Raw genomic sequence first — 114,328 nt, forward strand, 5'->3', positions numbered from 1 at the left:
CTCGTGGTTCGCCCACGATTCTGGCCTTCCTGAACTCATCGAATCCTCCGACAAAGACTGGATCGGCCCGCTCCGGAGCAACCGACAGGTGACCTACGGCGGCGAAGAGATCCGCGTCGATGCGCTTACAGAGCGCATCGACACGGTTGAACGCGACGTCGAAGACGAGACCTACCACATCTGGACAAAGAAGCTTCCCGTCTCCCAACTGGGAGACGTGAAGCTGGTGCTCGCTGAGAAAGAAACTGACGAAGAAGACGAAGAGAACCCGGTCAAGTACCTCGTCACGAACAAGATCGACGCACCGACCGAGCACATTATTCGCTCCTACGGGATGCGGTGGCGCATCGAAACGTTCTTCGAGGACTCGAAGCAGGATCTCGGCTTGGGAGACTGCGAGATGCAGACCGACGAAGGTGCCAGTCGGCACTGGCACCTTCTGATGGCTGCCTACAGTCTCGTCCGTCTTGATCCCGAATCGAGCGCCTTGGGGACGGTTCGCTCGAAAGCGTCATCGCTTCGAGCGAACCTCGAACACTCGCTGAAAGAAGCCGTTTACAACCTTCTCTCGTGGGTTCGAGACAACGATGATCGTAGCGTCGACGACCTGATGGAAGAGATTGATCACCTCTTCGTTCACTCAACAGCCGACGCTAACGTTCAAAGCTGAGTACAAACAAATTTCATATCGGTTAATTATCATGTGATCGCTGTATAAATAGTACGCTGTCAGATGCTAACTAAGACGACCAGATCGATCGCCGTGACAATCGATCAGATTCTTGTCCTCTCTAGCACCCACATATTCATCCTACTACTATCCCCTCGATACAGCCATCCGTTGTAGTTTAACACCTCACGCCAGCGCCGTCTCCTGATCTGAATACCGTTGGGACTACCTGTCAGAGAAACCCGGTGGCTGCTGTGAGCTACAAACCACCGGATTCGGTAATTGTCGACCGGATCAAAAGAGCATTTCCCACTGATGAGTTGCGCGAGCGCGCTCGCGCAACGAATCTCGTCCAACGAGAGCGCAAGTTCGACACTGTCGCGCTGTTCTACACCCTCTCACTGGGTTTCGCCGCTGGATCAGATCGCTCTATTCAGGCATTTCTCGAACGGTTCGTCGAAATGGCTGACTGTGACGAACTCGCTTATCCAACCTTCCACGGCTGGTTTTCACCCGCGTTCGTTACACTCCTGCGAGAGATTCTCGATGACGCCATCGAGAATCTCGAACCGGGACAAACCGACCTCAGCGGACGTCTCGAACGCTTTCGAGACGTCCTCATTGTTGACGCCTCTATCGTCTCACTCTACCAAGACGCTACAGACGTCTACGCAGCGACTGGCGAAGATCAAGCTGGCGTGAAACTCCACCTCACAGAATCACTCTCAACCGGACTTCCTACGCGTTTTCAAACGACTGACGCCAAAACGCAGGAACGGAGCCAGCTACCCACCGGCGAGTGGGTAGCTGGCGCACTCATCTTGCTCGATCTCGGCTTCTACGACTTCTGGTTGTTCGACCGTATCGATCAAAACGACGGCTGGTTCGTCTCACGGATCAAAGATGACGCGAACTTCGAGATCGTCGAGGAGCTTCGCACATGGCGGGGAAACAGTATTCCACTCGAAGGCGAGTCGCTACAGGACGTCCTCGACGACCTGCAGCGACAGGAGATCGACGCTCGGATCACCCTCTCATTCGACCGCAAGCGAGGGTCGGGCGTCAGCACGACCCGAACGTTCCGACTCGTCGGTGTGCTCAACGAGGACAGCGGTGAGTACCATCTCTACCTAACGAATCTTGCCAGAGACAACTACCACGCGCCCGATATCGCACAGCTCTATCGGGCGCGCTGGGAGATTGAGCTGCTGTTCAAGGAACTCAAATCGCGCTTCGGTCTTGATGAGATCAATACGACAGATCCCTACATCATCGAAGCGCTGATCATCGTAGCGGCGCTCTCGCTGCTGATGAGCCGCGTTATTGTGGATGAACTCCGCAGATTAGACGCAAAGCGGCAGGGGAGCGACGACGACGCGGCCGCGTCGTCGACGCGTCTCCCACGTCGTCGGTGTTCTCACGCGCTCGAACGTCACGCACACTTGGTCCAACTGTACCTGATGGTAGATCTGGGGTATGAAATGCCAGATCTCGACGAATTGCTGTTGTGGTCGTCACGGGATCCAAATCCACATCGAGCAAGATTACGTGAGCAGGTTGAGTCAGGCGAGTTCTGGTAGAAACTCGCCTGACAAGCCGGTCAGCTCAGAGGTAGGTAGTAGCGACAGCTCTGGATCGGCGACGCACTCACCGGAGTGAGTGCGCCGCCTTCAGAGAGTGACAGAGATCTCATCATCTGAGACAGAAGAACATCCGTTCAGTTCTCCGATCACGCTTCATCAGCGATTCGACTCAACACCGTCTTGCCCAACTGTCCGCACAAACACCGCCTCAACGCGCCGCTAAACTACAACGGATGTCGATACAGCAGATCAACTGGTAGGTGCGCTACACGCCAGACCCGCCAATCACAGAACGACTGTCACACGTCTTCACACGGGTCTTGATAGCGTTTAGCATGAATGTGGGTACACACAAAGTATTTATAATAACCGGTGTTTGTTCAAAATGCCCCTACCTCCGAACACGGCAGGCGCAAGTAATCCAACACACGGTAACCGTCTCACAACGAGATCGAAGTTAAGACGGTGTGTCGCGGACAAAACGACTGGCGTACTCGGATGCTGACAAAAAACAAACAATGACAAACGACAATACACGCTCGAAGGCCAACGCGGTCTTCTTCAGTGCCATCATGGTAATCTCTATGGTGGCTGTTGGCTTCGCTGCGGCACCGGCCGCTGCGGCAGTCAACGGTGGGTCGGTCACGTTTGATGACCAGACCCTAAATGACGATGGTACAGTAGAGGTTGACTACAGCAGCTTTAGCAGTGACAGCGGTGGCAGTGCCGTTATTGCTGTCACGTATGAAAACAGTGATGGAGACGCGGTTCTCGCCGGTGTTTCCGACACTGGATCCACTACAAGCAGTGGTACCGCTACCGTCGAAATTGAAGACACCGATGGATTCCCGGGTGTACACACCGCGCACCTGTTCGATTCCGATGATGCACCGGGTGCTGACATTGGGGATACAGTAAGCTCTGGCTTTGACACCTCCGACGCGTACGTGACGGGTGAGCGCGTCCCCACCAATAACCGCGCAGGCGACGGTAGCATTGTCTTCCAAGGTGAGGACGATGTCGTCTTCGTCGGTAACGCTTCCCAGGGTACGATTTCTCACAGCCAACTCTCCGGCACGTCCGGCAACCGTGAGGGTACGCCGCTTCAGGACCCGATTCGTGAAGACGAGGAAACGGGTACTTACGACTTCAACGGTCCCGACGATGGTGACGGTGGCTTCAGCACCACGGTCATCTCGCCCGACATCACGACCGCAGAGGTTCAACTGACTGAGAACGGTAACGACGTTTCGCAGGTCGGGCCTGACTCTGCGAGCCGGCTCAAGGTCTTCGCTGAGTGGAACTTCGGTAACGCTGAAGGCCTCGCTATTACCGTCGAGGACCCGAGTGGCGCCGACATTACCAACGAGGTCCTCATTGACAACAGTGATACCTCCGGCGCAACCGATGTTCTCCAGTACGGCGAAAATGAGACCAATGCCGAAGACGCTAGTGTCGGTCTTGACCTTTCGGGCGAAGATGCTGGTGAGTACACCGTCATCTTCGAAGGCAACGACGAGATCGACCAGGGTAGCGTGACCCAGGAGTACACGATCGAGCTCACCACCGAGGACGAGCTCTCGATCGATGTCGCAGAAGACTCTGTTACGCAGGGTTCCAACGTTGACTACACGGTAAGCGGTGGGACTGACGGCCAGTTCCGGCTCGTCGCTATTGAGGGAGGCGACTTCGCGGATGGTGTCAGTGACAACCAGTCTGCTGACATCTTCCGGAACGTTGACGACGTCAGCGATACTGGCTACAACTCGAGTGATGATTACGCGTGGGCTCTCGTCGAGATCGACGGCACGACAGCTGTCGGGTCGATAGAAACCCAGTACCTCGATACTGCTGATGTTACTGTCGAGGTCTACTCCTACGAAAATGAAGTGTCGTCGCTAGACAGCGACGATCTCGAAGACGATGTCGACCTCGAAGTCACCGAGGGTGAACTCACACTTGACAGTCCGACGGATGAGTACACCATCGGTTCGGAAGTTGACGTGAACGGCTCCGCTGAGGCTGCTGACGAGGTGCGTCTCTACGCGCTTAACAACGACAACTGGGAAATTATCACGGTCAACGGTCAAGACAACATTGACGTTGACTCTGACGACACCTTCGAAGTCGAGGATGTCACTCTCTCGAACGGTGACGGTGGCGGTAATGACATCCTGGCGTTCGAGGGTCAGTACCAGATTGGCGTAATCGACGCGGACGACGCACGCAACATCGAACTGGACTCCGGTGACGACAGCGAAATTAACACCTCATCGTGGACCAGCAACGATGGTACCCGTGCCACGATCCGCTCTGAGTCGGGCGGTCTTACGGCTCAGTTCGGGACCATCGACGGCCAGTTCGCCACTGAAGACAGCACGATGACTGTCAACGGGACTGCAGAGGGGCAGTCGAATGTTGTTGTTGCCTTCGTTGGCGAGCGTGGCGAGGTTGATGTCACGGAAGTGTCCGTTGACAACGACGGTACGTTCGACGAAGAAGACGTCAGCGTCGACCTTTCACAGGGTGCTGCGTCCGGGCACGTCATCTCGCTTGGTCGCGACGGCACCGTCGGTGACGGCGATCTTCCGAACACCAATTCGAGTGATACGGTCGGTATCGATGAGCTATCGAGCTTCATCACTAATCTTGAGGATCAGTCGCTTACCGGCAATCAGGTCCGTGACCGGATTGTCTCTCAGACCACTGAGGCAGACGCTACGGACGACCTGATGATTTCGACGACCTTCCGTGTCACCGAGGCTTCGGTCTCGCTTGACTCGGTTTACCCGGAAGGCGCTCAGGCAGACGGAATCAACCCCGTCGCCGCTGGTGAGACGATGGTCGTGGAGGGTACGACGAACCTCCAGCCTGACGATAACTCCATCGTGCTCAACGTGCTCAACCAGAACGATAACTCGATTGAGTCTGCGTCTGTCGAAGAATGGAGCAATGACGGCCAGTTCACCCTGACCGTCGATACCTCCGACCTCGAGACGGGGACGTACACGCTCGAGGCCGACAGTGGTGATACCACTGACTCCACCGACGTTGAAATCGTCGAAGAGCGGCAGACTGACGACACCGGCGACGACACTGGTGACGACACCGGCGACGACACTGGTGACGACACCGGCGACGACACTGGTGACGACACCGGCGACGACACTGGTGACGACACCGGCGACGACACTGGTGACGACACCGGCGACGACACTGGTGACGACACCGGCGACGACACTGCCGACAACGGCAGCTCCGATGGTGGCAGCACTGACGGCAGCACGCCCGGCTTCGGCGCGCTTGTCGCCCTTGTTGCGCTCATCGCGGCTGCGCTGCTCGCGACCCGTCGCAACAACTAACGCCAGCTAATAACCGAACGGATCACTCCGTTCGGTCCTCGCGGTGCGTATTTTCATTTTTTGCGACTGCCTAAGGCTCGTCAGTTGCTAGCGTAGCGGATATTTCACAGACAACTGACGCGACTACTACAAAACCTGATGGCCAGAAGAATCCGACACCTAAGCGTCTCTCCTCGTTGATATACGCTAGTGTGAACTACCTCATCCTACCGATCGCCTTTCGGTTCGCGCTTGAGGATAGGGCCTCTTGTTTCTACGTGTTCATGGTTTTCGCGAGGCAGACACATTGGGACTGACAGAAAGTATTTACAACCGAGAACGGTAGGAGGAGTTGATCATGAATACACGTGTCTCGCTTGGCGTAGTGATCCTCTTTCTTGGGGTTATTTGCCTTGCTATGCCGCTCAGCATCTCAACTGCGGCACAATCACAGTCATCCCCTGCAGTTGGGTTTGATACTGCAAAGACAACGGTGACGCAGGGCGATGTGGCTACGCTTGGGATCCAGATGCGTGACACTGATGAGGTGACGCTCACCATCCAGGCACCGAATCAACAGTACCAGACAACACTCCGTGCGTACGATAACAATGGAGATGGTTCGGTCACTGTCCGGGCTAATACATTCTATCCAACTGATGTGGACAAAAGCAACCGCTTCACAGCTACTGGCGGTGACTCAGTCCGACTCATTTCTGAATCTGGACTTTCTGAAGGGGCCGTACTCGATACTGGCCGATATAATCTAATTGTCTCAACTGATGAGACAAGCGTTGCGGCAGTGCTTATGATTACTGAACCATCCCAACCGAATGGAACGAATGTGATTGTTCCCCCTGATACATCGTACAAAAATATTGAAACGGGATTAAAAAAGGAGTCGGAGTTGTCGGAGGTAGGTGCTACGGACACCACGGATGTGGATTCACCTAATGTTGCCCGTGGTGATGAGTTTTGGACACGGCTTCCAATTACCGGGATTGGTGGTCTCCTTACCTCACCAGCTCCAGCGTCAAACCTTGTGTTCCCTGTTAATAGCACCCCTGGTGCTGAAACTACCCACATAGCCGATATAAGTAGTAACGAGACAGTCTCTTTCACATCAGTCTCGATCAACTATCAGAGCAATCACGCCAGATCTCACGCAGCTACTCAACAGGTTACTCAGTCCGATATCGAGGTACTTGGGATTGATACAAACAAGAACGGATATATCGATCGCTCACTAAAAGGATCGATACAGAGCATCCAGACGGGTACAGACGGACGCTTAGCAATCTCACTCGACCGTCCAGTTGAGATTTCTACCCACAGTACACTTCGTGTCGCGTACGACATTGAGAATCCCGAAGTAACAGGCTCACAAGACGTCTCCATTACTCTTCAAAACGGTGATATATCTCATCGGCACGCTGGTATCGTCACATACGGGCTTGCGGGTCAAGGTACTCTCGGTCATGGAATTAATCTCCAGTTAACCTCGGAAGAGAGTGAGTCACCTACTGATCCACTTGCGGGCGTCCACACAGTGTACAATGACAGCGTACCTGGACTTGCCGTGGGGGTTGACACAACCACATTGGAACCGGGTGAGTACACGGTTACCCTTGAAGTTGATGAGTCAGCGCCGAACTCTGTACCGAGGGCCTCCCTTCGGCAGTCATTCACCGTGTCTGAGCCCACTGCTGAACTAACAAATCACACCATCAGCAACTCTACTCGGCTATCTGTGACAGCTAGCACCAACCTTGCGCCGAACAGTTCCGCGATTATTCGTATCACTGCGGATGAGAAGGATGGCGGAATCAGTCAAGTTCTTAATTGTGTGGCCACGGTCGATAGCGACAGTAGAATTGGTTGTGACTTTGATCTCTCTCATCCCGCTGATGAGTTCAATATTGATGTCGCTATTAAACGAGATGGTGTCGTGATCGCTGGACCAACCAAGATTAACTGAACCAAATTCACTTGACACAGACGGAAATCGCAAGACGGCAAACCACCGACAATGTTCTACACAAGTAAGTCGGCTTGACTGGATATGATCCTCACTGCCTCATACCCAGTGTCCAAGTATGTATGCTCCCCCCACGACAACGATTCCACCAAAGGCATCGCGTGTCCGAACAGGAAGTAACGTCGGCGAGTTTGGTGTCGTGTCTGGTTGGCTTTCATTTCCACTAGACGAATTAGTTTCAACAGACGTTTGATTATCTGGCTTAGTTTCGGTTGTGTTTTGGACTGTTCTATTTGTTGTCTCGGATTGTACTGAAGTCGTATTATCAGTCGTCTCTGTGCCGTTGTTTGTGTTTGTTTCTTTTTGTGAATCTGGAATCTCTGGTGTAATGCTTGTTGAGTACTGTCCCGACCGATAACTCACCAGTATGGTCACTATTGTACCCTTGGCAGACGCTCTAAACTCTTTATCAAAGCTAACAGCATTCGTGAATGTTTCTGTATCATATACTCGATCAAGATCAAGTCGCTCTCCAGTTGATGTATCGAATGTCTCGATCGTGACTCGACTAATCTCTGCCTGTGAGACTGTGCCAGCAAGGTGGACTGTTTTTCCCTCTAGATTGATCGTCGCGTTTGTAATGTTCACCTCAGGTTCTGGTTCATACTTGATTACAAACGTTTGATTGCGTATGTTTCCTGCCGCATCTTCTGCTGTTATTTTGAATTCATTGTCGTCGTTGTCGTCATATAATTCAACCGTCGTATCGAAACTGTATTTGAGTTTGTCTGGATTCGGTTTTGCGTTTGCGCTTAACATCAGAACCTGTGAGCCATTGTTCGATGTCCGATTTATTTCGACACGCTTGAGTTTCGTTTCATCCTGAACCGTACCGCCGATGCTCGCCGTGTCCGTGTAACTTTCATCCGCGACGGTGATATTGATGGTAGGATCCGACTCATCATCAACGTCAATTACAAACCGGTCAGTGTTTGTGCGGCCGAGCGTATCCCTGTACTCTGCGGTGAGATTGTTTGTTCCGTCGACAAGCAGTAACTCTTGAGAAAAAGACTCTCCGGGGTTCGAAATTCGATGAATCTTCCGGTCTACATCTGAGCTACTCTCATCAGGCCCGTAGTTGCTCGTTCGCTCAATTCGGATGCTTTTAACATCTACTACCGTGTGAAGATTGCCAGCCAGAGTGACTTGCCCACTAGTAACATTTACTGTATTGTTTGGCCCACCTTTGACCGTCGTTGAAAATGGCGAGGTGTATTCTACCCTTGGTGCGGCTGTATGCTTCGTTATCGACGACTTGAATGTTGTTACTGTATCAGACTTTGTAATCACTTCTACCGTATTTTCATTTGGGTCGAGATCAAGTGTAACTGATCGGTCAAATGTCGTCGAGTTAGGTCGATATGAACGGTATACGTCCCCATTGACTCGCAGTTCGATCAACTCAATCGGCGCATCTGCTGTGACAGTGATGTTTGCGTTTGGGTCGTTTAATACGACAACATTGTCTTCAGACTTGAGCTGCTCCCCATCAATGGTTATATTGGTTGTTGCCTCTTGTGCAGCTACAGCCCCAACCCCGGTATACATGAGCAGGCCCAAAATACACATCCCGCACAGAACACTCGCCCAGCGCCTGTAAGTTGGACCTTTTACCGGCTTCATAGAACTTGCTATCATGTTGTTTCGGTGAACACCGCTTGTATACCATCATCCTCCCAGCAATTCATATGACTGTGCTGGCCTAAATATCATCCGCGATACTCATCAACTTCCCTAACTCAGCTTTGAACGTTGTCGTGTTGACACTATTGGACCCGAAATCGGGGGAAAAGACGTTCTACGAGAAGTTTACGGTATCGGCCGAACTGGAGAGTGATTCACAGAGGATAATGAAGGCAGCGTTCAGGGCGTTTGAACCTCTAGTGGAAAGTGGAGCGTCTGCGGCTGAACCCCCTTTTCCGTGTTCACACCGTCTCAGCCGCCATTTTCGGTCGATTAAGTGTTGGATACTCAACGTTCAAAGCTGAGTTCCCTAAGATCAAGTTCGGTCGACACCGCCACTTCAGTCGGGTTCCGCTAGGCCGCATTTCACATCAGTGGCCGGACAGTTTAGTAGAAATCTGGGACGCAGCGTGTCTGAGAGCCAGTTGGTGACGTGGGCTGTACGTCCGACTGGCTCTCATCAGGGACTTGTGGTCCCATTTATATTGGTGTGAACAGACAAATAAATATCCACTGGTTCACTCACGTTAGCGGTGTTTCACATAAGTGATCTTGTTGGATGTGTTTAGGTTGGAATCGGTCGCAGCGAGCCTGTTGTAACAGATTTGCTTCAATCGTGGATCGACTTTTCTCTCGGCCGTGTTGAATCGCTGTAAGGCGTTGGAATTCACTGTTTGACGAAGCGTTTGATGTTATAGACGACACATATCAGCGCGATTTCGCGGAACTCACGGAATCATGACCGCGCTCGCACGGGGAAGCCGAGCGAGCGTTTCACAGCCGAATTCAGGGGTTCGGCCATAGAGCGTTGATTGTAGCGAGTATCGTCGATTCTAGCGTTGTGCGCCTGGTCGTCCGGGGCGAAGATGCGATGCTCAGTCGATCACATCGACAGTCGCGTGATCTTGCCTAATGGCGGTGAACCAGATTGGACTGATCGTGGAGTGTCTTCGAAGTGCCGGTGAGCTTAGCCTTCGGGGTGAACCGTCGCTGTCGGCGGCAGACTGCCGCCGACGCGACAGCGTCCCCATTCACAACTGCTGTCCGGACCGGTGGACAGCTACCGGAAGAACCGGTCGTCGAGTGGTTGGTTCGCTGGAACAGTCCTACGCACACCAAGCGCTGTCCAAGCTGCGCGAAGCGTCATTTCGCAAAACTCCGTGAACGACCACTGCCAGAGGCGGCGCCCCGCCGCGGGGGGCGCCGCCACGTACCGCCAGTGTAGATACCGCCAGCTATTCTGGAGCAGTAGGCTCACCACAAACATCACCAGCCGTAGCCCAGCGTCCTGAGAACTGGTGAATGCGAGACTCTGCTTGGCTAATCGGTAGTTCGACTCGATGCCGAAGCGCTCGCTGTAGTGCTCCCGGGCATCCCGTGACGTGTCGATAAACGGCGCGTCAGCGGCGTAGCCATGACGCGCCACCCCGTGTTCATCGTATCGTCCCTGTTGGTAGACGCAGTCGATGAACACAGGGAACGTTACCTTGCCGGCGAGTTCGTGTTCGATCTCGCGGCTCCAGCCTCTGCTGAGTTCGTCTTGGATCGTTTCACTCCACTTGACGATCGGCATCATGTAGGCGTAGTTGTGCGTGGACAACAGCCCAAGACAGGTGCCGTTGTAGAATCCGCGATCGAGATAGACGGCCTTGACGCCGAGGTCAAGGCCGTCAAGGAGCTCGAGAAACTCACCAAGGACGTCGCTGGTGGTGTCGCCAGCGACAAGCTGGCGCACCGCCAGCGTGTACCGTTTGTTGCGTACCCGCGCGTACAGCGTCGCGTACGCGTGAAACGTCGTCGTTCCCCGTTTCGCTTGTGAGGAGTACAGCGCTTCTGTTTCGTCTTCATCGCCGTAGTAGGGGTCGAGGTGGAGGTCTGCACAGGCCTCCACCGGTCGATCTGGAAGCGTCTCAAGCGCATCTCGTTGAAGTAGCGTGTCGCCAACCGCCTCAACGGAGTCAAGTTCAAACTGCTCGGTGAGATGTCCTCGGACGGTGTTGGCGTGTGGCGAGCCTTCGGTCGTTTCGCAGACGTGATTGATCGAGGCCCCGCCGGCGCTGGCGCCGGCGAGGACCTCGTACAACGTCTCTGTCGTGACCTTGACGTTCTCGTCGATGTCTATCTCAAGCTCTTCATCGAGGCTGTTGACGACAAAATTAAGAAGATGCTCTTCCTCTATCTCGTTGTCTGCTTCGGTAGGTTCCACACTCTTCCCAAGCAGACACTTTCACTCAAACCCGATGTGATCGACTGAGCCTTGAATCTTCCATAACTTGCTTGAACATTATCAAGGAGCGAACGGCGTCAGCCGTGAGCGAGTAGGGTGGGGTAGTTCACCCGCTGTGATCGTCACAAGAAGTCATCGATTCATCTGCGAACAATCCCGTGATAACCGTGTCGATCAGTGCCTCCTCAACCTCATCATAGGTCTCGTTCAGGACGATGGGTGTGTTCTGTGCTTGCGTGACGAACAGCAGCGACCGTAGGAGTCCTCGTACGATATCCGGATCGTCTATCCGGACATCATCGCGCGCAACCCACGCTTCCGGCTGCGGTAACACGCGGAAATCTGCTTCGGCACCTGTGTCGGGTTTGTTGTCGCCATCGCCTTTACTAATCGTGCCCGTGTTATTGTTGTCCCCTGTACTGGTACCATCATCATAGTTTGTTCCATTCAACTGCTCATCGATCCGCCGTATCTCACCCTCCACAAACAGCCTCCGAATAAGAGGGTTCGATCGGACTTGTTTAAGTGTCGTTCGCAGGATCATTTCAGCTTCCGCCTGTGGTGTCTCCACCTCACCGATGACTGCTTCGAGTTGTTCAAATAACTGATCGCGCTCAGAGACCAGCACAACAAGATACAGTTGCTCTTTCGAGTCAAAAAACTGGTAGAACGTACTAGTACCGATTCCCACCTCTTCGGTAATATCATTCACACGCGTTCGATCGAAACCGAACTGCGCGAAAAGTTTGTGACCCGCCTCAATCAACTCTTCGCGGATACGCTCGCGATCTTCATCGGTAAAGCGCGCCATTATTGCTTCTTCGCGTCAGCTGCGATGGCTTCGTTTTTTCGCTCCATACCGAGATACGAGAGTCCACGAACAAAATGTTTATTGGTTCTCGGGTGAAGTAGTGAGTGTGCAACGAGCTCGCCACTTCTCGCCGAATAGTCCCGCAACGGAATTCCCCCGATCCCGGAGTACAAACACCACGACTATCGAGGTGCGGTAGCGCATGCGGACTCGCCCCCTATCCGTTGTGCTTGTGAGTGTGCTTCTCCTCACTAGTGGTCTCGGCATCGGTGCTGTCGGCGCCGAGCTAACCGGCTCCGACGCCGCACCTAGCATCGGCGTTAGCGCGCCCGCACAGGCCTCGAACATCGGTGGGTCTCCTGATCTTGACGTGTTCGCGCCGAACCCGAACCTCGTCCCCGGCCGGACCAACCAGATCTCCCTCCAGATCGCCAACGACGGAGACCTCCGGTTCGGGAACGCTGCGAACAGCGATCTTGTCACTACGGCGCGCAACGTCCGCGCCGAGGTTGAGGCGAGTGGTCCACTATCTGTCGAGTCGGGCGAGACATCGATCGGCAGCGTGACGACAAGCGCCCCCGGTGAACTACCGGTGAGTCTGAACGTGCCGCAGGGCGTCGAGCCCGGAACATACTCGCTAGATCTAGATCTCACCTACGGCTACATATCCTCCGGCGAGAGCCGAACCGTAACGATCTCCCGCGACGTCGAAGTCCGCGTGCGCGACGACGCCCGGTTCCAAGTCGTTGACATCGACAGCGACGCGCAGATCGGTGACAGCGGCACCGTTGAGGCGACGATCGAGAATGTCGGCGCGGAGACGGCGCATAATGCTGACGTGACTTTTGGGACGCAAAGTAATAGTGTCACAGTGAGTGACGGTCAGTCCAACACTGTTCGGATCGAGGAGATCGAACCCGGCGAGACGACATCTGTCGCATACGATGTGGGCGTCGCGTCCGATCTACCAGTCCAGCAGTACACGCTCTCCGGTTCCGTACAATTCGAAGACCCAGACGGGATCACCCGCACCGATGATGGGCTCTCACTCGGGATCCTCCCGCTTGCCGAACAGGAGTTCGCATTCACTAACGTGGAGTCACAGCTTCGCGTCGCCGAGGACGGCGAACTGGTCGGCACCGTTCGCAACGACGGCCCTGTTCCGGCCCGTAGCGTTGTTGTTCAGTACGCCGGCAATTCCCAGAGCGTGATCCCGGCAGAGCGGTCGACCGCTGTAGGGACGCTTGATTCCGGTGAATCCGCGAACTTCACACTGCCAATCTCGATTAGTGGCGAGGCCGAGTCCGGCCTGCGCTCGCTCGATATGGCAGTCCAGTACCGAAACGGTGAAGATGAGTTGCGGGCCTTCGAAGACCTCGTCGTCGACGCTGAGGTTGCCCCTGAGCGCGACCGTTTCGACGTTGCGGTCGAGAACCGCACTATCCAGTCAGACGGGACTCGTACCGTCGATGTCACCGTAACGAATAATCTCAACGAGACTGCCAGCGACGTCGAGGCACGGTTGTTCGCCGACGATCCGCTCGATACAGGTGATACCGACACGGGATACGTCCAATCACTCGACTCCGGGGAAACCACCACGATGACTTTCGAGTTGACTACTACAGGCTCTGCAACGCCGGGTAGCACGTACCCAATCTCGCTTGACTTCCGGTACGATGACGCGGACGGAGACAGCCAACTGACAGACACCTACCGTGTCCCGATAGACGTGATCGAGAGTGAGGGCGGCGGACTGCCGCTGCCAGTTATCATTGTCGCGCTGCTTGTCGTTGGGACGGGGGCGCTTGTCGTCTACCGGAGGCGGCAGTAACCGATGTCTCTCGGCGAGCGGATCGAGGCGTGGACACGGCGACTTAACGACGCCATCGTCGACAGCCCGCGCCGAGTCATCATCATATTCCTTGTTCTCACGCTGGTGTTTACCGGCGGGATAGGCCTTGTCAGCACGGACACTGAGGCCACCGATTCGTTCACCGATGGTCTCGAGGAACAGCAGGCACTTGACGCGGTTAACGAAGAATTCGAAGATCCATTCGAATCCGATGATGAGTCCACACAACTCATCCACTCGGGAAGTAACGTTTTGACAAAAGAGGCGTTACTCAGAGACCTCCGGGTCTTAGAGGAGGTTGAGTCACGAGACGACCTCCGGGTAGCCTCGGCCAACGGCCCGGCCACAGTCGTCGCACAGACAATCGACCCGTCGGCGACCACGGCAGCCGAACAGCGGCGCGTCCTGGAGTCGACGAGTGCGACCCGAGTCAGACAGGTCGTTCGCAGCCTCTCAGAAAATCCGCGGTTTACGGGGACGCTCGCGACAGATTTCAATCCGGCGAGCGTGAGCGCAAGCGCGTCGATTACGGTCATCTCACACGACGTGCCGGGAGGGTTCTCGGATGGGGACCTCCAAGAGGTTCAAACGACGATCCGATCGATTGCGGCTGATCAGCCAGGGGATCTCACGGCGTTCGGCAGCGGCGTGACGAACGCCGAGACGGCCAACGTCATCGGTGATTCGCTCACCATCGTAATGCCTGTCGTTGTGCTGTTGCTGCTTTTATTCCTGGTCGTCGCCTACCGTGACCCGATCGACCTCGGGCTCGGGCTGCTGTCGCTTCTGATGACCATCATCTGGACGTTTGGGTTCCTCGGATTCTCTGGAATCCCATTTAACCAACAGATGATTACCGTTCCTGTGCTGTTGCTTGCGGTCGGGGTCGACTTCGGAATCCACATTATCAACCGCTATCGCGAGGAGACCGTCAAGGGGTACGAGGCGACAGAGGCGATGCGTGAGGCGAATAACCAACTGATGATCGCGTTCATAATTGTCACTGTGACCACTGTGTTCGGATTTGGGGCAAACGTAATCTCTGACCTCACGCCGATCCGAAACTTGGGAATCGCCTCGGCGGTCGGGATTACCTTCACTTTCCTGATCTTCGGGTTGTTTCTGCCGGCAGCAAAACTGGTCGTCGACAGACTGCGAGAGCAGTACGGAGTCCCAGAATTCAACTCGGCTCCGATCTCTTCGGAGGACTCAACACTTGGAAAATTCTTGACGTTCCCGGCACAGGTCAGTCGGTACGCGCCAATCGCGTTCGTGGTCGTGCTGCTCGTGACGGGGGGGATGGCCGCAGCGTACGGCAGCGGCGTCGACACCTCTTTCGAGACTGAGGACTTCCTTCCCCCGGAGGAGCAACCGGACTATGTGACCGGCCTCCCTGAGCCGTTCGCACCGAGTGAGTACACCGTCACTGAGACGTTGAACCTGCTTGAAGATCGGTTCTCGACCAATCAGGACCAAACAGTGAAGTTGTACGTCGAAGGGAACTTCGAAGAGGGCCATGCGCTTGAGGCTCTCGCGGACCCAAACGACGATGCATCAGGCTCACTCGCAGTCGGTGACGGCGGGAGCGCCCAGCCAACAAGTATTGTGACTGTGATTCAATCGCATGCCGAACAGAATCCGGAGTTTGCCAAACTGGTTGCCCGCAACGATATCGACGGAAACGGAATTCCCGACCAGAATCTCGACCGCATCTACGACGTGCTGTTCGCCTCGTCGTCCGGCGATCGGGCTGAGCAGTACCTCACGCCGGATCGACGGAGTGCGCAGGTCGACTATGCGATCGACTCCGGGGCTTCACAGGCTGAGGCCGCGGCCGACACTCGGGAGTTCGCTGAAGAGTTCCGGTACAAGACGACCGCCACCGGTCAGATCGTCGTATTTGATGCCGTGACTGATATCATCTTCAATTCTTCGATTCAGGGACTAATCATCGCAATTGGGTTAACAGGATTGTTCCTCGTTATTGCCTACGCCGTATTGGAGAGCAAGCCGCTCCTCGGAATAGCGAATCTCTTCCCGATCTTAATCGCAATCGCATTCTTACTTGGGACAATGCGATATCTCGGGATATCACTGAACGCGCTGACCGGCACAATTCTATCGATTTCCATTGGGCTCGGAATTGCGTACTCAGTACACGCCACTCATCGGTTCATCGATGAGTACAACGCCGGCGCCGACGCTTACGAGTCGATGATTATCACGCTCTCGGGGACAGGTGGTGCCCTGCTCGGAAGCATGCTCACCACTTCGCTCGGGACGGGCGCGCTCGCGCTCGCCATCACACCCGTGCTTGGGGACTTCGGCCTTTTGATGGCGCTGAGCGTGGTATACTCTTTCGTATTCACAGTGATCGCGCTTCCTCCAGCAGTGTTGTTGTGGGAGCACTATCACGGGATATGGGAAGGGATCAACCTGTCTGTCTCTGGGTGAGATTCAATATTTGCCAGTATTATAATTTTACAAAGTAAGCTACAGAAACAAATCCTTCACCCTCAAGAGGAGAACCGTGTCAGCGGTGATTGAGTAGGGTTGAGAAGAAGTCAGTATATTTTCGACATGTAATTCTAGTCGAATTGTTGCTTGGACAGGTAGCTATCTATCCAGCAAGAGTCACCGGTTGTTGTCGGCGATGCTACTCTAGGATCTGTACTAGTGTGTACGGTTACCTGACTTGGCATCGGTCCGGGTGCGTCGTCGACACCTTTCGTTTTGATCGAGTAGTGAAATAATGCGGTGAAGAATATCGGGCTGAAGTACCTCTGCGACCAGCAAAAGTCTAGGCATAGAGGCGCATCCGTAGGCGTGTGATTGGACAGCGAGGCGTTGAATGTGAATGGCGGATCCTCGCCTACTACCTTGAGCAATTAAAACGGCAGTCCACGCTGAATGCCACGCTCTTGCGTCTCGTCCGCATACAAGAGCTCTGCTCTTGTGAACACTGTATCCCCTCTCTACTCACTCGCTTCGCTCGTTCGTTGAGGAAGGGGCCTCAGCGCCTCAATTCAGGTAAACTACAATATCCCAACCCAGTGGTGCGGTGCCGTGGGAATCTTTGCGCTTCAGCGCGGGGAGGGTGTCAAACAGCCTGACTTATTCGCTTCCCATGAGACGGCAGAAAAACCAGTTTGGATTATATACAAAGCTAATCGGAAAAATCCCTACGCCTCGTCGCGCTCGACAACGACCCTCCGTCCGGTCAGTTCTTGGGGCGCAAAGCGGTAGAGTTCGATGTCGAGGTCCGGTTTGTTGTCGGCCCAGATCTCGAAGACGGGACGCTGCGTCTCGCCGTACTGGGCGATAGTTTCGGGGGTGAGCTCGTCGAGGTCGACGCGTTCGAGGGTGCCGATGCCGACGACGCTGGCATATTCGTCGTCTTCGTCCTCGTAGACGACCACGCGGGCCCGCGGCGTCGACGCGAGGAACTCGCGCTTCTCGCTGTCGGGCGTCGACACCAGCCGGAGGTACAACGCGCGCTCGTCCGCGTCGTACCCGTAGGAGATCGGGATCGCGTACGGCGCGTCGTCGCGCGCGAGCGCGAGAACGCCCGTCTCGTGGCGAGACAGGTGTGCGTCCACCTCGGTCGACGACATCTCGACCTCGCTGTTCGTCGGCATATCGAATCTTCTTCCCACGAGTTGATAAAGGGAACGAGACGGCGCGCAGCGCGGGGACAGCGGGGAGGCGTCTCTGCGGTGCGGACGGCGGCGGAGGCTCTGCGGCGGTCGCCGGCCGACTCCGTTCAGCTGATCGTCGGCGCCTCGCCGATGTCCTCCTCGGTGACCGGCGCCCCGCAGACGACACAGCCCGTCTCGAGCAGCGTCGCCCGCATCGCGTCGTCCACCTCGATCGAGCGCCGACACTCCGGGCAGACGAAGGTGTGGGTGGATCGCCCCGTCATACCCGTGCGTACGCTCCCCATGCCCATCAAACGGACCTCGGATTCTCGCGGCGTCGGAATGTGATAATCGATCCTTAGTCAAGCAGCGACCGGAACAGCTTCCGCTGGGCGGCGGCGACGTGCTCGGTGAACGTCGACCGACCGATGCCCAGCGACGCCGCGACCTCGCCGGCGTTGGCGCCCTTCGGGTGGTCGAAGTACCCCGCCTCGTAGGCGACTTCGAGCACCTCGCGCTGGCGCTCCGTCAGTTCGCTCCGGTCGACGGTCACCAAGTCCGACTCCGTCGGCGTCGTCGACGACTGGAGCAGGCGCTTCACCTCCATCTCCGGACACTCCTCGCGGAACGCCTCCAACACCGACCGCAGTGTCGGCAAGTCGCTCGCGTGGAAGGTGACGCGCAGCCGCCCGTCGCGGACCACCGCCTCCGAGACGGGCGTCTCGTGGCGGTCGAGGACGGCGAACGGCGAGTCCGGGTCGACCGCCGCCTCGAACCGGTAGGCCGCTCGGCCGCCGTAGTCGAAGACCACTTCGACTCCCTCGGCGACCGAGAGGTCCGCGTCCGCGATGAACTCCACGACCACTCGCTCGCGGTCGTCGGCGGGCGTACACCGCGTGACGCCCGTGACGGGCGTCGTTCCGTCGACGACGCCGTCGAACGGCGAGGCCGCCGCGGTCGGCAGCGAGACCTCCGCCCGGATTCCCGATCCCATCTCGTTCGTCCGTGCCCGCGCCGGGCAAAAACGTTGGCGGGCGCGCGGTCGGGTATAAAACTCCCCGCATATGAGGGGCCACAGTTCGGGAGGCTGTAGCCGTAACGTACAGGTATGAAACGCCCCCCGCGCACGACCGACGCCACGACGACGACCGAGGGAGACGCGGCGCTCGACGCGACGTTCGAGGCGCTCGCCGACGCCGACTGTCGGGCGATCCTCGCCGCCGCGGCGACGCCGAAGACGACGAGCGAACTCGCCGACGACTGCGACATCGCGCTCTCGACCGCCTACCGGAAGGTCGAGCTGCTGAGCGAGACGCCGCTGCTCGCCGAGGGGGTCCGGTTCGACCCGGACGGCGACCACGCCGCCGAGTACGTCCGCGACGCCGCCGAGGCCGCGATCGAGTTCGGCGACGACGGCGTCTCGCTCGCGGTCGACGACGAGGGGGCCGACCCGCTGGCCGCCGCGCTCAACGCCCCCGGCGTCTCGGCCGACTGATCTGCCGCGGCGCGACGGACCGGTCTCCGGGAGGTACGATCAGGGCGCGCTCGCCCGCCGGTTCGTCGACGATTGTTTTCGAACCTGATAATCACACGGCCACGCTTATACGCCAGTTCTCGAAGGTGTTCCGTATGTCTCGCTCACCGGAACCCGAAACCCTCGTCGACCTTGCGCAGGACAAGGTCGCGGTGATCGACGAGAAGGGCCGGTTCCGGTACCTCAACGCGGCCACCCGCGAGCTGCTCGGGTTCGACCCCGACGCGCTCGTCGGGACCGACGCCTTCGACCTGATTCACCCCGACGACGCCGACCGCGTTCGAACGGCGTTCGAGGCCCTCGTCGCCGACGGAACCGCTCCGGAATCGCCGCTGGAGTACCGCTACGCGACCGCCGACGGCGACTGGGTGTGGTTTCGCACCCGCGTGTTCCCGCCGTCGGAGACCGGCCTCGACGGCTACGCGCTGAGTTCGCGCGACGTCACCCTCGAGGTCGAGTCGCGCCGGCGCTTGGAGACGATCGCGTCGACGTCGCCGGACGTGCTCTGGATGTTCAGCGCCGACTGGGAGGACCTGTTGTTCGTCAACGGCGCGCTCGAATCCGTGTTCGGGATCGAGCCGGACGCGCTCGAACGGCGCCCGCAGATGTTCCTCGCCGCGGTTCACCCCGACGACCGTCCGGCCGTCGAGGACGCGATGGAGCGGCTCTCCGACGGCGAGCCGACGAACCTCGACTACCGGATCGGGCCGGCCGACGGGCGGACCACCTGGGTCAGGGTGCCCTCGCGCCCCGTGTGGGAGGACGGCGAGGTCGTCGCCGTCACCGGTTTTGCCCGCGATGTCACGGACGAGTACCGCCGCGAGCGTCAGCTCACGGTGATGGACAACCTCCTCCGACACACGATCCGCAACGACATGAACATCGTCGACGGCACCGCGGAGCGCATCGCCGACCGCGTCGAAGACGCCGTCAGCGCGACGGCGACCGAGGAACGTGGTATCGTTCCCGATGAGCTCGACCTGGCCGAACTCGCCGCCGACCTGATCGACCACGCGGAGACGGTTCGCCGGGTCGCCGACGACCTGTTGACGACCGCCGAGAAACAGCGCGGCGTGATCGACCTCCTCCGCCACCACGAACACCCGCAACCCCTCCGGGTCGCGCCGCTCGTCGAGAGCGCGGTGGCGGACGCCGTCGACGACCGGTCGAGTCCGACCGCGGAGATATCGGTCTCCTGCCCCGGCGACGTGCGGGCGTTCACGCACCCCGAGCTCGACTACGCGATCGCCGAACTGATCGAGAACGCGATCGAACACGCCGAGGCGGCGCCGAGCGTCGAGATCGAGGTCACCGCGCCCGCCGACCGGGTCAAGATCGCGGTCCGCGACAACGCGCCGCCGATCCCCCCGGCCGAGCGGGACCCGATCACCGACCGGTGGAAGATGGACGACCTCAGACACACCGGCGGGATGGGGCTGTGGCTCGTCTACTGGATCGCCGATCGGTCCGGCGGCGACTTGGCGTTCGACGCCGGCGCCGACGGCAACGAGGTGACGATCTGCGTCCCCGACGCCGACTGTGACCCCGGCGACTCGACGGTGGATCGGACCCATCCGGTCGCGCCGGACGCCCGCCCGACGCCAGCCGGACCGGACGCGGGGGAGATGACGCCGGTCGTCAGTTCGCCACCGTCCGATGTCGAGGTCGCCGAGTCGACCTCGGCTGACGCCGAGACCGCCAAGTCGCCCCCCTCAGACGCCGGGACCACCCAGCCCGAATCCGAAGCCGGCGGCGCGGAGTCGGCCGATCCGGAGCCCACCGGCTCGGAGCCGATCGACTCCGGCCTCTCCGCGTCCGAGACTCCCGCGGATCCCGACGGTCCCCCTGACTCACCGCCGGGATCGACGAACGGTTGACCGAAACCCGATCGATCGTTCACCGTTGACTCCGATTCCGAAGAACGTCCCACCGATCTTAAGCCGTCGCTTCGCGTACTCTCGGGTTGATGGGTACGCTCAACGAGCTGTTCGACCCGGACCGGGTCGCCGTCGTCGGCGCGACCGCCCGCGAAGGGGCCGTCGGCCGCGCCGTCACGTCGAATCTCCTCGACGACTTCGACGGCGACACGGTCCCCGTCAACCCGAACTACGACGCGGTGCTCGACACGCCCTGTGTCGACGACGTCGCCGACGCTGACGCCGATGTCGCGGTCGTCGTCGTCCCCCCCTCGATCGTGTTGGACGCCATCGAGGCGTGCGGGGAGGCGGGGGTCCGCAACGTCGTCGTGATCACCGCCGGGTTCGGGGAGACCGGAGAGGACGGAGCGGCGAGGGAGCGCCGCCTCGCGGAGCTAGCCGACGAGTACGACCTCAACCTCGTCGGCCCAAACAGCCTGGGGATCATGTCGACGCCCTCGGGCATGAACGCCACGTTCGGCCCGGAGAACGCGCTCCCCGGCGGGCTCTCCTTCATGAGCCAGTCCGGCGCGTTCGTCACCGCGGTCCTCGACTGGGCCAACGACAACGGGATCGGATTCAAGGATGTCGTCTCGCTCGGTAACAAGGCCGTCTTAGACGAGACGGACTTCGTCGACCACTGGGGTGACGACGAGGAGACCGACGTGATCATCGGCTACCTCGAGGGGATCGAGGACGGCCGCGAGTTCATCGAGACCGCCCGCGAGACCTCGCAGGACACCCCGATCGTCGCGGTGAAGTCGGGGCGCACGAGCGCCGGCGCGCAGGCCGCCTCCTCGCACACCGGCACGCTCGCCGGCTCCGACAAGGCGTACGAGGCGGGGCTCGATCAGGCGGGCGTGATCCGCGCGGAGTCGGTCGACGAGCTGTTCGACGCCGCGGGGATCTTGGGCAGTCAGCCCCTCCCCGACACCGACAGCGTCGCCATCGTCACGAACGCCGGCGGCCCCGGCGTGATGGCGACCGACGCGGTCGGCGACGCCGACCTCGACATGGCGTCGTTCACGAGCGAGACGAGCGACGCGCTCGCCGAGTCGATGCCCGACGAGGCGAACATCCACAACCCGGTCGACGTGATCGGCGACGCCGACGTCGACCGGTTCCGAGAGGCGTTGGAGATCACGGTCACCGACGACAACGTCGGCGCCGCCCTCGTGTTGGCCGCGCCGACCGCGACGATCGACTTCGACGAGCTCGCGGACGCGATCACCGACGTGAGCGACGAGATGGACGCGCCCGTCGCCGCCTGCCTGATGGGCGGTGACCGCACCCGCGAGCCGAAACAGCAGCTTCAGGCGCGGGGGATCCCCTGCTACTTCGATCCCGCGCGCGCTATCGACAGTCTCGCGACGCTCGCCACCTACCGCGACATCAAGGCGCGCGAGTACGCCGACCCGATGTCGTTCGACGTCGACCGCGAGCGCGCCCGCGAGATCCTCGGAGCGGTGCGCGACCGCGATGACAACCGCTTGGGCGTCGAGGCGATGGAGCTGCTCGACGCGTACGGCATCCCCACGCCCGACGGCGCCATCGTCGACTCGCCCGAGCGCGCCCGCGAGGTCGCTGAGGGCGTCGACGGCGACGTGGTGATGAAGATCGTTTCGCCGGACATCCTCCACAAGTCCGACATCGGCGGCGTCGCCGTCGGCGTCGCGGACGACGACGTGGCCGACACCTACGAGGACCTGATCACCCGCGCCCGCAACTACCAGCCGGACGCGACCGTCCTCGGCGTCCAGGTTCAGGAGATGGTCGACCTCGACGACGGCGTCGAGACCATCGTCGGGATGAACCGCGACCCGCAGTTCGGCCCGCTGCTGATGTTCGGGCTGGGCGGCATCTTCGTGGAGGTGATGGAGGACACCACCTTCCGCGTCGCGCCCGTCTCCGAGCCCGAAGCGCGGGAGATGACCGAGGAGATCCAGTCGGCGCCCCTGCTCCGGGGCGCCCGCGGCCGCGACCCGGTCGATGTCGACGCCGTGATCGAGACGATCGGCCGGCTCTCGCAGCTAGTCACTGACTTCCCGGCCATCCTCGAACTCGACATCAACCCCCTCGTCGCACTGCCCGACGGCGACGGCGGCACGAACGCCGCCGCCGTCGACGTGAGACTCACCGTCGACCCGCAGGAGCTCGATCCGGCGGAGACCGAACAACAGCCGCTCGACGCGGAGGAACCCACCAATGACTGACACACCTACCACACTCGTCACCGCGACCGGAGACAGCGCCGGAAAGACAGCGATCACCGTCGCCTTAGCGCGGCTCGCCGCCGACCAGGACAGCAGCGTCGGCTACATGAAACCGAAGGGAACCCGGCTCCAGTCGAACGTCGGGAAGACGCTCGATCAAGACCCGATGCTCGCCCGCGAGGTGCTCGGCTTGGACGCCGAGATGCACCAGATGGAGCCCGTCGTCTACTCGCCGACGTTCGTCGAGGGCGCCATCCGCGGCACCGAGGACTCCGAGGCCCTGCGCGACCGCATTCGCGAGGAGTACGACGACATCGCGGCCGACCACGACCAGGTGTTCGTCGAGGGCGGCGGCAGCTGGACCACCGGCGGCGTCGTGGATCTCACCGACGTCGACGTGGCGGAGCTGCTCGACGCGAACGTCGTCCTCGTCGCCGAGTACGGCTCGCCGAACGACTTAGACGACGTGCTGGCGGCCGCCGACGCGTTCGGCGACCGCCTCGCCGGCGTCGTGTTCAACAAGGTGTCCGACGACGCCTTCGAGTCGCTCGATCAGGACGGCATCCCGTTCCTCGAATCGAAGGGGGTCACCGTGTTCGGCGCGCTCCCGTACGAGAAGGAGCTCGCGGGCGTCACGGTCGGTGAGCTCGCGGACGAGCTCGGCGCCGAGCTCCTCACCGACGCGTCGACCGACGCCTTCGTCGAGCGCTTCCTCGTCGGCGCGATGGGCGGCGACGAGGCGCTCCGCTACTTCCGGCGCGCCCGCGACGCCGCCGTCATCACCGGCGGCGACCGCGCGGACGTCCAGACCGCGGCGCTCGACGCCTCCGGCGTGGCCTGCCTCGTCCTCACCGGCGGGCACCGCCCCTCCGGCGCGGTGCTGGGCAAGGCCGCCGACGCCGGCACGCCCGTCCTCGCCGTGAACACGGACACGGTCACCGCCATCGACCGCGCCGAGGAGGTCGTCCGCGGCGGCCGCACCCGCGACGTTCGCACGGTCGACCGGATGGCCGAACTGCTCGCCGACAACGTCGACGTCGACGCGCTCGTCTGAGCGGCGCGCGACGGGGCCGGTCGGGCTAGGTCAGCCGTCGACGCACGCTCCGCGCTACGACGCGTCTCCGGCTCTCGGACGCCCGCCCGGGCGCCCGCGACGCCGGGTCTACGTGTCGAACTGGACCCCGGTGATCTCGAACCGCGCGCCGCCGGACGCGCTTTCGGTGACGGTCACGTCCCACCCGTGCGCGTCCGCGATTTCGTCGACGATCGCCAGCCCGAACCCGGTGTTGTCCGGCACCGTCGAATACCCCGACTCGAACACTGTTTCCTGGTCGTTTGCGACGATTCCGGGACCGTCGTCCGCGACGTAGAACCCGTCCGCGAGGCGCCCGACCTCGACCGTCACCTCCGGACCGACGTGGTCGACCGCGTTCCGGATCAGGTTCTCGAGGAGCTGCTTCAGCCGGCTCCGGTCGGCCATCACCGCTTGGTCAGCGTCGACGTTCAGCGTCGCGTCGGCGGTTTCGACGCTCGCCCAGCACTGCTCGACTATCGGCTTCAGGAGAACGGGCTCGGCCTCGGTGACGACCTTTCCCTCGCGCGCCAACGACAACAGGTCGTCGACGAGCGCCTGACCGCGTTCGAGCGCACTCTCGGCCTCGACGAGCTGGTCGCTGTCGCACTCGGCTCGGGCCAGTTCGAGCCGCCCTTCGACCACGTTCAGCGGGTTCCGGAGGTCGTGGCTGACGACCTTCGCAAACTTCTCTAAGCGCTCGTTCTGTCGCTGTAGCTCTTCCTCGCGTTCCCGCCGCTCGGTGATGTCCCGCGCGATGTGTAACCCGGCGACGACGTCGCCGTCCTCGCGCACCGGCGCCGTGCGTATCTCGAAGACCCGATCCTCGTACGGCACCTCGACGCGCTCGGACCGTCCGGCCAGCGTCGCCTCGTGGATCGCCTCGATCGTCTCAACGAGCTCCTTGGAGAACCGTTCGACCTCGGAGACGCTGTGACCCACGATGTCGTCGGGGGCGGTGTCGAGCGGGTCGAAGCCACCTCCGGAGACGATCTCATACCGAAACTCGCCGTCGACGTAGAAGACGGCGCCGTTCGGAAAGTTCTCCGCGAGCGTTCGGTACCGAGACTCGCTCTTCGCGAGTTCCTGTTCACGCTGTTTCCGCTCGGTGATGTCGGTGATGAACCCCTCCAAGGCGTCCAGTTCGCCGTCGTCCGCGTACACGCCCCGTCCGCGCTCCCACATCCACTTCGTCTCGCCGCCCTCGGTGATGATACGGTAGGTGACCTCGAAGGTGTCGCCCGCGGAGAGTTCCGCTTGGACGGTTGCCCACATCTCCTCTCTGTCGTCCGGGTGAAGGATGTCGTCGCCCCAGACGACCCCGCCGTCGCCTTCGATCGCGCCGGCGCTGTACCCGGTGAGGGCCTCGACTTCGCCCCTGACGGTCTCCATCGGCCACTCCGGTTCGTTCCGACATCGGTAGACCATCCCCGGAAGGTTGCCGATGAGCGTCTCTAACCGCCGCGTTCGCTCTGCCGCGATACGCCGCGATCGATGCGCCTCGACGGCGTTCAGGATCCGGTTGGCGAGGAGCGCGTACTGATCGGCGTTCCCCTTCTTCTGAATGTAATCGGTGACGCCGGCCGAGATCGCGTCGCTGGCGACCTCCTCGCTTCCCTTGCCGGTGTGGAGAATGAACGGGAGGTCGGGGTGATCGTCGCGGACGGCCTGGAGGAACTCGATCCCGTTCCGACCCGGCATCTCGTAATCGGATATCACACAGTCGAACGCCTCGTCGGCGAGCCTCGCTAATCCCTCGGTCCCGCTCGGTACGATCTCGACGTCGAACCGGTCGTCTTCGCGTTCGAGAAAGGTCGCAGCCATCTCTGCGAACTCCGGCTCGTCGTCGACGTACAGGACGCGGATCGGTTCGGTTATCGGCTCCATCTGTGCTACCAATTGACGAATGATCGCGTCTGGAGGTGATAAATCCGGTGGCAACACTCGCATTTCACACGTTCAGTCGCCGATACCCCGCCTATCCGGCGGTCGCGTATCGATCCACGCTCGACGCCCGACCGCGCGCTCTACACGGGGGCCGGATCCGCGAGCGGTCGCCGCCGTCGGTCGCCCGCATGTGCGCCCCGCGCCCTCGCCCGCTTCCGCGGGTGATCGTCTGACGTACTGTTTTCAGGGTGGACGACGTACCCCGCCCATGACCAGTCTCTCGGAGGCGTACGGCGGACGGGGGCGCTCCGGGGTCGACCCGCGACGGCTGTACCTCGGCGTGGGGGCGTTCGCCGCGGGCGCGCTGCTCGTCGTCGCGGGCATCCTCGTGGCGGCGGAGGTGGCGGTGCCGGCGGGCTACAGCTCCGGCGCGGCCCGGCAGCTCGGCGGAATCCTCGGCGGCGTCGGCGTTCCCCTCGTGTTGCTCGGCGTGATGGCGGTCCTCCCGGCCGACCGCAACACCTACGCCGCGGCCGTCGTCGGCGCGGCCGTCATGTGCCTCGGCGTGGCGCTGTTCGCGCACGCGTACCCCCAGCAGTGGGTTGGCGGCCCGCGCCCAGAGCTGACCGACCTCACCCTCCCCACCGCCGGCGTCTACTTCCTCGGCGCCGCGACGACGCTGTGGAGCGTTTTCGTCGGCGTCGCCAACTTCAAGACCCGCAACGACCCCGGCGGCACCGTCACGATGGAGGTGACCCACAAGGGCGAGACGAAGGTCGTCGAGGTCTCCCGCGACCAGCTCGGGAGCCGCGGCGGCGTCGGCCTCCTCGGCGGGACCCCCGACGGCGAGATCGAGACGCAGACGAACCGCCCCGACGACGCCGAGAGTGACTCCCCGGGCGCCGCGCCGTCGCGTTCGAGCCCGCCTTCTGGAGGGAACTCGTCCGGAACGCCGCGCGGCACCGACCGGTCGGGCGGAGCGGGAACGCCGAACAGCGACGGAGCGGGAGCGCCGAGCGGCGCCGAGCGGTCGGACCGTCCGGGACGAACGAGTAGCGGGGGGCGCTCCGGGGCGAGCGGTCGCTCCATCCCCGGGTCGCCGGGCGTGAGCGACGGCGGCAGCGCCGACAGCGACATCACCTCGCCGCTGGACGACGCGGGGCCGACGGACGGGCCGGAGTCCCCGACCACGCCGGAGTCCGCGCCCGCGCCCGGCTCTCCCGCGGCGCGTGACGGGCCCGGAGACGCCTACTGCGGCAACTGCGCGGAGTTCGACTACGTCCGGACCGACGACGGGATGCGCCCCTACTGCGGCCACTACGACGAGCTGATGGACGACATGGAAGCCTGCGACGATTGGACGCCGCGATAGTCTGCCACGTCGTCGCGAGCGCGCTGGCGACACCGAGAGACGGTCGGGTCGGGGCGGTTTCCCGACAGAAGAGCTAACTTGCGGAGCGTCGAGCGGACCCCATGGACGACCGCCGTACCCTCCTCGTCGCCGGATTCGTCGGAGCGTCGCTCTCGTATGTCTTCAACGTCCTCGCGTTTACCGGCGCGTTCGACGTGTTTCGCTGGGTCGTGTTCGCCGCGCTGTCCCTCGGGTTCACGTACGGATTCGACCGATTCATCGGCTGGCAGACCGCCCCGGCCTGACCTGTCCGACGGCGGGCGCCGCGGCTCGCCCTCGGCGCCGCCGTGGCGGCATCACACCGGTTCGGCCGACGGGAGTTGTGACTCGGCGACCGCGAACGCGAGCGTGCTCAACACGCCGATGAGCGTCCCCGCCGCGAGCGCCATCGCCAACTCCGAGAGCCCGAGCGCCGTCACGCCCGGCGCGTCCGGGAGGAAGAACCCCGACACCGCGAACAGCACGACGGCGATGGAGACCACGTAGAAGGGGGCGTTGAGGTAGCGCCACCGGAACCGGCCGGCGAGGTACTCGTCGGTGATCTGCCCGAGGCTGGAGGTGACGCCCGCGACGCCGAGCCACTGGACGAAGCCGTGGACGAACGCGGCGAGGGTGGTGCCGGCGGCGAGCGAGCTCCCCTGAACCCCGCCGACGGCGTCGACGGTCTCGACTCCCTGTACGCCGCCGACGACGACCAGCGCGAGCGCGACGACGTAGGTGACGAGGGTCACGCGGCCGGTGTAGAGGACGTTCCGGACGCTCTCCGCGGCGCCGTCAACGCTGTCTTCGAGCCCCAGCCCGCGGAACAGCGAGTAGAGCCCCACCGCGCCGGAGAGGATCCCCAGCACGGCCGCCCCCGCCACGTCGAAGAGGTTCGCGACCACGACGAGCGGGTAGATCAACAGCAGGACGCCGAGTGGAATGAGGATCGTGCCGCGGGTCTCCGGGTCGGCGAGGACCTGCTTGATCGTGTAGTACAGCGACTCGAGGTCCTGCGCCTGTCTGACGACAACGCGCCGCATCCCGTCGATCGGCATCCGCGACCGGATCACGGGGAGGACCGACTCGTCTTGTGCGCCGTCGGTGATCACGACCGCGGAGACCTCCTCGCTGGTCGACAGCTCGGCGAGCACGCGGTCGACCTCCTGGCCGACCGCGCGGTTCGCCTTCACGTCGGGACCGTCGACGCCGGTGACGGCGGCGACCTCGACGGCCTCGCCGTCGGCGGCCAGCTCATCGTGGACGTTGACGCCTTGGAAGAGGACGTTGACGTCGGAGTCCTCGGGGTCGGCGGTCGCGAGCGCGACCGCGGCCTCGGTGACGTCCTCGTCGCCGATGACGGGCGTGGGGGTCCCCGTCTTGCGGCCGAGGTCGTCGTCGAGGTCGACGCAGAGGACGAGCAGCATCGAACGGGGCTACGCGAGGGGACGACATATGTTTTCGGCTCGCGTCGCCCCTCCGCGTCGTACGCGATCCGCCGACTGCGTCGCCTCGCCGTCAGCTCTCGTCGGTCGGCTCGTGTTCGACCCCGTTCATCATCCGGCGGACGTTCTCGCCGTCGCTGAACGCGGCCGGGTACGCCGCCAGCGGGAGGACGAAGTCGTCCTCGACGCCGACCGGTTCGCCGATGTGGAGCTCCAGCTCGGTGGTCACGCCCGTCCCCTCGATCTCCGCGTCGACCGTGTACACGACGACCGCCGTGTCGGTGTCGAGGACGCTCGTCGAGTACTCCGAGCCGCGCTCCAAGTCGCCGACGTTCTCGAAGCGGCTCAAGATGAGCTCGGCGCGCTCGCGGGTTCCCATCTCCGCGATCGGGTTGAGCGCCCGGCCGAGGACCTCTATCTGCGGCGTCGTCACCGCGGCGAACACGGCGGCCTGGTAGCGCTCGCCGAGCAGTTCGACCGCCTTGTCCTACTCCGCGACGGTGTTCGTCACCCGGACCTCTCGGGTCTGTCCGGCCGCCTCGACCTCTCGGGAGATCGTCTCGTCGGACACCTCGTTGAGCTCGTACCCGCTCTCCGAGAGCGTCGCGTCGGCCACCGTCGCGGTGACGGCGGCGAACTCCGCGGGCCCGTCGCCGGTCGCGACGTCGAGCGCGGTACAGCCGGCGAGGCTTGCGAGGCCGACCGCACCGCCGGCCGCGAGCGCCCGGCAACGGGTGACCGCGTCGCTCGCGTTACTGTTCTCCGCGGCGTTCTCGGCGTTCGGGTTCCGGTTCATGGCCGCTACTGACACCATGCGGGGGTACATACTTTGTGTTCGGTGCCGCTCCGCCGTGCCAACGGCTCTCTCGGGAGCGCGCGGTTCGGACGCTTTTTGAGGCCGCGGCCGGTAAGATAGGGTAGATGATCTCCAAGGGCTGCGAACAGTGCGCCAAGGGCGGGAAGATGGTGCTTTTCGTCTACGGCTACTGCGACCAGCGGGACTGCTTCTACTGCCCCCTCGGAGAGAACCGGAAGAACGTCACCGACGTGTACGCCAACGAGCGTAAGGTCGAGTCCGACTCCGACGTGATCGAGGAGGCCAAGCGTATGAGCGCGCTCGGCACCTCGATCACCGGCGGCGAACCGCAGGAGGCGATGGCGAAGACGACCCGGTACCTCGAACTGCTGAAAGACGAGTTCGGTGAGGACCACCACACCCACCTCTACACGGGCATCACGGGCGGCCGCGAGAACATGCGCCGCCTCTCGGAGGCCGGCCTCGACGAGATCCGCTTCCACCCGCCGCTGGAGATGTGGGGCGACATGCACGGCACCGAGTGGGAGGAGATCCTCCACATCGCCCGCGAGGAGGGGCTCACCCCCGCCTTCGAGATCCCCGGCATCCGCGCGGAGCCGGAGTTCTTGGAGTTCTTAGACGAGGGCGCCGCCGAGTTCTGTAACATCAACGAGTTCGAGATGTCCGACGGGAACTACCGCCGGATGCAAGAGGAGGGCTTCGAACTACAGGAGGGCCACATGTCCGCCGTCGAGGGGTCGAAGGACGACGCCATCCTCGAAGAGATGGCGAGCCACGAGAAGGTGTACTTCTGTACGTCGGTGTTCAAAGACGCCGCCCAACACCGCAACCGCCTCAAGCGGATGGCGAAGAACATCCGCCGCGAGTTCGACGAGGTGACCGACGACGGGACGCTCGTCTACGGGAAGGCGTTCGCCGACCCCGAGCGGTTCGAGGCGCTCGGCGTGCCCGAGGAGTTCTACACCGTCAAGTCGAACCACGTCGAGGTCGCGTGGTGGCTCCTCGAGGAGATGATCGAGGACGGCGACCTCGACGAAGGCGAGATCGTCGAACAGTACCCGACCGTCGACGGGACCGTCGTCGAGCGCACGCCGGTCGCCTGACCGGTTCCGCCGACTCCCCACCCCCGCCGCACCTCCTGTTCCGGTTGAATCGCTTGTCCCGCCGGTCCCGACTCCGAGGCCGCGCTCCGGCCCCCTCGCCGCCACTCTCCTCGCTACGCTTCGTGACATTTGGTACCACACTTATGTACTACCGGCACTTATTGCCGCGTATGGCCTCGGACGAACCCGTATTCGCCGACGTGAGCATCGGACAGGCGGTGTACAACGAGGACGGCGAGCGGCTCGGGTCGATCCGCGGCGTCGACGACGACGGCTTCTACGTCGCGTCGCCGTCGAGCACCGACACGCTGGCGCTCACCGACGCCAGGGACGTGTTCGGCACCGCGTACGTGATGTGGCGCTGTTGGGAGTGCGGCGAGATGGGCGAGATCGGCGACCAGCTCCCGGCGAACTGCCCGAACTGCGACGCGCCGCGCGAGCAACTGTACTACTGGGCAGAGGACTGATCGACGGGCCGCGAGTGCGTCGACGCGGCGGCGCCGCTCAGGCCCGCTCGCCCTCCTCCTCGTGCGCCCCGTCATCCACCTTCTCTCGGAGCCGCTCGACCTCCGCTTCCAGCTCCGCGATCCGCTCGGCGTCGGGCCCTCCCGCTCCGGACGCACCGTCCTCGGACCCGTCGTCAGACCGAGTCGTGAGGTAGAGCACCGCTCCCCCGACGAGAACGAGGGGGACCCCGAACAGGAGGACGGCGATTATCAGGACGATCACCAGCTCCGGACCGCCGGGGACGCCGCCGAACGCGAGGGCGAGAGGGACCATACGCCGCCCACTCGGGCCCGCGACTAAAACGGATCGGCGGCGAGGGCCCTTCGCCCGCCGGTTCACTCCGCGTCGACGAAGTCCGCGAGGTTCGCCTGTAGCCCCGCCGCCAGCGTCGACTTCCGGCGGAGCCGGCCGAGCGAGACGGGCAGGTGGTCGGCGACGCCGCGGACCGCCTCGCCGAACGTCTCCGCTGTCCCCCGCTCCCCCTCGAAGGCGTCGCGGACGGCCTCGCGCACCTGCCACACGCCGACCGGACCCCAGTAGTCGTCGGAGACGTGGCGCACGACGAGCGCCTTCGCCTGCCGGCCGCGGTCGTCGAGGTGTTCCAAGACGCCCAGCCGTGCCGCGTAGTATGCGCCCGCCGTCTCCTCGACGTAGCCGGTCCGTCCCTCGCGGCCCTCGCTCGCGGCCGCGAGGTACACCCCCGCTTCGGGGTCCGGGTTCCAGATCGACCCGGGCGACTTCATCTCGACGAGCTCGTACTCCCACCGCCCCGGCACCAAGATCACCCAGAAGGCGTTGCCGAGGTACTCGTTGCGGTGGACCTCGATCCGGTCGACCGTCGGGTTGTCGCGGATCGACCCGCGGAGGAACTGGCCGACCGTGTCGTCGACGGCCGTGATCGACCAGCGCGTCGGCACGAGCCGACGGTTCTCGCCGCGCCCGAGCGCCCCCGCCGAGAGGATCGTGTTGATCTCGTACACGTCGAACCCGCGGCGGTAGAGGTACGTCATCGCCCCCTCCGCGCGCCAGTCGTCGTCTTCGAGCGTCTTCTTCACCGGCCGCGGGACGTGCGGGTTCTCGCCGAGGTCGGCCGTGCGCGCCGCCGCGCGCGGCCCGGTCGGCGTCTTGATGTCTTCCGTGCCGACCTCGAAGTCGAGGTCCGGCCGGCCGTCGAGCCCGATTTCCACGTCGACCGGCCGGTCCGCGATGGCGATCTCGCGCTGGACGCCCAGCCAACCGTCCCACGCGTCGTGAACGCTCTCGGCCGGTCCGCCCTCGCCGACCGACTTCACCCCGCCGCTCGCCCCCGCGTCCGCCACGTCGACCCCCCGCGTCGAGTTGAGCAGGCTCGTCCGACGGTCGAACACGTCAGAGATGGAGACGCCCTCCTCGTACCACGCGGCGGAGGTCTCGAACGCCTCGGCCCGCTCCTCGCGGCCGACCGGCGAGAGCAGGCCGGTCGAGACGTTCGGGTAGTCGGCGCGGCCGACGAAGATCGACGGCGAGACGCTCCCGACGACGGCGTCGTCGGAGACGTGCTCGTCGAAGCGCCGCTCGAAGGAGTCGAGGTGATCGAGGATGCCGTAGTCCTTCTCGCTCGCGAGGCGCCGCCGCTCGGCCCGCTCGTTCGCCTCGTACTCGATGAACTCGTCGAGCCGCATTCGCCGACCGTAGGGGCGAGTCGGACTTGACGGTGTCGCCGCCGCGGCCCCGCGGCGCGGGACGGTCAGGTCGAAAGCGACGTGACGCCGGCCGGGAGTTCGGCCCCGAGGGTCCACTCGTCGCCCTCGCGGCGGATCAGCGGGGCCGACGCCTCGGGCGCGAACCCGTCCTCGTCGACCCGCATCGTCCCGCCGACGAGCGCCCCGTCGACGACCGCCCAGGAGATCGCGAACGCCGGATCGGCGGCGGGCAACGGATCGGCGACGGCGTCGAACGCGGGGTCGCCCGCGGCCGCCGAGAGGGTCACGCCCGCGGGCGCCTCCGGTCCCCAGCGGTTCGCACTGGCGTAGAGGCGGCCGTCGTGGACGACCGACTCCCGGAAGTAGTTCGCCCAGAAGTCGCGGAAGTCGGTATCGAGCCGGTACCACCGGTCGCCGCCGTCCGTCCGATAGAGCCCGTTCCCGGTGGCGGCGACCACGCTCCCGTCACCGAGCACGCGCAGGTCGTGGACGTCGTCGTGGACGCCCTCCCCGTACCGCCGCCAGAAGTCGCCGCCGAACGCGTAGACGCCGCCGGGCTCTAACCCCGCGAGGACGCCGTCGTCCGGGTGGACGGCCAGCGTCCTGACGCTCGGCGCCCCGCTCGGCGCGCGGTCCCGCCAGCGGTCGCCGTGCGGGTGCGCGCCGAGGTCGCCGACCGGGTCGAAGCGCCACCCGTCGGTCGCCGGTCGCGCGCGCAGCACGTCGGCGTCGCCGGTCCCGACCAACACGGTCTCGGGGCCGGCGAGCACGGAGACGGGGTCGTCCGGGCCGTCGAGCGGTCGCCAGTCTTCGCCGTCCGGCGACCGGAACAGCCCGTCGGCGGTCGCGGCGAGCCGCGCGTCGCCGCTCGGTGCGACCTCGTGGACGCGGCCGCACTCGGCCGTCCGCGTCGGGTCGTCGTGCGGTCCGTCGAGCCGATACAGTCCGCGGTGGGTTCCGCAGACCAGCATGTCTCGCGATTGAACGTCGAGGAGAAAAACCGTGCCGCTTCCGCGAGGCCGTTAGCTGTGGATCCCCATCGCCTCGATCTGCTCTTGGTACCGATTCCGGATGGTGACCTCGGTGACCTGCGCCACGTCGGCGACCTCGCGCTGGGTCTTCTTCTCGTTACAGAGCAGCGACGCGGCGTAGATGGCGGCGGCGGCGTAGCCGGTGGGGGACTTTCCGGAGAGCAGCCCCTGCTCGGCGGTCGTCTCGATGATCTCGTTCGCCTTCGACTGGACCTCCTCGCTCAGCTCCAGCTCCGAGGAGAACCGCGGGACGTACTTCTTCGGGTCGACCGGCCGCATCTCCAGCCCGAGCTCCTGGGAGATGTAGCGGTACGTCCGGCCGATCTCCTTTCGGTCGACACGAGACACCTCAGAAATCTCCTCCAAGCTCCGGGGGATGCCCTCCTTGCGGCAGGCGGCGTAGAGGGCGGCGGTGGAGACGCCCTCGATGGAGCGGCCGCGGATGAGGTCCTCGTTGAGCGCGCGTCGATAGATGACCGAGGCGACCTCCCGCACCGAGCGCGGGACGCCGAGCGCGCTCGCCATGCGGTCGATCTCCGAGAGCGCGAACTGGAGGTTGCGCTCGCCCGCGTCCTTGGTTCGAATTCGCTCCTGCCACTTTCGCAGTCGGTGCATCTGCGAGCGCTTCTTCGACGAGATAGAGCGCCCGTACGCGTCCTTGTCCTTCCAGTCGATCGTCGTCGTCAGCCCCTTGTCGTGCATCGTCTTCGTCGTCGGGGCGCCGACGCGCGACTTCTCCTGCCGCTCCGAGTGGTTGAACGCGCGCCACTCCGGGCCGGGATCGATCTGCTCGTCTTCGATGATCATCCCCGTCTCCTCGTGTATCAGCTCCCCGTCGGCCGTCCGAGTGAGATCCTCCGGATCGAAGTCCTCGGGGTCCAGTTCGTCGACGTCTTCGATCGCCTCGACGTCGATCTCGTCTTCCTCGGCGTCCTCGTCCCCCACGCGCTGCCGGTCGTGATCCCGTTGCCGGGTGGGCCGTGTCATCGCATTTATATGCTATCCAATCCGTTTAACTTAAAAGTTCGTTACTGTGCGGGTCGTTACCACACCTTCGTGCGACGTCCAGTCGGACGCGGATTCGTCGGAACACCCCTCGGACGCCGCGGGTTCGCCCCCCGGCCCGTCCAGTCGGTCAAGCGACTCCGGCGGATCGACCGCGTCGACCGCCTCGCGGACCGCGGCGAACGCGTCGACGAGTCGCTCGATCAGCGACGTCTTCCCCGACCCGCGCGGGCCCGCGACGCCGACGACGGTCGGGAGGGGGCGGTCGGTTCCCCGCGCGTCGTTGGCCGCCCGCGACTCTCCGGCCGCGGACCCGTCCGTCGCGCCAGCGTCTCGCGTCGCGGGACTCATGCGTCGGTACCCGGTCTATGCCCTCGCGTTTCACTCGCCGCCCGGCTCCGACCCGTCTCCGCCCACGGTCCCCGGCACGGGGTCGGCGTCGGGCGGGAGCGCGACCGGCGCGAGCGCCGCGAGGTCCCTGACGGCCTGCGAACTGTCGAATCCCGGGCCGACGAGCCGCGGGAGGCCGTCCGCCGGGCCGTCGAGGCGCTCCGTCGCGACGACGGCGTCGAGCGCCTCTCGCACCGCGACGTGCGCGCGGTACCCGTCCGCGGACTCGACGCGGAGGTGGGTCGTGTCCGGCGGCGCCCCGTCGAGGAGCGGCCCGACCGGCACGCCGCGCCACTCGCCGCCGAACTCGGACCCGGTCGCGCACCGGTAGCAACAGGTGACGACGACGGTGCCGCACCGCTCTCGAACGGCGTCGAGCGACGCCAGCAGGTTCGACTCGACGTTCGACGCGGTCATCGCGTCGTGATCGAGGGACGCACCGCCCGTGTCGGCTGCGCCTCATCCGTTCGGGCTTTTTTCCCGGCGGCGGACGGACAGCCCTTTGTCCGGCGAGCGCGGAGTCCGGCCGAATGCCGACGATCGACTGCGACCCGGCCGCCGCGCGCGAGCGCCTCGCCGACGCGGGCGTTCGGATCGACGAGGGCAACACGCCACACGAGCGGTGGCGCGCCGACCGCGACGGGGCCGTCGCGGTCGCGTACGACGACAAGGTCGTCGTCCAGGGGAGCGACCCCACCCGCCTGACCGCCCTGCTGCGCGACGGCGGCGGGCGCGCGCACGTCTACTTCGACGGCGCCTCCCGCGGCAACCCCGGTCCGGCCGCGGTCGGCTGGTGTCTGGTCACGTCCGACGGGGTCGTCGCCGAGGGCGGCGAGCCGATCGGCCGCGCGACGAACAACCAGGCCGAGTACGCCGCGCTGGTCCGTGCGCTGGAGGCGGCCGACGAGTACGGCTTCGACGCGATCGACGTCCGCGGCGACTCGGAGCTGATCGTCAGGCAGGTCCGCGGCGAGTGGAACACCAACGACCCGGAACTCCGCGAGCGTCGCGTCCGGGCCCGGGAGCTGCTGGAGCGGTTCGACCGGTGGTCGATCGCGCACGTACCGCGGGAGATAAACGAACGCGCCGACGATCTGGCGAACGAGGCACTCGATGACGCGAACTGACGACGAACCGCCGGAGTGGGCGAAGGAGCGCGCGCGGGAGATGATGGACGCGGCGGCGGGCGAGGGGGCGGACGACTCCGCGACCGCGGAAACGCCCGAACCCGACGACGAGCGCGTCCCGGACGTCCCGGTCGAGGCGGTCGACGAGGCGGAGCGGCTCACGCGGCTCGCCCGCGAGGCCGAGTCCGCGGAGCCGACGCCGGAGATCGAGCAGGCGGCCGACCAGTACCGGGAGCGGCGCGACGCCCTCGCTGCCGAGTACGGCTACACCGCGCGCGTCCGCGACGAGGACGACGCGCTCGTGTTGTACCCCGACGAGTGGATGGACGACGGGACCGTCCAGCTCGACCGCGTCGAGGACACCGAGCGCGCCGTCGAAGTGTCGCTGTCCGGCCCCGGCGACGCCGACCGCTACCGCGAGGTGGCCGCGTACAACGAGGCGGTCGCCGAGGCCGTCGCCGAGCGGGAGGCGGACGTCCACGCCCGGACCGCCGAGACGTTCGCGGCGTTCATGAGCAACCACTACGTCCGCCCCGTCGACGACGCCACGCCGGCGATGCGTACCGAGTTCCGAGAGGAGTATCTGGTCCGCAACGGCTGGCCGACCGACGAGCAGCTCGCCGCGGTCGACGAGTCGCTGTCGGTGATCGAGTCGGTCGCGGCCGGGGTCGACGGTCCCGCCGCGGACGCGGGCGCCGCCGATCCCGACGGCGCTGACGGCGGCGACGAGGCCGGCGGTCGCGGAGACGACCATTCGACGTAGCGGCGACTCAGCGGAAAGAGAACGCGGCTTTCGCCGCGCCGTGTGCCAAAATGTTCGTTCGGTGTTCGGTGCCGCTCGTCGCGCTGGCGTCGCGTCCGGATCTCGTTACTCGAGCAGCGCCCGGACCTCGTCTGCGCGTTCCTCGTCGGTGACGAACCGGTCGAGGACCCACTCGATCTGGTCGAGGACGACGTCGTGGCCCGCGTCGGTGAGCTCGTATTGGTTCGTCCGCTTGTCGAGTTCGCTCTTCTCGACGAGCCCGTGGTCGACGAGGTCGTCGAGGTTGGGGTACAGGCGACCGTGGTTCACTTCGGAGCCGTAGTACGCCTCGAGCTCCCGCTTGATGGCGAGACCGTACATGGGCTCCTCGGCCAGGATACTGAGGATGTTCTGCTGGAACGCGGTGAGATCGCTCGCGGCTGTCGACTCATCAGGGACTGATTGTGCCTCTGACATGGTAGTAGGGAGGGCGCTCGAACTTATAATCCTTCTCAACAGTCACTATCATTGCGATGCGTCACTTCCCGGATTTGTCCGAGTGCGTCGGTAGGCGCGCTCTCTCGGCGGATGCGCGTTCGATCCGGCGGCTCGGGGCGTTCGACCGATCGATTCCGCGTCCGCTGGTACGCCGACGATCCGTCAGCCAGAATTGGTGTTCGGCGTCCGATCGAAACCCCAAAATCCGGCGCTCGGCCCGCTCCGGGCCGGTGATGCCCGATCCGCCGATGACGACTCCGGACGGCTTCGGACGGCGTGCGCCCGTGCGATCCCGAAAGGACTTTGCCCGACATCCACCCATCATCGGGCACATGGCCAACCTCTGGGAAGATCTCGAGACGGGACCGAACGCGCCGGACGAGATCTACGCCGTCGTCGAGTGCCTCAAAGGCGAGCGGAACAAGTACGAGTACGACAAGGACATTCCCGGCGTCGTCTTAGACCGGGTGCTCCACTCGAACGTCCACTACCCGTACGACTACGGCTTCATCCCGCAGTCGTACTACGACGACGAGGACCCCTTCGACGTGATGGTGCTCGTCGAGGACCAGACGTTCCCCGGCTGCGTCGTTGAGGCCCGCCCCGTCGCGCTGATGAAGATGGACGACGACGGCGAGCAGGACGACAAGGTGATCGCGGTGCCGACCGAGGACCCCCGATTCGACCACATCGAGGACCTCGACGACATCCCCCAGCAGACCCTCGACGAGATAGACGAGTTCTTCGCGACCTACAAGAACCTCGAGGCCGGCAAGGAGGTCGAAACGCTCGGCTGGGAGGACAAACAGGCCGCGAAGGACGCCATCGAACACGCGCAGGACCTGTACGACGAACAGATCGCGTAACGCTGTATAACCGTAGCGCATCCGACGTCCGCATACGGATGCGTTATGCCTATGGGTAATCTTTAGGGTGTCGTCCGCCTAGCATCTGATAGAGTCATGAGCGCCACCACGCCCTCCGTCGGCATCGACCACCCGACGGTCGTTCCCGCGAACTTCGACCCGGACGACGACGCCGACGACGCGGCCGAGGACGGCGACGACGCGTAGCGACCTCCGCGTCTCTTCTCAGGCGCGCTCGACGACCGTCGAGAGCCGCGTCGCGTCGGCTCGCAGCGACGCGAACGCGTCGTCGACCCAGTCCACGACTGCGTCGTCGGTCGACTCGATGACGTATCGCGGGTTGTTCTGCTCGTCGTACGCGGCCACGCAGGCCACGTCACCGCAGCGGAAGAGCCCGTACTCGATCGGCTCGGCGCTGACGTACACCTCCGCGGCGTCGTCGTCCAGCGCGCGGTCGGTCGCGGGTTCGAACTCCGCGACCGACGTGTCGGCCGCGTCGCGGTCGATGATCAGCTCCACGTTCGCGCCGTCGTCGAGCGCCGCGGCCGCCGCGTCGTTGAACTGCCGGATGACGACCGGGGAGACGGCCCGGATCTCGCCGCCGTGGTTCTCGTGGAGGAGCTCCGTCAGCCGGTCGACGACCGCGAGGGGGTTCTTCTCGGACGCGACGGTGATGTCGCTGTCGGGAATCCCTTCCGGCGGGAAGTCGACGCCGGCCCGTTCGAGGGTCTCGGCGAACCCGCCGTACCGCTCGCCGCGTTCGACCTCCGTCAGGAGCGTCTCGTAGGCGTCGTGGACGCGCTCGCCGGTCGGCGTCACCCGGTAGGCGGCGTCGCGTTTCACCACCCAGTCCCGCTCGCGGAACCCGCCGAGGATCCGTTGGACCGTCGTTCGGGTCGCGTCGACCGCGTCGGTCAACTCCGCCGGGCGCCGCGGGTCGTCGCGCAGCGCCCGGAGTATTGCGACCCGAACGGGCGAGCCGGCGAGGTACTGTGCGCCGTCGTGTCCGTCCTCGGCCCTCATCGTGTGATCCGTGTGTACGGGTACCGCCCTGTTAACCGTACCGCGTCGCGGTCGGAAGTGTCCGAGCCGAATCCCCCGTTTGGCCCTTGAATCGCCCCTCAGTCGGCTCAGTCCCGATGGCGGAACGAGACGACGGTGCCGACGGTGTCCTCGCCGGCGATACGTTCCGTCGTGACGGTCACGGTCGCGAGCGCGTCCGCCCCGAGCGCCTCCTCGATCACCGCCCGGAGCGCGTCGGGATCGGCGCCCTCCTGAATCACCGGTACGCGGACCTGTCGGCGGTTGACCGCGACGTTTCCGAGGTTGTACTCCGTGTGCTCGAACGCCTCCCGGATCGCCGCTTCGATGTCGGTCATGGCACCGTCCCTTCCGCGCTGCGCGGTGAAAAAACGCGGTCCTCGGTGGATCCCGCGACCGCGCCGGTTCTCAGCCGCTGTCGATCGGAGCAGAACGACCGATTTCTCGGCGTTCAGCGGTCATGCCAATTTAATACAAATCATTAATACTTCAAATATCTCTATAATACAACCGCAGAACAATCTTAATATTTATTTATCCTGATACTTTTCGAATATGTACGAAAGTGTGGCGGAATACGTGGCAGAGCACCCGAAAATGGCCGGCGTCCTGTTCACCGCGCTGCTGCTGCTGACGCAGGCGGCGCCCGCTGCGGCGAATATGGCAAAAGTTACTCCTGGACCCTAAAGTCCCGAAATTCGTCGCTCCAAGTTAGTTCGTCGCTTAAAAACATCGGTACTGTCTCAAGCTGTAAGAAGTCCCGTAGCTGTTGGTCCGGAACAGATTTGGAAGTTACCTTTGCTGGGATGTAATGATCTTGGCCCATCTCTTTGAGGTTCAACGAACCCATTGACCCAGCTCCGTACGGCCCGTTCGGAAACATCTCCGTTTCAACGATCCAGCGTTCTGTTTCCTCAGACAGGTCTAACACAATCGCTACACCGCTCCGGCTCTGACAAATTGTCGTTCCCCCGTCGCCCACCACGATGTACTGGTGACCCGTGATTAGTTCACGTTTCGCCACGTGGAGCGCGGTCCGGAGATTGAACCCGCCGTTCATCAGGCGGGCGATGATCCGGCCGAGCTTCGTCGCGGGCGAGTTCGCAACGTCCGAGAGCGTGACGATCCCCCCGCGAGAGCCCCGATGTACGAGAGCCTCGCCCTGCTCGTAGGACTGGCAGGCGTTGAGTAGGAAGGCGCTCACGCCGATTTCGAGCTCTTCGTCCGTCAGATCGAGGTACCCCTCGGCGCACTGCATCCCGCGGTCGTCGACGTGGCCGATGTAATGGAGGAAGTCGACGTCGGACGCGAGCGCGTCGCGCATCTCCTCGCGCGTGAGGTCGTGGCGCACCGCGATGTCGAACTGGACCATGTCGCGCAGCCCGTACAGGTCGGCGACGTTCCCCTCCTCGCGCATCTGCTCGTCGTTACAGACGACGAGCACGGAGATCCGCGACTGTTCGACTTGGCCCGCTTCGAGGCGCCGGTAGTACGCGTCGAGCGTCGCCTTGTTCGCGCCGAGCGGGACCCCTTCCCCGATCCACGCGTGTTCGACGGTGTCAACCGGCTCCGGCCGGACGAACTCGGTCCGGGCCGAGACGGTCCCCCGCTCCGCCGACGCGTCCGCGCCGCGGGTGGCGGCCGGGCTCGCGCCGCCGCGCACGAACTCGCCGCCGTCGAGGTCGACGCCGTCCGTCGCGGCCGCCTTCGCCGACGGCGAACTCCGTCCCTCTCCTCGGAAGAACCCCCCGCCGACGCCCTCGTCGTCGTCCACACGCGTGACCGTCTCCGGCGAGCGAACGACCGACAGCTCCCCCGCGACGAACGGGAGCATCTCCACGTTCTCCGGGTCGGGGCGGATGTCCGTCGTCAGCGTCCACTGCGGCAGCTCCGGTTCGACCGCCTCGAAGGGTACGTCGAGGTACTCGCCGAGCCGCGCTGCGAGCGGGAGGTCGTACAGCCGCCCCCAGTCGAGGTCGAGGCTCGTCGCCTCGCGCTCGTGGAGGTCGACCGGGTAGAACCCCTCCGTGCGGGCGAGACAGTCCATGTGGAACGACTGTCGGAGCACCCGCGCGGTCCGTTCCTCGAACCCCGGTTCGAGCGGGTAGGTCCAGCCGTCGCCCTCGATCCGCGGGGCGTCGCCGGGGACGACCTCGGCCGCGAAGTAGTACGCCAGCGAGACGACAGGATAGAGGTAGCGGTACTCCGGGGGAACGACGATCCGGACGCCGCTGTCGACCGGTTCGACCCGCTTGGGGACGCGGAGTTCCTCGCCGGGTTCGATGAGCGGCGGGTGTCCGCGCAGCGTCGGGAACGACCGCTCCGGGCTCGTGGTCTGGAGCGAAGAACCGAGGAGCGAGACGGCGTCCACCAGCGACTCCGGATCGGTCGGCGTGGTGATTGTTCCCGCCGGCGTCTGGTGGAGCGACCGGAACCCGAGGGCGACGGTGCCCGGCGTATCGAGGTCGATTCGGGTGGTCCGGTCGGTCGTGGAGACGGAGAACCCGGCGTCGAAGGCGAGGTACAGCTTCGTCGGCGCGGGGTCGATCCCGACGTGATACGTTCCGTCGGGCATCTGATAGCCGTCTCCGCGCGACAGCAGCGACCCCGCTCTGTCACGCGTTTCGACGACCGCGACCCGCGGGATCTCGATCGCCCCGGTCTCGACTGCGACGCTGGCGTCGACCGGGAAGTAGTGGTCCGACTCCGGACGCCGGCGCGGGTCGACCGGCCGGTCGGTGTACACTTCGAACTGGGTGTTCTCGATGTGGTCGGTGACGGTTATCCCGTCGGCCTCGCGCAGCGGGTCGATGTCGATACTCATTAGCGGGCTCACCGCGGCCGTCGGTCGGGGAGACGGCGACCGACGCCGCGGGGGTGGTACCAGTCCGTTGAGCGAAAGCGGCGATAAAGGTTGTGTCGGTCGGATCGCCGCGGACCGAACGGATAAAGTCCCGGCCGCCCCACCTTCGCGTAATGATAACGCTGGGAACGGCCCGCGCCTCTCCGGGCGAGACGGACACGGGCCGTCTCGAGGTGGGGGAGATGCGAGACGGGAGCCCCGTCCGGCTGCCGGTCGCCGCGATCAACGGCGCGGCCGACGGGCCGACGCTGTACGTCCAGGCGGTGAGCGACGGCGACGAGCTGAACGGGTTGGGCGTCGTCAACCGCGTCGTTCCGCGGCTCGACCCGGCGGAGCTGTCCGGCTCGGTCCTCGTCGTCGGCATCGTGAACCACTTCGCGTTCCAGGCCGCCGAACACCGGAACCCGGTCGACGACCGCAAGATGAACCGCGGGTACCCGGGCGACGCCGACGGGACGACGAGCGAGCGGATCGCCCACGAGACGTTCCAGATCGCCAAGCGCGCGGACTACATCCTCGACCTCCACCAGGGGTCGACGAGCCGGATGATAAACGAGACGCGCGTGCGCTGCGGCGTCCGCCACCGGCTCCACGGCGACTGCCTGGAGCTCGCGAAGGCGTTCGGCTGCGGGCACGTCCTCGACATCAAGGGCCCGGACGGCCAGCTCGCGCGGGCCGGCCCGGAGCACGGCATCCCGACCGTCGACCCGGAGCTCGGCGGCTGCGTCGGCTGGGACGAGGAGTCGATCCGATACGGCGTCGAGGGCGTGTTCAACGTGCTCCGCCACTACGGCTTCCTCGACGGCGACGCCGCGCTCGAATTGCAGACTCGGGCGCGCGGCTTCGATCAGTACGGCTCGCCCGCCGGCGGCCTGGTCCGTTTCGAGTGCGAGCTCGGCGAGCGCGTCTCCGCGGGCGACGTCCTCTTCGAGGTGACCGACACCTTCGGCGCGCTGGAGGGGCGCGTGACGGCCGACACCGACGGGATCTTCTGGCGGACGCGCCGGCTCCCGCAGGTGGCCGCGGGGGAGTACGTCTGCTCGATCGGGACGAACGTCGACACGTACTGATGGGCGCTCCCGACGCTCCGTCGCCGAGGGGGCGAGACCCACGGCGACTCCGCTGTTCCGCGTGCGGCGAGACGTACCGCGACCGCTGGCGCTGTCGGTGCGGCGAACCCCTCGATTTCGCCGATCCCCCGGTTCCGGACGGTCCCGCGCCCGACCCCCAATCGTTCGACGCGCGCGACGGCCTGTGGGCGTTCGACGACCTGCTCGCCGCCGGGGACGACCCCCGCGACCGGGTGACGCTCGGCGAGGGGATGACCCCGCTCGTCGACGCGGACGCGGGCCGCGAGCTCTCGGGAGACGCGGGGAGCGAAGCCGCACCGTGGAACGCGTCGTTCAAGCTGGAGTACGTCTTCCCGACCGGCTCGTTCAAGGACCGCGGCGCGACCGCGACGCTGACGCGGGCTCGCGAGCTGGGCGTCGAGCGCGTCGTCGAGGACTCCTCCGGCAACGCGGGCGCCGCGATCGCGACATACGCCGCCCGGGCCGGAATGGCGGCCGAGATCTACGTCCCGGCCGACGCCAAGGAGTCGAAGCTCCGCGCGATCCGCCGCGCCGGCGCCGAGCCGGTCCGGGTCGAGGGGAGCCGAGGCGACGTGACGGACGCGTGCGTCGCGACGCTCGACGACCGCGAACGCGCCTGGTACGCCAGCCACGCCTGGAACCCGGCGTTCTTCGAGGGCACCGCCACGGTCGCGTACGAGATCGCGCTCCGTCGCGACTGGAACGCCCCGGACGCCGTCGTGACGCCGCTCGGCCACGGGACGCTCTTCCTCGGCGCCTATCGCGGATTCCGTCGGCTCGAACGGGCCGGCTGGATCGACGAGGTCCCCCGCCTCTACGGCGCGCAGGCGGCCGGCGTCGCGCCGATCGTCAGAGCGCTCCGCGGCCCCGACGCCGCCGACCCGGACGGGACGGTCAACGCCGCGGCCGACGGGATCCAGATCGCCGAGCCGGTCCGCGACCGCCAGATCCGGGCGGCGATCGACGCCACCGGCGGCGACGCGCTCGCGGTCACCGAGGCAGCCGCGACGCGCGAACTCGACCGCCTCCACGCCGCCGGCTTCTACACGGAGCCGACCTGTGCCGTCGCGCCCGCGGCGCTGCGGGCCCTCCGCGAGCGCGGCGAGATCCGCCCGGACGAGGACGTGGTCGTCCCGCTGACCGGGAGCGGGTTGAAGGGCTGAGGCGAGCGGGGTCGGCGGCTCTCGGGCGAGGCGGACCGACCTCACCGTTACCACTATTCTACCGGCGCCCCTCCCTTTGCGCATGGAGGTGCTCGTCTACGGCGCCGGCGCGCTCGGAAGCCTCGTGGGCGGGCTGCTGGCGCGTACACACGACGTGACGCTCGTCGGGCGCGACCCGCACATGCGGGAGATTCGGGAGGACGGGCTCCGGATCGACGGCGAGGTCGACGCCCGGGTCGCGCCGCGCGCGCTCACTGACGCGACGCACCGGCGGGCCGACCTCGCCTTGGTCACGACGAAGGCGTACGACACCGACGCGGCCGCTCGCGCGCTCGCGACCGGCGAGTACGACGCCGTCTGCTCGCTCCAGAACGGCCTCACCGAGGAGCGCCTGGTCGCCGCGCTCGACGCGACGGTCCTCGCGGGCACCGCGAGCTACGGTGCCCGGTTCGCCGAGCCGGGCCGCGTCACCTGTACCGGCGTCGGCGAGGTCGTCGTCGGGGCGCTCTCCGGCGGCGCGAGCCCCGAGGCCGCGCGGGTCGGCGCCGCCTTCGACGCGGCGGGCGTCGAGGCGGTCGTGGCCGAGGACATGCCGGCCCGGCGCTTCGAGAAGCTCGCCGTCAACGCCGGGATCAACGGACCGTCGGCGCTCGCGCGGACGGCGAACGGCCCAACGCTCGACGGCCCCGCCGGCGAGGTCGCCCGCGAGGCCGCCCGCGAGACGGCCCGCGTCGCCCGTGCGGTCGGGGTGGACCTGTCCGACGAACGGGCGGCCGACGCCGTCGAGCGCGTCGCCACCGACACCGCGGCGAACCGGTCGTCCATGTACGAGGACGTGGCGAACGGACGCCGCACAGAGGTCGACGCTATCTACGGCGCGGTCGTCGACCGGGGCGACCGGCGCGGCGTGTCGGCGCCGACCTGCCGGACGGTCGGGTCACTGATCCGCGGCTGGGAAGCGGCCCGCGGGCTCCGGTAATGCGGGACCGATTCGGGAAAACGAGACGGCGGCTCTGCTCGGCGACGGCTGCGCGCTCAACACCACTCCTCGAGGACGGTCGCGTCGGTCTCGTCGACCGACACCCACGCGTCCTCTCGCGAGACGTCCGCGATGACGAACTCCGGCCGCGACGCCGACGAGTCGACGGACGCCATCACGTCCGGCGCGTCGGCGGCGTCGAGCGCCGGGTCCGTCGGGAGCGCAGTCCGGCGGCGGTCGGGGTCCGGGTCGTCCCATGGAGTGGAACTCCGTGACATGGTTGTGAATAGTTCACAGTACGTATAAGAGTTGCGAACGCGATCGAATTCGGCCGTCGGATCGGAGATTCCGGGGACGCTCTGCCGACGGTTCTTTCCGCGGAGCGCCCGCCGAACGACGATCCGCCGAAACGTGTCGGTTTCTACATCGGCTCGCGGGATCCTGTAGGGCCCCGTCTGACCGGGTCCGATCGCCGCTGACCCGGCCCCGCGCGCTGGCGGTCCAGCTCCGCGTGTCGCTGACTAGACCCTGCGTGCCGCTGACCGCTCCCGCGTGTCGCCGCCCGGCCTCGCGTGCCGGTGGTCCGGCTCCGCACACCTTCGCAGTATACAAGAGGTGTCACGCTGAAAGACGGGCATGAACGTCGCAGACGCCATGACGCCCCGCTCGGAGCTCGTCGTCGTCGAGATACCCGGGAGCCGCAACGACGTGTTAGAGTACATCCAAGAGCACGGCTTCTCGTCCGTGCCCGTCGTGAAGGACGTCGACGGCGACGAGGTGTACCGCGGGCTCGTCACGCGCGACGACCTGATCGAACAGCCGGACGAGGACCAGCTCGCGCTGCTGATGCGCGAGGTCCCCACCGTCGGGGCCGCCGCCGACATCGTCGACGCCGCCCGGACGATGGCCGCCGAGGGCTCGCGCCGGCTCCCCGTGGTCGACGGCGACGAGCTCGTCGGTATCGTCACCGTCACCGACGTGGTGCGGGCGATCGCCCGCGGCGAGGTCGACGGCGAGACGCGCGTGGGCGAGCTCGCGACCCGGGCGGTCAACGCGACCCACACCGACACGCCGCTGCCGGTCGCCGAGCGCGAGATCGCGCTCTCGGGGGTACCGTACGCGGTCGTCCTCGACGACGACGCCGCGACCGCGGGGATGCTCACCGAGGTCGACATCCTGGAGGTCGCCCGCGTCGTCGAGGGCGAGGCGAGCACCGGCGACTCGATCGCCGACCAGGACTCCGACTGGTCGTGGGAGGGGATCAAGGCGACGGGCGCGCGCTACCTCCCGACCCGGAACGTCGAGATCCCCGCGGAGGCGGTCCGCCACTTCATGACCGAGGACCTCATCACCGTCAACGCCACGCGGACGGCCAAGGAGGTCGCTCAAGAGCTCATCAGCAACGACATCGAGCAGGTCCCGCTCGTCTCCGGCACCGATCTGGACGGGATCGTCCGAGACGTCGACCTGCTGGAGGGGTTATAATGGCCGCGGACGTGCTCGCCGAGCTCGCGAAGCGCCGGGGCTTCTTCTTCGGATCGAACGGCGCCTACGGCGGCACCGCCGGCTTCTACACGTTCGGCCCGCAGGGCGCGGCGCTCAAGCGGAACGTCGAGGACGCGTGGCGCGACCGGTTTACCATCCGCGAGGGGAACCGCGAAATCGAGGCGCCGACGGTGATGCCAGAGGCCGTGTTCGAGGCCTCCGGCCACCTGGAGGGGTTCGACGACATGCTCGTCGAGTGCCCCGAGTGCGGCGCGTCCCACCGCGCCGACCACCTCGTCGAGGACGTCACGGAGATCGAGGACGCCGAGGCGCTGCCCGGCGAAGAGGTCGCCGAGCTCATCGCCGACAACGACATCGCCTGTCCCGCCTGCGGCACCGAACTCGCCGGCCAGCCGGTCGAGGCGTTCAACCTCATGTTCGCGACCGACATCGGCCCCGGCGACGCCCAACCCGGCTACCTCCGGCCGGAGACGGCCCAGGGGATCTTCGTGGAGTTCCCGCGGCTGAAGGAGTACGCCCGCGGGAACCTCCCGTTCGGGATCACCCAGATCGGCCCGGCCTACCGCAACGAGATCTCGCCGCGCGGCGGGCTCCTCCGCCTCCGCGAGTTCACGCAGGCCGAGTTGGAGCAGTTCATCGACCCCGAGGCGGACGAGCCGCCGCTCGACCGCGTGCGCGACGTGGAGGTCTGCCTCTACCCCGCGACGGAGCAGGAGGCCGACGACGGCGACTACCTCGACACGACGGTCGGCGAGGCGGTCGACGAGGGCGTCATCGGCTCCCCGTGGGTCGGCTACTACCTCGGCGTCGCGCAGGAGTGGTACGAGCGCGTCGGCGTCGACCTCGACCGGTTCCGCTTCCGCCAGCACCTCGCCGGCGAGCGCGCCCACTACGCCGCCGACTGCTGGGACGCCGAGAGCGAGGTCGACGGCGACTGGATCGAGATCGCCGGCTTCGCGTACCGCGGCGACTACGACCTCTCGAAGCACGACGAGTACGGCGACGACTCGTTTACAGTGTTCAAACGGTACGACGAGCCGAAGACGGTCGAGCGCGCGACCGTCGACCCCGACATGTCCGTCCTTGGCCCGGAGTTCGGCGGCGACGCCGCCGCGGTCGCCGAGGCGCTCGAAGCCCTCGCGGAGCGCGACCCCGACGCGTTCGACGGCGAGACGGTCGAGGTGACGGTCGGCGAGGGCGACGACGCCGAGACGCACGCGGTCGATGTCGACGTCGCGGACTTCTCGGTCGAGGCGGTGACCGAGAGCGGCGAGCACATCACGCCCCACGTCGTCGAGCCGTCGTTCGGCGTCGGCCGGACCGTCCAGACGCTGCTCGCGCACGCCTACAGCGAGGACGAGGTCGACGGCGAGGAGCGCACCTACCTCTCGCTCGAACCCGAGGTCGCGCCGCAGGACGCCGCCGTCTTCCCGCTCGTCACCAACGACGACCGCCTGACCGGGCTCGCCGACGAGGTGGCGGCCGACCTGCGGGCCGCCGGGCTCGCGGTCGCGTACGACGACTCCGGCTCGATCGGCCGCCGCTACCGCCGGCAGGACGAGGTCGGCACCCCGTTCTGCGTCACCGTCGACCGCGACGGGATCGAGGGCGACGGGCCCGACACCGTCACGCTCCGCGAGCGCGACTCCGCGGCGCAGGTCCGGATCCCGGTCGCGCACCTCGCCGACGAGCTGACGGCGCTCCGGGAGGGCGAGCCGTTCGCGTCCGTCGCCGACCGGTACGACGCGGTCGACACCGACGTCGAGACGGCGGGGAACTGAGGGCGTGCGTCTCCCGGCCGCCGCGTGGCGCGAGCGCGTGGAGTTCGAGCGGCGGCTGGTCCACGCCAGCGGCACGCTGTACCCGGTCCCGTTCTTACTTGGCTGGATCTCCTGGGAGACCACCGGGCGACTGCTGATCCTCAGCGTCGCGATCGCCGGGGCTCTCGAAGCGCTGCGGCTCGCCGACTCCGTCGGCCCGCTCGCCCCGCTGTACGACGCGCTCGTCCGCGACTACGAGGCCGACGGGATCGCTGGGTACGCGCTGTATCAGGCCGGGATGGCGGCGACCGCGCTCGTCTTCGCGCCCGTCTTCGCCGTACCCGCGATGTGGATGCTCTCCGTCGGCGACCCGATAAGCGGCGGGCTCGGCGAGAACGCGGCGACGGAGCCGAAGCGCCTCCCGGTGGTGGCGGCGATGGTGTTCGTCTGCTTCGGGATCGCCGTCCCGTACGCGATCCCCGAGTTCGGCCCCGATCCGGGCGTGATCGTCGCGCTCGCGGGGGCGATCCCCGCGGCGATCGCCGACGGGCTCCCGCCGCTCATCCGCGGCGTGGCGGTCGACGACAACCTCACCATCCCGCCGGCGGCCGCCGGCGGCATGTTCCTCGCGGCCGCGCTGATCGGGTAGGCGCATCGCCCGGAGCGCAACGGCGGCGCTGTCGCTCGCCGGGCGAAACTGAGAGAAGCGCCGAGGCGGAGATTTGAACTCCGGTGTCCGAATGGACAGTAGATTTCGAATCTACCGCCTTGGCCAGGCTAGGCTACCTCGGCTCGACTCGACGTTGGCCGGTTCCGCTGTTATGCGTTTCGATCGCGGTCGCGGCGCGGTCTCGGACCGCCGGTCCGTCACCCCACCGTTCCGCCGACAACGCTTTTCGGCCCGGCTCCCGTGCGGTGGATATGGACGTCCCCGAAGCGGCCGACGCCTGCGCCCGCGTCGTGAGCGAGGTCGGCGGCGCGGTCGTCGCCGACCGCGAGTTCCTCGACCGCGTCACCCTCGGCATCCTCGCCCGCGGCCACGTCCTCCTGGAGGACGTGCCGGGCACCGGAAAGACCCTCTCGGCGCGCTCGTTCGCGACCGCGCTCGGTCTGGAGTTCTCGCGGATCCAGTTCACCCCGGACCTCCTGCCGGCCGACGTCACCGGCACAAACGTGTTCGACGAGCGCGACGGCTCCTTCAGCTTCTCGCCGGGGCCGATCTTCGCGAACGTCGTGCTCGCCGACGAGATCAACCGCGCCCCGCCGAAGACGCAGGCCGCTCTCCTGGAAGCGATGGAGGAGGGGCAGGTGACCGTCGACGGCGAGACGCACGCCCTGCCGAGCCCCTTCTACGTGATCGCGACGCAGAACCCGGTCGAGAGCGAGGGCGCGTTCCCGCTGCCGGAGGCCCAGCTCGACCGGTTCACGATCAAGACCTCTATCGGCTACCCCGACGAGGACGGCGAGTTGGAGCTGCTCCGCCGCCGCGCCGGTCGCGTCGAGCAGTCGCCGACGGTCGAGCGCGTCCTCGATCCCGACTCCGTGGCGGCGCTGCGGGAGGTGCCGGAGTCCGTCCGCGTCGAGGACGATCTGCTCCGCTACGCGGCGGCGCTCGCGCGGGCGACCCGGGAGGACCGCCGCGTCGAGGCCGGCGTCTCCCCGCGGGGGACACAGCGCCTCTTCGAGACCGCCCGCGCGGCGGCGGTGATCGCCGGCCGTGAGTTCGTCACGCCCGACGACGTGAAGCGGGTCGCGCAGCCGACGCTCGCCCACCGGCTCGTGTTGACGCCGGACGCGGCCGTCAACGACGTCGACGAGCGCGACGTGATCGCCGACGTGCTCGACCGCGTCGCGGTGCCGACGGTGGACGCGGCCGAGGCGTAGCTCCCGCGACGACCGCCACTATCGCCGCTACTCCGCGTTCTCGTCCCGCTCCGCCAGCAGCTCGGTCGCCGTGAGCAGCGACTCCAGCTCGATGTCGTGCTCGGCGAGCAGCGCTTCCGCGCCCTCCTCGCGGTCGACGACGACCAGCACGCGGTCCACCGTCGCGCCCGCCTCCCGCAGCGCCTCGACCGCGTCGACAGCGGACTGCCCCGTGGTGGCGATGTCCTCGATCACGACGACCTCCTCGCCGTCGCCGAGGCGCCCCTCGATCCGGTTGCCCGTGCCGTACTCCTTCGCCTGTTTGCGCGCGATGACGTACGGACGACCGAGCTCGGCGGCCGTCACCGCCACCAGCGGGACCGCGCCCAGCGCGACTCCCGCCAGCTTCGCGTCGGCGTCGGCAAGCCGGTCGGCGAACGCCTCGGCGACGAGCGTCAGCGCGTCCGGGTCGGTCTCGAAGAGGTACTTGTCGACGTAGTAGTCGCTCGTCCCGCCGTGGGACAGCTCGAACTCGCCGAACCGGACGGCGTCGGCGGCGGTGAGCGCCGCGATCAGCTCGCGTCGTCGGTCGTCGTCGGTCATACGCCGAGAAGGGCCGCGGCCGACAATAAACGGGTCGGAACGCGGAGGGGCTCGTCTCTCTCCCGCCCCGCTCACTCCGCCGCCGGCAGGACGAGCGTCACGGTCGTTCCCCCGCCGCCGAGGCCGTCGTCGAACCGGATCTCGCCGCCGTACGCCTCCACGACCCACGCGGCGATCCACAGCCCGACGCCGGTGTTGTGCTGTAGCTGGGTCACCTCGCGGACGCCGGTGATCACCTCCCGTACCGCGGTCGGCACCCCCGGCCCGTCGTCCGCGACGCTCACACGCACGACCCCGCCGTCCGGGTCGCGCTCGGCGCTCACCGCGACGCGCGGCGCGTCGCCGCCGTGTTCGACCGCGTTCTCGACGAGGTGATCGATCGCGACCGAGAGGCGGTCGTCGCCGCGCACCGCGATCCCCGCCGTCACGTCGGCGGTGATCCGCGTGTCCGGCCGATCGGCCGCGTGTCGCGCGGTGACCGCCTCGACGATCGGTCCCACGTCGACCGGCTCGGGGTCGGTCGCGTACCCCTCCTCGACGACCCCCCGGAGGGTCCCGGCCCCCTCGGCGACGTCGGTCAGCCGCTTGCCCGTGGTCTCGATCCGCCGGGCGTAGTCGCGGATCCGGTCGTCGTCGGTCCGATCGGCGATTTCGCCGGCGAAGCCGAACACGACGTTCAGCTCGTTCCGCAGGTTGTGCCTGAGGATCCGGTTGACGATCCGCACGTAGCGTTCGCGGCGCTTCCGGTCGGTGATGTCGGTGTAGATGCCGAAGGCGCGCCGGTCGCCCTCGGTCTCGTAGCTGAAGCCGCGGAAGAGGAACTCCCGCGGCCCCTCGACGGTCTGTCGTCTGATCTCCTCCGCGGCGAAGCCGTGTTCGCGGACCAGCGCGTCGAGGTCCGCCGCCTCGACGGCGCTCGCCTCGACGCTGTCTCCCAGCCGGTAGTCGTGGATGTCCAACGCCTCGATCGTCCGGCCGCGCAGCGCCGCCTCGTCCACGCCGAACTGCGCCTCGAACGCCGGGTTGGCGCCGTCGATCACCGTCTCGTCGTCTTCGAAGACGACCTCTATCACCGGGTCGGGAATCCGGTCGAACAGCCGCCGGAAGCGGTCGCGCTCGGCCGACAGCTCGGTCCGCGTCCGGAAGAGGTCGGTCGTGTCCGACAGCGATCCGACGACGCCGCCCCCGCGGTCGGACAGCGACGACAGCCGGAGTCGGCCGTGCCGCGGTCCGCGATCGCCGTCGCGCTCGACGCTCAGGTCGACCGTCCTCGTCGGCTCTCGACCGCCCGCGACCTCGGCCGGTGTGCCGGTGAGTGCGCCGACCGCGTCTACCACGCGCTCCGCGTCGTCCGGGGCGACGAGCGCGTCGAGCCGCCGACCGACGATGTCCCCGGTGCCGCCGGCGCCGACCCACTCGGCGAACGGCCCGGTGGCGTAGGTGACGGCGCCGTCGCCGTCGAGGACGCACACCATGTCGTCGACGTTCTTCAGCGCGTCCTCGTAGGTCCGGAGCCGCCGGCGCCGGTCGTTGGCGTCCATCGTGGCGACGGCGTTCGTCGCCAGCAGTTCGAGCACGCTGACGTCGCTCTCGCCGAAGGCGTCCGGCTCTCTGGACCCGACGATGAACACGCCGTGGTCCCCGAGCGGAACCGCGACGAACGACCGCATCCCGTGGTACTCGGTCCGGTCGCCGTTCGACGGGCCGCCGCCGATCGACGCGAGCCGCTCGTCGGTCGCGAGGTCGTCGCACACCCACGTCTCGCCGTCTCGGAACACCGCACCGGTGATCCCCTCGCTCGGCGGTCGCGGGTCCCGGCTGGCGGCGAACGCGTCGCCGATCCCCTCGCTCGTGGCGGCGAGGCGGAGCAGGTCCGCGTCCTCGTCGAAGAGCCGCACGCCGCTTATCTGGTAGCCGAGGATCTGGTCCGCGGCCTCGACCAGTCGCTCGGCGACCCCGTCCGCGTCGCTCTCCCGCTGGACGCGTTCGACGGTCCCGAGCAGCCGTTCGAGCGTCTGCTCGCGGCGCTTCCGCTCGGAGACGTCGGCGAAGAACACGGAGAGCCCGTTGGGCGAGGGGTAGGCGGTCACGTCGGTCCACAGGTCGAGCGGCTCGTACCGGTCCTCGAAGGAGACGACCTCCTGGGTCTCCATCGCCCGTCGGTAGTTCCGCTCGTACTTCCGCCCGAGCGCCGCCGGGAACTCCGCCCAGATGTCGGCGCCGATCAGCTCGTCGGCGTCGCGGTCGAGCAGCGTCGCGGCGGCCTCGTTCACGTAGGTGAACCGGAACTCGTCGTCGAGCGCGAAGAACCCGTCCTCGATCCGGTCGAGCGTCTCCTCGAACCGGTCGACGGCCGCCGCCCGCTCCTCGCGGACCACCTCGCGCTCGATCGCGCCGCCGAGCCACTCCGCGAGCAGTTCGACGAACAGCCGCTCCGACGCGTCGAACGGGCGGTCGCGGGGCCCGACGTCGAGGAAACAGAGCGTCCCGTACACCTCGCCGTCGACGACGACCCGACCGCCGACGTAGCTGCCGACGCCGGACCGCTCGTACGCCGGATCGCCGGCCAGCCCCGCCGCCTCCGGGTCGGTGATCGTGACCACGCCCGAGTCGCCCTCGGCCGCGCCGTCGCCTCCGGTCTCCGACCCGCCTTCGGTCGCTCCGTCGCCTCCGCTCTCCTCGCCGCTTCCGGGCGCCCCGTCGCTTTCCGGTCCCGCGCCGGCACCGCCGCGAACCGTTCGCCGGCAGTAGGTCAGCTCCAGCGGGAGCGTCCCGTCGCCGTCGAGCTCGTCCGCCGCGATCGACTCCACGAGCCCGGTCGAGTCCCGGTACCGCTGGATCTCGATCCGGTCGCCCTCGACCCGCGACGAGTAGCCGATCGACAGGTCGAGGTAGTCTCGCCCGAGGTCGAGCAGGGCGTCGACCTGCTCGTCGAGGTCGGCGCACCGGTCCGAGACGATCCGCACGAACGGTTCGAGGAACTCCCGCCCGCCCGCGGTCGTCGGTTCCGGTTCGGGTCCGTCGTGTGCCGGCCCTGTCCCCGCTCCGTCGCGGTCGTCGCGTCCGCCATCGATCGCCTCCACGCGGTCGGCGAGCGTCTCGCCGTCGGCCGCGAGCCGTCGCCCGGACACGTACTCGATCCCGAGCCGGCTCGCGTCGATGGCCGCGTCCGCGTTGTCGCCCGCCGAGTAGGCGAGCACGGCCGCGTCCGGGTAGCGGTCGCGGACCGATTCGAGGCGGTCGAGCGCGGCCGCGTCGCGCTCGACCGAGATCCCCCGGCTCGCGGCCCCGTCGCCGTTCAGTTCCGGCGCGTCGCGGTCACCTCGGGTCTCGTCGTCGAACAGCCTGACGACGACCCTCGCCGGATCGACGCTCCGGTCCGGGTCCCGGTCCGCGTCGCTCGCGACCTCGCTCGCTCGGCGGACGCGCGTCTCCGCGGGGAGCTCTCCCCACGCCGCGTCCACCGGCTCGCCGAGGTGGAGCGTCGGCTCAGCAGACATCCGTTACGGGACGGCACCGCGGCGGTCGCCCGCGGCCGGCGGGTCCCTCAGCGGCCATCCACCCTGTTGGCCGCTCGTCTCGCGCGACTGAGCGGCGGCCGCTGGCGCGTCGTCGCACTGGCCCGGCCGAGGCCCGCGAAGGTCGTCGGTTCACTCATCGCGCAAGGTACGAGCGGCCTCCTGATAATCGTTCCCACCGGGTTTTCGGATCTGAGAGCGTCGTCGGGCGTTCGCCCCGGCGGCCGTTGTCCCGACACGATTTAGGCGACCCGCTCACAACGGGCGGGTAATGAGTACGCAGGCCGCGACGACGGACCGGACGGTCGTGATCGGGTTGGAGGTCCACGTCCAGCTCGAGACCGACACGAAGATCTTCTGCGGCTGTTCGACGGAGCCCGAGGACGACGAGGCGCCGAACACGCGCACCTGTCCGACCTGCCTCGGGCTACCGGGCGCGCTCCCCGTCCTCAACGAGGCCGCCGTCGAGGCCGCGGTGAAGGTCGGGAAGGCGATCGACGCCGACATCCCCGAGACGACCACGTTCCACCGGAAGAACTACTACTACCCCGATCTCCCGAAGAACTTCCAGCTCACCCAGTACGACGCGCCGATCTGCGCCGACGGCGAGCTGGAGGTCCGCGTCGACGGCGACCCGCGGACGATCGGGATCACCCGCGCGCACCTCGAAGAGGACCCCGGCAGCCTCCAGCACGCCGGCGGCTCCATCGAGTCGGCGACCCACACGCTGGTGAACTACAACCGCGCCGGCACGCCGCTGATGGAGATCGTCACGGAGCCGGACTTCCGCTCGCCGGCCGAGACGCGCGCGTTCCTCGCGAAGCTGGAGGAGGTCTTGGAGTACCTCGGCGTGTTCGACCCCGGCCGCGACGGGAGCCTGCGCGTCGACGCTAACGTCTCGCTCGTCCCCGCCGAGCACGTTGCCGACGACGGGTCGATCACGGGCGACGCGCTCGACGACGTGAACCGCGCCGAGGTGAAGAACATCTCCAGCCACAAGGGCGCGGAGCAGGCGCTCGCCTACGAGGTCACCAGACAGGAGAACGTCCTGCGTCGCGGCCGCGAGATCGAACAGGAGACGCGTCATTGGGACGAGGACCGCGGCGTCACCGTCGGCATGCGGTCGAAGGAGGCCGAGAAGGACTACCGCTACTTCCGCGAGGGCGACCTGCCCGCGCTTGAGGTGGCCGACTGGAAGGAACAGATCGCGATCCCGGAGCTCCCCGACGCCCGCCGCGAGCGCTTCCGCGAGGAGTACGGGTTAGACCGCGAGGCCGCCTCCAAGCTCACCTCCACGAAGGCGGTCGCGGACTTCTTCGAGGACGTGGCGAGCGAGTTCGACCCCGACCTCGCCGCGACGTGGGTCGCCGACAACCTGCTCGGCGAGCTCAACTACCGCGAGATGGCGATCACGGACGTGGAGGGGCGGCTCGACGAGTTCACCCGCCTGATCGAGCTCGTCGCCGCCGACGAGCTGACCGTGAAGAACGCCGAGGAGGTCGTGCTCCGCGAGATGCTCGACGAGGGCGACGACCCCGAGACGGTCATCGACCGAGAGGACCTCGGCAAGGCCGAGAGCGGCGAGGTCGAGGCCGCCGTCGCGGCCGCCGTCGACGAGAACCCCGACGCCGTGAGCGACTACCACGACGGCGACGAGGGCGCGATCAACTTCCTCGTCGGCCAGGTGATGCAGGCGACCGGCGGCAGCGCCGACCCCGGTCAGGTGAACGGGCTGCTCCGCGAAGAGTTGGACGGCTGAGCCGGCCGGACCGCTCGAATCGCTCCCGCCGGATCAACTCCCCCGCCACGCCGCAGCATTTCCCTCCGCCATGGCAATCGTCGAAACCGTCGTCGTCGGCCACGTCACCGGCTTCTGTCTCCTCCTCGCGTGGGCGATCTGTCGCCGCGGCGCCGTGGACCTGATCGCCGGTTACGACGGCGACCTCCCGCCGGAGCGCGAGGCGGACCTCGCCCGCGACGCGGCCGCGGTCCTCATCGTCTCGGCGGCCGCGAGCGGCCTGATCGTCGTTAACGCGTGGACCGGCGCGGTCCCCCGCCCCGGCGCGCTGGCGACGGTCGCGATCGCCGCCGCAGTCGGGTGGTTCCTCTGGAAGTGGAGCGGCCGCGCCCCCGACGCCGGTTGAGCCGTTCGACGCGCCCCGCCGAAACCGTGCGATTGACGCCCGCCCGCCCGCTACCGCGCTCATGGACGTGACCGTCGAGGTCGTCGGCGAGGGGGTCGACGAGTACAGTCTCGCCGCCGACGCGACGTACGACGACCTGATCCGCGCCGCGGGCTACCACCCGCAGGAGGCGTCGGCGCTCGTCGACGGCTCGCCGGTCCCGGGCGACCGCGTCGTCGACGCCGAGGAGGTCCGAGTGCTCCGGCTGATCAAGGGCGGCGCGACGGGCGACGCGTGACCGAAGACCGAGACCTTCCGACCGCGCCGGAGGACGTGACCGTGAAGCCGGCGACCGCGGCCGACCGGCTCGACGTCCTCCGGATCCTCGACGCCGCGATGCTGGAGACCGACGCCGCCACCGTCGACGACCGCATCGCGGCCGGAGACGTCATCGTCGCGCGCTCGACGCGCACCGGCGGAGTCGTCGGCGCGCTGGTCGCCGTGCGGCCCGATCCCGACCGGCTCCACGTCGACGCCGTCGCGGTCAGGCAGGTGCGCCGAGGAGAGGGGATCGGCTCCCGGCTCGTCGCGGCCGCGGTCGATCGGGCCGAGTCGGACCCCGCGGTCGAGACCGTCACCGCCCGGTTCGACGCCGACCTAGCCGAGTTCTACGCGGCGTTGGGGTTCGCGGTCGACGGCGCGGGCGCGGACGAGGGGCGGCGAGTCGGCCGGACCCGGGTCGACGGTGGCTGATCGGCGTTCAGTCGGCGACCCGGTACAGGTCGAACCGGACCCGCGTTCGGTCGTCGTCGTTGGCGAACTCGACCGTCCCGTGAGCCGACTCGACGATCCATCGAACGAGCCAGAGCCCCAGCCCGCTCCCGTGGGCCAGCGGCGTCTCACCCCTCTCGCGGAAACACCGGAGCTCGTGGTCGGGTATCGACCCGGGGTTCCGAACCTCGACGCGAACCCGCTCGCTCGCCGGGGTCGACACCGCGACGGAGACCGTCGGCGCTGGATCGTCCTGATGGACGATTCCGTTCCGGATCGCCTCTTCGAGGGCGATGTCGAGGTTCACGTCCGCGAGGACGACCTGATCCGAGGAGTCGGGGGTCCGGATCCGTGCGTTCGGGTGCTCCGACCGCACCTCTTCGACCGCCCGCTCGATCACCGGCCCGAGAGGGGTTGGCTCGACCTCCGAACTCCCGATGGTCTGCTGGATGTACCGGGCCTTCTCGGCCGTTTCGATGACGGCGTCCGCGTGTCTCGCGGCGGCGGCGACGAGGTCGGCCTCCGCGGCGGTCAGCGACTCGCTTCCCGTCAAGTCTTCGAGTGCCCCACGAACGACGTTGAGGTCGTTCCGGATGTTGTGGCGTAACATTCTGCTGAGCACACTGAGCCGCTGCTCGCGCCGACGAAGCTCTCGGTTGCTTTCCGCGATCCCGCGAGCCTGCTTCAGCATGATCCGGGCGTCGGCCCCCCCTTCCTCGGAGCGGTACTCCTCGGGGGAGACGTGGAACGGGTTCTCACACAGCGTGCGGTCGTAAACGATCTGCTGGTGGGTTCGAAGCGCCTTCGCGGCCGCCGCCTCGTCGAACCGACGGAGGTCGTACTGGCACAGCGCAGTCACCGCGAAGTCGGGACACGCGGCGTCGAACGCGACCTCGAAGTCGACGACCTCGTCGAACGATGTCTCGCCGTCGAACGCCCACGTGTTCTCGCCGGCGACCCACAACCCCTCGTACCCCTCGGCGGCGCTCCGCTCCGCCTCCGACCGCAGCTCGGCGACGGTTCCGTCGTGTTCGAAGCCCTCGTCGAGATACACCTCCGACGCGTCGCGGATCGCGAGGTCCCCGGCGTCGAGCTTTGCCGCCACGTCCACGCCCTCCGCGCGCAGCGCGTTCTCGATCCGCGATCGGGGGTTCGCGTCGACGAGGTACACGCACCGATGCCCGGTCTCGAGCCCGTACGAGAGGAACGCGGCCACGGTGTCGAGCTGGGTCGCCGTCGACTCGTAAAACAGCGCGAGGTGGCGGTCGAGGTCGCAGTCGGCGAACTCGGCGCGCAGGTCCGCCCGCGGCCGGGCCGTGGAGCCGGTCGACTCGCCTGCGGTGGTCATCTGAACAGCCATCGTAAAGGCCGGATGCTGAAAAAACAATTGACGCCCGCAACCGATGTGTCTCCGCTCATCACGGCGAAATTCCGCGGGAGACGCCGCGGCGGATCTCGGTCGAGTCGCACTGTGCCGCCGTCGCCCGCATCCGACGTTCATTTCCCGGTCGCCCCCGTCGTTACGGGTATGAGCGCTACCTCCACCCCGATCTCGGTGGCCCCGCGTCCGCCTGCGGTGATGACGCCATGAGCGGGAAAGACGACTACTACAACCGATCCAAACAGCAGGGGTACCGCGCCCGGTCCGCCTACAAGCTGAAACAGCTCGACGAGGAGGCGGACCTGCTCGCCCCCGGCGACACCGTGGTCGACCTCGGGGCCGCGCCCGGCGGGTGGCTCCAGGTCGCCGCCGAGGAGGTCGGGGAGGGCGGCACCGTCGTCGGCGTCGACCTCCAGCGCATCGAGGACCTCGACGAGGGCGACGTCGAGACGATCCGCGGTGACATGACCGAGGAGCGCACCCGGCACTACCTGCGCGAGGCGGTCGGCGAGCGCGGCGCGGACGTCGTCGCGAGCGACATGGCGCCGAACATGACCGGCGAGTACTCCCTCGACCACGCCCGCTCGGTCCACCTCGCGCGGCAGGCGCTCGACACCGCCGACGAGCTGCTCGCGACCGGCGGCGACTTCGTCGTGAAGGTGTTCCAGGGTGAGGACCTCGACGCCTTCCGCGACGACGTGAGCGAGTCGTTCCAGTACGTCCGGACCGTCTCGCCGCCCGCCTCGCGGGACGCCTCCTCGGAGGTGTACCTCGTCGCGAAGGGGTACACCACCTCGCCGGTCGCCGAGGGCGACCGGATCGAGGTGACCGTCGAGGAGGAGGGCGACGAGGGCGACGGCATCGCCTACGTCGACGGCTACACCCTGTTCGTCGACGCCGACGTCGGCGAGACGCTCGCGGTCGAGGTCACCGATGTCAAGCCGCGGTTCGGCTTCGCGGAGCCCGTCGACGACGCGGAGCCGTCGGCCTGAGCAGGCATCGCCGGTCGCGCTCGCTCCCGCCCGCCTCTCCCGTCCGCGCGGTCGCTATCAGTCGGAATAATCTGACTCTCGATCTTATGTACCCCGGCCGGAGAGTGACGACAAATGAACAGTGACGACGCACGCACAGGCTCCGATCGCGGCACGTCCGATCGCGGTGCCGCCGACGGAGACCGCTCGACGACAGACCCCGACGCGACCACCGACGGCGGCGTCTCGTCGGAGGCGGCGCACCCGTCGGGAACGTCCGACGGCGACGTGCCGGCCGAGGCGTTCCGGGAGGTCGCGGAGCGGCTCGCCGACGGCGACCTCGGGGCCCGGTTCCCGGCCGCGGAGACCGACGGCGAGGCGGCGGCGCTCGCGGCGACGCTCAACGAGTTCGTCGAGGGGGTCGCGGAGACGGTGTCCGACGCCGACGGCTTCGGCGACGAGGTCGCTGGCGCGACCGAGCACGTCCGGTCGAACGTCGACCGGGCGAAAGACCAGAGCGAAGAGGTGTACGCCGCGGTCGACGAGATCGAGTCGGCCGCGACCCGCCAGCGCGACGACATCGCGGCCGCGACGAGCGAGCTCCAGACCGTCTCGGCCGCCACCGAGGAGGTCGCCGCCTCCGCGGACCAGGTGGCCGAGACCGCGGCCGACGTCGCCGAGCGGGCCGACGAGGGGACCGACGCCGCGACGGCCGCGATCGAGGACCTCCGCGTCGTCGACGAGCGGACCGAGGAGGCCCTCGAACGGGTCGAAACGCTGGAGTCGGAGGTCGCGGCGATCGAGGACGTCACCGACCTGATCCAGGACATCGCCGACGAGACGAACATCCTCGCGCTCAACGCCTCGATCGAGGCCGCCCGCGCCGGCGAGGCCGGGGCCGGCTTCGAGGTGGTCGCCGAGGAGGTCAAGGGCCTCGCGGAGGAGGCGCGAGAGGCGACCGGCGAGATCGAGTCGTCGATACGGTCGGTTCGCGCGGAGACGGACGCGACCGTCGACGAGATGGCCGAGATGCGCGAGCGCGCCGACGAGGGGATCCGCACGGCCGAGGCGGCGCTGGAGGCGTTCACCGACCTCGCCGACGACGTCTCGGAGACGACGAGCGGCGTCGCGGAGATCCGCGACGCGACCGACGACCAGGCGACCTCGATCGAGGCGGTGGTCGACGCCGTCGAGTCGGTCGGCGACCTCGCCGAGGAGACGGCCGCGGACGCGGGCGACGCCACCGCGGTCGCGCACGCGCAGAAGACGTCGCTGGCGGAGGTGGCCGCCGGCGCGTCGACGCTCGCCGACCGGACCGGGACCTTAGACGACGCGCTCGACGCGTACGACGCCGACGGGACCGCCGACGACGACGCGGTCGTCCTCGACTTCTGGCACGCGTTCGGCGGCCGCAAGGCGCGGCTCCTCGACGAGTTCGCCGCCGAGTTCGCCGCTCAGACCGACGGGGTCGCGGTCCGCCCCGCCTCGAAGGGAAGCTACCGCGGCGCGTTCCAGGCGACGCTCGCGGCGGCGGACCGGGGCGAGCCGCCGGCGATCGCCCACCTCTACGAGATCGGCACCCAGCGCGCGCTCGACAGCGGGGCGTTCACGCCCGTCGAGCGCCTCCTCGACGCCGAATCCGGGCGCGTCGCCCGAGGCGGGCCCGCCGCCGCGAGCGGTTCCGGCGTCGCCCTCGACGCCGACGACCTGCTCGACCCCGTTGCGAACTACTACCGGACGGACGGGGTGCTCCACTCGATGCCGTTCAACGCGTCGACGCCCGTGCTGTACTACGACCGGGCGGCGTTCGAGCGGGCCGGACTGGATCCCGACGACCCGCCCGAGACGTTCGACGAGGTCCGGCGCTGCGCCGAGCGGCTCGTCGAGCGCGGCGCGACCGAGACGGGGATCACGTTCGCGACGTACTCGTGGTTTATCGAGCAGTGGTTCGCCGAGGCCGGCGAACCCCTCGTCGACGCCGACAACGGTCGGGGCGGCACGCCGGCGGAGAGCCGGTTCGACGGACCCGTCGGCGAGCGGATCTACCGTTGGATCGCCGAGATGGCCGCCGACGGCCTGTACCACGACCCCGGCATCGAGGCCCGCGGGCAGGCCCGCGAGGCGTTCCAGGAGGGGCGCGCCGGGATGCTCATCGGCTCCACCTCCGCGATGGTCGACGTGCGGGAGGGCGCCTCCTTCCCGGTCGGCGTCGGCTACTTCCCGGTCGCCGACGAGCGGCACGGCGTCGTCGTCGGCGGGGGATCGCTGTGGGTCGCGGACGGCGCGTCGCCGGCGGAGCAGCGCGCCGCCGCGGCGTTCCTCGCCTGGCTCGCGGCCCCGGAACGGCAGGCGCGCTGGCACCGCGAGACCGGCTACTTCCCGGTCCACGAGGGCGCGATCGACCGGCTCGACCGCCAGGGGTGGTTCGACGAGAACCCCGGCTACCGCACCGCGATAGACCAGCTGCTCGACGCCGAGGACGCGGCGGCCACGACGGGCGCGCGGATCGGTCCGTTCGACACGGTCCGGACGCTCGCCGCCGAGGCGTCGGTCGACGCCCGCGAGCACGGGGTCGAGTCCGCGGTCGAGCGCCTCGCCGACAGCACCGCCGTCCAGCTCGAACGCTACGCGGCCGAGCGCGACGGCGGGGCGTAGTCGCTGTCGCGGGCGATCGAAAAGGCCGAGAGAAACCCGCTCAGCGCGCCCGACGGACCCACTCGCGCAGCGTGAACCGGTCGTACGCCGTCTCTTCGGCCACGTCCCACTCCGCCTCGTCCCACGCCGGGTAGTACGTGTCCCCGTCGAACGCGCCCTCGACGTGGCTGAGGGCCATCCCGTCGAGGTGCGGCTGGAACAGCTCGTAGATGCCGCCGCCGCCGAGGACATAGACCGTCTCGTCCCCCTCGTCTGACGCCTCGACCGGCCCCGACGCCGGACTGGTCTCGGCGGGCACGCGCTCCCGCTCGGCGGGGGCGTCCCCGACGACGTCGCGGGCCGCCGTGAGCGCCTCCTCGACGCCGCTCGCGACGAGCGCCGTCGGCGCGTCGACCGCGTCGACGCTCCGGCTCACGACGATCTGGCGGCGTCCGGGCAGGTCGCCGCGCATCGAGTCGAACGTGCGTCGGCCGAGAATCACCGGTGACTCCGCGACGCGCTCGCGGTACTGCCGCACGTCCGCCTCGATGTGCGGCCACGGCACTTCGCCGTCTCTCCCGATCACCCGGTTCTCCGCGAGCGCCGCGACGCTGACGAGTCTCACGGCCGGCGTACGCGGCGAGGAGACAAAAGCGGCCCGTCGTTCAGCCGTCGAGGCCCAGCAGGTCGAACGGGTACCCGTTGTCCAGCTCGTCGGCGCGCTCGTAGACGACGCGCGCGGCCGCCACGTCCTGAATCGCGAGCCCCGTCGAGTCGAAGACGCTGACGCCGCTCACGCCGTCGGCGTCGGCGGGGGTCCCCGGCGTCCCGGGACGGCCCGCCCGACGGCCGACGACTATCTCGCCGATCTCGCCGTAGATGTCCTCGTCGGTGAGCGTCCCCGCGGCGTAGGGGACGTTGATCTCGCCCGAGTGGGTGCACTGCTCGTGGTCGTCGATGACGACCGTGGCGTCGACGAGGAGGTCGTCCGCGAGCTCGTGTTTCCCCTCCGCGTCCGCGCCCATCGCGTTGACGTGCGTGTGGTCGCCCACGTCCTCGGGACCGACGATCGGACTCTCGACCGGCGTCACCGTCGAGAGGATATCGCAGTGGCCCGCCTCCGAGACCGAGCCCGCGCGCACGTCGAACCGGCCCCCGAAGGCGTCGAGGAAGTCGGCGACGCGCTCCTCGTCGAGGTCGCTCACGACGACCTCCTCGATGTCCCGCACCGTCGAGATCGCTTCGAGTTGGGTGTACGACTGGACGCCGGCGCCGACGATCCCGAGCGAACTCGCGTCGGGGACGGCGAGGTGGTCGGTCGCGACCGCGGCGGCCGCGCCGGTGCGTTTCATCGTCAGCGTCGTCCCGTCGAGGACCGCCAGCGGGAACGCCGTCTCGGGGTCAGAGTAGATCATCGTCCCCATCACGGTCGGGAGGTCGTGGTCGGCGGGGTTGTCGGTGTGGACGTTCACCCACTTGATCCCGGCTGCGTCCCACCCGTCGCCGGTCGCCGTCTCCTCGGCGACGTCCTCCTCACGGACATCGAGGTAGGCGGGCATCGACCGGAAGTCGCCGTTGTACTCGGGCAGATCGATGTACGACTTCGCCGGCATCTTGGCGTCGCCGCGCTCGTAGGCGGTGAACGCGCCGCGGACCGCGTCGATTACCCGGTCCATCTCGGCGTTCTCGTCTACGTCGTCTGCGTTGAGGAGCAGCGTCTGCATGCCGCAAAATTCGCCGGCCGTCACTTAGTCCCTTCCGAACGCGATCCGCTCGCCTCAGACCCCGCAACGCGTCCGCCGACCACCACCGCGCGCAGGTCGTTGACGTTCGTCCCGGTCGGTCCCGTGCGGACCAGCGCGTCCGCCCCGTCGAGCAGCGGGTACGCGTCGTGCTCGTCGAGCGCGGCCGCGGCCGCATCGCGGCTCAGGGTGGCCTCGGGGCCGTCGCCGACGAGGCGGTCGTCGATCAGCGCGCCGGCCGCGTCCGTCGCGCCGTCGATACCGTCGGTGTCGACGCTCGCGACGGCGATCCCCTCGCCGTCGCGCCCCGACGCGTCGAGCTCGGCCGCCGCCGACAGCGCGAACTCCCCGTTCGGCCCGCCCTCGCCGGGGTCCGCGCCGAGCGTCACCGTCACCTCGCCGGCCGAGAGGAGGACCGCGGGCGGAGCGACCGGGTCGCCCGCCGCCCGGCACTCCTCGGCGACCGCCGCGTGGGTCTTCGCCGCCTCCCGCGCCTCGCCGCGCACCCGCGAGGAGAGCACGAGCGGGTCGTACCCCCGCGCCGCGGCGACCTTCCGGGCCGCGTTCAGGGCCGTCCGCGCGCTCGCGACGATCCGGACCCCGACGCCGTCGAACGCCGGGTCGCCCGTCTCGGGGGTCTCCGCGACCTCGCCTGCGGCGCCGCGGTCGAGCCGCGCGGTCACGGCGTCCGGGGTGTCGACCCCGTACCGGTCGAGGACCGCGTTCGCGTCCGCGTAGGTCGTCGGGTCGGGCGAGAGCGGGCCGCTCGCGATCACCGCCGGGTCGTCGCCGGTCACGTCGCTGATCGCGAGGCCGAGGACGTCGGCGGGGGCGGCCGCCCGGGCCAGCCGTCCCCCCTTCACCGCCGAGAGGTGTTTGCGGACCGCGTTGATCTCGTCGATAGTCGCGCCGCTGGCCAGCAGCGCCTCGGTCGTCTCGCGCAGGTCGTCAAGCCCGATCCCGTCGGCGGGCGCGGCCAGCAGCGCGCTCCCGCCGCCCGTGAGCAGGCCAATCACGAGGTCGTCGGCGCCGGCGTCGGCCGTGAGCGCCCGCACCCGACGGGCGCTCTCGACGCCCGTCTCGCTCGGCGTCGGGTGGTCGCCGGGGAGGACGGCGACCCGCTCGGTCTCGACGGGGTCGTCCGTGACTACCGCGCCCTCAGCTATCCGGCCGCCGAGGAGCCGCTCGACCGCGGCCGCGAAGTGGCCCGCCGCGTTGCCCGCCCCGACGACCAGCACGCGGTCGTACGCGGCGAGGTCGTAGGCGGCCGTCGCGTCGTCGTGGGCCGTGCTCGCGTCCTCGACGCCCGCGACCGTCAGCCGGTCGCCGTCCAGCGCGAGGGCGTCGTCGACCACTCCGGCCGGGTGCGCCGCCTCGATGCCGGCCACGACGCAGTCGAGCGCGAGTTCGCGGACCGGATCGCCCGCGTGTCCCTCGCGGTCCGCGACGGTCACGGAACGGTCGGCGTCGTCGGGTGCGTCAGACATGGGTCGGATCGCTCATTCCCGTCTGCGTTCCGACGCTTCAAGAGGACTCCGCCGGGGCGCCCGGAGGAGCCCCGCCCGGCCCCGCTCAGAGGATGAGATCGGCGGTCGAGAGGACGTAGTAGACCGCCAGCAGCGCGGCGATGGCGTACTGCCCGAGCGCGACCTCGTCGCCCTCGCCGACCGCGAGCTTGATGATCGGGTACGCGACGATACCGGCCGCCAGCCCGTCGGCGATGGAGTAGGCGAACGGCATCACGGTGACCGTGAGCCCGGCGGAGACGGCCCACGCGGGATCGTCCCAGTCGACCTCGACGAGCCCCTGAAGCATCATCACGCCGACGACGATCAGCGCGATGAAGGAGGCGTACTCGGGGATCGCGGCGACGACGGGGATCACGGCGAGCGACGCGAGGAACAGCGCGGCGACGACCAGGGCGGTGAGCCCGGTGCGACCGCCCTCCTCGACGCCCGCGGACGACTCGATGAACGTCGTCACCGTCGAGGTGCCGACCATCGCGCCGAAGGTGGTCCCGACGGCGTCGGCCATCAGCGGCTTGTCCATGTCGGGGAGGTCGCCGTCATCGTCGAGGAAGTCGCCGAACTGCGAGACGCCGATGAGCGTCCCCGCGGTGTCGAAGAAGTCCACGAAGAAGAACGTGAACACGACCAGCACGAACGTGAGCGGGTCGATGTTCGCCAGCCCGTCGACGAACGCGCCCGCGAGCGGCGTGATGTCGTACTGCGCCGACGGCAGCGTCTCCGGCGTGACCGTCCCGCGGGCGAAGACGCCGCCGAGAGTGAGCGCCCAGCCGGCAATCGATGTGGTCGCGATGCCGATGACGATGGCGCCCGTGACGTTCCGCGCCCACAGCACGAACGTCAGCACCAGCCCCAAGACCCCGAGGATCGCCCACGGGTTCGCGAAGACGCCGCCGAGCGTGACCAGCGTCGCCTCGTCCGGCACGACGATCTGGAGCTCCTGAAGCCCGATGAAAAGCAGGAACAGGCCGATGCCGGCCCCGACCGAGCGCTTCACCGGCTCCGGGAACAGCCGGATGACGTACTCGCGCGCGCCGACGAGGGTCAGGAGTATGAACAGGACCCCCTCGACGAAGACGGCGGCCAGCGCCGTCTGCCACGGCACGCCGAGCCCCAGCACGACGGTGTACGCGAAGAAGGCGTTGAGCCCGAGCCCGGGCGCGAGCCCGAACGGCCGGTTCGCGTACAGCGCCATCACGGCCGTCCCCACCGCCGCCGAGAGGACGGTCGCGATGGCGATCATCTGGACCACCTCGAAGAACTCGTACCCGGGGATCTGGATCGCGTCGGCCAGGATGAACGGGTTCACGACGATGATGTACGACATCGCGAGGAACGTCGTGAGCCCGGCGACCAGTTCGGTGCGGACGTCCGACCCGTGCGACTCCACGTCGAACCGCTCGGCGAGCGTGTCTGAAAGGCCCATTGAACGGGTAGATGTTCCCCGGGATCGAGTGATAAGCTTTGCTGAACGAAGCGCTCAGATATACACAAACGCGCATTAAAACGCGAAAAAGTCCTGTTTATTCTCGAAGAGTATGCGCGAACGTGGCTACTCGAACGTGGTCAGCGCGCCGACCGGCGCGTCGGTGATCGCTCGCGCGCGGTCCATCCCCTCGTCGCCAACGGCGATGAGCGCGAACACGCCGGTAACGTCAGCGTCGCCTTGGAGCGCGATGTCCAAGAGGAGCTCTTGGGTCTCGCCCGACCGGATCAGGTCGTCGACGACCAACACCGTGTCGCCGGCGTCGATGGCGCTCGCGGGGAGGTAGTAGGTGAGCTCGATGCCCGAGGCGAGCCGCTGGCGCGACTCGATGAACTCCTCGACGGCGGTCTCCTTCGACTTCTTCGCGTACGCCAGGCGCGCGTCGAAGAAGGAGGCCATCGCCGCGCCGAGCGTGATCCCGTCCGTCGCGGCCGTCAACACCACGTCCGGCGACTCGAACTCGAACGTCTCCGCCGCCACAGGCGCCACGAGGTCGAGGAACGACTGGTCGAAGACGACGCCGGAGTTGTCGACGTAGCCTTCGTCGTCGAACTCGACGCGCGCGACCAGCTCGTCGGCGAGCGCCTCGCGCCCGACCGACTCGACCACCTCGCTCGCGCGGTCGGTGCCGGGCAGGACGTGCCCGTTCACGTACCGGTTCAGGTCGCCAGCGGGCAGCCCGGTCACCGCGGACAGCTCCTCGTACGTTCGCGTCTCCTTCAGCATCCGCAACACGGCGACCGCCTGTAGCTGGAGGGCCGCCTTCTCTGCGCGGTTCATACTAATGATCGCGATCGCACAAGTATGAACATGTCGAAGTCACACGCGGGGAGAACACCCCACGAGTGTGGTTCTCACGACTCGGGCGCGTCGAAGAACACCGCGGGGTCGTCGATCGCGATCGCGACGTGGTCGCGGTCGTCGAGCGGGCGCAGCCGGACCGTGAGCGCGCCGTCCGCCGCCGCGGCCGCGCGCAGCGAGGCGAGGTCTTCGTCGCCGATGTACGTCGGAATACAGAGCGCCACCTCCGCCGCCTCGTCGGTCGCGACCACCAGCCGGTACGCGACGCCGTCTGCGGCGCCCGCGTACACGTCGACGCCGTCGATCGCGGCCTCGTCGACCGCCTCGAGCGCCGCCTCGAACTCCGACTCCGGTAACAACACGTCGACGCGGGCCGCGTCGGCGACCGGGTTCACTTGTCCGGGGTGTCCGGCGACGGCGGTCCAGCCGCGCTCTCGGTACGCCGCTGCCGTCGACTCCGCGTCCTCCTCGACCGCTCCCCACCGCGGTCCGGGATCGGGTACGTCCATGTCGCGCGGCTATCGCCCACGTCCGTACATAAGCGTCGGTTTCCGACTCGTATCGTGCCTGTCCCGCGTACCCGCGCTCGCCCCCGACCCGTCTGCGCTACCGTCGACGGACCGTTGGCAGTCGGGCCGAAAGGGGCCGGGTCTGCCGGTAGGTTCATAACTCTCTATCGTATGGGATCGCCTATGCCTACTGACAACGACGATCATGTCGACAGGCGGACGGTGCTCAAGTACGCCGGAACGGCCGGTGCTGTCGGTCTCGCAGGCTGTTCCGGAGGCGGCGACGGCGGCGACGGCGGCGACGGTGGCGGCGACGGCGGTGACGGTGGCGACGGCGGCGGCGACAGCTTCGAACTCGGCGTCACCATGGGCCAGATGGACTCCGGGCTCGACCCGCAGGACCACGCCGAGACGAACACCGAGATCATCGTCGGCCAGCTGTACGAGGGCCTCCTCGACCGCGACAAGGAGGGCGGCATCATCGCCGGCCTCGCCAACGAGTGGGAGCGCACCGAGGACGGCAGCGTCCAGTTCATGCTGCGCGACGGGATCACTTTCCACAACGGCGACGAGGTCACGCCGCAGGACGTCCGGTACAGCATCCGCCGGATCGTCTTCGAGGACGTCGGGATCGTCAGCCCGCAGTCCAACGACCTCGGCCTGGTCGACGAGGTGACGACCGGCGACGGGCAGGTGACGGTCTCCTTCGAGGGGTTCAACCCGATCGCCTTCCAGCTGTTCGCGACGAACGGCCCGATCATGCAGCAGTCGTGGGTCGAGGAGAACGGCGGCGACTACATCAACCGGAACGCCAACGGGACGGGGCCGTTCCGCCTCACGAACTACGAGTCGGGGAACCAAGTCGTCTACGAGCCCAACGAGGAGTACTGGGACGGCGCGCCCGAGGTCGACGAGCTCACCATGACCGCCTCCAGCGAGTCGAGCACGCGGGTCAACCAGCTGCTCGCGGAGGAGACGGACATCGTGACGAACGTACCGCCGAACGAGGTGTCGCGGGTGAACAGCTCCGACGTGGCGACGATCAACTCCGTCGCGAGCGCGCGGATCATCTTCCTCCAGATGCGCTACGACGTGGAGCCGTTCTCCAGCCAGCAGTTCCGGCAGGCGATGAACCACGCGGTCGATGTCGAGAGTATCATCGAGAACGTGCTCAACGGCTTCGGCAACATCACCTCCCAGCCGACCCTCGACGGCCACGTCGGCTACAACCCCGACATCGACCCGTACCCGTACGACCCCGACGAGGCCGAGCGGCTCGTCGAGGAGTCGGGGCACGCGGGCGTCGAAATCACGCTCGAGACGCCGATCGGCCGGTACCTCCGCGACGTCCAGATCGCGCAGGCGGCCGCCAGCCAGATCGACTCGCTGTCGAACGTCTCCTGTGAGGTCGAACAGCGTGAGTTCTCTTCGCTCGTTCAGGACGTCACTGCGCCGAACATCGAGGACCGCCCGCACTTCAACCTCCTCGGGTGGGGGAACGCGGAGTTCGACGGCAGCCAGACGCTGACGCCGCTGCTCTCCTCCGAGGGCGCGCTGACGGTGCTGAAAAACGACGAGCTCGACGGGCTGCTCACGGACGCCGAGGCGACCGAGGACCCCGACGAGCGCGTCGACATCCTCCAGGAGGCGAACCAGCTCGCCCACGACCTCGCGCCGTGGGTGTTCATGCACCAGCAGTTCAGCGTCTACGGCGTCTCCAGCGACATCTCCTGGGAACCGCGGGCCGACGAGTTCATCGACCCGGACACGGCGACCCAGCAGTAACGCGACTCACCTCTCCATATCGTTAGTAATGTCACTCGGCAGATTCGCACTCAAAAGAAGCCTCCAGGGGATCGGCGTCGTCTGGGGCGTCATCACGGTCGTGTTCGCGCTCCGGTTCGTCACCCCCGGGAGCCCGATCAACGCGGTCGCGCCGCTCGACGCGTCACAGGAGACGCGGCAGGCGATCGCCGCCGAACTGGGGCTCGACCAGCCGCTGTACGTCCAGTACGGACGGTACGTCTTCGAGCTGCTCCAGGGCGACATGGGCCGGTCCTACATCCGCGGACAGGAGGTCACGACCCTCGTCTTCGAACGCCTCCCCGCCACCGTGGAACTCGCCGTCGCCGCGAGCGTCGTGGCGATCGTCTTGGCGATCCCGCTCGGCGTGATCAGCGCCACGAACCGGAACGACCCGGTCGACTACGGCGCGACACTGCTGTCGCTCGGCGGCATCTCGACGCCGAACTTCTGGCTCGGGATCATGCTCATCCTGATCTTCGCGGTGGAGTTCAACATCTTCAACACCAGCGGCCGCGGGGTCGACGTCGGCGACGTCGCCCTCTCGGTCGTCAACGCCGAGCCGTTCGTCGGGACGCTGCTGACGTGGCTCGCGTACATCACGCTGCCCGCGATCGCCTTGGGGACCTACTTCATGGCGCTCATCACCCGGCTGACGCGGTCCGGGATGCTGGACGAACTCAGCCAGGGCTACGTTCAGGCCGCGCGCGCCAAGGGGCTCCCGCGGACGCTGATCCGATACAAACACGCGCTCCGGAACACCCTCATCCCCGTGATCACCGTCCTCGGACTCCAGCTCGGGACGCTGATCGGCGGCGCCGTGATCACCGAGGCGGTGTTCTCCTGGCCCGGGCTCGGCACGCTGGTCATCGAGAGCATCAACCAGCGGGACTGGCCCGCGCTCCAGGGGAGCCTCATCGTCATCGGGACGAGTTTCGTCCTCGTCAACATCCTCGTCGACGTTGTGTACGCCTACCTCGACCCGGAGGTGGTGACCGACTAACATGGTCTCTTCACGTGTCATTCGCAATCTCAAGAAGGAGTTCAGACAGAGCGGGCTCGCGAAGCTCGGGCTGGCGCTGGTGGTGATCATCGTGTTGGCCGCCGTGTTCGCCCCGTTCATCGCGCCCCACAACCCGAACGACCAACAGCTCAACCAGAGCGAGCTGCCGCCGATCGGCTTCTCGCAGACGGAGGAGCGGACCTCCTCGCAGATGGTCGACGGCGAGATCCAGACCGTCACCGAGGAGGTCGAGATCACCGCGGACCCGGCCCACGTGTTCGGCACCGACGGGCTCGGTCGCGACATGTTCTCGCGAGTGGTGTACGGCGCCCGGACCTCGCTCGTCGTCGGCGTCCTCGGGACGCTCTTGGCGGCGTCGATCGGGGTGCCGGTCGGCCTGCTCGCCGGCTACCACCGCGGACGGGTCGACGACGCGCTGATGCGGATCGCGGACATCAGCCTCGCGTTCCCCTCGCTCGTGTTGGCGGTCGCGCTGATCGGGCTGTGGGGCCGCGCGGCGGTGAACGTCCCCGACCCGTTCGTCGTCGCTGGCCTCGCGCCGGAGATGCCGAGCAGCTTCGTATTGCCGATAACGGTGGTGATCGTCGTCGGCCTCGTCAACTGGGTGTGGTTCGCCCGCGTCGCCCGCGGGGAGGCGCTCTCCCTGCGCGGGCAGGAGTACGTGAAGGCGTCGCGCGCGCTCGGCGCCGGCGACAACACGATCATCCTCCGGCACGTCCTCCCGAACGCGATCACGCCGATCATCGTCCTCGGGACGGTGCAGGTGGCGGCGATCATCCTCTTGGAGAGCTCGCTGTCGTTCCTCGGCTTCTCCGGGACCACGCTGTCGTGGGGCTTCGACATCGCGCAGGGGCGCGACTACGTCTCCTCCGGCCAGTGGTGGATCGCCTCCATCCCCGGGCTCGCGATCATGCTGTCGGTGATCGGGATCAATCTGCTCGGCGACTGGCTGCGTGACGCCTTGGACCCCGGTATCGAGGGCGAAGGGGGTGCCGCATGAGGGACGCCGAGCGGCCGGACGACGACCCGGCGGGGAGCGAGCCGACCGCGGCGACCGACGGCGGGGCGAGCGACCCCGCCGCGACCGCCGACGCCGGACGCCTCGGCGCGGCGACGCCGAGCGGGGCGCCCGCGCCCGGCGACGTGCTGTCGGTCCGGGACCTCTCGACCCGCTTCTTCACCGAAGAGGGGCAGATCAACGCGGTGGAGTCGGCGTCGTTCGACCTCCGCGAGGACGAGATCCTCGGCGTGGTCGGCGAGTCCGGCTCCGGCAAGTCCGTGACGGCGCTGTCGCTCGTCGACCTCGTCGAGACCCCGGGCCGGATCACCGCCGGCGAGGTGTGGTACCGCGACCCCGACCTCGCCGAGGAGTTCCGCGGGACCGAGGGGGTCGGGGTCGACGGCGACCACGTCGACCTCCGGACCGTGCCGCCCAGCGTCCGGCGGTCGCTGCGCGGCCCCTCGTTCAGCGTCATCTTCCAGGACCCGATGAGCAGCTTCAACCCCTCGATCACCGTCGGCGAACAGATCGCCGAGGCGGTCGAGGTGCAGCGGCGGGCGCGGGCGAACCCCCGCTCGACGCGCTCGCGGACGCAGGGGTACGGGCTCGGGAAGTACCTCCTCGACGGGATCGTCCCCGGTCGCGACTACACGAGCGAGGAGAGCATGGACCGGGCGGTCGAGCTGCTCGGGCAGGTCGGCATCCCCGACCCCGAGGAGCGCGTCGACGAGTACCCCGGCCAGTTCTCGGGCGGGATGCTCCAGCGCGCGATGATCGCGCAGGCGCTCGCCGGCGAGCCGGACGTGCTGATCGCCGACGAGCCGACGACCGCCCTCGACGTGACGATCCAGGCGCAGATCCTGAACCTGCTGAAAGAGATCCAGGCGGACCGCGGGATGAGCATCGTGCTCATCACCCACGACCTCGGTGTCATCGCCGAGATGTGCGACCGCGTCTGCGTGATGTACGCCGGCGAGATCGTCGAGCGCGGCACGCTCGACTCCGTCTTCGAGGACACCGTTCACCCGTACACGCGGGGGCTGCTCGGCTCCATCCCGGACGTGGACGACCCGCGGGCGCGGCTCGAACCGATCGCGGGCAACGTCCCGAGCCTGATCGACGCCGAGATGGGCGACCGGTGTTACTTCGCGGACCGGTGCCCGAAGGCGATGGAGGCGTGCCTCGACAAGCCGCCCGAGGCGACGGTCGAGGCCGCCGCCGACCACGGCGCCAAGTGCGTCCTCGCGGACCGCGAGTACGACCCGGCCGACGCGCTCCCCGACGGCTACTTCGACGGGGGCGACGCCGCCGATCCCGACGACGGGGTCGCGGCTGACGGAGGTGACGGCGAGTGAGCGACTCGCTGCTCTCCGTCGACGGGCTGAAAAAGTACTACGCGGACGACCCGTCGCTCGTCGACCGCCTGCTCGGACAGGAGTCGGAGAGCGTGAAGGCGGTCGACGGCGTCTCCTTCGACGTGCGCGAGGGCGAGACGCTCGGGCTCGTCGGCGAGTCCGGCTGCGGGAAGTCGACGACCGGCGAGACGGTGTTGCGGCTCCGCGAGCCCACCGCCGGCGAGATCACCTTCGACGGCGAGGACGTGCGGGGCATGGGATCGCGGGAGCTGACGGAGTTCCGCCGGCGCGCCCAGATCGTGTTCCAGGACCCGTTCTCCAGTCTCGACCCGCGGATGACCACCGGCGACATCGTCACTGAGGGGTTGCGGATCCACGACGTGGCCGACCGGGCTGAGCGGCGCGAGACGGCCCGCGACCTGCTCGAACGCGTCGGGCTGTCCGCCGACCAGATGGACCGGTACCCCCACGAATTCTCCGGCGGGCAGCGACAGCGGATCGGGATCGCCCGCGCGCTCGCTTTGGACCCCGACTTCGTCGTCCTCGACGAGCCGGTGTCCGCCCTCGACGTGAGCGTTCAGGCCCAGATCCTGAACCTGCTCGAAGACCTTCAGGACGACTTCGGGCTCACGTTCCTCTTCATCGCGCACAACCTCGGCGTGGTCCGCCACGTCTGCGACCGCGTCGCGGTGATGTACCTCGGCGAGATCGTCGAGATCGGGCCGGTCGAGGAGATCTTCGACGACCCCGCCCACCCGTACACGAAGGCGCTCCTGTCGAGCGTCCCGCGAGCGAGCACGGACGCGCGAGACGAGGAGTTCACCACGCTCCGCGGCGACGTGCCCTCGCCGCGGAACCCGCCGAGCGGGTGTCGGTTCCACACCCGATGTCCGGAGGCGCGGGCCGCCTGCCGGGAGTCGACCCCCCCGGGGTACGACCTCGGCGAGGAGCGCACGGCGACCTGCTTCCGGACGGACGACGACCACGCCTACTGGGACAGCGAGCCCATCGGCGAGAACGCGGCCGCCGAGGAGCCGGCGGACGACTGAGCGATCCGGTCGCCGCGGTCCCTGCCGCATTTATGTGCTCGCGGACGAACTGGTTCGCTCGTCGTGTCTCGAACCGGGAAGCCGCGCCCGGGTTATCTCCCCCCACCCCCTCGCTTGAGACATGTCGCAGAACGACTCCGTCTCCGACGGCGGCTTCGCGCGACGAACGATCCTTCAGGCCGCGGGGCTCTCGGGCGTCGCCGGGCTGGCGGGCTGTCTGAACGAGGCCACCACCACCGCGAGCGCCGGCGACGACGCGGACCCGCCGGCGACCGACGACGGGCCGACGCTCCCGGAGACGGGGTCGCCGGAGGTCGTCGACCTCGACGAGCGCGGCCGCGAGGTGACGCTGCGCTCGGTCCACGCCCGACATGCGGCCCACCCCGGGAGATCGCTGGGCGGGCCGGTCGAGATGCCGGTGACGTGGGCGTTCCAGGCCGACGACGGGACACCGAGCGTCCCCGGCCCGGTGCTCCGGGCGACCGAGGGCGACGACCTCTCGATCACCCTCGACAACACCGGCGGGGAGATGCCGCACACGCTCCACTTCCACGGCGTCTCGAAGTCGTGGAAGGACGACGGGGTCCCGTCCACGACGGGGATCACCGTGATGCCCGGCGAGGAGCACACCTACCAGATCGGCGCGGACGTGCCCGGCACCCACCTCTACCACTGCCACTTCAACACCCCGATGCACATGGACATGGGGATGTACGGGATCCTCCGGATCGACCCCGAGGGGTACGAGGAAGCCGACGTCGAGCAGTTCATGACGCTGAAAGACTGGGACACGCGGCTCTCCCGGTCGTACGGCGGCGCGGACGCCAGCTACGACGTTCAGGACCGTCGCCCCGACGCGTTCACGATCAACGGCCGCGTCGCGCCGTACACGCTCAACCCCGACCACGGCTCGCCGGTCGTCGTCAGCGAGGGCGACACGGTGCGGCTCCACCTGGTCAACGCGGGGTTCATGTCGCACCCGATGCACACGCACAACCACCGGTTCCGCACGGTGGAGAAGGACGGCGCGCCGTACCCCGAGGTACTGCAATTACCTGAGGACGTGGTGAACGTCGCGCCCGCGGAGCGGTACACCATCGAGTTCGCGGCGGACGCGGACCCCGGAATCTACCCGATGCACTGCCACAAGGTGGACCACGTCCAGAACGGCGGCGTCTACCCCGGCGGGATGCTCACTGCCATCGTCTACGAGGAGGCGATGGGGACCGAGGTGTTCGCGGACCTCATGGAGAAAGCGGAGTACGAGATCTGAGCGCCGGGATCTGACCGCACGAACGCTCTCTTCCGATCACCGTTCGCGGACGACGACGAACTCTGCGAGGTCGCGCAGGTACTCGATCGCCTCGGTCTCGGGCGGATCGGCGTCGTCGAGGGCGGCGAGCGCGCGCTCCGACTCGGCGCGGGCACGCTCGTTGATCTCCTCGGGCGACAGCGACGTGACCTGGAGGACGCTCGGGCGGTCCATCTCAGCGTCCTGTCCGGTCGGTTTGCCGAGGTCGTCGGCGTCGGCGGTGGCGTCCAACACGTCGTCGCGCATCTGGAAGGCAACGCCGACGCGCTCCGCGTACTCGCCGAACGAGTCGATCGCGTGGGGGTCGGCGCCGCCCGCGACCGCGCCCAACTCGGCGGCGGCGCGGAACAGCGCGCCCGTCTTCCGGCGCGCCAGATCCATGTACTCGGCCTCGTTGGTCGGGCGCGCGGCGAGCTCGGTCGCCTCGCCCTCGCCGAGTTCGACCATCGCCTCGGCGACGGTGCGCATCGCGCGCGGCTCGGCGGAGAACAGCGCGAACGCCTCGCCGAGCAGGCCGTCACTCGCGATGATCGCCGGGCCGTAGCCGAACTCCGCCCACGCGGCGGGGGTGCCGCGGCGGACCTCGGAGCGGTCGATGATGTCGTCGATCACGAGCGAGGCGTTGTGGACGAACTCGATACCGGCCGCGAAGTCGACCGCCTCCTCGGGGTCGCCGTCGAACGCCTCGCAGGCGAGGACGGTCACCGCGGGGCGGACGCGCTTGCCGCCCGCGAGGACGACGTGCCCCACCTCACCGGACAGCTCCTCGGGCTCGACGTCGTCGATGACCGACTCGATCCGGTCTTCGACCAGCCCGACCCGACGCTGCAAGTACTCCATCTACCGACCGGAGGGCCCCGGCGCGCAAAGGCCTAACGGAACGCCGTGCCGGCGGAGATCCGGACGACTGCGCCGACGCTCGCCCGGGGATCTCTCCCGTGGTTCGCGGCCCCGGAACCTCACCGCCGAGCCGGGACTCCGGCGGCGTTCGCCGCCGATCCGCGGGCGGTCATCCGTTCGTCATAGCGCCCGGCGACGGTCCGCCTCCGGTCCTACTGGAACCGAACGCCTAGGTCGTTGAGCCCGTCGTTGTTCGAGGCGACGTTGATCAGAAGCGGCGTCAGCGCCTCGATCTCGGGTGCGTTGGCGATCCCGCCCGCGTCGAGCGCGCGGAGCCCCTCGATCCCCTCGGCGACGTCCGCGACCGTTCGCTTCGCGTCCTCGTCGTCGCCGATGACGAGCGTGTCGACGCCGAGGTCGGCGTCGAGGTTCGCCAGCCGCGCGGCGGCGAGGTTGTGGAACGCGCCGACGACGGCGACGCCCTCCGGCGCCGCGTCGGCGACGATCGCGGTCACTGAGCCCGCGCCGGGCTTGTGGTAGTGGAACCCCTCGTCGTCGCGTTTCATCCCCGTGGCGGGCGAGACGAGCACGTCGCCGTCGTCCAGCGACCCCGCCACCGCCTCCACGGTGTCGCCGACGTGATACGGCGGCACCGCGAGGACGACGACGCGGGCGTCGGCGGCGACAGCGGCGTTCTCCCCGCCGGTCACCGCGGCGTCGAGCCCGCGGCTCTCCAGTTCGGTCGTGTACTCCTCGGCCTTGGTCTCGGCCTTCTCGGCCTCCCGCGACCCGACCGCGATCCGGTGCGGGGTGTCCGCCGCCAGCCGGAGCGCGAGCCCCTCGCCGATGTCGCCGGTGCCGCCGAGTATCGCGATTCGCATACGAACAATGGGGTCGCTCGCGTCTTAGGGGTTGCGCGACCGGCCGTCCTCGCCACCACCGAAGCCCGCGGTCTCGGGGCGACCGAAGCGGGAGGATTCTTTACCGAGGCGAGGGAGGCCACGCGTATGGACGAGCAGGACCGCGTCGCCGCCTTCGTCGCCGAGCACGGGTTAGAGACCGACCTCGCGCACCGGGTCCTCGACCTCGAGAGCGAGGTCGGCGAGATCGCCAAGGAGGTGGCGACCTCGACCGACTACGGAAGCGAGCCGGACGCCGCCGCGATCGCGACCGACGAGATCGGCGACGCGCTGTTCGCGCTGCTCGCGCTCGCCGAGGCGGCGGACGCCGACGCCGCCGAGGCGCTCGACGAGTCGCTGGCGAAGTACGAGGCGCGGATCGCGTCCTCCGGCGACGCCGGGTCCGGGCAATAGTGACCCGACCGGCGACGCCGGGGCCGGGCAAGACCGACCCGCCCCGGGCGTCGGTTCAAGTGCGTCGGCCGCCTACCCCGCCCATGACCGACACCCCGTCGCTCGCGCTCCGCTACGTCGCCTGCGACGCCTGCGAGACGGTGTTCGCCCGGGCCGACGCCGCTGCGGAGCCGGACGCCTGCGACCGGTGCGGCGCCCCCGCGCTCCGCGAGCTCTCCGGCGTTCGAGGACCGGACGCGTACTTCGTCCCCTGAGTCAGACCGCTCGGGCCGCGGCTCCTGCGCCTCCGACGCGCCGGTCACGCCGACCGGCTCACCGGAGGTCGTCCATCTCTAGGTCGCCGGCCGCGATCGCCTGTAACTCCTCGTCGGAGAGGCGGTCGATCACGAACTCCGGCATCCCTTCCGGCAGCCCCGCCGGGATCGACCGGCCGCCGTCCGTCACCGACGCCGCTTGGAATCCGTCGTCGCCGCCGTCGGCGGACAGCCGGCGCACGCTGCGTTCGACCTCCTCGACCGCCGCGGACTGGCACTCGCTCTCCTCCGCGAGCTCTCCCATCCGCTCCGAGATCTGATTCGACTGCTCGACCACCCCGTCGATCGTCGCGGCGATCTCCTCGGCGGCCGCGGCCTGCTCGTCGGTCACGTCGGAGACCTCGTCGATCCCGTCGGCCGTCTCGGTGACTGCCTCGGCGATGTCGGTGAGGCTCTCCGCCGCGTCGCCGACGCGCTCGCTCCCCTCGTCGACTCGCACCGTCGTCTCCGAGAGGCTCTCGACCGTCTCCTCGGTGTCGGCGCGGATGCCGTCGACCATCGACTCGATGTCGCTCGCGTGCCCCTGCGACTCCTCCGCGAGCGACTTGATCTCGTCGGCGACGACGCCGAACCCGGCACCCGCCTCGCCGGCCCGGGCCGCCTCGATCGAGGCGTTGAGCGCGAGCAGGTTCGTCTGGTCGGCGATCCCGTCGATCGCGTCGACGAACTCGTCGATCTCCTCGACCCGCTCTTGAAGCGCCTCCACGTCGGCCGCCACCTCGTCGACCGCGTCGCCGATGTCGTCCATGGCCGACGCGGCGTCGTCGGCCGCGTCACGGCCGTCCTCCGCGAGGGCCTCTGCCCGGCTGCTCGTCCGATCGACCTCGTCGGCCGTCGACGCCACCTCCTCGACGGTCGCCGAGAGGTTCGCGACCTCGGAGGAGACCTCGGCGACCCGCCGCGACTGTTCCTCGGCCGCGTCGCCCACCTCGGCGGCGCTCTCGGCGACGTCGCCCGCCGACTCGCGGAGGTCGCTGATCGGGTCTTCGACCTCCGCCTCCACCTCCGCCATCAGCTCCTCGTTCCGCTCGACGGCCGCCGAGAGCTTCTCGCTGTACGAGTGGATGTACGTGTCCGTGACGACCTGCATGTCGAGGTTGACGATCCGGAGGACGGAGAGCAGGTCCTCGATCGCGTCGTCGACCTCCGCCTCGACCGCCGCCGCGGTCTCGTCGTCGACCGTCCCGCCGTCGTCGGGGGCCAGCCGGTCGGTGAGCGAGTCGACGAGCCGGTCGCCGATAAGCGGGAGGATCAGGTCGTAGTAGACACCGTACTGCCCGATGTAGTGTTTCATCGGCATTTCCAGCATGTCGTGGATCTTGCCGATCCGCGCCCGGTCCTCGAAGTACTCCGTCCCGTACTCGCCCCCCGCGAGCGTCACGAGGTACGCCGACTGGGTCCGCTTGAGCTGTTCGAGTCCCTTGTCGGACCGGCCGATCACCGCGGTCGTCTGCTCGTGCTCGGTGAGGTTCTCGTAGAAGTCGTCCGCGATCTGCTCCGCGTTCTCCGCGAACGCGTCCTCGTACCGGCTCAGTCGCCGCTCGTCTTCTGCGTCGAAGCCGACGAACTCCTTTCGCCACGCGATCTCGTCCCCGTCGAGACCGATCTCATCGACCAGCTCACCCACGTCGAGCCCGTCGTTCAAGCCGCCCTGACCGAAGTCGTGCCGGCCGTACTCTCCCGATGTAGCCATGCTGAGACCTCTCCGCTTGGGTTATATAAACGGCCACCCCCAGGTCTCACGGCTGATACCGGCGATTCGTGCCGCCTATCCGCGACGGACGGCCGACCCCGCGTCGGCGCCCGTTCAGTCGGCGCCGGCCGCGTCGCCTTCCGCGGGCGCGTCCCCCTCGGCGACCGGCTCGACCGCGACCGCCGAGTGCTTGAACTCGGGGATCTTCGCCGCCGGGTCGAGCGCGTCGCCCGTCAGCGCGTTCGCGAGCGGGTCCGGGTAGTGGAACGTACAGAACACGACGCCCTCGCGGACCGCCGGCGTGACCTCGGCGGCGACCTCGACGCTCCCGCGCTCGTTCGAGACGGTCACTCGGTCGCCGTCCTCGATCTCGCGATCGGCGGCGTCCGCCGGGTGGATCTGGAGCGCGTCCTCGCCCCGCATCGCCACGAGTCGGTCGGAGCGCCGGCTGAGCGCCCCGCTGTTGAACTGCTGCATCACGCGACCGGTCGTCAGCGTCAGCTCGCCGGCGTCGAGTTCGTCCGCGGGCGGGACCGGGTCGACGACCGCGAGCGGGGCGGTGCGCTCGCCCGTCGCGAACGTCTCCGCGTGTAACACGTCGGTGCCGGCCCCGTCGCTCGCCGAGAACGGCCACCGCTGGTAGCCGCCGCCGATCTCCGCGTAGCTCATCCCCTCGTAGATCGGGGCGACGCGGGTCAGCTCCTCGAAGGCCGCCTCCGGGCCGTCGTGGTCGAACGCGTCCGGCCGGTCGGTCAGCCGCTGGCCGAGGTCGGTGAGGATCTCGAAGTCCCGTCGCGCGTTCCCCGGCAGGTCCGCGTTCGGCCGCATCCGCATCACGCGCCGGTCGGTGTTCGTCACGGTCCCGGCCTTCTCGGCCCACGCGCTCCCGGGGAGGACCACGTCCGCGTGCTTGGCCGTCGCCGTCTCGAACAGGTCGATGACGACGCAGAAGTCGAGGTCGTCGAACGCCGACGCGACCGCCGTCGCGTTCGGCTCGGTGACGGCCGGGTTCTCGCCGAAGACGACCGCCGCGCGCACCTCGTCGCCGAACCGGTGGGTCGCCTCCACCTCGGTGAGGCCGGGCTCCGCCGGCGGCTCGACCCCCCACACCTCGGCGACGCGCTCGCGGGCGGCCGCGTCCGTCACGGGCTCGTACCCGGGGAGCACGCCTGGCAGTCCTCCAACGTCACTCGTGCCCTGAACGTTGTTTTGGCCCCGCAGCGGGTTCACGCCCGTCCCGGGGCGGCCGACGTTGCCGGTCAGCAGCGCGAGGTTGAGCAGGGCGTGGACGTTGTCGGTGCCGCAGCGGTGCTGGCTCGTCCCCATCCCCGTCACGATCGCGGCGCGGTCGGCCTCGCCGTACGCCCGGGCGACCTCCCGGATCGCCCCCGGGTCGACGCCGGCCGCCTCGGCGTTCGCGGCGACGTCCACGCCGGCGAGGTGGCCGCGAAGGCGGTCGAACCCGGTCGTGCGCTCGTCGAGGAACGACTCGTCGACGAGGTCCTCTTCGACGAGGACCGCCGCGACCGCGTTCGCCACCTCGATGTCGGTGCCGGGGCGCAGCGGCAGGTGGACGTCCGCCGCCTCGGTGGTGTCGTTCGCGCGCGGGTCGACGTGGACCAGCGTCGCGCCGTCGCGGATCGCCGGGAGGAGGTACGACCGGAACGCCACGGGGTGTTGCTCGGCCGGGTTGGCCCCGTTGACGAACAGGCAGTCCGTCTCCCGGAGGTCGTCGAGCGTGTTCGTCATCGCGCCGGCCCCGAACCGCTCGCTCATCGCCGCGACGGTCGAGGAGTGACAGAGCCGCGCGCAGTTGTCGACGTTGTTGGTCCCGAGGACGCGCGCGAGCTTCTGGAGGACGTAGTTCTCCTCGTTCGTACAGTTCGACGACGCGAAGAACTGGACGGCGTCGGGGCCGTGCTCGTCGACCACGCGCCCGATTCCGCTCGCGACGCGGTCGAGCGCCTCCCCCCACGGCGCGGTGACGAAGTGCCCGTCGTGTCGGACCAGCGGCTCCGTCAGGCGGTCCTCGTGGTCGACCACGTCGAACGCGGCCGCCCCCTTCGGGCAGATCTCTCCCTTGGCGTTCACCGCCCCCTCGACGCCGGTCGCGCCGCCGCGGTCGGCGTACTCGATCTGGCAGCCGACGCCGCAGAACGGACAGACGGTGGGGTTCGACTCGAAGCTCCGTTCGGTCGGATCGGGCATCGGTCCCACGTAGGAGCCCCAGCACCCTCCGAACACCCCCGGCGTAGCGTGGTGTTTTAATTACCCTCTCGTCTCGGTGCCGGCCCTCCCGTCTCGGTATCCGTCCCCTCGCCTCGATGTCCGCCCGCTTCTCGCGCCGGTCGACGGTGTTCGTCTGCCGTCTTCGCGCCCCCCGACGCGGCGGCGAGTCACCCGGTCACGGCGTCGCTCCCCGCCGGCGCGAGCAGGCGGCCGAGAGACAGGGCGCCCGCGGTCACGAGGCAGGCGGCGAACGCGATCGTGCCGAGCTTCCCGCCGAAGCCGACGAAGTACGGCGCCGCGCCGACGAACGCCACGCCGGCTGTCCCGCCGGCCAACAGCATCGCGCCGGGCCCTGGGATCCGCTCCGGGGTGGCCATCCCGGCGAACGACGCGCAGAAGGCGACCGCAGCGACCGCGTCGCCCGCGGCGAACAGCGGCGGACAGACGAGGCCGGCCGCGAGCCCGACGACGGCGGAGGCGACGACCGGGCCGTGGTCGAGCTGAACGCTCACGAGGTACGTGACGGGCGCGGCGACGGCCGCCGCGGCGACGAGCCCCGTCGCGACGGCCGGCTCCGGGACCGTCCCCGCGCCGGGAGTCAGCCCGCCGAGCGCCGCCACCGACAGGCAGCCGACGAACGCCGTCGTGCCGAGCTTCCCGCCGAACCCGTTGAACGCGCGCTTGGCGGCGACGAAGACGCCGGCGGCGACGAGGCCGGCGGCGGCCACCGACCCGAGTTCGGCGTCGGCCGCGGGGGTCGCCATCCCGACGAACGAACCGCAGTAGGCGGGGGCGCCGTACGTCTCGGTCAGGAGGTGCGCGCAGAGCCCAACGAGCGCGGACGCGACGACCGCGCCGACGCCCACCCGCACGGAGAGGGCGTACGTGACCGGCGCCGCGGCGGCGACGGCGGTCGCGTTGCCGAGGTCGGTCCGCGTGACGCCGAAGCCGTCCGTCCGCAGCGCGTCCCGGGTCTCCCTCGCGACGGTGGCGCCGAGGCTCACCGCGCCGACCGCGAGGACGACCGCGCCGGCCAGCAGGTTCGGTCCGCCTCCGGCGCCGCCGGCCAACCCCGCGGCCGCCGCGACGCTCATTCCGCCCCCGGCGCCGGCCAGGGCGATCGCTCCGAGTGCGTGGATCGCTCGTGTCACGGCTGCGACTCCGGGGCGCGGACCGATACCGACTGGCCCTCAGTATTGCGGGTGTTCTCTGCGAGACCCGGTCACGGGACCGGTGTATCGTGGATCAGGCATTTGTACCCGTCGTGCTAACCCCGATCTGATGGGAACCGGAGGGAAGCCGGCGGACGACGGTGTCGCGGCCGCGCACGGGGGCGTTCGCGCCGGCGTCGCGATCCACGGGACCGAGGGGTGTCCGGTCGTCGCCGCGTCGACCGTCCACGACGGACCGATAACCGGCGTCAACTGGACGCACGTGGGTGACACGCACACCGAGGAGTTCCGCGCCCGCGACCCGGACGCGGTCGACCGCGCGGAGGGGGTCCCGACGCCCACCTCGGTCGTCGACCTCGGCGACGAGCGGGTGTACCGGTACGACCGCCCGCGCGACGGGGCGTGCGCCTGCCGGATAATCGAGGAGCTCGACTGCCCGATCGCGGACGCCCGCGCCGAGGACGGCGTCCTCCTCCTGACGCTCCACCTCCCCGACCTCGAACGCCTGCGCGACATCGTCTCGGCGCTCGACGGGACGGCGGAGCGCGTCGAGGTCCGCTACCTCGTCGAGGGGTCGGCGCGCGGCGACGAGGTGTCGGACCGGACCCTCGTCGACCGCGGCCGCCTCACCGATCGCCAGTGCGAGGTGTTGCGGACCGCCTACCGCATGGGCTACTTCGAACGCCCCCGCGACGCCAACGCGAGCGCGGTCGCCGACGCGCTCGACATCTCTCCCTCGACGTTCGCCGAGCACCTCGCGACCGCACAGCGGAAGCTCTTGGAGGAGACGCTCGCGGAGAACTGAGGGCTCTGCTCCGCCGCCGCGTCAGGCGGCGTGTTCGTTGATCGCGGATTCAAGCGTCGCCCGGTCCTGCGCGCCGACGAACCGGTCGACCGCCTCGCCGCCGGCAAACAGGACGAGCGTCGGGATGCTGCGCGCGCCCAGCTGCTGGGCGACCGCCTGGTTCGCGTCGACGTCGACCTTGGCGATCGCGGCGTCGCTTTCGGCCGCGAGCGCCTCGATCGTGGGCTCCATCATCTGACAGGGGCCACACCAGTCGGCGTAACAGTCCACGAGGACGACGTCGTGCTCGTCGACCGTGCGCTGGAGTTCGTCCGGTCCGTTCACGTGGATCGGCTCGTCCGGGGTCGCCGCCCCGCCGTCGCCCGTCTCGGTTCCGGCGCCCTCGTCGAGCGCGTCGCCGTCGCCGAGGCGCGCTTCCAGCTCTCGGCGCTTCTGCTCGCGAATCCGCTCGCGCTCGGTCTTCGCGTCGTCTCCCGTCGATTCGTTCGCTTCGGCTGCGTCGCTCATGCGCCAGTATTGGGTGTTTAGGACAATATACTTTCCGCCTTCGGATCCCCCGTCGCCTCACTCCGCGGACCCGAGGAGCTCGTCGAGCCCGGCGGCGGCCAGGTCCACGTGGTCCGCGACGAGGTCGGCCGCGCGCTCGTACGGCGACCGGTCGGCGGTCGTCGCGTCCGGGCGCGTCCGGCCCGCGCTCGCGAAGACCGTCTCGACGAAGGCGTCGCGCACGGCCGGCGTCTCGAAGAGTCCGTGGAGGTACGTCCCGAGGACACGGTCGGTGGCGACGCCCTCGGCACCGAGCGGCTCGGTCGCGAGCAGCGTCGGCGCGGCCTCCCGCTCCCCGTCGTCGAGGACCCGCGTCCGCCCGGCGCGGATCTCGTAGCCCGTCGCGCGCCCCTCGGCGCCGGCGATCGGGCCGACGCCGTCGACCGCCCGGGTGACGCGCTCGACGCGCTTCTCCGTCGAGAACCGCGTCTCGACTGGCAGGAGGCCGACCCCCGGAACCGCTTCGCGGTCGCCGACGCCCTCGACGGCCGCGTCGAGGAGCCGTTCGCCGAGCAGCTGGTACCCGCCGCAGACGCCGACCACGGGGGCGTCGAACGCGCGCAGCGCGCCGTCGAAGCCGGCCTCGCGGAGTGCGAGCAGGTCGTCGACGGTGTTCTTCGACCCCGGGAGGACCACCGCGTCGACCCCGTCGAGCGCGGCGTCGAGCGGGAGGTAGGCGACGCGGACTCCCGGCTCGCGCGCGAGCGGCTCCAGGTCGGTGAAGTTCGAGATGCGCGGCAGCCGCGGGACCCCGACCCGGACGGCCTCGTCGTCCGGAACGCCGTCGTCGGTGCCGAGGACGCCGCCGCTACCGGTCCCGCCGCCACCGCTTCCGTCCTCGGCGGTCGCCGCGTCGGGCAGCGAGAGGCTGTCCTCCGCCGGGAGCCCCGGGTCGTCGTGCGGGACGACGCCGACGACGGGCACGCCGGTTCGGGCCTCGATCTCGTCGATCCCGGGTTCGAGGAGGGCCGGGTCGCCGCGGAACTTCGTGATCACGGCGCCGCACACGCGCTCGCGGAGGTCGTCGGGGAGCAGTTCGAGGGTCCCGTAGAGGCTCGCGAACGCGCCGCCGCGCTCGATGTCGACCGCGATCAGGATCGCCGCGTCCGCGAACCGCGCGCACTCGACGTTCGCGAGGTCGCGGTCGTGGAGGTTGATCTCGGCGATGCTCCCCGCGCCTTCGGCGACGATCACGTCGTGGTCGGCCGCGAGGCGCTCGTGGGCGGCGACCGCGGCGTCGCGGGCGGTCGCCCAGTGGTCGTCGTAGTACGTCGACGCCGGAGCGTTCGCGACCGCCTCGCCGTCGACGATCACCTGGCTCTCGCCGCCGCCGCGCGGCTTGAGCAGGACGGGGTTCACGTCGGTCGTCGGCACGGTCTCGGCCGCCCGGGCCTGGACGTGTTGGGAGACGCCGACCTCGCCCCACTCGCCGTCCGGGGCGAGCGCGACCCGCGCGTTGTTGCTCATGTTCTGGGCCTTGTACGGTGCGACCGAGACGCCGCGCCGCGCGAGCAGTCGGCAGAGCCCGGCCGCCAGCGTGCTCTTGCCGACGTGGCTCGCGGTACCCGCGATCAGCACCGTGTCGGCGTCACTCTCCGGGTCCGCCTCGGCCCCGCCGCCCTCGTCCGCGCCGGCGTCGGTCACGGTCGCGCGGCCCTCATCGTCAGTACTCCGTCCCCCTGCGCGCCCGCTGGCCGTCGTCGAACGGGTGGGCGACCTTGCGGACGTTCGAGATCAGATCGGCGACGCCGTCAAGATAGTCCGGTTCGGCGTGGCTTCCGGTGAGGACGAGTTCGAGGTCCTCGGGCTTCGACTCGGCGAGGCGGACAACCTCGTCGGGGGCGACGAGCCCGCGGTCGGCCGCGTACAGCAGCTCGTCGAGTATCAGCAGGTGGACGCCCGCCTCGGGCGCCCCGTCGAGTGCGAGCGGCTCGGTCAGGTCTGCCTCCGCAGCGCCCATGACGAGCGCCTCCGCGCGGTCGAAGGCGGCCGCCGCCTTCGCCTCGTGCTCGTCGTCGGCCGACCCGTCGAGCAGGCCGTGCCAGCCGTAGTGACCGGCGTTCTCGTAGGTGAAGCCCGGAACGGCCGCGATCGCGTTGTATTCGCCCCTGACGCCCTCAACGCTGTCCGCGCCGCCCTTCATGAACTGGAGCATGTGGACGCGGTAGCCGTGGCCCGCGGCCCGGAAGCCCATCCCCATCGCCGCGGTGGTCTTCCCCTTGCCGTCGCCCCAGAACGCCTGGACCAGTCCGAACTCCTCGGGGGCGGCCGGCTCGATCGGCTCCGGCTCCGGGGCCGCGCCGCCGCCCGGGGTGCGGGCGCGGTCGCCTGCGGCTCCCTCGCCGGCGTCGGTCGGTGTTTCCTCGTGCGCGTCGGTCGGTTCCTCGTCGTCGGTGTCGTCGTGGTTCGTGGTCATGGGTCGAAAACCTCCGCCCGGTCGCCGGTGACGACGCCGTGTTCGGCGTCGACCGCCGGTCCGGGCACGTCGCCGTCCGGGTACCGCGACCGCAGGCTCGCGCGGACCGCGTCCCGGACGCAGGCGCGGGCCGCCCCGCCGACCGCCGTGGCGCTCCCGGAGAACTCCGCCGGCTCGCCCTCCGGATCGTCGGCGACGACGACGGCGTCGCTCGTCGTCCCCGGAATCCCCGCCGCCGCGAGCAGCGTCGCGGTCTTCGCCTCGGCCGCGACCGCGACGAGGTTCGCCGCGGCCCCGGGGGCGAGCCGCCGCGTCGCGCCGACGATCAGGTTCACCGTTCCGGGGGGGTCGACCGGCGAGCCGGCGGCGTCGGCGCCCGAATCGACCGGCTCGCCCTCGTCCGTCGGCTCCATCGGCAGCATCGCGGGGTTCGAGAGGCCGACCGTCGCGTACGCGACGACCGGCCCGAGCCGCGCGCCGCGGGCGTGCTCCATCGAGACGCCCGTGAACAGCGTCGGCGGCGCGTCGCGGTCGCCGTCGCTCCCCTCGGCGCCGGCCCCCTCGGCGCTCCGCCCGTCCGCTTCGGCGGCGAACCCCGCCCGCGCCAGCCGCTCGTCGCGGTAGGCCCCGAGGTCGGTCCGGGCGAACCCCTTCGGGACGGTGACGTTGTACGCGGTCGCCGCCCGCGACCGCCCGCCGTCCCACCCGGTCGAGAGCCAGCGCGTCCCCGGCCGCCGGAGCCGGAGGACGCCCTCGCTGACGGTCGCCTCAAACATCGGCGTCCCCACCTCCGCCGCCGTCTCCCGTCTCGGCGTCCGCTTCGTCGTCGTCTTCCTCGCCGTCGACGCCGAGCGCCGCGAGGAGCCGGTCGTTCTCCGCCGGGCGGCGGACCGCGACCCTGACGTGCGAGTCGAGGCCCCGGAACGTCCGCGCGTCGCGGACGGCGACGCCCCGCTCCCGGGCGCGCGCGACGACGCGGTCCACGTCGCGGTCGCCGACGTCGACGAGCAGGAACGGGGCCGCGGAGGGCGCCACGTCGTACCGCTCGCCGAGGCCGGTCCGCAGCCGCCCGCGCTCGCGGCGGACGCGGTCGCGGGTCTCGCGGACGAACTCCGTCTGCCGGAGGCAGTACTCCCCGGTCGCGAGCGCCGGGGCGCTCACGTTCCACGCCCGGCGCGCGCCCCGCATCGCCGCGCCGAGGTCGCCCGTCGCGACCGCGAATCCGGCCCGGATCCCGGGGAGCCCGAACAGCTTGGTGAGCGCCCGCGCGACGACGACGCCGTCGGTGCCCGCGAGCGACTCGCGCTCGGTGAACCCGAGGAACGCCTCGTCGACGAGCAGCACGGTGTCGGCCGCGCGGCAACGCTCCGCGAACGCGAGCAGCGCCTCGCGGTCGTAGCCGGCCCCGGTCGGGTTGTTCGGCGTACAGACGACCGCCAGGGCGTGGCCGCGCGGGTCGGCGTCGAGGACGCGCTCGGCGTCGACGAACGAGGGATCGCCGCCCCGAAGTCGGACCTCGCGGGCGTACTCGCCGAAACTCGGCGCGGGGAGCAGGGCCGAGTCGCCCGGGTCGACCGCGAGCGCGATCGCCGTCCGGATCGCGGCCAGCCCGCCGGGCGTCGGGACCACGCACTCGGGGTCGCAGCCGACGTAGTCGGCCGCGGCCGCCCGGAACGCCCCCGGCGGCTCCGGCGGGTACGTCCGCGCCGTCTCGAAGGCCGCACGATAGACGCGCTCGACGCCCGCCGGGACCGCCGGGTTCGTGTTCGCGCTGAAGTCCAGCAGGTCCGGGTCGTCGGTACTCCCGTGGGGTTCGCGTCCGAGCGCCGCCGCGCGCTCGCGATTCACGACCGGTCACCTCCCTCGGCGGCTCCCGGCTCGCCGAGCCACTCGACCCCGCCGGTCGGGAGGGTCGGGGCGTCGCACTCGCCGGCGAGGATCCGCTCGGCGAGCCGACGGTCTCCGGGGCGGTTGACGTTGAGCGCGAGGCGGGCGTCGCGGGTCGCGCGGACGGCCTCGTCGCCCGCGCCGTCGATCGCTCCGACGACGTTGACGCCGGCCGGGACGCGCTCGTCGGGCGGGTCCACGGCTTCGCCAGCCGCTTCGTCGCCGTCGCCGTCGTCGTACCGGGTCGCGGCGTCGGCGCTCGCGCCCAGCCCGCGCTTGCGCGCGGCGGGGACGCGGACCGACAGGGAGTCGCTCCCGGCCGCGGCGTGCGCGTCGAGGACGGTGTCGACCGCCGGCCCGTCAAGCAGCGGGAGGTCGACCGCGACCGTGAGGACCGGCGGTTCCGGACCCTCGGCCAGCGCCGCCTGAAGATCCGCGACGTACCCGTCGCCCGGCGTGTCGACGACGGTCACCTCGACCGATCCCGCCCCTCGTTCGGCGCCGTCGGCGACCCGTCCGCCCCCGCTCGCCCGCTCGCCCAGTCGCTCGCGGGTCCGCGGCGTGTGTGGCGAGACGGCCGCGTACGCGGTTTCGACCCGGCTCGCGGCGAGGGTGTCGAGCGTCCGGTCGACCATCGACCGCCCGGCCACCGGCGCGAGCGGCTTCTCGCCCTCGCGGTCGAGTCGCGTGCCGCGGCCGCCGCACATCACGAGAGCGTCCACGCGATCACCCCCGCGTGTAGCCCGACGACGCGGGCGAGCTCGTTCGTCGCGCCGAGCACGTCGCCGCTGACCCCGCCGAGCCGCGAGCGCGCCCACGCGAACGCGAGCACGGCGACGACGACCGCGGCGGTGAGCGCGGCCGCGACGACGCCGGCGCCCCCGGAGCTGAGGCCCGCCCGCGCGCCCAGCGCCGCGGGCGCCGTCACGAGTGCGACGCCGGCGAGCGCCCGCGGGCCGGAGGCCGCCGTCAGCGCCGACCCGAGCCCTTCGTGCGGGGCGTCGCCGACGCAGACGAGCGCCGCCGTCGCGGCCTTCGCGCCCACCTCCGCGAGGACGACGAGGGCGACCGCGTCGGCGAGCGAGCGGGCCGCGACGCCCGTGACCGCCGCCCCCGCGGCGACGAGCCCGGCGACGACGAGCGCGAGCGCGACCGTCCCGCCCACGCCGAGCGCGGAGTCTTTCAGGACCGCCCGCCGCCGCTCGGCGTCGCCGTGGACGACCGCCGCGTCGCCGAGGTCCGCAACGCCGTCGAGGTGGGTGATCCCGGTGACGAGGGGGAGCCACGCGGCGAACGCGACGCCGACCGTGAGCGGCGGCACCCGAACCGGCACCAGCGCGGCCGCGACGACCGGGAGCGAGACGAGCGCCCCGATCGCGTACCCGACCGCCGGCATCGCCGCTGGCGTCCGCCGGAACGCCTCCCAGGCGCGGTCGGTGCGGCCGACGGGGACCCGGGAGAGGAACCCGAGCGCGCCGCGGAGCGCCGCGACCGGTCTGGTCAGGACCACGCGACCACCCCCGCGAGCGCGAGGACCCACGCCGCCGCGGCCGCGACGGTGACCCCGCCGGCGACGCCGACGAGCCGCACGGCGTCGCGGGCGGCCGCGGGCGACGGCGCCTCCGGACCGCCGTCGAGGACGTACGCCCCCGGCTTCTCTAGGCGGACGCCGAGCGCGGCGGCGGCCGTCGCCATCGGCCAGCCCGAGTTCGGCGACGCCGGCTCGCGGGCCAGCGACCGGGCGCGCCGCAGGCTCCCGGGCGACCGGGCCGCGACGGCGAGACAGCACGCCGCGACCCGCGCCGGCAGGAACATCGCGGCGTCGTCGAGCCGGGCGCTGGCCCAGCCGACCGGCTTCGACCGGTAGCCGAGCATCGAGTCGAGCGTGTTCACCGCCTTCACCCAGGCCGCGGCCGCGACCCCTGCCGCCAGCGCGCTCTCGACGGTCGCGGCGCTCCCGGCGACCGTGGCCGTCACGCCGGTCGTGCCGGCCCCGGGACTCCCACCGACCGCCGCGACCGCGACGGCGCCGGTCGCGCCGGCGGCGAACCAGACGAGCGGTGCGACGAACCCGTCCGCGAGGTTCTCCGCGGCGCTCTCGACCGCAGCGCTACGGAGCGCGGCCGGAGAGAGGTCGGCCGGGTCGCGCCCGACGAGCGCCCGGACCGACTCCCGGGCGGCGTCGGGATCGGTCTCGGTCTCGGCGACGACCTCACCGGTCACGTCGAGCAGCATGCGGAGGCTCGCGACCGAGAAGCAGACGCCCGCCGCAGCGGCGACGGCGGCGACCGGGACGCCGCCGGGTCGCGGGCCGTGCGCGGCGGCCAGCCAGACGACCCCGCCGCAGAGTGCGGCCGCGGCGAGAGGGAGGCCGGCCGCGACCGCGACGCCGACGAGCCGAGGGCGGGCCCACTCCCGGTCGAACCGGCCGACGAGGGTCCCGAACAGCGCGACCGGGTGGACGCGGTGCGGCGGCTCCGCGGCCGCGAGATCCAGCGCGAGGGCGAGCGCGACCGGCGCGAGGAGCGTGGCAGCCGGAGCAATCAGCGCGGCGGCGGGTTCAGCGACCTGCGCGGCGACGGCCGGCTCGGTGGCCCCGACGGGCGCGGCGGCTCCCGTCATCCCGTCACCTCGTCGAGGAACGCGTCGAACGCCCCGCTCTCGGGGTGGACGTGACAGTACGTCCCGAGCGTGCGGTGTTCGGTCAGCCCCTCCCGGTCGCCGTCGATGCCGGTCCCGCGCTCCACGTCGAACGCGAACCGGGCGTCGGGGGCGACCTCGGCCGCGGAGTAGTGGAACTCGTGGCCGCGGAGCCGATCCCCGGCGGCCGCCGTGAGCGCGCCGCGGCGGGCGCGGAGTTCGACGTGGTCGAGCGCCTGATACCGCTCCCGGCGCTCGACGCTCGCGGGGAGGACGCCCGCCATCTCGTGGCTGTCGCCGTCGGCCGTCGTCAGCGTCTCCGCGAGGGCCATCAGCCCGCCGCACTCGCCGAGGACGGGCGTCCCCTCGGCCGCGGCGTCCGCGACCGACGCAAGCGCGGGCCCGTCGGCGAGCGCCGCGGCGTGGAGCTCCGGGTAGCCGCCGGGGAGGTAGACGCCGTCGCAGGGCGGGAGATCGTCGCCGGCCGCGGGCGCGAAGGGGACTACGGTCGCGCGCTCGCCGAGCCGCTCGCGGGTGGCCGGGTAGACAAACCGGAAGGCGGCGTCGTCCGCGACCGCGACCCGCGGGCGGTCGTCGCCGTCTCCGGGGTTCGCTCGGCTGCCGCCGCCCGCCGGTCTCGCCTCCGGGCCCGTCGCGGGGAGCGTCGGTTCACCCGCGACATCGAGCAGCCGGTCGGTCCGGAGCGTCTCGGCGGCGGCGTCGAGCGCCGCCGAGTCGAGCGGTGCCTCCTCGCCCATCTGTAGTCCGAGGTGGCGGTCGGGGATCTCCAGATCCTCGCGGGGTGGGATCCGGCCGCAGTAGGCGAGCGAGTTTGGGAGCGCCTCGCGGATCCCCGACTCGTGACGGCCGCCGTGCGCGCGCTGTGCGACGACGCCCGCCACGTCGAGGTCGTGGTCGGTCCGGTCGGCGTACGTCGCGAAGCCGAGCGCGGTCGCCGCGACGCTCTCCATCCCGGCGCTCGCGTCGACGACGAGGACGACCGGGAGGTCGAGTGCGGCGGCCACCTCGGCCGTGCTCGCGGCGCTGCCGTCGTACAGCCCCATCATTCCCTCGACGACGCAGACGTCACCGTCGCCGCGGGCGTAGTTCCGTCGGAGGCCGTCGTTCCCCTGAAGCCACGGGTCGAGGGTGCGCGACGGCCGCCCGGCGACCCGGGCGTGGTGGCTCGGGTCGATGAAGTCCGGCCCCGCTTTCGCGGGCCGGACGGTCCGGCCGGCGTTCTCGAACGCGCGGATCGTCGCGAGTGTCGCCACCGTCTTGCCGACGCCCGACGCCGTGCCGGCGAGGACGAGTCCCCTCACCGTCGGTCGCCTCCGTTCGCGGGGGTAGTCCCGTCTCCCCCGTCGGACTCCGTCCGATCCGCGAGCAGGCGGTCGGCCACGGCGGCGACCCGCTCGCGGACGGCGTCGTCGCCGACCCCGGCGCGCTCCGCGAGCGCGAGCGCCCCGCCCATGCCGACGCCCTCCTTCGCCTCGCCGTGGGCGTACGCCGCCATCGCCGGGTGGTCGCTCTCGCCGAACCCGGGATCGGCCGCCGCGAGCGTCAGGTCGAGGTCGCCGGCGAGCGCCGGGAGGTCCGCGGTGGGGTCGTCCGCGACGAGCGACGTGGTCGCCAACGGGAGCGGTCGCTCGACGCCCGCGTGCCGGGCGAGCGCCGCCGCGGCCGCGAGCTGTGTGCCGCCCGCGAGGGTCACGTCGATCCCGGCGTCGGCCGCGCCGACGATCAGCCCCGAAACGCCGGCGAGGACGGGGTCGCCGGCTAGCCGGACCGCCTCGATCGGGTCGTCCGCCGCGCCGCCCGGGTCGAGGCCGCTCGCGTCCAGCCCCTCGGCGACGACGCGCCGCTTGCGCTCGATCGGATTCGCCGGTAGCGACGAGGAGACGGCGGCGCGCTCGCCGAGCGCGGTCAGGACTCCGAGCGCGGTGGTCGTCCCGCCGGGAATCGTCTCGGCGACGAGCAGCTCGGCGGGTCCGTCGCCGTCGCGTTCGGGGCCGGCTCCCTCACCGGACACGGCGAGGTCGGGCGCCAGCGAGCGCGCGCGCTCGAAGACGGTTGCCGCCTCCGGGACCGGCTCGGGGTCGCGGACGTCGCCGCCCGGGGACGCGCCGACCTCGCGGACGCTCGCCGCGGTCGGCGCGCCGAGTCCGGCGTCGACGAACTCGACGGGAAGGGTCTCCGGGCCGAGCAGCTCGCGGACCGCGCGGGTGACGACCGCGGGCGTCGCGCAGCCCGTCGGACTCATCGGCACGGGCGAGTCGGGCGCGGGGCGCCCCGCCTCGACGATTTCGAGGTCGGCGCTCGGCGTGTGAACGCGTAGCTCCGGGTCGGCGCCCGCAGCGCTGATTCCGTCGATGGCGGCGGTCGCGGTCGTTCCCGCGACGACGAGGAGTCTCATACCTCCCACCGGTACCTCCCTCCGTCGCGCCCGCGTGCCGCCGGCGCGGCGTCGATGTGTACCACTAGCGGTTCATCGATACAATTGAACTTTAATCGATCGACGAGCGGCGGCCGGTTCGAGCGTTCCGACCGCGCCCGTCGACTGTGCGTCCCGACCGAATATCTCGCCCGTCAGTTCGGACCGAACGTCTCGCCGAACCCGTGCGACCGCAACCCACGCGACCCGCGGAGCGAAGCGGTTAAGAGTGAACCGCGGGTATTTCCGTCAACTCGCTGGTGCGGACACAGCGGGCACTCGCCGCCGGGGCCGCGGTCGGACCGACCGCCGCGCGCCCCGGGACGAGACGACATGTGGCCCCTCGCGGCTGAATCGCAACCGTCCGCGGACAACAATGGCACGAAGCTTCTACTCGCACATCAAGGAGGCGTGGCGGTCCCCCAAGGAGGGGAAACTAGCTGAGCTGCAGTGGCAGCGCAAACAGGAGTGGCGCGACCAGGGCGCCATCGAGCGCATCGAGCGCCCCACCCGGCTGGACAAGGCCCGCGAACTGGGCTACAAGGCCAAGCAGGGCGTCATCGTCGCCCGCGTGAGCGTCCGCAAGGGCGGTTCGCGCAAGCAGCGCTTCAAGGCCGGCCGCCGCTCGAAGCGCCAGGGCGTCAACCGCGTCTCGCGGCGCAAGTCGATCCAGCGCATCGCCGAGGAGCGCGCCTCGCGGAAGTACCGCAACCTCCGCGTGCTCAACTCCTACTGGGTCGGCGAGGACGGCTCGCAGAAGTGGCACGAGGTCATCCTCGTGGACCCCGCCCACCCCGCAATCGAGAACGACGACGACCTGAACTGGATCTGCTCGGACGACCACAAGGGTCGCGCGTACCGCGGGCTCACCTCCGCCGGCACCAAGGGCCGCGGCCAGCGCAAGCGCGGCAAGGGCACCGAGAAGACGCGCCCGAGCGTCACCTCGAACGACCGGCAGGGCAAGTAACGCCGCCGTCGACGTTCAGTTCTCGTTTTTCACCGACCGCGTCGCCGAGCGGACGCGCCGCTCGTCGCCCCCGTCCCCCGACGGGCTCGTCGTCTAACGCTCCCGACGCTCTCCGCCGTCGCGCCCCGGACGCCGGCGGCGCAAGAGCAAAGATACCGCGTCACATACCAACTGTAGTCATGGCGATCGCCACGTGACCGGGACCACCCCGATTCCGCCCGACGCGTTCGCGACCGCGCTCAGGTCGCTCGACACGGACGCGCTCGCGACGCTCGTCGCCGACGCGTACGCGGCGACCGCCGACGCGGCCGACGCCGATCCGCCCCGAGTGACCGTGCGAAACGGGGACCAGCGGACCGAACTGCTCGTCGCCTCGGCCGCCGACGGCCGCGTCCCCGACGGCCCGGCCGACGCCGTCGTCGTCGCGAGCGACTCACTGCTTGACGACGGGACGCTCGACGACTCGACGGTCGTCTCTCCGGCGGACCTCCGACGGCGGCTCCTGTACGCCGTCCCGCCGGCGGCGGCGGACGAGATCGCGGACCGGATTCTCGGTGTCCCCGTTCGGTCCGCATCGTACGACGCGGTCGCTCCCGAGCCCGGCGCTGCGACCGATTCCGGCGACGGATCGCTAGCCACCGACGACGAGGCGACCGACGATGTCCGGACCGTCGACAGCGCGAGCGGCGACGACGCCTCGGGCGATGGCGACGCGAGTGATCCCGCCGGCGGGGCGACGGCCGCCGGCGCGTCGGGACCGGTAGGCCGCAGCGACGCCGATCGCACCGATCGGAACGTCGCCGACTCGCCCGGCGCGTCGCGAGCTGACGACCGGCCGAGCGACTCCAACCCCGATCCACCCCAGAGCGGTGAGCCGGGCGACGGTTCGACCGCCGACGCCGCGAGCGATCGACCGTCCCGCCGGACCGTCGTCGCCGCGATCGCGGTCGTCGCGCTCCTCGTCGCGGCGGCCGGGGCCGGGTTCGCCGCCGGCGCCGCCGGGATCGGCGGGCCGGGCGTGATCGCCGGCGACGACGGGGCGATCGACTCGCCGTCCGACGTGGGAGGGTCGACGGACGACGGCGGCGACGCGAGCGGCACGGACTCGGACGGCGGGAACACCGTGTCGGCCGCCGACGGCGACCCGACCGGTGAGGCCGCGCGGAACACGGCGTTGTCCCCGACCTGCGAGCGGTCCGCGCTTCAGGTCGTCCAGATCCAGATGAACGCGCTCCGGTACAACGACAACGCGACGAACGACGGCATCCGGACCCTCCGGGCGTTCGCGTCGCCGGAGAACAGGCAGGTCGTCGGACCCGTCGGCGAGTACGTCGAGCTGTTCGAGACCGCCCGGTACGGCCCGATGCTCACGTACGATACCGCGGAGTACTCGGTGCCGGAGACCGCCGACGGGACCGCCGCGGTCGAAGTCGTCACGCGCGAGGACGGCACCGTGACCGGGCGCTACGAGTTCCGCCTCGTCCGGGTCGGCGGCGGGAGCGCGACCACGAACAGTTCGCTGGGCAGCGTCGACGACTGTTGGATGACCGACGCCGTGACCGCGTCGGGGGAGTAAGCGTCGGCGTCAGGTCCAGAGCCGTCGCCGACGGAGCGAGTGTCGGCCGCGCCGCGTCTTTGTCGCCGCCGGGAACACGATTATATCTGCGCCCGCACAGGTCACGGACATGAGCCTCTCGCTCGACGCGACCCAACTCGACCGCTACTCCAGACACGTCATCTTGGACGGCGTCGGTCCGGAGGGGCAGAAGCGACTGCTCGACGCCCGTGTCCTCGTCGTCGGCGCGGGCGGGCTCGGCGCGCCCGTCGTCCAGTACCTCGCGGCGGCGGGCGTCGGCGCGATCGGGATCGCCGACGACGACGCCGTCGAGCGCTCGAACCTCCAGCGACAGGTCATCCACGGTGACGGCGACGTGGGACGCCAGAAGGTCGACTCGGCCGCCGACTTCGTCGCCGACCTCAACCCCGACGTGGATGTCGAGCGCCACCACCTGCGACTCGACGCGGGCAACGCCCGCGAACTGATCTCGGACTACGATGTCGTCGTCGACTGCTCGGACAACTTCGCAACCCGGTACGTGGTGAACGACGCCGCCCGAATCGAGGGCGTCCCCGTCTCGCACGGCGCCATCTACAAGTTCGAGGGGCAGGTGACGACGCTCTCGCCCGACGGCCCCTGCTACCGCTGTCTGTTCCCGGAGCCGCCGGAGCCGGGAACGGTACCGGACTGCGCCAGCACCGGCGTCCTCGGCGTCCTCCCCGGGACGGTCGGGTGTCTCCAGGCGACGGAGGCGGTGAAACTGATCATAGACGTCGGCGACCCGCTCGTCGGTCGCATGCTGTTTTACGACGCCATGGACCTCTCGTTCGAGACGGTCCCGTACGCGCGTAACCCGGACTGCCCGGTGTGCGGCGACGACGGAATCGACACGCTTGACGGGATCGACTACGCCGCTGGCTGTCGGATCGACGCGGCCTGAGCGGTCCACTCCGGATCGACGCCGTCTACGTGGCCCGTTCCTCGTCGTCGCGGTCGGGGCGCCCGTCGCGACAGCTTATAGCGACCGGTCGGTCATCGCTGTTCCCGCGGTGACGCCGGCGCCGTCGTCGACGAATCCCGACCGCACGCACCACCGGCAGTACCGGTAGCCGACGCGGTTCTCAGCGCCGCAGTGCCGGCAGACGACCGTCTCTCCGTCGGCGTCGAGCGGCGGCGGGTCACCGGCGTCGGCTGACTCGTCCGTCGGACCCCCGGCCGCGCCGCGGTCGCGTGCGACCGCCGAACCGGCCGCTTCCTCGTCGCCGTCGGGCTCCGACGAACGGGCCGCGACCGAGCCGAAGAGCTCCGCGGGGTCGCGGTTCCGGCGGACGAGCAGCCACGTCACCGCGAGGTTGAGCGCCGCCACGCCGACGAATATCGCGGCGAGGGGCACGAGCTGATCACCCGTCATACGTGTCATGTTACCATCCCGGAGTCTTGTGTCTGACGGTGGGTCCACCGGCCGCGCTCCGACGGGCCCGTCGGCGGGCCGCTCCAGAGTACTCTTGAGGCCGCCGGTCGAAGGCGCACCCGCATGAAGGAGACGATCCACACGGACGACGCCCCGGCGGCGGTGGGCGCGTACAGCCAGGCGACGACTGACGGCGACCTCGTGTTCACGGCCGGGCAGATCCCCCTGACGCCCGACGGCGAACTCCTCGCCGACGCGTCGATCGCGGACCAGACGGAGCAGGCGCTGGACAACCTCCTCGCGGTGCTCGACGAGGCGGGGGCCGGGCCCGAGGACGTGCTCAAGACGACGGTGTTCCTCGCCGACATCGACGACTTCGACGAGATGAACGAGACGTACGCCGACTACTTTGACGAGGCGCCTCCCGCCCGCTCGGCGGTCCAAGCGGGCGCGCTCCCCAAGGGGGCCGGCGTCGAGATCGAGGCCGTCGCCGTCGTTGAGTAGATGTCCGACGGCGAGGGCGGGCGCGGGGCCGAGACGGACCGGGACGACCCCTCCGGTTCCGGCGGCGGCGGCCGCGCGCCCGGCGCCCCGGCCACGCCGCGCGCTCGCCTGCGGTCCGCGGCGCTGTGGGGCGCCGTCGGCGGGTTCGCCTTCCTCGTGCTCGCGCAGGGGTACCGGCTCGTCGGCCCCGGGTCGCTGCCGGTCGGGATCGGCGGACTGGCGCTCGTCGCGCTCGGGGTCGCGGCCGCGTCGGCCGGTCTCTCCTACCTCGCCGAGGCCCGACTGCGAGCGAAAAGAAGGACTTAACAGTCGCACCGGAGTAGCACGGAGTGAGCCAGGATGGCCGAGTGGTAAGGCGCACGCCTGGAAAGCGTGTTCCCATCCGGGATCGGGGGTTCAAATCCCTCTCCTGGCGTTTTCGACGAACGACACGGCGAGCGAAGCGACCTGTTCGTCGAAAAGCCTGACGGAGGGATTTGAACCAGGGAGTGAAGCGAGCGCAGCGAGCGGAACGACTGAGGTTCAAATCCCTCTCTTGGCGCTCCACTGTCGCAATAACGAGCGAGGAGCGACAGCGACGGGCGGGTCTGGCCGCGACGATCACCTCCAAAGCCCCAGCCGCTCGGCTCTACGCAGACACCTATTGCTCGCCGACAATTACCTCCACAGGGGCGGCCGCGACCACACAGCACCGCACCTCACACCGCCCCAGCCTCGCGGTTCACTCCGGGCTCCCTTCGGTCGCCCGTCGCTCACCGCGTCCCTCGCGCGTGCGACATCGCACCCTCCGGGCGCTCGTCGGCACGCGCCACCGCAACTAACTCGTGAGAGCCTCTGGCAGATATAGTGGGTGTTTGATTATCACACCGCTGCTGTCGGCCGAATCTGCTTCGAAAGCGTCCGGTTCGGCCTGCCTCGACACGTCCGCACACCGACACAAGATTCATATGTGTGGGTATTGTTGACACGGGTGACGATGCCAGACACGAAATCGGGTCGCGAGCGGAAAGGGAGGAACAAGCGCCGCCAACTCGAGAACCACCTCGCACGGCGCGAACTCGACGCGGACGACGAACCGCCGGAACCGTACGGGGAGGCGACAGACGCGGAGTTCCTCGCCGAGTCCGACGACGCGGCCCGGTGACCGGTCGCGTCCCGATCCCTTCTCACCGGTCGTTCGACCCCTCGCCTGCCGCTGATTTCGCGTCGCGAAAGCTTTAGACCCGGGAGCGGCGTATCTCGCCGCAATGAGTCGCGGCCCCGAACTAATCATCACGGAGAAAGACAACGCGGCGCGGCGTATCGCCGACATCCTGAGCGGCGAGTCCGCGACCGCGGAGCGGATGAACGACGTCAACGTCTACGAGTGGGGCGGCAAGCGGTGTATCGGGCTCTCCGGCCACGTCGTCGGCGTCGACTTCCCCGCCGAGTACAACGACTGGCGCGACGTGGAGCCGGTCGAACTCATCGACGCGCCCGTCACAAAGACGCCGACCCAGGAGGGGATCGTCGCCGCGCTCCGCCGGCTCGCCCGCAACGCCTCGCGGGTCGTCATCGCGACCGACTACGACCGCGAGGGCGAACTGATCGGCAAGGAGGCGTACGAGCTCGTCCGCGAGGTGAACGAGGACGTGCCCGTCGACCGCGTCCGCTTCTCCTCGATCACGGAGAACGAGGTGCAGGAGGCGTTCGCGAACCCCGACGACCTCGACTTTGAGCTGGCGGCCGCGGGCGAGGCGCGACAGACAATCGACCTCACGTGGGGCGCGGCGCTCACCCGGTTCCTCTCGCTGTCCGCGCGCCAGCTTGGAGACGACTTCATCTCCGTCGGTCGGGTCCAGGGGCCGACCCTCAAGCTGATCGTCGACCGCGAGCGGGAGATCCAGGCGTTCGACCCCGAGTCGTACTGGGAGCTGACGGGCGAGCTGGCGAAGTCGAGCGGCGACCCGTTCGAGGCGCGCTACTTCTACCTGAACGACGAGGGCAACGAGCGCGAGCGCGTCTGGGACGAGGCGGTCGCGGAGACGCTCACCGAGGCGCTCGACGCGGCCGACGGGGCGACCGTCGACGACGTCACCCGGCGGACACAGACCGACGACCCGCCGACGCCGTTCAACACCACCGCGTTCATCCGCGCCGCGGGGTCGCTCGGCTACTCCGCGCAGCGCGCCATGTCGCTCGCGGAGGACCTCTACACGGCCGGCTACGTCACCTACCCGCGGACCGACAACACGGTGTACCCGGAGGACTTGGAGCCCGAGGAGCTGATCGCGGACCTCGGCGACTCGCCGACATTCGGCGAGGACGCCGCGAGTCTGCTCGACGAGGACCGCGAGATCGAACCGACCGAGGGCGACGAGGAGACGACGGACCACCCGCCGATCCACCCCACGGGTGAGCTGCCCGCCGCCGCCGACCTCTCGGACGACGAGTGGGAGGTGTACGAGCTGATCGTCCGCCGGTTCCTGGCGACCTGCGCCGACCCCGCGACGTGGGAGCGGTTGCGCGTGGTCGCGCTCGCGAACGGCGAGGCGACGCCGATCGCCGCGGGCGCCGACGGGCTCGCCGCGCTCCGCGACACCGACGACGCGGCGGAGCCGGCCGACCTCGCCGCCGACGGCGGGCTGCGGCTGAAGGCCAACGGGAAGCGGCTGCTGGAGGCGGGCTACCACGAGGTGTATCCGTACCGCTCCAGCGACGAGCGGATCGTCCCGGACGTCGAGGTCGGCGAGACGCTGTCGCTGTCGGACCGTTCCACCGAGGGGAAGGAGACCCAACCCCCGCGCCGCTACGGGCAGTCCCGGCTCATCGAGGAGATGGAGAAGCGGCAGCTCGGCACGAAGGCGACCCGGCACCGCACGATCGAGAAGCTGTACGACCGCAACTACGTCGAGAGCGACCCGCCCCGCCCGACGCGGCTCGCCGAGGCGGTCGTCGAGGCCGCGGAGGAGTTCGCCGACCGGATCGTGAGCGAGGAGATGACCGCCCAGCTCGAACAGGACATGGCGGCCATCGCGGCCGGCGAGAAGGAGTACGACGAGGTGACCGCGGAGTCCCGCGAGCTGCTCTCGCGCGTGTTCGACGACCTCACCGACTCCCGCGAGGCGGTCGGCGACCACCTCCAGACCTCGCTGAAGGCGGACAAGACTCTCGGCCCGTGTCCGGAGTGCGGGTCCGATCTCCTCGTCCGCAAGTCGCGGCAGGGGTCGTACTTCGTCGGCTGCGACGGCTATCCCGACTGCGAGTACACCCTCCCGCTCCCGTCGACCGGAAAGCCGCTCCTCTTGGACGAGACCTGCGACGAACACGACCTCCGTCACGTGAAGATGCTCGCCGGCCGGAAGACGTTCGTCCACGGCTGCCCGCAGTGTAAGGCGGACGAGGCCGACGAGCAGGAGGACGAGGTGATCGGGACGTGTCCCGACTGCGGGGCGGAACACGGGGGCGAGCTCGCGGTCAAGCGGCTCCGCTCCGGCTCGCGGCTCGTGGGCTGTACGCGCTACCCCGACTGCGACTACTCGCTGCCGCTCCCCCGGCGCGGCGAGATCGAGGTCACCGACGAGACCTGCGAGGAACACGACCTCCCGCACCTCCGCGTCCACTCCGGCGACGAGCCGTGGGAGTTGGGCTGTCCGATCTGTAACTACCGCGAGTTCACGGCCCGGCAGGAGGGGTCGGAGCTCCAAGCCGTCGAGGGGATCAGCGAGAAGACCGCCGCGAAGCTGAAAGACGCCGGCGTCGACGGCGTCGACGAGCTCAAGTCCGCCGATCCCGACAGTCTGGCGGCCGACGTCGACGGCGTTGGGCCCGACACCGTTCGCGACTGGCAGGCCAGAGCGGACTGACCGCCGGCGCGCCGCGCCCGGTTCGATTCCGCCGCAATTCATAAATCCACAAACACATATGCGCGGAGTGTCTCGATTACCGACAGATGGGTGACCGCGACCCGGACTCGTCGGCCGAGGACCGATCGCCGTCGAGCGGCGACGCCGCTCCGTCGGGGATCCTCCGAGCCTTCGTCGAGGCGGTTCCGACCCCGACGCTCGCCTGCGATCCGGACACGCTGGCCGTCCGCGCCGCGAACGCGCCGGCGGCCGACCTCGTCGGCCACGACCGCGGCACGCTGACGCTGATGGGCCTCCCGGACCTCGGCGAGACCGACGTCACCGTCTCCGGCGAGCCGATCGCTGACGTCGCCGCCGCGGCGGCCTCCCAGACGGCCGGCTCCGACGGCGCGACCGACGCGGCCAAGCGGTTCGAGTGGGACCTCCGTCTCGGCGATCCGAGGCTCCGGGTCGACGCGGCGCTCCACACGGCGACGATCGCCGGGTCCGAGTGGCTGGTCGTCGGACTCTCCGACGCCACCGCCCGCGTCGCCGCCGAGTCCGAGCGGGACACCGAGCGCCGACTGGTCGACGCGCTCGCCGACACCGTCCCGCTCGCGCTGTTCCGCTGTACCGAGGAGGGAACGCTCTCGCGGTGGAACGACGAGCTCGCGGCCGACACGGGGTACGCACCCGACGCGCTCTCCGGACGGGCGCTCACGTCGCTGTTCGACGAGGCGACGCGCGACGCGATCAGCGAGGCCCTCACTCGGGTGTATCGCGACGGCGAGGCGGTCTCCCGCGAGGCGCGCCTCCTCACCCGCTCCGGCGAACGCGTCCCCTATCGGCTCTCCGTCGGTCCGGTGACCGACGGCGACCGCGTCGTGGGGGCCGTCGGCGTCGGCGAGGACGTCACCGAGGCGTCCCTCAGGGAGGAGCGGCTCGCCGTGTTGACGCGCGTGCTGCGGCACAACTTCCGGAACGATCTCAACGTGGTCACGGGGTTCACCGGACAGGCCATCGAGGCCGTCGACGACCCCGAGCTCACCGAGCAGCTCGAACGGGTCGTCGCCACCGCCGAGCGGCTGTTGCGCCTCGGCGAGACCTCTCGCAAGGTCGAGCGGCTGCTCTCCCAGCGCCCGTCGGCGCGACCGATCGCGCTCGCGCCCGCGGTCGACGCCGCCCTCGAATCGGTCGACCCGGCGGTCCTCGACGGGGCCACCGTCGATGTCGACATCCCGGACGACATCGTCGTCTCGGCGGTCGCGTTCCTCCCGGAGGCGATCACCGAGCTCGTCGACAACGCGATCCGCCACAACGACGCCGACGAGCCGCGGGTTCGGGTCTCGGCCGCGGAGCTCCCGAGCGAGTCGTGGGCCTCCCTCGTCGTCGCGGACGACGGGCCGGGGATCCCCCCGGCCGAGCGCGCCGTCCTCACCGGCGAAGAGACGCCGCTCGAACACGCGAGCGGGCTCGGGCTCTGGTACGTGAACTGGATCGCCACCGCCGGCGGCGGGAGCCTCGACATCGCCGAGAGCAAGGCCGGCGGAAGCCGGATCGAGCTGTCCCTGCGCGTCGCCGATGCGCCGCCGATCGACGACACCGAACTGTTCAGCCCGGACGACTGAGCCGGACGGGGGTGACGCGGTCGCCCCGTCGACGCCGAGGTCGCTCCGGCGCTCACGACTCCGCGAGACGGCGCGCGCCTCACTCCGCGAGCCGGAGCTCGTCGCCCACCGTCACCGACTCCGCCGCGCCGGCCGGCAGCTCGACGACGGTGTCGGCGCGGCCGCGGCCCAGTCCCACGAACGGCGCGAGCCGCTTCTTCGCCGTCACCTCGCCGTCGACGAGCCACACCGCGTCGATCGCGAATGGCACGAACAGCATGTGGAGCCACTGCGTCTCGGGCTCGTCGAAGGGGAAGACGAGGGCGTAGTCGTCGGGGACCGACCGCCGGAACATCAGCCCGCGGGCCTGTTCGAGCGTCGAGCGGGCGACGTCGACGTCGCTCGCGAGGACGGTCTCGGTCCGGTCGCCCGACGCGTCGGGACGGTGTACGAGTCGCACGCGGGTCACCTCGCCGCGGGCGAATAAATAGGCTCTCGTTCGACGGTGGCTCGCGTCCCCGCGTCCGAGCGTTAGCTCGCGCCGCCGTACGTCTCTTCGAGGTACTCGACGATGTCGTCGCTCTCGGGCATCCCCTCGATCCCGTGCTCCTCGTCGACGAGGACGGGCACGCCGGTCTGTCCGGAGACCTCCTCGACCTCGGTGCGGTCGCTGTGCGAGCGCGGGACCATGATCGAGTCGTACTCCAAGCCGAGGTCGGACAGCTTCGTCTTCACCTTCGCGCAGTACGGACAGCCTTCGAGCTCGTAGAGCGTGAGATCTGCCATCGCCCCCGCGTAAGGTGCGGATCCGTAAAGAGGTGCGGCCGCCGATGTGCGCGGCGCGCACGGGCGGGCAAAAGGCGAGCGGGCGGGGATCGGCCCCTCGCCAGCCGACTTCGGCGGCCGTTCGGCTGGTCTCGGTTGAAACGGGGGAAAACGGAGCGTTCGTCGGACGAAACGGTGGGAACGGTGGAAGTCAGTTCTCGGCCGACTTCACATCGCGCCGCCCATGCCGCCCATGCCGCCCATGCCGCCGCCGGGGGCGCCGCCCTCGTCGTCGCCGCCCGCCGTCGAGAGGTCGCCCGCCGAAATGATGTCGTCGATTTTCAGGACCAGGTTCGCCGCCTCGGCCGCGGAGGCGATCGCCTGCTCCTTCGCGTGGGCCGTCTCGACGACGCCCGCCTCGGCCGTGTCGACGACCTCGCCGGCGAACACGTCGAGCCCGGCGTGCTGGTCGCCCGCCTCGTGGGCCGCGCGGAGGTCGACCAGCAGGTCGATCGCGTCGAGGCCCGCGTTCTCGGCGAGCACGCGCGGGATCAGTTCGAGGGAGTCGGCGAACGCCTCGACCGCGAGCTGCTCGCGCCCCTCGACGGAATCGGCGTAGTCGCGCAGGCGGCGCGCGATCTCGACCTCGACCGCGCCGCCGCCGGGCAGCGTGCGCCCGTCGGAGACGGTCGTCGAGACCACGTCGAGCGCGTCCTGGATGCCGCGTTCGAGCTCGTCGACAACGTGGTCGGTCGTGCCGTACAGGAGGAGCGTGACGCCGTGGGCGTCCTCGCCCTCAACGTAGAACAGCTCCTCGTCGCCGTCGCGCTCGACCGAGCCGACCGCGAGGTCGTCCGCGGTGAGGGAGTCGAGGTCGGTGACGATCGGCGCGCCGAGGACGTTCTTCAGGAACGTCAGGTCGGACTTCTTCGTGCGGCGGACCGCCAGCACGCCCTCCTTGGCGAGGTAGTGCTGCGCGAGGTCGTCGATGCCCTTCTGACAGAAGACGACGTCGGCGCCGGAGTCGACGATCTGGTCAACCTTCTCGCGGAGCTGCTCCTCCTCCTGATCGAGGAACTTCTGGAGCTGGTCCGGCGAGTCGACGTTGACGGAGGTGTCCACGTCGGCCTCCTCGACCTCGATCGGGTCGTTGAGGAGCAGGACGTTCGCCGACTCGAAGTCGGTCGGCATGTCGTCGTGGACCGGGTCCTTGTCGATCGCCGCACCGGTGAGCAGGCGGGACTCGCCCGCCGCGCGACCGGTGCGCGTCTCGATGTTCAGGTTCGCCAGGTCGACCACGTGGGAGCCGTCGTCGGCCTCGACCGTGACGCCCTGTACGGCGCGGACGACGAGGTCGGCGAGCACGTCCTTGTCGAGCTCGGCGCCCTTGCCGGTCATGGACGTCTCGGCGACGTTCTGGAGCGTCTCAGTGTCGTCGGGGTCGACCGCGGTCGCGACCTCGTCGACCTGCTCGCGGGCGTACTCGCTCGCGAGGTTGAACCCCTTGATCACCGCTGTCGGGTGGATGTCCTGTTCAAGCAGGTCCTCGGCGTTCTTCAGCAGCTCGCCCGCGATGGCGACCGCGCTGGTCGTCCCGTCGCCGGCCTCGTCCTCCTGGGTCTCGGCGACCTCGACGACCATCTCGGCGGTCGGGTTGTCGATGTCCATCTCCTGGAGGATGGTGACGCCGTCGTTGGTGATGGTGACGTCGCCCATCGAGTTGACGAGCATCTTGTCCATCCCCTTCGGTCCGAGCGTCGACCGGACGGACTCGGCGACGCCGCGCGCCGCGGAGATGTTGTACTCCTGTGCGTCCTTGTCCTGGACGCGCTGGGCGTCATCGCCCATGATGATCATCGGCTGACCCTGCTGCATTCGCTGACTCATACAGCGTTTGATTGATTGTGATTCTATATAAATGTCTCGTTGACGGCCGGACGGACACGGACGGACGCCGTCGGGAGCCGCCGTCGAAAACCGCACGACACCGGACCGTTTCTTCCCGGATCGTGCGGAGAGTTAGCATTGATCTCTGGTGGGACGAATTCGGCTATCCGACGCCGTTTATATATCTCGCTCTCGCCGCCGCGTCACCCCGGAACCCCGCCGGCGAGCAACGCGGCGTCGACGAACGCCTCGCGGCCGAGCGTCCCGTCGGTCGCCCGCGGCAGGGTCGCGTAGACGACGTACAGCGTCGCGCCGGTCCACAGCGCGCCGGAGACCACGTGGAAGACGAAGGCGGTCGTGAGCAGCACACCGTTCCGTCCGGCTAACGACGGCATAATCAGGCCGCGCCGTCGCGTTCCGAGAGCTCCGCGTCACGGCAGCGTCAGCGTCCCCTCGTACCGGTGCGTGCCGTCGACAGTCTCGCGGTACTCGTACGCGGGCGGGGGCTCGATCCCCCACTCGCGGAGGCGCTCGTCGACGCCGTCCACATACGTGACGAGGAACGAATCCCGGTCGCGGAGCGTCGGCGGCGTCCGGGTGTACTCCGTCTCGAACCGACACCGCGCCGTTCGCCCGTCGTCGTTGACCTCGATCCGGACCCGGAGGTCCGAGCGCAGCCGCTCGCGGACCGGCGGCGGGTCGCCGCGAAGGTGCCCCTCGCCGAACGCGTCGATCGCGGCCAGCGCCTCGTTCGGGACGTGGTTCACGGCCGCGGATACGGGCTGGCAACACGAATCTCTGCCGCCCGCGCGCCGCCGGATCGGCGCGGCCGACGACGGTGACGGTCCGCCGTCGATTTCCGACCACGGTGCGCGGACGAAAACGGACGTACACGCACTCGGAAACAGGTTTAATCCGGTTGAGGCCCTGCTGATCGATACCCACTCGTTTATGAATGGACGCTCCGTCGTCGAGTCGATACGCTCGTTCAGATCCGAGGTCGATCCCGTGCCCTTCGCCGCCGGCGCGCTGGCAACGTTCGCGTTCCTCGCGTACACGGCGGCCGACACGGAAGGCGCCGCCGCCGCGATCGACGCGGCGTTCGTCACGTTCGGCCAGGGGCTCGCGTGGCTCTACCTCGGCACGGTGCTCGCGCTGGTCGGGGCCGCCGGCTACCTCCTCGTCAGTCGCTACGGACGCGTCCGCCTCGGCGAGGGCGACCCCGAGTACGGGACGGCGTCGTACGTGGCGATGTTCTTCTCGGCCGGGCTGTCGGCCGGCATCGTCTTCTTCGGTCCCGTGGAGGCGCTGTTACACTACCAGACCGTCCCGCCGCTGTTCGCGGGCGAGGTGGCCGCGGAGTCGAGCGCGGCGGCGGTGCCCGCGGTCGCGTACACGGTCTTCCACTACGGCGTCAGCGCCTGGGGCGGGTACCTCGCGATCGGCATTCCGGTCGCGTACTTCGCCTACCGGCACGACGCTCCGTTCCGCGTCTCCACCGCGCTGTATCCCGTCCTCGGCCCCGACCGGCTCGACGGCCTCGTCGCCCGGACGGTCGACACCCTCGCTGTCGTCGCCACCATCGGTGGGATCGCGACCGGGCTCGGCTTCATCGCCACCCAGCTGCTCACCGGCGTCACGTTCCGGACCGGAGTCGCGTTCGGCGACGCCGAGACGGTCGCCGTCATCGTCGGCATCACCGTCCTCTTCACGCTCTCGCTCGTCGCGGGCGTGAGCCGCGGGATCCGCCGGCTGTCCGTGTTCAACATCGCGGTCATGGCCCTGCTCCTCGGCGTGGCGCTCCTCGCCGGGCCGACGGTCGACGTGTTGAACATCGGCGTGGCGGCGCTCGGTACGTACGCGACCTCCTTCTTCGAGATGAGCCTGTTCACGGGGAGCGGCGTGGAGGGCGGCGCGAGCTGGACGGCGGCGTGGACCGTCTTCTACTGGTCGTGGTGGATCGCGTGGGCGCCGTTCGTCGGGCTGTTCCTCGCGCGGATCTCCCGCGGCCGGACGATCCGGTCGGTGGTCGGCACCGCCTTCGGGACGATGACCGCGGTCTCGGCGCTGTGGTTCACCGTCGTCGGGGGGACGTCGATCCGGATCCAGCAGTCCGGCGCGGCCGACGTGCTCGGCGCGGTCGGCGAGTTCGGCGACGGCGTCTCCGGCTACGTCATCTTCGGGGCGTTCCCCGGCGGCGAGCTGTGGCAGCTGCTGTTCTTAGTGCTGGTGACGACGTTCTTCCTCACCTCCGCCGACTCCTCGACGCTCGCGGTCGGCATGCTCACGACCGGCGGCAGCCGGAAGCCGTCGGGCGCGAACCGGGTCTTCTGGGGGATCCTCCAGGGTGCGATCGCCTCCGTGCTCGTGGTCGTCGGCGGCGCGACCGCGCTCCGGTCGTCGGTGATCGTCACGGGCGCCCCGTTCGCGCTCGTCTGTCTCGTCGCCATGGGCGGGTTCCTGCGCTGGCTGTCGCGGTCCGACGAGCCGGTCGCCGCGGACGATCCCCGGCCGGAGTCCGACCCGGTGCCGCCCGCGTCGGCGAGCCTCGCCGAGGACGACGACTGACCGCGCGGGACCGCCGGCCCCCGCGGACGACGCCGGACCGACCCTGACGACGCGGCGATCGAAACCGGCTTGATCGACGCGCGCGCAAGTCGGTCCATGTCGCTGGCAGCCGACACCCGCGAGGCCGTCCGCTCGCGGCCGTTCGTCTTCGACGCGCTCCGCGCCGGCCTCCTGAACCACAGCGCCGCGGCCGCGTGGCTCGCCGAGGCCGCCGCCCTCGACGGCGAGCCGGACGCGGTCGCGGCCGCTCTCCGGCGCTTCCGCGAGGACCTGCCCGCGTACGCGACGGAATCGCGAGGGACGACCGTCTCGATGCGCAGCGGCGTCGGGCTCTCGGCGGCCGACGGCGCGGCCGAGGGCGACGCCGGCGAGCCGCTCCTCCGCGTCGGCGACGCGGCCGTCGCTCCGGAGGGCGACCGCACGGCGATCGTCGCGACCGGCGATGTCGACGCCGCGGCGCTCGGGGCGTCGCTCCGCCGGTTGGCCGTTCGGGACATCGAGGTCCCGGCTGCCGGCGTCGCGGAGAATACGCTCGTCTGCGTCGTCGGGCGGCGCGACGGTCCGGACGCGGTCCGGATCGTCGAGGCCGCGCTCGATGCGGTGCCGACGACCGACTCGACCTGACGCGCGGTCGATGGCCGGCTCCGCCTTGACGCGCGGTCGATGGCCGGCTCCGCCTTGACGCGCGGTCGATGGCCGGCTCCGCCTTGACGCGCGGTCGATGGCCGGCTCCGCCTTGACGCGCGTTCAACGACAGCTCCGGCCTGTCGCGCGGTCAACGCCGCTTTGCGGGTCGACCCCGAACCCCGGCGTCGCACCGTTTTCGCACTCCCGCAGCCTCCGAAGTCCCTAAGAGCGGCGCGGCCCCAGTACGGGTATGCAGTCGCTCGTCATCGTCGCGCACGGCTCGCACCTCAACCCCGAGTCGAGCGCGCCGACGTACGACCACGCCGACACGATCCGCGCCACCGGTGCCTTCGACGAGGTCCGCACCGGCTTCTGGAAGGAGGAGCCGCACTTCCGAGAGGTGCTCCGCACCGTCGAGGGCGACGAGGTGTACGTCGTCCCGCTGTTCATTTCGGAGGGCTACTTCACCGAGCAGGTGATCCCCCGCGAGCTCCGCCTCGCCGGCTGGGACGTCTCGGAGTGGGACTCCGACGGCCTCTCGGCGGACCAGGCGACGCTCGTCGCCGAGGACATCGACAAGGAGGTCCACTACTGCGGGCCGGTGGGGACCCACCGCGCGATGACCGACGTGATCGTCCGCCGCGCGGAGTCCGTGACGAACGACGCCGACGTGGGCGACGGGTTCGGCCTCGCGGTCGTCGGCCACGGCACCGAGCGCAACGAGAACTCGGCGAAGGCGATCGAGTACCACGCCGACCGGATCGCCGAGCGCGACCGATTCGACGAGGTGAAGCCGCTGTACATGGACGAGGACCCGGAGGTCGACGACCTCCCCGAGCACTTCGAGAGCGACGACGTCGTCTTAGTTCCCCTCTTCATCGCCGACGGCTACCACACGCAGGAGGACATCCCGGAGGACGTGGGCCTCTGTGAGGACCACACCGAGGGATACGACGTGCCCGAGACGGTCGACGGCACGCGGATCTGGTACGCGGGCGCGGTGGGAACGGAGCCACTCATGGCCGACGTGGTCTTAGAGCGCGCCGACGACGCCGGCGCCGACCTTGGGACGGCGCTCGACGACGTGCGAGAGACTACCCGCGTCGCCACGGGGGACTGAGCGTGAGCGACCCGACCTCCGCGGAGGCTGACGCGGCCGACGACGGATCCGAAGACGCCGGTGGCGAGCCCGACGCGCCAGAGATCGACCTCCCGAGCGAGGCGTTCGACGCGGTCCTCGACGCGCTCGCCGACCGCGAGCCGGGGGAGCCCGTCCGGTTCGAGGGGTTCAGCGTGGCGCGCGGCGCCGACGAAGACGACGAGGACGCTCCCGTCGAGGACGCCCCCGGCGAGTACGTCCTCGCCGACGGCGACCGCCCGGTCGGGCTGAGCGAGCGCGAGCTCCACGAGGCGCTCTCCGAGCGCGCCGCGGCCGTCACCGACTGGTACACCTTCGAGCGCGTCGTCGGCGAGTTCGGGCCGCGTCGCGCGTTCCTCCGCTGGATCGAGGACGCGGACGGCGATACCGTCGCGACCCGGTACGCCGCGCTCGCCGAGGGCATCGAACGCGCGTGGGGCGAACTGAAGATCACGGCGACGGTCACCGACCGCGGGGAGCGCCGCTACGACGTGCGCCACGCCGACGACGCCGGCGTCCCGGTCGACGATCTGGACGCGTACGACGACCCGCTCAACGCCCGCGATCTGGTGACGTTCGACGAACAGGGGCGGTACCGCCCGCTCAAGACGGCCCCGTCGCTCGCTGGCGGCTGGGTGTTCCCCGACCTCGGCCCGCGCGACCTCTACGAGGCGGTCGAGACGATCTACCCCGCGACCGTCGCCAACTGGCACCGCGAGCGCGAGGGGGAGCTCGACGTGACTCACTGGCGCGAGACGATGGAGCGCCAGTCGGGCATCTACGGCGTCGTGAAGACGTGGGACCGCGGCGAGGGGTACGAGCACGTCAACTGGGTGGCGGAGGCCTGTTGCGACGACTCGCAGTGTCTCAAGCGCCGCGAGTGGCAGTACGACGACGAGACGGACCTCGACGTCGACGGCGGCGACGGCGCGTTCCCCTGCCGCGAGCCGTGTTCAGTCGTGGTGTCGGCCGCGCGGAAGTGGACGCGACTGGAGAGCGAGCAGCCGCGGACGTACGAGTTCGACCTGACCCCGAGCGAGAAGGAGCAGGTCGAGGACATCATCGACGCGGTCGCGGACGGCCGGACCGACGAGATCCGCGAGGCGGACACGAAGGAGGGGGCGAACCGGTACCGGGCGCGCTTCCTCCGCGCCAAGCTGTTCGACGACGAGGGGAACCTCGGCGGCGTGCCGACCGAATCGGCCGAGGAGTGACCGGCTCCGTAGCCCGACCCCGATCGGACGCACCGGAAACATCGCCGCGCCCCGCAGGCTTTTCTCGGCTCCCCTGAAACGGTGGGGCAATGAACGCCGTCACGTTGGGTCCCGCCGGCACGTACTCGCACCGCGCCGCGCGCGCCGTCGCCGCCGAGGTGTCGTTCCGCGAATCGGTCACCGCAATCGTCGACGCCGTCGCGGACGGCGAGTTCGAGCGCGGCGTCGTCCCCATCGAGAACAGCATCGAGGGGTCGGTCACGGAGAGCCTCGACGCGCTCGCCGACTACGACGTGTCCGTCACCCGCGAGGTCGTCACGCCGATCCGCCACGCCCTCCTCTCGCAGGACGACTCGTTCGAGGTCGTCGCGAGCCACTCGCAGGCGCTCGCGCAGTGTCGTAACTGGCTGGAGTCGAACTACCCGGACGCCGGCCTCGAAGCGGTCGCTTCCACGGCCCGCGGCGTCGAGCGCGCCCGCGAGGACGCCCGCGTCGCCGGGATCGGGCACCCGGACAACGCCGGCGCCGACCTCTCTATCCTCGCGGAAGACATCCAGGACCGGACGTCGAACGCGACGCGGTTCCTCGTCGTCGCGCCCGAGTCCGCGAGGGCCGACGCCGGCGGGAAGACCACGCTGATCGTCTACCCGAACGCGAACTACCCCGGCCTCCTGCTGGAGCTGCTGGAGGCGTTCGCCGACCGCAACCTCAACCTCTCGCGGATCGAGTCGCGCCCGAGCGGCGAGCGCCTCGGCGACTACCTGTTCCACTTCGACGTGGACGCCGGGCTCTACGAGGACCACATGGCGAAGGCGGTCGACGACGTCGAGGGCATCGCGGACAAGGGGTGGGTGAAGGTGCTCGGATCGTACGACACCGAGCACGTGCTCGACTGAGACCTGAACTTCGGAAGACTGCGGCCCGCTACTCCGTTATTTAAACGACCAGACCTAACGGTGACGACTATTTACCGATGAACGCGGCGGTGCGGTGGCGCGCGCCTCCGAGCGGCCGCCTGCGGCGG

The 114,328-nt window shown here is 68.8% G+C and carries 100 protein-coding genes, 2 tRNA genes and 4 pseudogenes; 54 read left to right on the forward strand and 52 right to left on the reverse strand.

Annotation, left to right across the window (positions count from 1 at the left end; translation table 11 throughout):
* The 4 genes from EXE47_RS04435 to EXE47_RS04450 form a co-directional block, all read left to right on the forward strand.
* A partial coding sequence (locus EXE47_RS04435; protein ID WP_137704002.1) for a transposase occupies positions 1-670 on the forward strand: 670 nt, incomplete at its 5' end.
* A gap of 245 nt (positions 671-915) precedes the next feature.
* Complete coding sequence (locus tag EXE47_RS04440) at positions 916-2,250, forward strand: IS4 family transposase (protein WP_137708043.1); 1,335 nt, start codon at positions 916-918, stop codon at positions 2,248-2,250.
* Between the two features lie 521 nt (positions 2,251-2,771).
* The gene (gene csg, locus EXE47_RS04445) at positions 2,772-5,615 is read left to right on the forward strand and encodes an HVO_2072 family ArtA-dependent S-layer glycoprotein (RefSeq protein ID WP_137708044.1); all 2,844 of its coding nucleotides are present in this window, start codon (positions 2,772-2,774) and stop codon (positions 5,613-5,615) included.
* 337 nt (positions 5,616-5,952) lie between these two features.
* Complete coding sequence (locus EXE47_RS04450) at positions 5,953-7,572, forward strand: hypothetical protein (RefSeq protein WP_137703619.1); 1,620 nt, start codon at positions 5,953-5,955, stop codon at positions 7,570-7,572.
* A 99-nt stretch (positions 7,573-7,671) separates the two neighbouring features.
* On the opposite strand, the gene EXE47_RS04455 is transcribed toward EXE47_RS04450, so the two are convergent.
* The 4 genes and pseudogenes from EXE47_RS04455 to EXE47_RS04475 form a co-directional block, all read right to left on the reverse strand.
* Positions 7,672-9,270, reverse strand: a complete 1,599-nt coding sequence (locus tag EXE47_RS04455; protein WP_137708045.1) for a hypothetical protein — start codon at positions 9,268-9,270, stop codon at positions 7,672-7,674.
* A 712-nt stretch (positions 9,271-9,982) separates the two neighbouring features.
* Positions 9,983-10,192, reverse strand: a pseudogene (locus EXE47_RS04460) (IS5/IS1182 family transposase); the annotation flags it as partial.
* A 183-nt stretch (positions 10,193-10,375) separates the two neighbouring features.
* Positions 10,376-11,521 (reverse strand): ISH3 family transposase, encoded by a 1,146-nt coding sequence (locus EXE47_RS04470; RefSeq protein ID WP_137703616.1) that lies wholly within the window; start codon positions 11,519-11,521, stop codon positions 10,376-10,378.
* 127 nt (positions 11,522-11,648) lie between these two features.
* Positions 11,649-12,353, reverse strand: a complete 705-nt coding sequence (locus EXE47_RS04475; protein ID WP_137703615.1) for a TetR/AcrR family transcriptional regulator — start codon at positions 12,351-12,353, stop codon at positions 11,649-11,651.
* A 202-nt stretch (positions 12,354-12,555) separates the two neighbouring features.
* Here EXE47_RS04475 and EXE47_RS04480 point away from each other — a divergent pair, with 202 nt between their 5' ends.
* From EXE47_RS04480 to EXE47_RS19265, 3 genes and pseudogenes are all read left to right on the forward strand, one after another.
* On the forward strand, positions 12,556-14,187 hold the full coding sequence (locus EXE47_RS04480) for a CARDB domain-containing protein (protein WP_303648415.1): 1,632 nt from the start codon (positions 12,556-12,558) through the stop codon (positions 14,185-14,187).
* Positions 14,188-14,190: 3 nt separating this feature from the next.
* Positions 14,191-16,662: an RND family transporter gene (locus EXE47_RS04485; RefSeq protein ID WP_094580385.1), complete on the forward strand. Its 2,472-nt coding sequence runs from the start codon at positions 14,191-14,193 to the stop codon at positions 16,660-16,662.
* Between the two features lie 297 nt (positions 16,663-16,959).
* Positions 16,960-17,040, forward strand: a pseudogene (locus EXE47_RS19265) (transposase); the annotation flags it as partial.
* A 350-nt stretch (positions 17,041-17,390) separates the two neighbouring features.
* Here EXE47_RS19265 and EXE47_RS04495 read toward each other — a convergent pair.
* The 3 genes from EXE47_RS04495 to EXE47_RS04500 form a co-directional block, all read right to left on the reverse strand.
* Positions 17,391-17,846, reverse strand: a complete 456-nt coding sequence (locus EXE47_RS04495) for a pyridoxamine 5'-phosphate oxidase family protein (protein ID WP_137708046.1) — start codon at positions 17,844-17,846, stop codon at positions 17,391-17,393.
* 125 nt (positions 17,847-17,971) lie between these two features.
* Positions 17,972-18,130 (reverse strand): hypothetical protein, encoded by a 159-nt coding sequence (locus EXE47_RS18660; protein ID WP_007345024.1) that lies wholly within the window; start codon positions 18,128-18,130, stop codon positions 17,972-17,974.
* A gap of 74 nt (positions 18,131-18,204) precedes the next feature.
* Positions 18,205-18,840, reverse strand: coding sequence for a helix-turn-helix domain-containing protein (locus tag EXE47_RS04500; RefSeq protein WP_137708047.1), 636 nt, complete (start codon positions 18,838-18,840; stop codon positions 18,205-18,207).
* A 114-nt stretch (positions 18,841-18,954) separates the two neighbouring features.
* Here EXE47_RS04500 and EXE47_RS04505 point away from each other — a divergent pair, with 114 nt between their 5' ends.
* The 4 genes from EXE47_RS04505 (at position 18,955) to EXE47_RS04520 (ending at position 24,563) form a co-directional block, all read left to right on the forward strand.
* Positions 18,955-19,341 carry a helix-turn-helix domain-containing protein gene (locus EXE47_RS04505; protein WP_094494393.1) on the forward strand — a complete coding sequence of 129 codons (387 nt, stop codon included), beginning with the start codon at positions 18,955-18,957 and terminating at the stop codon, positions 19,339-19,341.
* 134 nt (positions 19,342-19,475) lie between these two features.
* A complete protein-coding gene (locus tag EXE47_RS04510) occupies positions 19,476-21,257 on the forward strand; it encodes a PAS domain-containing sensor histidine kinase (RefSeq protein ID WP_137708048.1) in 1,782 nt (593 codons plus the stop codon).
* A gap of 89 nt (positions 21,258-21,346) precedes the next feature.
* Entirely contained in the window at positions 21,347-23,509 is a 2,163-nt protein-coding gene (locus EXE47_RS04515) for an acetate--CoA ligase family protein (protein ID WP_094583577.1), read from the forward strand.
* Entirely contained in the window at positions 23,502-24,563 is a 1,062-nt protein-coding gene (locus EXE47_RS04520; RefSeq protein WP_089308071.1) for a phosphotransacetylase family protein, read from the forward strand. The genes EXE47_RS04515 and EXE47_RS04520 overlap by 8 nt, the downstream gene beginning before the upstream one ends.
* Before the next feature lie 108 nt (positions 24,564-24,671).
* Here EXE47_RS04520 and EXE47_RS04525 read toward each other — a convergent pair whose 3' ends face one another.
* The gene (locus EXE47_RS04525) at positions 24,672-26,480 is read right to left on the reverse strand and encodes a response regulator (protein WP_158293587.1); all 1,809 of its coding nucleotides are present in this window, start codon (positions 26,478-26,480) and stop codon (positions 24,672-24,674) included.
* A 256-nt stretch (positions 26,481-26,736) separates the two neighbouring features.
* Here EXE47_RS04525 and EXE47_RS04530 point away from each other — a divergent pair, with 256 nt between their 5' ends.
* Positions 26,737-27,840: a hypothetical protein gene (locus EXE47_RS04530; protein WP_137703610.1), complete on the forward strand. Its 1,104-nt coding sequence runs from the start codon at positions 26,737-26,739 to the stop codon at positions 27,838-27,840.
* A gap of 101 nt (positions 27,841-27,941) precedes the next feature.
* Complete coding sequence (locus EXE47_RS04535; RefSeq protein ID WP_049931360.1) at positions 27,942-28,124, forward strand: hypothetical protein; 183 nt, start codon at positions 27,942-27,944, stop codon at positions 28,122-28,124.
* Between the two features lie 51 nt (positions 28,125-28,175).
* Here the strand turns inward: EXE47_RS04535 and EXE47_RS04540 are convergent, their stop codons facing one another.
* Together EXE47_RS04540 and EXE47_RS04545 are read right to left on the reverse strand one after the other, a co-directional pair.
* Positions 28,176-29,285, reverse strand: coding sequence for a DUF373 family protein (locus tag EXE47_RS04540; protein ID WP_137708050.1), 1,110 nt, complete (start codon positions 29,283-29,285; stop codon positions 28,176-28,178).
* Between the two features lie 91 nt (positions 29,286-29,376).
* Positions 29,377-30,099 (reverse strand): annotated as a pseudogene (locus EXE47_RS04545) (DUF6517 family protein).
* A gap of 125 nt (positions 30,100-30,224) precedes the next feature.
* Between EXE47_RS04545 and EXE47_RS04550 the strand changes: the two are divergent.
* Together EXE47_RS04550 and EXE47_RS04555 are read left to right on the forward strand one after the other, a co-directional pair.
* Positions 30,225-31,223, forward strand: a complete 999-nt coding sequence (locus EXE47_RS04550) for a radical SAM protein (RefSeq protein WP_086220720.1) — start codon at positions 30,225-30,227, stop codon at positions 31,221-31,223.
* A gap of 170 nt (positions 31,224-31,393) precedes the next feature.
* On the forward strand, positions 31,394-31,690 hold the full coding sequence (locus EXE47_RS04555; protein ID WP_089308066.1) for a rubredoxin-like domain-containing protein: 297 nt from the start codon (positions 31,394-31,396) through the stop codon (positions 31,688-31,690).
* Positions 31,691-31,727: 37 nt separating this feature from the next.
* On the opposite strand, the gene EXE47_RS04560 is transcribed toward EXE47_RS04555, so the two are convergent.
* The 6 genes from EXE47_RS04560 to EXE47_RS04585 form a co-directional block, all read right to left on the reverse strand.
* Positions 31,728-32,003, reverse strand: a complete 276-nt coding sequence (locus EXE47_RS04560; protein ID WP_049931364.1) for a preprotein translocase subunit TatA — start codon at positions 32,001-32,003, stop codon at positions 31,728-31,730.
* A gap of 62 nt (positions 32,004-32,065) precedes the next feature.
* The gene (gene nreA, locus EXE47_RS04565) at positions 32,066-33,391 is read right to left on the reverse strand and encodes a DNA repair protein NreA (protein ID WP_086216069.1); all 1,326 of its coding nucleotides are present in this window, start codon (positions 33,389-33,391) and stop codon (positions 32,066-32,068) included.
* 65 nt (positions 33,392-33,456) lie between these two features.
* Positions 33,457-34,383 (reverse strand): hypothetical protein, encoded by a 927-nt coding sequence (locus EXE47_RS04570; protein WP_137708051.1) that lies wholly within the window; start codon positions 34,381-34,383, stop codon positions 33,457-33,459.
* A 51-nt stretch (positions 34,384-34,434) separates the two neighbouring features.
* A complete protein-coding gene (locus tag EXE47_RS04575) occupies positions 34,435-35,430 on the reverse strand; it encodes a transcription initiation factor IIB family protein (RefSeq protein ID WP_086216067.1) in 996 nt (331 codons plus the stop codon).
* 30 nt (positions 35,431-35,460) lie between these two features.
* Positions 35,461-35,799 carry a hypothetical protein gene (locus EXE47_RS04580; RefSeq protein WP_137708052.1) on the reverse strand — a complete coding sequence of 113 codons (339 nt, stop codon included), beginning with the start codon at positions 35,797-35,799 and terminating at the stop codon, positions 35,461-35,463.
* Positions 35,800-35,829: 30 nt separating this feature from the next.
* Positions 35,830-36,255, reverse strand: coding sequence for a pterin operon protein (locus EXE47_RS04585; protein WP_049931369.1), 426 nt, complete (start codon positions 36,253-36,255; stop codon positions 35,830-35,832).
* 113 nt (positions 36,256-36,368) lie between these two features.
* Here EXE47_RS04585 and rnhA point away from each other — a divergent pair, with 113 nt between their 5' ends.
* Positions 36,369-36,965, forward strand: coding sequence for a ribonuclease HI (gene rnhA / locus EXE47_RS04590; protein WP_049931370.1), 597 nt, complete (start codon positions 36,369-36,371; stop codon positions 36,963-36,965).
* Positions 36,952-37,728, forward strand: a complete 777-nt coding sequence (locus EXE47_RS04595) for a hypothetical protein (RefSeq protein ID WP_233125179.1) — start codon at positions 36,952-36,954, stop codon at positions 37,726-37,728. The genes rnhA and EXE47_RS04595 overlap by 14 nt, the downstream gene beginning before the upstream one ends.
* Before the next feature lie 105 nt (positions 37,729-37,833).
* On the opposite strand, the gene EXE47_RS04600 is transcribed toward EXE47_RS04595, so the two are convergent.
* On the reverse strand, positions 37,834-38,184 hold the full coding sequence (locus EXE47_RS04600; protein ID WP_049931372.1) for a PadR family transcriptional regulator: 351 nt from the start codon (positions 38,182-38,184) through the stop codon (positions 37,834-37,836).
* Between the two features lie 353 nt (positions 38,185-38,537).
* On the opposite strand from EXE47_RS04600, the gene EXE47_RS04605 reads away from it, so the two are divergent.
* Positions 38,538-39,071, forward strand: a complete 534-nt coding sequence (locus EXE47_RS04605; RefSeq protein WP_049931373.1) for an inorganic diphosphatase — start codon at positions 38,538-38,540, stop codon at positions 39,069-39,071.
* A gap of 225 nt (positions 39,072-39,296) precedes the next feature.
* On the opposite strand, the gene EXE47_RS04610 is transcribed toward EXE47_RS04605, so the two are convergent.
* From EXE47_RS04610 to EXE47_RS04620, 3 genes are all read right to left on the reverse strand, one after another.
* Positions 39,297-40,094, reverse strand: coding sequence for a winged helix-turn-helix domain-containing protein (locus EXE47_RS04610; protein WP_137708053.1), 798 nt, complete (start codon positions 40,092-40,094; stop codon positions 39,297-39,299).
* 107 nt (positions 40,095-40,201) lie between these two features.
* Positions 40,202-40,450 (reverse strand): hypothetical protein, encoded by a 249-nt coding sequence (locus EXE47_RS04615; RefSeq protein WP_086216063.1) that lies wholly within the window; start codon positions 40,448-40,450, stop codon positions 40,202-40,204.
* Between the two features lie 332 nt (positions 40,451-40,782).
* On the reverse strand, positions 40,783-42,936 hold the full coding sequence (locus tag EXE47_RS04620; RefSeq protein ID WP_137708054.1) for a caspase family protein: 2,154 nt from the start codon (positions 42,934-42,936) through the stop codon (positions 40,783-40,785).
* 152 nt (positions 42,937-43,088) lie between these two features.
* Here EXE47_RS04620 and EXE47_RS04625 point away from each other — a divergent pair, with 152 nt between their 5' ends.
* The 3 genes from EXE47_RS04625 (at position 43,089) to EXE47_RS04635 (ending at position 46,208) form a co-directional block, all read left to right on the forward strand.
* The gene (locus EXE47_RS04625) at positions 43,089-44,045 is read left to right on the forward strand and encodes a succinylglutamate desuccinylase/aspartoacylase family protein (RefSeq protein ID WP_094593045.1); all 957 of its coding nucleotides are present in this window, start codon (positions 43,089-43,091) and stop codon (positions 44,043-44,045) included.
* Positions 44,045-45,229: a pyridoxal-phosphate dependent enzyme gene (locus EXE47_RS04630; RefSeq protein WP_137708055.1), complete on the forward strand. Its 1,185-nt coding sequence runs from the start codon at positions 44,045-44,047 to the stop codon at positions 45,227-45,229. Before EXE47_RS04625 ends, EXE47_RS04630 begins: the two co-directional genes overlap by 1 nt.
* Before the next feature lie 82 nt (positions 45,230-45,311).
* Positions 45,312-46,208, forward strand: a complete 897-nt coding sequence (locus EXE47_RS04635) for a ketopantoate reductase family protein (RefSeq protein WP_049931379.1) — start codon at positions 45,312-45,314, stop codon at positions 46,206-46,208.
* A gap of 56 nt (positions 46,209-46,264) precedes the next feature.
* On the opposite strand, the gene EXE47_RS04640 is transcribed toward EXE47_RS04635, so the two are convergent.
* Positions 46,265-46,486, reverse strand: a complete 222-nt coding sequence (locus EXE47_RS04640; RefSeq protein ID WP_086216502.1) for a hypothetical protein — start codon at positions 46,484-46,486, stop codon at positions 46,265-46,267.
* A 358-nt stretch (positions 46,487-46,844) separates the two neighbouring features.
* Here EXE47_RS04640 and EXE47_RS04645 point away from each other — a divergent pair, with 358 nt between their 5' ends.
* From EXE47_RS04645 to EXE47_RS04655, 3 genes are read left to right on the forward strand one after another with little or no spacing between them, the layout of a single operon-like run.
* Positions 46,845-47,693: a CBS domain-containing protein gene (locus EXE47_RS04645; RefSeq protein WP_049931381.1), complete on the forward strand. Its 849-nt coding sequence runs from the start codon at positions 46,845-46,847 to the stop codon at positions 47,691-47,693.
* Complete coding sequence (glyS, locus tag EXE47_RS04650) at positions 47,693-49,495, forward strand: glycine--tRNA ligase (RefSeq protein WP_049931382.1); 1,803 nt, start codon at positions 47,693-47,695, stop codon at positions 49,493-49,495. Before EXE47_RS04645 ends, glyS begins: the two co-directional genes overlap by 1 nt.
* A 4-nt stretch (positions 49,496-49,499) precedes the next feature.
* The gene (locus EXE47_RS04655) at positions 49,500-50,123 is read left to right on the forward strand and encodes a hypothetical protein (protein ID WP_049931383.1); all 624 of its coding nucleotides are present in this window, start codon (positions 49,500-49,502) and stop codon (positions 50,121-50,123) included.
* Positions 50,124-50,181: 58 nt separating this feature from the next.
* On the opposite strand, the gene EXE47_RS04660 is transcribed toward EXE47_RS04655, so the two are convergent.
* Positions 50,182-50,266: transfer RNA gene (locus EXE47_RS04660), tRNA-Ser, on the reverse strand.
* A gap of 129 nt (positions 50,267-50,395) precedes the next feature.
* Here EXE47_RS04660 and EXE47_RS04665 point away from each other — a divergent pair.
* Positions 50,396-51,358 (forward strand): MoxR family ATPase, encoded by a 963-nt coding sequence (locus EXE47_RS04665; RefSeq protein WP_049931384.1) that lies wholly within the window; start codon positions 50,396-50,398, stop codon positions 51,356-51,358.
* Positions 51,359-51,385: 27 nt separating this feature from the next.
* Here EXE47_RS04665 and pyrE read toward each other — a convergent pair whose 3' ends face one another.
* Together pyrE and EXE47_RS04675 are read right to left on the reverse strand one after the other, a co-directional pair.
* The gene (pyrE, locus tag EXE47_RS04670) at positions 51,386-51,940 is read right to left on the reverse strand and encodes an orotate phosphoribosyltransferase (protein WP_049931385.1); all 555 of its coding nucleotides are present in this window, start codon (positions 51,938-51,940) and stop codon (positions 51,386-51,388) included.
* Positions 51,941-52,011: 71 nt separating this feature from the next.
* A complete protein-coding gene (locus EXE47_RS04675) occupies positions 52,012-55,440 on the reverse strand; it encodes a PAS domain-containing protein (protein ID WP_137708056.1) in 3,429 nt (1,142 codons plus the stop codon).
* 289 nt (positions 55,441-55,729) lie between these two features.
* On the opposite strand from EXE47_RS04675, the gene gatB reads away from it, so the two are divergent.
* The 4 genes from gatB (at position 55,730) to EXE47_RS04695 (ending at position 58,334) form a co-directional block, all read left to right on the forward strand.
* Complete coding sequence (gatB, locus tag EXE47_RS04680; RefSeq protein WP_137692623.1) at positions 55,730-57,217, forward strand: Asp-tRNA(Asn)/Glu-tRNA(Gln) amidotransferase subunit GatB; 1,488 nt, start codon at positions 55,730-55,732, stop codon at positions 57,215-57,217.
* A gap of 70 nt (positions 57,218-57,287) precedes the next feature.
* The gene (locus EXE47_RS04685) at positions 57,288-57,602 is read left to right on the forward strand and encodes a hypothetical protein (protein WP_137708057.1); all 315 of its coding nucleotides are present in this window, start codon (positions 57,288-57,290) and stop codon (positions 57,600-57,602) included.
* A gap of 61 nt (positions 57,603-57,663) precedes the next feature.
* The gene (locus tag EXE47_RS04690) at positions 57,664-57,879 is read left to right on the forward strand and encodes a ubiquitin-like small modifier protein 2 (protein WP_049931388.1); all 216 of its coding nucleotides are present in this window, start codon (positions 57,664-57,666) and stop codon (positions 57,877-57,879) included.
* On the forward strand, positions 57,876-58,334 hold the full coding sequence (locus tag EXE47_RS04695; RefSeq protein ID WP_100050351.1) for a GNAT family N-acetyltransferase: 459 nt from the start codon (positions 57,876-57,878) through the stop codon (positions 58,332-58,334). Before EXE47_RS04690 ends, EXE47_RS04695 begins: the two co-directional genes overlap by 4 nt.
* Before the next feature lie 7 nt (positions 58,335-58,341).
* Here the strand turns inward: EXE47_RS04695 and EXE47_RS04700 are convergent, their stop codons facing one another.
* The gene (locus EXE47_RS04700; protein ID WP_158293588.1) at positions 58,342-59,700 is read right to left on the reverse strand and encodes an MEDS domain-containing protein; all 1,359 of its coding nucleotides are present in this window, start codon (positions 59,698-59,700) and stop codon (positions 58,342-58,344) included.
* Positions 59,701-59,939: 239 nt separating this feature from the next.
* Here EXE47_RS04700 and EXE47_RS04705 point away from each other — a divergent pair, with 239 nt between their 5' ends.
* Positions 59,940-60,725, forward strand: a complete 786-nt coding sequence (locus EXE47_RS04705; protein ID WP_086216509.1) for a 23S rRNA (uridine(2552)-2'-O)-methyltransferase — start codon at positions 59,940-59,942, stop codon at positions 60,723-60,725.
* A gap of 114 nt (positions 60,726-60,839) precedes the next feature.
* The gene (locus EXE47_RS04710) at positions 60,840-63,359 is read left to right on the forward strand and encodes an extracellular solute-binding protein (RefSeq protein WP_049931393.1); all 2,520 of its coding nucleotides are present in this window, start codon (positions 60,840-60,842) and stop codon (positions 63,357-63,359) included.
* A gap of 40 nt (positions 63,360-63,399) precedes the next feature.
* Here the strand turns inward: EXE47_RS04710 and EXE47_RS04715 are convergent, their stop codons facing one another.
* From EXE47_RS04715 to EXE47_RS04740, 6 genes are all read right to left on the reverse strand, one after another.
* Positions 63,400-63,963: a dihydrofolate reductase gene (locus EXE47_RS04715; protein ID WP_137708059.1), complete on the reverse strand. Its 564-nt coding sequence runs from the start codon at positions 63,961-63,963 to the stop codon at positions 63,400-63,402.
* Positions 63,964-64,003: 40 nt separating this feature from the next.
* Positions 64,004-65,062, reverse strand: a complete 1,059-nt coding sequence (locus EXE47_RS04720; protein ID WP_049931395.1) for an ornithine cyclodeaminase family protein — start codon at positions 65,060-65,062, stop codon at positions 64,004-64,006.
* Between the two features lie 20 nt (positions 65,063-65,082).
* Positions 65,083-66,567 (reverse strand): glycerate kinase, encoded by a 1,485-nt coding sequence (locus EXE47_RS04725; RefSeq protein ID WP_137708060.1) that lies wholly within the window; start codon positions 66,565-66,567, stop codon positions 65,083-65,085.
* 85 nt (positions 66,568-66,652) lie between these two features.
* Entirely contained in the window at positions 66,653-68,032 is a 1,380-nt protein-coding gene (locus EXE47_RS04730) for an NCS2 family permease (protein ID WP_049931397.1), read from the reverse strand.
* 126 nt (positions 68,033-68,158) lie between these two features.
* Positions 68,159-68,872 carry a phosphoribosyltransferase family protein gene (locus EXE47_RS04735; protein ID WP_004598137.1) on the reverse strand — a complete coding sequence of 238 codons (714 nt, stop codon included), beginning with the start codon at positions 68,870-68,872 and terminating at the stop codon, positions 68,159-68,161.
* A 74-nt stretch (positions 68,873-68,946) separates the two neighbouring features.
* Positions 68,947-69,402: a hypothetical protein gene (locus EXE47_RS04740; protein ID WP_089308047.1), complete on the reverse strand. Its 456-nt coding sequence runs from the start codon at positions 69,400-69,402 to the stop codon at positions 68,947-68,949.
* Between the two features lie 183 nt (positions 69,403-69,585).
* On the opposite strand from EXE47_RS04740, the gene EXE47_RS04745 reads away from it, so the two are divergent.
* From EXE47_RS04745 to EXE47_RS04770, 6 genes are all read left to right on the forward strand, one after another.
* Positions 69,586-71,187, forward strand: coding sequence for an ABC transporter substrate-binding protein (locus EXE47_RS04745; RefSeq protein WP_086216183.1), 1,602 nt, complete (start codon positions 69,586-69,588; stop codon positions 71,185-71,187).
* A gap of 28 nt (positions 71,188-71,215) precedes the next feature.
* Positions 71,216-72,208, forward strand: coding sequence for an ABC transporter permease (locus EXE47_RS04750; protein ID WP_049931400.1), 993 nt, complete (start codon positions 71,216-71,218; stop codon positions 72,206-72,208).
* Between the two features lies 1 nt (position 72,209).
* A complete protein-coding gene (locus tag EXE47_RS04755; protein ID WP_049931401.1) occupies positions 72,210-73,229 on the forward strand; it encodes an ABC transporter permease in 1,020 nt (339 codons plus the stop codon).
* Complete coding sequence (locus tag EXE47_RS04760) at positions 73,226-74,584, forward strand: ABC transporter ATP-binding protein (protein ID WP_241988219.1); 1,359 nt, start codon at positions 73,226-73,228, stop codon at positions 74,582-74,584. Before EXE47_RS04755 ends, EXE47_RS04760 begins: the two co-directional genes overlap by 4 nt.
* Positions 74,581-75,633, forward strand: a complete 1,053-nt coding sequence (locus tag EXE47_RS04765) for an ABC transporter ATP-binding protein (RefSeq protein WP_049931402.1) — start codon at positions 74,581-74,583, stop codon at positions 75,631-75,633. The genes EXE47_RS04760 and EXE47_RS04765 overlap by 4 nt, the downstream gene beginning before the upstream one ends.
* A 121-nt stretch (positions 75,634-75,754) precedes the next feature.
* Entirely contained in the window at positions 75,755-76,906 is a 1,152-nt protein-coding gene (locus tag EXE47_RS04770) for a multicopper oxidase domain-containing protein (RefSeq protein WP_137708061.1), read from the forward strand.
* Positions 76,907-76,942: 36 nt separating this feature from the next.
* Here the strand turns inward: EXE47_RS04770 and EXE47_RS04775 are convergent, their stop codons facing one another.
* Together EXE47_RS04775 and npdG are read right to left on the reverse strand one after the other, a co-directional pair.
* Positions 76,943-77,785: a polyprenyl synthetase family protein gene (locus EXE47_RS04775; protein WP_049931403.1), complete on the reverse strand. Its 843-nt coding sequence runs from the start codon at positions 77,783-77,785 to the stop codon at positions 76,943-76,945.
* Positions 77,786-77,997: 212 nt separating this feature from the next.
* Positions 77,998-78,666, reverse strand: coding sequence for an NADPH-dependent F420 reductase (gene npdG, locus EXE47_RS04780; RefSeq protein WP_049931404.1), 669 nt, complete (start codon positions 78,664-78,666; stop codon positions 77,998-78,000).
* A gap of 126 nt (positions 78,667-78,792) precedes the next feature.
* Between npdG and EXE47_RS04785 the strand changes: the two genes are divergently transcribed.
* Together EXE47_RS04785 and EXE47_RS18400 are read left to right on the forward strand one after the other, a co-directional pair.
* Positions 78,793-79,098: a MazG-like family protein gene (locus tag EXE47_RS04785; RefSeq protein ID WP_049931405.1), complete on the forward strand. Its 306-nt coding sequence runs from the start codon at positions 78,793-78,795 to the stop codon at positions 79,096-79,098.
* Positions 79,099-79,181: 83 nt separating this feature from the next.
* On the forward strand, positions 79,182-79,352 hold the full coding sequence (locus tag EXE47_RS18400; protein WP_155120035.1) for a hypothetical protein: 171 nt from the start codon (positions 79,182-79,184) through the stop codon (positions 79,350-79,352).
* A gap of 58 nt (positions 79,353-79,410) precedes the next feature.
* Here EXE47_RS18400 and EXE47_RS04790 read toward each other — a convergent pair whose 3' ends face one another.
* From EXE47_RS04790 to EXE47_RS04800, 3 genes are all read right to left on the reverse strand, one after another.
* Complete coding sequence (locus tag EXE47_RS04790) at positions 79,411-81,105, reverse strand: globin-coupled sensor protein (RefSeq protein WP_241988218.1); 1,695 nt, start codon at positions 81,103-81,105, stop codon at positions 79,411-79,413.
* 114 nt (positions 81,106-81,219) lie between these two features.
* Positions 81,220-83,313 carry a formate dehydrogenase subunit alpha gene (gene fdhF, locus EXE47_RS04795; RefSeq protein ID WP_137708062.1) on the reverse strand — a complete coding sequence of 698 codons (2,094 nt, stop codon included), beginning with the start codon at positions 83,311-83,313 and terminating at the stop codon, positions 81,220-81,222.
* A gap of 188 nt (positions 83,314-83,501) precedes the next feature.
* Positions 83,502-84,428: a hypothetical protein gene (locus EXE47_RS04800; RefSeq protein ID WP_049931514.1), complete on the reverse strand. Its 927-nt coding sequence runs from the start codon at positions 84,426-84,428 to the stop codon at positions 83,502-83,504.
* Positions 84,429-84,615: 187 nt separating this feature from the next.
* Here EXE47_RS04800 and EXE47_RS04805 point away from each other — a divergent pair, with 187 nt between their 5' ends.
* The gene (locus EXE47_RS04805; protein ID WP_086216790.1) at positions 84,616-85,311 is read left to right on the forward strand and encodes a helix-turn-helix domain-containing protein; all 696 of its coding nucleotides are present in this window, start codon (positions 84,616-84,618) and stop codon (positions 85,309-85,311) included.
* A gap of 21 nt (positions 85,312-85,332) precedes the next feature.
* Here EXE47_RS04805 and trxA read toward each other — a convergent pair whose 3' ends face one another.
* From trxA to EXE47_RS04855, 10 genes are read right to left on the reverse strand one after another with little or no spacing between them, the layout of a single operon-like run.
* Positions 85,333-85,818 (reverse strand): thioredoxin, encoded by a 486-nt coding sequence (gene trxA, locus EXE47_RS04810; RefSeq protein WP_049931408.1) that lies wholly within the window; start codon positions 85,816-85,818, stop codon positions 85,333-85,335.
* Positions 85,819-85,875: 57 nt separating this feature from the next.
* On the reverse strand, positions 85,876-87,501 hold the full coding sequence (locus tag EXE47_RS04815; RefSeq protein ID WP_137708063.1) for a cobyric acid synthase: 1,626 nt from the start codon (positions 87,499-87,501) through the stop codon (positions 85,876-85,878).
* Between the two features lie 19 nt (positions 87,502-87,520).
* Positions 87,521-88,273 (reverse strand): cob(I)yrinic acid a,c-diamide adenosyltransferase, encoded by a 753-nt coding sequence (locus EXE47_RS04820; protein WP_094520120.1) that lies wholly within the window; start codon positions 88,271-88,273, stop codon positions 87,521-87,523.
* A complete protein-coding gene (locus EXE47_RS04825; RefSeq protein WP_137708064.1) occupies positions 88,270-89,049 on the reverse strand; it encodes an adenosylcobinamide amidohydrolase in 780 nt (259 codons plus the stop codon). Before EXE47_RS04825 ends, EXE47_RS04820 begins: the two co-directional genes overlap by 4 nt.
* Positions 89,042-90,121, reverse strand: a complete 1,080-nt coding sequence (locus EXE47_RS04830; RefSeq protein ID WP_137708065.1) for an aminotransferase class I/II-fold pyridoxal phosphate-dependent enzyme — start codon at positions 90,119-90,121, stop codon at positions 89,042-89,044. The genes EXE47_RS04825 and EXE47_RS04830 overlap by 8 nt, the downstream gene beginning before the upstream one ends.
* Complete coding sequence (locus EXE47_RS04835; protein ID WP_137708081.1) at positions 90,118-90,867, reverse strand: NTP transferase domain-containing protein; 750 nt, start codon at positions 90,865-90,867, stop codon at positions 90,118-90,120. Before EXE47_RS04835 ends, EXE47_RS04830 begins: the two co-directional genes overlap by 4 nt.
* A complete protein-coding gene (cobS, locus tag EXE47_RS04840; protein WP_137708066.1) occupies positions 90,867-91,670 on the reverse strand; it encodes an adenosylcobinamide-GDP ribazoletransferase in 804 nt (267 codons plus the stop codon). Before cobS ends, EXE47_RS04835 begins: the two co-directional genes overlap by 1 nt.
* Positions 91,661-92,782, reverse strand: coding sequence for a CobD/CbiB family cobalamin biosynthesis protein (locus tag EXE47_RS04845; protein ID WP_137708067.1), 1,122 nt, complete (start codon positions 92,780-92,782; stop codon positions 91,661-91,663). The genes cobS and EXE47_RS04845 overlap by 10 nt, the downstream gene beginning before the upstream one ends.
* The gene (locus EXE47_RS04850) at positions 92,779-94,122 is read right to left on the reverse strand and encodes a cobyrinic acid a,c-diamide synthase (RefSeq protein ID WP_137708068.1); all 1,344 of its coding nucleotides are present in this window, start codon (positions 94,120-94,122) and stop codon (positions 92,779-92,781) included. The genes EXE47_RS04845 and EXE47_RS04850 overlap by 4 nt, the downstream gene beginning before the upstream one ends.
* Positions 94,119-95,225: a nicotinate-nucleotide--dimethylbenzimidazole phosphoribosyltransferase gene (locus tag EXE47_RS04855; protein ID WP_137708069.1), complete on the reverse strand. Its 1,107-nt coding sequence runs from the start codon at positions 95,223-95,225 to the stop codon at positions 94,119-94,121. The genes EXE47_RS04850 and EXE47_RS04855 overlap by 4 nt, the downstream gene beginning before the upstream one ends.
* A gap of 385 nt (positions 95,226-95,610) precedes the next feature.
* Between EXE47_RS04855 and EXE47_RS04860 the strand changes: the two genes are divergently transcribed.
* The 3 genes from EXE47_RS04860 (at position 95,611) to EXE47_RS04870 (ending at position 98,699) form a co-directional block, all read left to right on the forward strand.
* Positions 95,611-96,201, forward strand: coding sequence for a 50S ribosomal protein L15e (locus tag EXE47_RS04860; protein WP_049931415.1), 591 nt, complete (start codon positions 95,611-95,613; stop codon positions 96,199-96,201).
* 193 nt (positions 96,202-96,394) lie between these two features.
* Positions 96,395-97,777 (forward strand): hypothetical protein, encoded by a 1,383-nt coding sequence (locus tag EXE47_RS04865; RefSeq protein WP_137708070.1) that lies wholly within the window; start codon positions 96,395-96,397, stop codon positions 97,775-97,777.
* A gap of 109 nt (positions 97,778-97,886) precedes the next feature.
* Positions 97,887-98,699, forward strand: a complete 813-nt coding sequence (locus EXE47_RS04870; RefSeq protein WP_086216838.1) for a molybdopterin-synthase adenylyltransferase MoeB — start codon at positions 97,887-97,889, stop codon at positions 98,697-98,699.
* Positions 98,700-98,774: 75 nt separating this feature from the next.
* Here the strand turns inward: EXE47_RS04870 and EXE47_RS04875 are convergent, their stop codons facing one another.
* The gene (locus EXE47_RS04875; protein ID WP_137708071.1) at positions 98,775-99,170 is read right to left on the reverse strand and encodes a zinc ribbon domain-containing protein; all 396 of its coding nucleotides are present in this window, start codon (positions 99,168-99,170) and stop codon (positions 98,775-98,777) included.
* 123 nt (positions 99,171-99,293) lie between these two features.
* Here EXE47_RS04875 and EXE47_RS04880 point away from each other — a divergent pair, with 123 nt between their 5' ends.
* The 6 genes from EXE47_RS04880 to EXE47_RS04900 all read left to right on the forward strand — a co-directional run bounded on the left by EXE47_RS04880 (position 99,294) and on the right by EXE47_RS04900 (position 105,126).
* Positions 99,294-99,674: a Rid family detoxifying hydrolase gene (locus tag EXE47_RS04880; protein ID WP_086216840.1), complete on the forward strand. Its 381-nt coding sequence runs from the start codon at positions 99,294-99,296 to the stop codon at positions 99,672-99,674.
* Positions 99,675-99,980 (forward strand): hypothetical protein, encoded by a 306-nt coding sequence (locus tag EXE47_RS04885; RefSeq protein ID WP_086216841.1) that lies wholly within the window; start codon positions 99,675-99,677, stop codon positions 99,978-99,980. It abuts the gene before it with no gap.
* Positions 99,981-100,007: 27 nt separating this feature from the next.
* Positions 100,008-100,089 (forward strand) — tRNA-Ser (locus tag EXE47_RS04890).
* A 561-nt stretch (positions 100,090-100,650) separates the two neighbouring features.
* Positions 100,651-100,818: a hypothetical protein gene (locus EXE47_RS18665; RefSeq protein ID WP_167373069.1), complete on the forward strand. Its 168-nt coding sequence runs from the start codon at positions 100,651-100,653 to the stop codon at positions 100,816-100,818.
* A gap of 103 nt (positions 100,819-100,921) precedes the next feature.
* On the forward strand, positions 100,922-103,519 hold the full coding sequence (locus tag EXE47_RS04895; protein WP_137708072.1) for a DNA topoisomerase: 2,598 nt from the start codon (positions 100,922-100,924) through the stop codon (positions 103,517-103,519).
* A gap of 86 nt (positions 103,520-103,605) precedes the next feature.
* Positions 103,606-105,126, forward strand: coding sequence for a PAS domain S-box protein (locus EXE47_RS04900; protein WP_094494775.1), 1,521 nt, complete (start codon positions 103,606-103,608; stop codon positions 105,124-105,126).
* A 79-nt stretch (positions 105,127-105,205) separates the two neighbouring features.
* Here EXE47_RS04900 and EXE47_RS04905 read toward each other — a convergent pair whose 3' ends face one another.
* From EXE47_RS04905 to EXE47_RS04925, 5 genes and pseudogenes are all read right to left on the reverse strand, one after another.
* A complete protein-coding gene (locus EXE47_RS04905; protein WP_049931423.1) occupies positions 105,206-105,574 on the reverse strand; it encodes a DUF192 domain-containing protein in 369 nt (122 codons plus the stop codon).
* Positions 105,575-105,636: 62 nt separating this feature from the next.
* Positions 105,637-105,891, reverse strand: a complete 255-nt coding sequence (locus EXE47_RS04910) for a glutathione S-transferase N-terminal domain-containing protein (protein ID WP_049931424.1) — start codon at positions 105,889-105,891, stop codon at positions 105,637-105,639.
* A gap of 207 nt (positions 105,892-106,098) precedes the next feature.
* On the reverse strand, positions 106,099-107,745 hold the full coding sequence (gene thsB / locus EXE47_RS04915) for a thermosome subunit beta (protein ID WP_049931518.1): 1,647 nt from the start codon (positions 107,743-107,745) through the stop codon (positions 106,099-106,101).
* A gap of 242 nt (positions 107,746-107,987) precedes the next feature.
* Positions 107,988-108,125: pseudogene (locus tag EXE47_RS04920) on the reverse strand (copper resistance protein CopD); the annotation flags it as partial.
* Between the two features lie 63 nt (positions 108,126-108,188).
* Positions 108,189-108,524: a hypothetical protein gene (locus EXE47_RS04925; protein WP_049931425.1), complete on the reverse strand. Its 336-nt coding sequence runs from the start codon at positions 108,522-108,524 to the stop codon at positions 108,189-108,191.
* A 184-nt stretch (positions 108,525-108,708) separates the two neighbouring features.
* On the opposite strand from EXE47_RS04925, the gene EXE47_RS04930 reads away from it, so the two are divergent.
* The 5 genes from EXE47_RS04930 (at position 108,709) to pheA (ending at position 114,200) form a co-directional block, all read left to right on the forward strand.
* Positions 108,709-110,325 carry a BCCT family transporter gene (locus EXE47_RS04930; RefSeq protein ID WP_089308033.1) on the forward strand — a complete coding sequence of 539 codons (1,617 nt, stop codon included), beginning with the start codon at positions 108,709-108,711 and terminating at the stop codon, positions 110,323-110,325.
* Positions 110,326-110,421: 96 nt separating this feature from the next.
* Entirely contained in the window at positions 110,422-110,949 is a 528-nt protein-coding gene (locus tag EXE47_RS04935; protein WP_049931427.1) for a hypothetical protein, read from the forward strand.
* Between the two features lie 253 nt (positions 110,950-111,202).
* Entirely contained in the window at positions 111,203-112,072 is an 870-nt protein-coding gene (locus EXE47_RS04940) for a CbiX/SirB N-terminal domain-containing protein (protein WP_049931428.1), read from the forward strand.
* Positions 112,073-112,074: 2 nt separating this feature from the next.
* A complete protein-coding gene (locus EXE47_RS04945) occupies positions 112,075-113,304 on the forward strand; it encodes a DR2241 family protein (protein ID WP_089308032.1) in 1,230 nt (409 codons plus the stop codon).
* Between the two features lie 89 nt (positions 113,305-113,393).
* Positions 113,394-114,200: a prephenate dehydratase gene (gene pheA, locus EXE47_RS04950; protein WP_089308031.1), complete on the forward strand. Its 807-nt coding sequence runs from the start codon at positions 113,394-113,396 to the stop codon at positions 114,198-114,200.
* The last annotated feature ends 128 nt before the right edge of the window (positions 114,201-114,328 follow it).

The sequence above is a fragment of the Halorubrum sp. GN12_10-3_MGM genome, from assembly GCF_005435235.1.
GTDB lineage: Archaea > Halobacteriota > Halobacteria > Halobacteriales > Haloferacaceae > Halorubrum > Halorubrum ezzemoulense.

Bases quoted from the DNA above. Each gene is read 5' to 3' on its own strand.
- EXE47_RS04555 (WP_089308066.1), top strand. From the start codon at position 31,394: ATGGCCTCGGACGAACCCGTATTCGCCGACGTGAGCATCGGACAGGCG.
- EXE47_RS04805 (WP_086216790.1), top strand. From the start codon at position 84,616: ATGGGAACCGGAGGGAAGCCGGCGGACGACGGTGTCGCGGCCGCGCAC.
- EXE47_RS04500 (WP_137708047.1), bottom strand. From the start codon at position 18,840: ATGGGATCGGGAATCCGGGCGGAGGTCTCGCTGCCGACCGCGGCGGCC.
- EXE47_RS04585 (WP_049931369.1), bottom strand. From the start codon at position 36,255: ATGACCGCGTCGAACGTCGAGTCGAACCTGCTGGCGTCGCTCGACGCC.
- EXE47_RS04790 (WP_241988218.1), bottom strand. From the start codon at position 81,105: ATGGCTACATCGGGAGAGTACGGCCGGCACGACTTCGGTCAGGGCGGC.
- EXE47_RS04775 (WP_049931403.1), bottom strand. From the start codon at position 77,785: ATGGAGTACTTGCAGCGTCGGGTCGGGCTGGTCGAAGACCGGATCGAG.
- EXE47_RS04475 (WP_137703615.1), bottom strand. From the start codon at position 12,353: ATGGCGCGCTTTACCGATGAAGATCGCGAGCGTATCCGCGAAGAGTTG.
- EXE47_RS04520 (WP_089308071.1), top strand. From the start codon at position 23,502: ATGACTGACACACCTACCACACTCGTCACCGCGACCGGAGACAGCGCC.
- EXE47_RS04455 (WP_137708045.1), bottom strand. From the start codon at position 9,270: ATGATAGCAAGTTCTATGAAGCCGGTAAAAGGTCCAACTTACAGGCGC.
- EXE47_RS04895 (WP_137708072.1), top strand. From the start codon at position 100,922: ATGAGTCGCGGCCCCGAACTAATCATCACGGAGAAAGACAACGCGGCG.
- EXE47_RS04685 (WP_137708057.1), top strand. From the start codon at position 57,288: ATGGCAATCGTCGAAACCGTCGTCGTCGGCCACGTCACCGGCTTCTGT.
- glyS (WP_049931382.1), top strand. From the start codon at position 47,693: ATGGCCGCGGACGTGCTCGCCGAGCTCGCGAAGCGCCGGGGCTTCTTC.
- EXE47_RS04675 (WP_137708056.1), bottom strand. From the start codon at position 55,440: ATGTCTGCTGAGCCGACGCTCCACCTCGGCGAGCCGGTGGACGCGGCG.
- EXE47_RS04845 (WP_137708067.1), bottom strand. From the start codon at position 92,782: ATGACGGGAGCCGCCGCGCCCGTCGGGGCCACCGAGCCGGCCGTCGCC.
- EXE47_RS04860 (WP_049931415.1), top strand. From the start codon at position 95,611: ATGGCACGAAGCTTCTACTCGCACATCAAGGAGGCGTGGCGGTCCCCC.
- EXE47_RS04880 (WP_086216840.1), top strand. From the start codon at position 99,294: ATGAAGGAGACGATCCACACGGACGACGCCCCGGCGGCGGTGGGCGCG.
- EXE47_RS04755 (WP_049931401.1), top strand. From the start codon at position 72,210: ATGGTCTCTTCACGTGTCATTCGCAATCTCAAGAAGGAGTTCAGACAG.
- EXE47_RS04870 (WP_086216838.1), top strand. From the start codon at position 97,887: ATGAGCCTCTCGCTCGACGCGACCCAACTCGACCGCTACTCCAGACAC.
- EXE47_RS04630 (WP_137708055.1), top strand. From the start codon at position 44,045: ATGGGCGCTCCCGACGCTCCGTCGCCGAGGGGGCGAGACCCACGGCGA.
- EXE47_RS04615 (WP_086216063.1), bottom strand. From the start codon at position 40,450: ATGACCGACATCGAAGCGGCGATCCGGGAGGCGTTCGAGCACACGGAG.
- EXE47_RS04560 (WP_049931364.1), bottom strand. From the start codon at position 32,003: ATGGTCCCTCTCGCCCTCGCGTTCGGCGGCGTCCCCGGCGGTCCGGAG.
- EXE47_RS04645 (WP_049931381.1), top strand. From the start codon at position 46,845: ATGAACGTCGCAGACGCCATGACGCCCCGCTCGGAGCTCGTCGTCGTC.
- EXE47_RS04800 (WP_049931514.1), bottom strand. From the start codon at position 84,428: ATGAGCGTCGCGGCGGCCGCGGGGTTGGCCGGCGGCGCCGGAGGCGGA.
- EXE47_RS04530 (WP_137703610.1), top strand. From the start codon at position 26,737: ATGACCAGTCTCTCGGAGGCGTACGGCGGACGGGGGCGCTCCGGGGTC.
- thsB (WP_049931518.1), bottom strand. From the start codon at position 107,745: ATGCAGCAGGGTCAGCCGATGATCATCATGGGCGATGACGCCCAGCGC.
- EXE47_RS04535 (WP_049931360.1), top strand. From the start codon at position 27,942: ATGGACGACCGCCGTACCCTCCTCGTCGCCGGATTCGTCGGAGCGTCG.
- EXE47_RS04825 (WP_137708064.1), bottom strand. From the start codon at position 89,049: ATGTTTGAGGCGACCGTCAGCGAGGGCGTCCTCCGGCTCCGGCGGCCG.
- EXE47_RS04735 (WP_004598137.1), bottom strand. From the start codon at position 68,872: ATGAACCGCGCAGAGAAGGCGGCCCTCCAGCTACAGGCGGTCGCCGTG.
- EXE47_RS04665 (WP_049931384.1), top strand. From the start codon at position 50,396: ATGGACGTCCCCGAAGCGGCCGACGCCTGCGCCCGCGTCGTGAGCGAG.
- EXE47_RS04515 (WP_094583577.1), top strand. From the start codon at position 21,347: ATGGGTACGCTCAACGAGCTGTTCGACCCGGACCGGGTCGCCGTCGTC.
- EXE47_RS04730 (WP_049931397.1), bottom strand. From the start codon at position 68,032: ATGGGCCTTTCAGACACGCTCGCCGAGCGGTTCGACGTGGAGTCGCAC.
- EXE47_RS04610 (WP_137708053.1), bottom strand. From the start codon at position 40,094: ATGAGGGCCGAGGACGGACACGACGGCGCACAGTACCTCGCCGGCTCG.
- EXE47_RS04710 (WP_049931393.1), top strand. From the start codon at position 60,840: ATGAACAGTGACGACGCACGCACAGGCTCCGATCGCGGCACGTCCGAT.
- EXE47_RS04700 (WP_158293588.1), bottom strand. From the start codon at position 59,700: ATGACCACCGCAGGCGAGTCGACCGGCTCCACGGCCCGGCCGCGGGCG.
- EXE47_RS04485 (WP_094580385.1), top strand. From the start codon at position 14,191: ATGTCTCTCGGCGAGCGGATCGAGGCGTGGACACGGCGACTTAACGAC.
- pheA (WP_089308031.1), top strand. From the start codon at position 113,394: ATGAACGCCGTCACGTTGGGTCCCGCCGGCACGTACTCGCACCGCGCC.
- EXE47_RS18665 (WP_167373069.1), top strand. From the start codon at position 100,651: ATGCCAGACACGAAATCGGGTCGCGAGCGGAAAGGGAGGAACAAGCGC.
- pyrE (WP_049931385.1), bottom strand. From the start codon at position 51,940: ATGACCGACGACGACCGACGACGCGAGCTGATCGCGGCGCTCACCGCC.
- EXE47_RS04930 (WP_089308033.1), top strand. From the start codon at position 108,709: ATGAATGGACGCTCCGTCGTCGAGTCGATACGCTCGTTCAGATCCGAG.
- EXE47_RS04600 (WP_049931372.1), bottom strand. From the start codon at position 38,184: ATGTCAGAGGCACAATCAGTCCCTGATGAGTCGACAGCCGCGAGCGAT.
- EXE47_RS04625 (WP_094593045.1), top strand. From the start codon at position 43,089: ATGATAACGCTGGGAACGGCCCGCGCCTCTCCGGGCGAGACGGACACG.
- EXE47_RS04725 (WP_137708060.1), bottom strand. From the start codon at position 66,567: ATGTCTGACGCACCCGACGACGCCGACCGTTCCGTGACCGTCGCGGAC.
- EXE47_RS04580 (WP_137708052.1), bottom strand. From the start codon at position 35,799: ATGAGTCCCGCGACGCGAGACGCTGGCGCGACGGACGGGTCCGCGGCC.
- EXE47_RS04640 (WP_086216502.1), bottom strand. From the start codon at position 46,486: ATGTCACGGAGTTCCACTCCATGGGACGACCCGGACCCCGACCGCCGC.
- npdG (WP_049931404.1), bottom strand. From the start codon at position 78,666: ATGCGAATCGCGATACTCGGCGGCACCGGCGACATCGGCGAGGGGCTC.
- EXE47_RS04940 (WP_049931428.1), top strand. From the start codon at position 111,203: ATGCAGTCGCTCGTCATCGTCGCGCACGGCTCGCACCTCAACCCCGAG.
- EXE47_RS18400 (WP_155120035.1), top strand. From the start codon at position 79,182: ATGACCGACACCCCGTCGCTCGCGCTCCGCTACGTCGCCTGCGACGCC.
- EXE47_RS18660 (WP_007345024.1), bottom strand. From the start codon at position 18,130: ATGACGGGGCGATCCACCCACACCTTCGTCTGCCCGGAGTGTCGGCGC.
- EXE47_RS04540 (WP_137708050.1), bottom strand. From the start codon at position 29,285: ATGCTGCTCGTCCTCTGCGTCGACCTCGACGACGACCTCGGCCGCAAG.
- EXE47_RS04705 (WP_086216509.1), top strand. From the start codon at position 59,940: ATGAGCGGGAAAGACGACTACTACAACCGATCCAAACAGCAGGGGTAC.
- EXE47_RS04820 (WP_094520120.1), bottom strand. From the start codon at position 88,273: ATGACCACGAACCACGACGACACCGACGACGAGGAACCGACCGACGCG.
- EXE47_RS04690 (WP_049931388.1), top strand. From the start codon at position 57,664: ATGGACGTGACCGTCGAGGTCGTCGGCGAGGGGGTCGACGAGTACAGT.
- rnhA (WP_049931370.1), top strand. From the start codon at position 36,369: ATGCCGACGATCGACTGCGACCCGGCCGCCGCGCGCGAGCGCCTCGCC.
- EXE47_RS04760 (WP_241988219.1), top strand. From the start codon at position 73,226: ATGAGGGACGCCGAGCGGCCGGACGACGACCCGGCGGGGAGCGAGCCG.
- EXE47_RS04935 (WP_049931427.1), top strand. From the start codon at position 110,422: ATGTCGCTGGCAGCCGACACCCGCGAGGCCGTCCGCTCGCGGCCGTTC.
- EXE47_RS04885 (WP_086216841.1), top strand. From the start codon at position 99,675: ATGTCCGACGGCGAGGGCGGGCGCGGGGCCGAGACGGACCGGGACGAC.
- EXE47_RS04510 (WP_137708048.1), top strand. From the start codon at position 19,476: ATGTCTCGCTCACCGGAACCCGAAACCCTCGTCGACCTTGCGCAGGAC.
- EXE47_RS04570 (WP_137708051.1), bottom strand. From the start codon at position 34,383: ATGCTGGTCTGCGGAACCCACCGCGGACTGTATCGGCTCGACGGACCG.
- EXE47_RS04635 (WP_049931379.1), top strand. From the start codon at position 45,312: ATGGAGGTGCTCGTCTACGGCGCCGGCGCGCTCGGAAGCCTCGTGGGC.
- EXE47_RS04605 (WP_049931373.1), top strand. From the start codon at position 38,538: ATGGCCAACCTCTGGGAAGATCTCGAGACGGGACCGAACGCGCCGGAC.
- EXE47_RS04620 (WP_137708054.1), bottom strand. From the start codon at position 42,936: ATGAGTATCGACATCGACCCGCTGCGCGAGGCCGACGGGATAACCGTC.
- EXE47_RS04750 (WP_049931400.1), top strand. From the start codon at position 71,216: ATGTCACTCGGCAGATTCGCACTCAAAAGAAGCCTCCAGGGGATCGGC.
- trxA (WP_049931408.1), bottom strand. From the start codon at position 85,818: ATGAGCGACGCAGCCGAAGCGAACGAATCGACGGGAGACGACGCGAAG.
- EXE47_RS04835 (WP_137708081.1), bottom strand. From the start codon at position 90,867: ATGTGCGGCGGCCGCGGCACGCGACTCGACCGCGAGGGCGAGAAGCCG.
- EXE47_RS04480 (WP_303648415.1), top strand. From the start codon at position 12,556: ATGCGGACTCGCCCCCTATCCGTTGTGCTTGTGAGTGTGCTTCTCCTC.
- EXE47_RS04745 (WP_086216183.1), top strand. From the start codon at position 69,586: ATGCCTACTGACAACGACGATCATGTCGACAGGCGGACGGTGCTCAAG.
- EXE47_RS04910 (WP_049931424.1), bottom strand. From the start codon at position 105,891: ATGGCAGATCTCACGCTCTACGAGCTCGAAGGCTGTCCGTACTGCGCG.
- EXE47_RS04720 (WP_049931395.1), bottom strand. From the start codon at position 65,062: ATGCAGACGCTGCTCCTCAACGCAGACGACGTAGACGAGAACGCCGAG.
- EXE47_RS04770 (WP_137708061.1), top strand. From the start codon at position 75,755: ATGTCGCAGAACGACTCCGTCTCCGACGGCGGCTTCGCGCGACGAACG.
- EXE47_RS04450 (WP_137703619.1), top strand. From the start codon at position 5,953: ATGAATACACGTGTCTCGCTTGGCGTAGTGATCCTCTTTCTTGGGGTT.
- EXE47_RS04550 (WP_086220720.1), top strand. From the start codon at position 30,225: ATGATCTCCAAGGGCTGCGAACAGTGCGCCAAGGGCGGGAAGATGGTG.
- nreA (WP_086216069.1), bottom strand. From the start codon at position 33,391: ATGCGGCTCGACGAGTTCATCGAGTACGAGGCGAACGAGCGGGCCGAG.
- fdhF (WP_137708062.1), bottom strand. From the start codon at position 83,313: ATGCCCGATCCGACCGAACGGAGCTTCGAGTCGAACCCCACCGTCTGT.
- EXE47_RS04875 (WP_137708071.1), bottom strand. From the start codon at position 99,170: ATGACGGGTGATCAGCTCGTGCCCCTCGCCGCGATATTCGTCGGCGTG.
- EXE47_RS04595 (WP_233125179.1), top strand. From the start codon at position 36,952: ATGACGCGAACTGACGACGAACCGCCGGAGTGGGCGAAGGAGCGCGCG.
- csg (WP_137708044.1), top strand. From the start codon at position 2,772: ATGACAAACGACAATACACGCTCGAAGGCCAACGCGGTCTTCTTCAGT.
- EXE47_RS04900 (WP_094494775.1), top strand. From the start codon at position 103,606: ATGGGTGACCGCGACCCGGACTCGTCGGCCGAGGACCGATCGCCGTCG.
- EXE47_RS04495 (WP_137708046.1), bottom strand. From the start codon at position 17,846: ATGCCGACGAACAGCGAGGTCGAGATGTCGTCGACCGAGGTGGACGCA.
- EXE47_RS04740 (WP_089308047.1), bottom strand. From the start codon at position 69,402: ATGGACGTACCCGATCCCGGACCGCGGTGGGGAGCGGTCGAGGAGGAC.
- EXE47_RS04505 (WP_094494393.1), top strand. From the start codon at position 18,955: ATGAAACGCCCCCCGCGCACGACCGACGCCACGACGACGACCGAGGGA.
- gatB (WP_137692623.1), top strand. From the start codon at position 55,730: ATGAGTACGCAGGCCGCGACGACGGACCGGACGGTCGTGATCGGGTTG.
- EXE47_RS04785 (WP_049931405.1), top strand. From the start codon at position 78,793: ATGGACGAGCAGGACCGCGTCGCCGCCTTCGTCGCCGAGCACGGGTTA.
- EXE47_RS04575 (WP_086216067.1), bottom strand. From the start codon at position 35,430: ATGACACGGCCCACCCGGCAACGGGATCACGACCGGCAGCGCGTGGGG.